At 65.0% G+C, this 113,878-nt stretch carries 107 protein-coding genes (1 of these 107 running past the window's edge); 53 read left to right on the top strand and 54 right to left on the bottom strand.

Annotated elements, in window-relative coordinates:
- Nucleotides 1–98: 98 nt before the first annotated feature.
- The 14 genes from Q8T13_20135 to Q8T13_20200 all read right to left on the bottom strand — a co-directional run bounded on the left by Q8T13_20135 (nucleotide 99) and on the right by Q8T13_20200 (nucleotide 13,701).
- Nucleotides 99–953 (bottom strand): type IV secretion system protein, encoded by an 855-nt coding sequence (locus Q8T13_20135; GenBank protein ID MDP3720077.1) that lies wholly within the window; start codon nucleotides 951–953, stop codon nucleotides 99–101.
- Between the two features lie 18 nt (nucleotides 954–971).
- Nucleotides 972–1,763, bottom strand: coding sequence for a hypothetical protein (locus Q8T13_20140; GenBank protein MDP3720078.1), 792 nt, complete (start codon nucleotides 1,761–1,763; stop codon nucleotides 972–974).
- Nucleotides 1,764–1,775: 12 nt separating this feature from the next.
- Complete coding sequence (locus tag Q8T13_20145) at nucleotides 1,776–2,480, bottom strand: hypothetical protein (GenBank protein MDP3720079.1); 705 nt, start codon at nucleotides 2,478–2,480, stop codon at nucleotides 1,776–1,778.
- Nucleotides 2,481–2,555: 75 nt separating this feature from the next.
- Nucleotides 2,556–3,785 carry a TrbI/VirB10 family protein gene (locus Q8T13_20150; protein ID MDP3720080.1) on the bottom strand — a complete coding sequence of 410 codons (1,230 nt, stop codon included), beginning with the start codon at nucleotides 3,783–3,785 and terminating at the stop codon, nucleotides 2,556–2,558.
- A gap of 2 nt (nucleotides 3,786–3,787) precedes the next feature.
- On the bottom strand, nucleotides 3,788–4,567 hold the full coding sequence (locus tag Q8T13_20155) for a TrbG/VirB9 family P-type conjugative transfer protein (protein MDP3720081.1): 780 nt from the start codon (nucleotides 4,565–4,567) through the stop codon (nucleotides 3,788–3,790).
- A gap of 13 nt (nucleotides 4,568–4,580) precedes the next feature.
- Nucleotides 4,581–7,007, bottom strand: a complete 2,427-nt coding sequence (locus tag Q8T13_20160; protein MDP3720082.1) for a DUF87 domain-containing protein — start codon at nucleotides 7,005–7,007, stop codon at nucleotides 4,581–4,583.
- Nucleotides 7,004–7,315: a VirB3 family type IV secretion system protein gene (locus Q8T13_20165; GenBank protein MDP3720083.1), complete on the bottom strand. Its 312-nt coding sequence runs from the start codon at nucleotides 7,313–7,315 to the stop codon at nucleotides 7,004–7,006. The genes Q8T13_20160 and Q8T13_20165 overlap by 4 nt, the downstream gene beginning before the upstream one ends.
- Nucleotides 7,316–7,321: 6 nt before the next feature.
- A complete protein-coding gene (locus tag Q8T13_20170; GenBank protein MDP3720084.1) occupies nucleotides 7,322–7,711 on the bottom strand; it encodes a TrbC/VirB2 family protein in 390 nt (129 codons plus the stop codon).
- A gap of 465 nt (nucleotides 7,712–8,176) precedes the next feature.
- Nucleotides 8,177–8,935, bottom strand: a complete 759-nt coding sequence (locus Q8T13_20175; protein MDP3720085.1) for a DUF4198 domain-containing protein — start codon at nucleotides 8,933–8,935, stop codon at nucleotides 8,177–8,179.
- A 58-nt stretch (nucleotides 8,936–8,993) separates the two neighbouring features.
- The gene (locus Q8T13_20180; GenBank protein ID MDP3720086.1) at nucleotides 8,994–9,737 is read right to left on the bottom strand and encodes a prolipoprotein diacylglyceryl transferase; all 744 of its coding nucleotides are present in this window, start codon (nucleotides 9,735–9,737) and stop codon (nucleotides 8,994–8,996) included.
- Between the two features lie 9 nt (nucleotides 9,738–9,746).
- Nucleotides 9,747–10,595, bottom strand: coding sequence for a DUF1775 domain-containing protein (locus Q8T13_20185; protein MDP3720087.1), 849 nt, complete (start codon nucleotides 10,593–10,595; stop codon nucleotides 9,747–9,749).
- Nucleotides 10,596–10,616: 21 nt separating this feature from the next.
- On the bottom strand, nucleotides 10,617–10,907 hold the full coding sequence (locus Q8T13_20190) for a hypothetical protein (protein ID MDP3720088.1): 291 nt from the start codon (nucleotides 10,905–10,907) through the stop codon (nucleotides 10,617–10,619).
- Between the two features lie 65 nt (nucleotides 10,908–10,972).
- Nucleotides 10,973–11,821, bottom strand: coding sequence for a copper resistance protein B (locus tag Q8T13_20195; protein MDP3720089.1), 849 nt, complete (start codon nucleotides 11,819–11,821; stop codon nucleotides 10,973–10,975).
- Nucleotides 11,818–13,701 (bottom strand): copper resistance system multicopper oxidase, encoded by a 1,884-nt coding sequence (locus Q8T13_20200; protein MDP3720090.1) that lies wholly within the window; start codon nucleotides 13,699–13,701, stop codon nucleotides 11,818–11,820. The genes Q8T13_20195 and Q8T13_20200 overlap by 4 nt, the downstream gene beginning before the upstream one ends.
- A gap of 143 nt (nucleotides 13,702–13,844) precedes the next feature.
- Between Q8T13_20200 and Q8T13_20205 the strand changes: the two genes are divergently transcribed.
- The gene (locus tag Q8T13_20205) at nucleotides 13,845–14,267 is read left to right on the top strand and encodes a hypothetical protein (protein MDP3720091.1); all 423 of its coding nucleotides are present in this window, start codon (nucleotides 13,845–13,847) and stop codon (nucleotides 14,265–14,267) included.
- Nucleotides 14,268–14,365: 98 nt separating this feature from the next.
- Here the strand turns inward: Q8T13_20205 and Q8T13_20210 are convergent, their stop codons facing one another.
- On the bottom strand, nucleotides 14,366–14,998 hold the full coding sequence (locus tag Q8T13_20210) for a c-type cytochrome (GenBank protein ID MDP3720092.1): 633 nt from the start codon (nucleotides 14,996–14,998) through the stop codon (nucleotides 14,366–14,368).
- A 272-nt stretch (nucleotides 14,999–15,270) separates the two neighbouring features.
- Between Q8T13_20210 and Q8T13_20215 the strand changes: the two genes are divergently transcribed.
- The gene (locus tag Q8T13_20215; GenBank protein MDP3720093.1) at nucleotides 15,271–15,846 is read left to right on the top strand and encodes an outer membrane beta-barrel protein; all 576 of its coding nucleotides are present in this window, start codon (nucleotides 15,271–15,273) and stop codon (nucleotides 15,844–15,846) included.
- A gap of 76 nt (nucleotides 15,847–15,922) precedes the next feature.
- On the opposite strand, the gene Q8T13_20220 is transcribed toward Q8T13_20215, so the two are convergent.
- The gene (locus tag Q8T13_20220; GenBank protein ID MDP3720094.1) at nucleotides 15,923–16,261 is read right to left on the bottom strand and encodes a VTT domain-containing protein; all 339 of its coding nucleotides are present in this window, start codon (nucleotides 16,259–16,261) and stop codon (nucleotides 15,923–15,925) included.
- Nucleotides 16,262–16,418: 157 nt separating this feature from the next.
- On the opposite strand from Q8T13_20220, the gene Q8T13_20225 reads away from it, so the two are divergent.
- Together Q8T13_20225 and Q8T13_20230 are read left to right on the top strand one after the other, a co-directional pair.
- A complete protein-coding gene (locus tag Q8T13_20225; GenBank protein MDP3720095.1) occupies nucleotides 16,419–17,177 on the top strand; it encodes a response regulator transcription factor in 759 nt (252 codons plus the stop codon).
- Nucleotides 17,161–18,549: a HAMP domain-containing sensor histidine kinase gene (locus Q8T13_20230; GenBank protein ID MDP3720096.1), complete on the top strand. Its 1,389-nt coding sequence runs from the start codon at nucleotides 17,161–17,163 to the stop codon at nucleotides 18,547–18,549. The genes Q8T13_20225 and Q8T13_20230 overlap by 17 nt, the downstream gene beginning before the upstream one ends.
- Here Q8T13_20230 and Q8T13_20235 read toward each other — a convergent pair.
- Nucleotides 18,542–19,582 (bottom strand): type II glyceraldehyde-3-phosphate dehydrogenase, encoded by a 1,041-nt coding sequence (locus tag Q8T13_20235; protein MDP3720097.1) that lies wholly within the window; start codon nucleotides 19,580–19,582, stop codon nucleotides 18,542–18,544. The genes Q8T13_20230 and Q8T13_20235 overlap by 8 nt on opposite strands.
- A 321-nt stretch (nucleotides 19,583–19,903) precedes the next feature.
- Between Q8T13_20235 and Q8T13_20240 the strand changes: the two genes are divergently transcribed.
- Nucleotides 19,904–20,338 (top strand): hypothetical protein, encoded by a 435-nt coding sequence (locus tag Q8T13_20240; GenBank protein MDP3720098.1) that lies wholly within the window; start codon nucleotides 19,904–19,906, stop codon nucleotides 20,336–20,338.
- A 124-nt stretch (nucleotides 20,339–20,462) separates the two neighbouring features.
- Here the strand turns inward: Q8T13_20240 and Q8T13_20245 are convergent, their stop codons facing one another.
- Nucleotides 20,463–20,804 carry a hypothetical protein gene (locus Q8T13_20245; protein MDP3720099.1) on the bottom strand — a complete coding sequence of 114 codons (342 nt, stop codon included), beginning with the start codon at nucleotides 20,802–20,804 and terminating at the stop codon, nucleotides 20,463–20,465.
- A gap of 247 nt (nucleotides 20,805–21,051) precedes the next feature.
- Here Q8T13_20245 and Q8T13_20250 point away from each other — a divergent pair, with 247 nt between their 5' ends.
- From Q8T13_20250 to Q8T13_20260, 3 genes are read left to right on the top strand one after another with little or no spacing between them, the layout of a single operon-like run.
- Entirely contained in the window at nucleotides 21,052–22,344 is a 1,293-nt protein-coding gene (locus Q8T13_20250) for a phospholipase D-like domain-containing protein (GenBank protein MDP3720100.1), read from the top strand.
- Nucleotides 22,345–22,381: 37 nt separating this feature from the next.
- Entirely contained in the window at nucleotides 22,382–23,086 is a 705-nt protein-coding gene (locus Q8T13_20255) for a lycopene cyclase domain-containing protein (GenBank protein MDP3720101.1), read from the top strand.
- A 1-nt stretch (nucleotide 23,087) separates the two neighbouring features.
- Complete coding sequence (locus Q8T13_20260; protein MDP3720102.1) at nucleotides 23,088–23,738, top strand: hypothetical protein; 651 nt, start codon at nucleotides 23,088–23,090, stop codon at nucleotides 23,736–23,738.
- On the opposite strand, the gene Q8T13_20265 is transcribed toward Q8T13_20260, so the two are convergent.
- From Q8T13_20265 to Q8T13_20310, 10 genes are all read right to left on the bottom strand, one after another.
- Nucleotides 23,704–24,927 carry an MFS transporter gene (locus Q8T13_20265; GenBank protein ID MDP3720103.1) on the bottom strand — a complete coding sequence of 408 codons (1,224 nt, stop codon included), beginning with the start codon at nucleotides 24,925–24,927 and terminating at the stop codon, nucleotides 23,704–23,706. The genes Q8T13_20260 and Q8T13_20265 overlap by 35 nt on opposite strands.
- 66 nt (nucleotides 24,928–24,993) lie before the next feature.
- Complete coding sequence (locus Q8T13_20270; GenBank protein ID MDP3720104.1) at nucleotides 24,994–25,434, bottom strand: hypothetical protein; 441 nt, start codon at nucleotides 25,432–25,434, stop codon at nucleotides 24,994–24,996.
- Nucleotides 25,435–25,444: 10 nt separating this feature from the next.
- A complete protein-coding gene (locus Q8T13_20275) occupies nucleotides 25,445–25,918 on the bottom strand; it encodes a universal stress protein (protein ID MDP3720105.1) in 474 nt (157 codons plus the stop codon).
- A gap of 17 nt (nucleotides 25,919–25,935) precedes the next feature.
- A complete protein-coding gene (locus tag Q8T13_20280) occupies nucleotides 25,936–28,320 on the bottom strand; it encodes a phosphoketolase family protein (GenBank protein ID MDP3720106.1) in 2,385 nt (794 codons plus the stop codon).
- 3 nt (nucleotides 28,321–28,323) lie between these two features.
- Nucleotides 28,324–29,529: an acetate/propionate family kinase gene (locus tag Q8T13_20285; protein ID MDP3720107.1), complete on the bottom strand. Its 1,206-nt coding sequence runs from the start codon at nucleotides 29,527–29,529 to the stop codon at nucleotides 28,324–28,326.
- A 24-nt stretch (nucleotides 29,530–29,553) separates the two neighbouring features.
- Entirely contained in the window at nucleotides 29,554–29,910 is a 357-nt protein-coding gene (locus tag Q8T13_20290; GenBank protein MDP3720108.1) for a CBS domain-containing protein, read from the bottom strand.
- A 52-nt stretch (nucleotides 29,911–29,962) separates the two neighbouring features.
- Nucleotides 29,963–32,401, bottom strand: a complete 2,439-nt coding sequence (locus Q8T13_20295) for a heavy metal translocating P-type ATPase (protein ID MDP3720109.1) — start codon at nucleotides 32,399–32,401, stop codon at nucleotides 29,963–29,965.
- Nucleotides 32,402–32,450: 49 nt separating this feature from the next.
- Nucleotides 32,451–32,876, bottom strand: a complete 426-nt coding sequence (locus Q8T13_20300; protein MDP3720110.1) for a cation transporter — start codon at nucleotides 32,874–32,876, stop codon at nucleotides 32,451–32,453.
- Nucleotides 32,877–32,904: 28 nt separating this feature from the next.
- Entirely contained in the window at nucleotides 32,905–33,171 is a 267-nt protein-coding gene (locus tag Q8T13_20305) for a DUF5676 family membrane protein (protein MDP3720111.1), read from the bottom strand.
- Nucleotides 33,172–33,202: 31 nt separating this feature from the next.
- Nucleotides 33,203–33,394 (bottom strand): DUF2933 domain-containing protein, encoded by a 192-nt coding sequence (locus tag Q8T13_20310; GenBank protein MDP3720112.1) that lies wholly within the window; start codon nucleotides 33,392–33,394, stop codon nucleotides 33,203–33,205.
- Between the two features lie 523 nt (nucleotides 33,395–33,917).
- Here Q8T13_20310 and Q8T13_20315 point away from each other — a divergent pair.
- Nucleotides 33,918–34,247 (top strand): cupin domain-containing protein, encoded by a 330-nt coding sequence (locus Q8T13_20315; GenBank protein MDP3720113.1) that lies wholly within the window; start codon nucleotides 33,918–33,920, stop codon nucleotides 34,245–34,247.
- A 57-nt stretch (nucleotides 34,248–34,304) separates the two neighbouring features.
- Here the strand turns inward: Q8T13_20315 and Q8T13_20320 are convergent, their stop codons facing one another.
- Nucleotides 34,305–35,606: a glucoamylase family protein gene (locus Q8T13_20320; GenBank protein MDP3720114.1), complete on the bottom strand. Its 1,302-nt coding sequence runs from the start codon at nucleotides 35,604–35,606 to the stop codon at nucleotides 34,305–34,307.
- A 439-nt stretch (nucleotides 35,607–36,045) separates the two neighbouring features.
- Between Q8T13_20320 and Q8T13_20325 the strand changes: the two genes are divergently transcribed.
- The 8 genes from Q8T13_20325 to Q8T13_20360 all read left to right on the top strand — a co-directional run bounded on the left by Q8T13_20325 (nucleotide 36,046) and on the right by Q8T13_20360 (nucleotide 48,391).
- Nucleotides 36,046–37,308, top strand: coding sequence for a TolC family protein (locus tag Q8T13_20325; GenBank protein ID MDP3720115.1), 1,263 nt, complete (start codon nucleotides 36,046–36,048; stop codon nucleotides 37,306–37,308).
- A complete protein-coding gene (locus tag Q8T13_20330; protein MDP3720116.1) occupies nucleotides 37,305–38,567 on the top strand; it encodes an efflux RND transporter periplasmic adaptor subunit in 1,263 nt (420 codons plus the stop codon). Before Q8T13_20325 ends, Q8T13_20330 begins: the two co-directional genes overlap by 4 nt.
- A 2-nt stretch (nucleotides 38,568–38,569) precedes the next feature.
- Nucleotides 38,570–42,037 (top strand): efflux RND transporter permease subunit, encoded by a 3,468-nt coding sequence (locus tag Q8T13_20335; GenBank protein MDP3720117.1) that lies wholly within the window; start codon nucleotides 38,570–38,572, stop codon nucleotides 42,035–42,037.
- Nucleotides 42,034–44,496 (top strand): cation-translocating P-type ATPase, encoded by a 2,463-nt coding sequence (locus Q8T13_20340; protein ID MDP3720118.1) that lies wholly within the window; start codon nucleotides 42,034–42,036, stop codon nucleotides 44,494–44,496. Before Q8T13_20335 ends, Q8T13_20340 begins: the two co-directional genes overlap by 4 nt.
- On the top strand, nucleotides 44,496–45,194 hold the full coding sequence (locus Q8T13_20345; protein ID MDP3720119.1) for an ATP-binding protein: 699 nt from the start codon (nucleotides 44,496–44,498) through the stop codon (nucleotides 45,192–45,194). Before Q8T13_20340 ends, Q8T13_20345 begins: the two co-directional genes overlap by 1 nt.
- A 27-nt stretch (nucleotides 45,195–45,221) precedes the next feature.
- Entirely contained in the window at nucleotides 45,222–45,779 is a 558-nt protein-coding gene (locus Q8T13_20350; protein ID MDP3720120.1) for a sigma-70 family RNA polymerase sigma factor, read from the top strand.
- An 81-nt stretch (nucleotides 45,780–45,860) separates the two neighbouring features.
- Nucleotides 45,861–45,980 carry a YHS domain-containing protein gene (locus Q8T13_20355; GenBank protein ID MDP3720121.1) on the top strand — a complete coding sequence of 40 codons (120 nt, stop codon included), beginning with the start codon at nucleotides 45,861–45,863 and terminating at the stop codon, nucleotides 45,978–45,980.
- An 86-nt stretch (nucleotides 45,981–46,066) separates the two neighbouring features.
- On the top strand, nucleotides 46,067–48,391 hold the full coding sequence (locus tag Q8T13_20360; protein MDP3720122.1) for a heavy metal translocating P-type ATPase: 2,325 nt from the start codon (nucleotides 46,067–46,069) through the stop codon (nucleotides 48,389–48,391).
- A gap of 35 nt (nucleotides 48,392–48,426) precedes the next feature.
- On the opposite strand, the gene Q8T13_20365 is transcribed toward Q8T13_20360, so the two are convergent.
- Nucleotides 48,427–49,455, bottom strand: a complete 1,029-nt coding sequence (locus Q8T13_20365) for a site-specific integrase (GenBank protein ID MDP3720123.1) — start codon at nucleotides 49,453–49,455, stop codon at nucleotides 48,427–48,429.
- Nucleotides 49,456–50,075: 620 nt separating this feature from the next.
- Here Q8T13_20365 and Q8T13_20370 point away from each other — a divergent pair.
- The 5 genes from Q8T13_20370 to Q8T13_20390 all read left to right on the top strand — a co-directional run bounded on the left by Q8T13_20370 (nucleotide 50,076) and on the right by Q8T13_20390 (nucleotide 55,695).
- Entirely contained in the window at nucleotides 50,076–50,720 is a 645-nt protein-coding gene (locus Q8T13_20370) for a sigma-70 family RNA polymerase sigma factor (protein ID MDP3720124.1), read from the top strand.
- A gap of 56 nt (nucleotides 50,721–50,776) precedes the next feature.
- Nucleotides 50,777–50,920, top strand: a complete 144-nt coding sequence (locus Q8T13_20375) for a YHS domain-containing protein (GenBank protein ID MDP3720125.1) — start codon at nucleotides 50,777–50,779, stop codon at nucleotides 50,918–50,920.
- Between the two features lie 73 nt (nucleotides 50,921–50,993).
- Nucleotides 50,994–53,330 carry a heavy metal translocating P-type ATPase gene (locus Q8T13_20380; GenBank protein MDP3720126.1) on the top strand — a complete coding sequence of 779 codons (2,337 nt, stop codon included), beginning with the start codon at nucleotides 50,994–50,996 and terminating at the stop codon, nucleotides 53,328–53,330.
- A 51-nt stretch (nucleotides 53,331–53,381) separates the two neighbouring features.
- Nucleotides 53,382–54,857 carry a PQQ-binding-like beta-propeller repeat protein gene (locus tag Q8T13_20385; GenBank protein ID MDP3720127.1) on the top strand — a complete coding sequence of 492 codons (1,476 nt, stop codon included), beginning with the start codon at nucleotides 53,382–53,384 and terminating at the stop codon, nucleotides 54,855–54,857.
- 163 nt (nucleotides 54,858–55,020) lie between these two features.
- Nucleotides 55,021–55,695, top strand: coding sequence for a type 1 glutamine amidotransferase domain-containing protein (locus Q8T13_20390; protein MDP3720128.1), 675 nt, complete (start codon nucleotides 55,021–55,023; stop codon nucleotides 55,693–55,695).
- Nucleotides 55,696–55,795: 100 nt separating this feature from the next.
- On the opposite strand, the gene Q8T13_20395 is transcribed toward Q8T13_20390, so the two are convergent.
- Nucleotides 55,796–56,368, bottom strand: coding sequence for a hypothetical protein (locus Q8T13_20395; protein ID MDP3720129.1), 573 nt, complete (start codon nucleotides 56,366–56,368; stop codon nucleotides 55,796–55,798).
- A 222-nt stretch (nucleotides 56,369–56,590) separates the two neighbouring features.
- Here Q8T13_20395 and Q8T13_20400 point away from each other — a divergent pair, with 222 nt between their 5' ends.
- Genes Q8T13_20400 through Q8T13_20410 form a run of 3 tightly spaced genes read left to right on the top strand, consistent with a single transcriptional unit; the run spans nucleotide 56,591 to nucleotide 62,806 of the window.
- Entirely contained in the window at nucleotides 56,591–57,760 is a 1,170-nt protein-coding gene (locus tag Q8T13_20400) for an FIST N-terminal domain-containing protein (GenBank protein ID MDP3720130.1), read from the top strand.
- 7 nt (nucleotides 57,761–57,767) lie between these two features.
- A complete protein-coding gene (locus tag Q8T13_20405; GenBank protein MDP3720131.1) occupies nucleotides 57,768–59,423 on the top strand; it encodes an ATP-binding protein in 1,656 nt (551 codons plus the stop codon).
- Between the two features lie 59 nt (nucleotides 59,424–59,482).
- Nucleotides 59,483–62,806, top strand: coding sequence for an MASE1 domain-containing protein (locus tag Q8T13_20410; protein MDP3720132.1), 3,324 nt, complete (start codon nucleotides 59,483–59,485; stop codon nucleotides 62,804–62,806).
- Between the two features lie 246 nt (nucleotides 62,807–63,052).
- Here the strand turns inward: Q8T13_20410 and Q8T13_20415 are convergent, their stop codons facing one another.
- The 5 genes from Q8T13_20415 to Q8T13_20435 form a co-directional block, all read right to left on the bottom strand.
- A complete protein-coding gene (locus Q8T13_20415; GenBank protein ID MDP3720133.1) occupies nucleotides 63,053–63,913 on the bottom strand; it encodes a hypothetical protein in 861 nt (286 codons plus the stop codon).
- Between the two features lie 173 nt (nucleotides 63,914–64,086).
- Nucleotides 64,087–64,464: a hypothetical protein gene (locus Q8T13_20420; GenBank protein ID MDP3720134.1), complete on the bottom strand. Its 378-nt coding sequence runs from the start codon at nucleotides 64,462–64,464 to the stop codon at nucleotides 64,087–64,089.
- A 42-nt stretch (nucleotides 64,465–64,506) separates the two neighbouring features.
- Nucleotides 64,507–66,276 (bottom strand): GSU2204 family CXXCH-containing (seleno)protein, encoded by a 1,770-nt coding sequence (locus Q8T13_20425; protein ID MDP3720135.1) that lies wholly within the window; start codon nucleotides 66,274–66,276, stop codon nucleotides 64,507–64,509.
- Nucleotides 66,277–66,287: 11 nt separating this feature from the next.
- Nucleotides 66,288–67,316 carry a GSU2203 family decaheme c-type cytochrome gene (locus Q8T13_20430; protein MDP3720136.1) on the bottom strand — a complete coding sequence of 343 codons (1,029 nt, stop codon included), beginning with the start codon at nucleotides 67,314–67,316 and terminating at the stop codon, nucleotides 66,288–66,290.
- 126 nt (nucleotides 67,317–67,442) lie between these two features.
- Nucleotides 67,443–68,810, bottom strand: coding sequence for a sigma 54-interacting transcriptional regulator (locus tag Q8T13_20435; GenBank protein ID MDP3720137.1), 1,368 nt, complete (start codon nucleotides 68,808–68,810; stop codon nucleotides 67,443–67,445).
- A 176-nt stretch (nucleotides 68,811–68,986) separates the two neighbouring features.
- Here Q8T13_20435 and Q8T13_20440 point away from each other — a divergent pair, with 176 nt between their 5' ends.
- Nucleotides 68,987–70,561, top strand: a complete 1,575-nt coding sequence (locus Q8T13_20440; protein MDP3720138.1) for a Fic family protein — start codon at nucleotides 68,987–68,989, stop codon at nucleotides 70,559–70,561.
- 18 nt (nucleotides 70,562–70,579) lie between these two features.
- Here Q8T13_20440 and Q8T13_20445 read toward each other — a convergent pair whose 3' ends face one another.
- The 4 genes from Q8T13_20445 to Q8T13_20460 form a co-directional block, all read right to left on the bottom strand.
- Nucleotides 70,580–71,077, bottom strand: a complete 498-nt coding sequence (locus Q8T13_20445; protein MDP3720139.1) for a hypothetical protein — start codon at nucleotides 71,075–71,077, stop codon at nucleotides 70,580–70,582.
- A gap of 102 nt (nucleotides 71,078–71,179) precedes the next feature.
- Nucleotides 71,180–71,365 (bottom strand): hypothetical protein, encoded by a 186-nt coding sequence (locus tag Q8T13_20450; GenBank protein ID MDP3720140.1) that lies wholly within the window; start codon nucleotides 71,363–71,365, stop codon nucleotides 71,180–71,182.
- A 197-nt stretch (nucleotides 71,366–71,562) separates the two neighbouring features.
- On the bottom strand, nucleotides 71,563–72,714 hold the full coding sequence (locus Q8T13_20455) for an AAA family ATPase (protein MDP3720141.1): 1,152 nt from the start codon (nucleotides 72,712–72,714) through the stop codon (nucleotides 71,563–71,565).
- Between the two features lie 129 nt (nucleotides 72,715–72,843).
- Complete coding sequence (locus Q8T13_20460) at nucleotides 72,844–73,821, bottom strand: nitroreductase (GenBank protein MDP3720142.1); 978 nt, start codon at nucleotides 73,819–73,821, stop codon at nucleotides 72,844–72,846.
- 215 nt (nucleotides 73,822–74,036) lie between these two features.
- Between Q8T13_20460 and Q8T13_20465 the strand changes: the two genes are divergently transcribed.
- The 7 genes from Q8T13_20465 to Q8T13_20495 all read left to right on the top strand — a co-directional run bounded on the left by Q8T13_20465 (nucleotide 74,037) and on the right by Q8T13_20495 (nucleotide 80,022).
- Nucleotides 74,037–74,996: an alpha/beta hydrolase gene (locus tag Q8T13_20465; GenBank protein ID MDP3720143.1), complete on the top strand. Its 960-nt coding sequence runs from the start codon at nucleotides 74,037–74,039 to the stop codon at nucleotides 74,994–74,996.
- Nucleotides 74,997–75,078: 82 nt separating this feature from the next.
- On the top strand, nucleotides 75,079–75,771 hold the full coding sequence (locus Q8T13_20470) for a Crp/Fnr family transcriptional regulator (GenBank protein MDP3720144.1): 693 nt from the start codon (nucleotides 75,079–75,081) through the stop codon (nucleotides 75,769–75,771).
- Nucleotides 75,772–75,868: 97 nt separating this feature from the next.
- On the top strand, nucleotides 75,869–76,321 hold the full coding sequence (locus Q8T13_20475) for a hypothetical protein (GenBank protein MDP3720145.1): 453 nt from the start codon (nucleotides 75,869–75,871) through the stop codon (nucleotides 76,319–76,321).
- Nucleotides 76,322–76,325: 4 nt separating this feature from the next.
- Complete coding sequence (locus tag Q8T13_20480) at nucleotides 76,326–77,516, top strand: efflux RND transporter periplasmic adaptor subunit (GenBank protein ID MDP3720146.1); 1,191 nt, start codon at nucleotides 76,326–76,328, stop codon at nucleotides 77,514–77,516.
- On the top strand, nucleotides 77,513–78,706 hold the full coding sequence (locus Q8T13_20485) for an ABC transporter permease (protein ID MDP3720147.1): 1,194 nt from the start codon (nucleotides 77,513–77,515) through the stop codon (nucleotides 78,704–78,706). Before Q8T13_20480 ends, Q8T13_20485 begins: the two co-directional genes overlap by 4 nt.
- A gap of 1 nt (nucleotide 78,707) precedes the next feature.
- The gene (locus tag Q8T13_20490) at nucleotides 78,708–79,427 is read left to right on the top strand and encodes an ABC transporter ATP-binding protein (GenBank protein ID MDP3720148.1); all 720 of its coding nucleotides are present in this window, start codon (nucleotides 78,708–78,710) and stop codon (nucleotides 79,425–79,427) included.
- A gap of 4 nt (nucleotides 79,428–79,431) precedes the next feature.
- Nucleotides 79,432–80,022, top strand: coding sequence for a hypothetical protein (locus Q8T13_20495; protein MDP3720149.1), 591 nt, complete (start codon nucleotides 79,432–79,434; stop codon nucleotides 80,020–80,022).
- 12 nt (nucleotides 80,023–80,034) lie between these two features.
- On the opposite strand, the gene Q8T13_20500 is transcribed toward Q8T13_20495, so the two are convergent.
- The 6 genes from Q8T13_20500 to Q8T13_20525 all read right to left on the bottom strand — a co-directional run bounded on the left by Q8T13_20500 (nucleotide 80,035) and on the right by Q8T13_20525 (nucleotide 82,982).
- Nucleotides 80,035–80,637: a hypothetical protein gene (locus Q8T13_20500; protein ID MDP3720150.1), complete on the bottom strand. Its 603-nt coding sequence runs from the start codon at nucleotides 80,635–80,637 to the stop codon at nucleotides 80,035–80,037.
- Nucleotides 80,638–80,675: 38 nt separating this feature from the next.
- Entirely contained in the window at nucleotides 80,676–81,086 is a 411-nt protein-coding gene (locus Q8T13_20505; GenBank protein MDP3720151.1) for a type II toxin-antitoxin system VapC family toxin, read from the bottom strand.
- An 11-nt stretch (nucleotides 81,087–81,097) separates the two neighbouring features.
- Entirely contained in the window at nucleotides 81,098–81,325 is a 228-nt protein-coding gene (gene vapB / locus Q8T13_20510; GenBank protein MDP3720152.1) for a type II toxin-antitoxin system VapB family antitoxin, read from the bottom strand.
- Nucleotides 81,326–81,447: 122 nt separating this feature from the next.
- A complete protein-coding gene (locus tag Q8T13_20515; protein ID MDP3720153.1) occupies nucleotides 81,448–82,467 on the bottom strand; it encodes a fumarylacetoacetate hydrolase family protein in 1,020 nt (339 codons plus the stop codon).
- The gene (locus tag Q8T13_20520) at nucleotides 82,440–82,712 is read right to left on the bottom strand and encodes an HAD hydrolase family protein (GenBank protein ID MDP3720154.1); all 273 of its coding nucleotides are present in this window, start codon (nucleotides 82,710–82,712) and stop codon (nucleotides 82,440–82,442) included. Before Q8T13_20520 ends, Q8T13_20515 begins: the two co-directional genes overlap by 28 nt.
- Nucleotides 82,713–82,721: 9 nt before the next feature.
- Entirely contained in the window at nucleotides 82,722–82,982 is a 261-nt protein-coding gene (locus tag Q8T13_20525) for a hypothetical protein (GenBank protein ID MDP3720155.1), read from the bottom strand.
- Between the two features lie 244 nt (nucleotides 82,983–83,226).
- Between Q8T13_20525 and Q8T13_20530 the strand changes: the two genes are divergently transcribed.
- The 4 genes from Q8T13_20530 (at nucleotide 83,227) to Q8T13_20545 (ending at nucleotide 89,993) form a co-directional block, all read left to right on the top strand.
- On the top strand, nucleotides 83,227–85,698 hold the full coding sequence (locus Q8T13_20530) for an HAD-IC family P-type ATPase (GenBank protein MDP3720156.1): 2,472 nt from the start codon (nucleotides 83,227–83,229) through the stop codon (nucleotides 85,696–85,698).
- A 79-nt stretch (nucleotides 85,699–85,777) separates the two neighbouring features.
- Nucleotides 85,778–86,680, top strand: a complete 903-nt coding sequence (nhaR, locus tag Q8T13_20535; protein ID MDP3720157.1) for a transcriptional activator NhaR — start codon at nucleotides 85,778–85,780, stop codon at nucleotides 86,678–86,680.
- An 85-nt stretch (nucleotides 86,681–86,765) separates the two neighbouring features.
- Complete coding sequence (locus Q8T13_20540; GenBank protein MDP3720158.1) at nucleotides 86,766–88,232, top strand: Xaa-Pro peptidase family protein; 1,467 nt, start codon at nucleotides 86,766–86,768, stop codon at nucleotides 88,230–88,232.
- A gap of 48 nt (nucleotides 88,233–88,280) precedes the next feature.
- Nucleotides 88,281–89,993, top strand: coding sequence for a M28 family metallopeptidase (locus Q8T13_20545; protein ID MDP3720159.1), 1,713 nt, complete (start codon nucleotides 88,281–88,283; stop codon nucleotides 89,991–89,993).
- A gap of 51 nt (nucleotides 89,994–90,044) precedes the next feature.
- Here the strand turns inward: Q8T13_20545 and katG are convergent, their stop codons facing one another.
- Nucleotides 90,045–92,258 carry a catalase/peroxidase HPI gene (katG, locus tag Q8T13_20550; protein MDP3720160.1) on the bottom strand — a complete coding sequence of 738 codons (2,214 nt, stop codon included), beginning with the start codon at nucleotides 92,256–92,258 and terminating at the stop codon, nucleotides 90,045–90,047.
- Between the two features lie 132 nt (nucleotides 92,259–92,390).
- On the opposite strand from katG, the gene Q8T13_20555 reads away from it, so the two are divergent.
- Genes Q8T13_20555 through Q8T13_20570 form a run of 4 tightly spaced genes read left to right on the top strand, consistent with a single transcriptional unit; the run spans nucleotide 92,391 to nucleotide 95,677 of the window.
- Nucleotides 92,391–93,266 (top strand): LysR family transcriptional regulator, encoded by an 876-nt coding sequence (locus tag Q8T13_20555; protein MDP3720161.1) that lies wholly within the window; start codon nucleotides 92,391–92,393, stop codon nucleotides 93,264–93,266.
- 28 nt (nucleotides 93,267–93,294) lie between these two features.
- The gene (locus Q8T13_20560) at nucleotides 93,295–94,176 is read left to right on the top strand and encodes a universal stress protein (GenBank protein MDP3720162.1); all 882 of its coding nucleotides are present in this window, start codon (nucleotides 93,295–93,297) and stop codon (nucleotides 94,174–94,176) included.
- A gap of 43 nt (nucleotides 94,177–94,219) precedes the next feature.
- Nucleotides 94,220–94,966 carry a glucose 1-dehydrogenase gene (locus Q8T13_20565; GenBank protein ID MDP3720163.1) on the top strand — a complete coding sequence of 249 codons (747 nt, stop codon included), beginning with the start codon at nucleotides 94,220–94,222 and terminating at the stop codon, nucleotides 94,964–94,966.
- A 24-nt stretch (nucleotides 94,967–94,990) separates the two neighbouring features.
- Nucleotides 94,991–95,677 carry a trimeric intracellular cation channel family protein gene (locus Q8T13_20570; protein MDP3720164.1) on the top strand — a complete coding sequence of 229 codons (687 nt, stop codon included), beginning with the start codon at nucleotides 94,991–94,993 and terminating at the stop codon, nucleotides 95,675–95,677.
- Between the two features lie 6 nt (nucleotides 95,678–95,683).
- Here Q8T13_20570 and Q8T13_20575 read toward each other — a convergent pair whose 3' ends face one another.
- The 3 genes from Q8T13_20575 to Q8T13_20585 form a co-directional block, all read right to left on the bottom strand.
- Nucleotides 95,684–96,580, bottom strand: a complete 897-nt coding sequence (locus tag Q8T13_20575) for a universal stress protein (protein MDP3720165.1) — start codon at nucleotides 96,578–96,580, stop codon at nucleotides 95,684–95,686.
- A gap of 69 nt (nucleotides 96,581–96,649) precedes the next feature.
- The gene (locus Q8T13_20580) at nucleotides 96,650–96,925 is read right to left on the bottom strand and encodes a hypothetical protein (GenBank protein MDP3720166.1); all 276 of its coding nucleotides are present in this window, start codon (nucleotides 96,923–96,925) and stop codon (nucleotides 96,650–96,652) included.
- 321 nt (nucleotides 96,926–97,246) lie between these two features.
- Nucleotides 97,247–98,788, bottom strand: a complete 1,542-nt coding sequence (locus Q8T13_20585) for an FMN-binding glutamate synthase family protein (protein ID MDP3720167.1) — start codon at nucleotides 98,786–98,788, stop codon at nucleotides 97,247–97,249.
- A 165-nt stretch (nucleotides 98,789–98,953) separates the two neighbouring features.
- Between Q8T13_20585 and Q8T13_20590 the strand changes: the two genes are divergently transcribed.
- From Q8T13_20590 to mnhG, 7 genes are read left to right on the top strand one after another with little or no spacing between them, the layout of a single operon-like run.
- Nucleotides 98,954–100,642: a sigma 54-interacting transcriptional regulator gene (locus Q8T13_20590; GenBank protein MDP3720168.1), complete on the top strand. Its 1,689-nt coding sequence runs from the start codon at nucleotides 98,954–98,956 to the stop codon at nucleotides 100,640–100,642.
- Between the two features lie 4 nt (nucleotides 100,643–100,646).
- Complete coding sequence (locus tag Q8T13_20595) at nucleotides 100,647–103,346, top strand: Na+/H+ antiporter subunit B (protein ID MDP3720169.1); 2,700 nt, start codon at nucleotides 100,647–100,649, stop codon at nucleotides 103,344–103,346.
- Nucleotide 103,347: 1 nt separating this feature from the next.
- Nucleotides 103,348–103,692 (top strand): Na+/H+ antiporter subunit C, encoded by a 345-nt coding sequence (locus Q8T13_20600; protein MDP3720170.1) that lies wholly within the window; start codon nucleotides 103,348–103,350, stop codon nucleotides 103,690–103,692.
- Nucleotides 103,689–105,170 carry a proton-conducting transporter membrane subunit gene (locus tag Q8T13_20605; protein MDP3720171.1) on the top strand — a complete coding sequence of 494 codons (1,482 nt, stop codon included), beginning with the start codon at nucleotides 103,689–103,691 and terminating at the stop codon, nucleotides 105,168–105,170. The genes Q8T13_20600 and Q8T13_20605 overlap by 4 nt, the downstream gene beginning before the upstream one ends.
- A 1-nt stretch (nucleotide 105,171) precedes the next feature.
- Nucleotides 105,172–105,660 carry a Na+/H+ antiporter subunit E gene (locus Q8T13_20610; protein MDP3720172.1) on the top strand — a complete coding sequence of 163 codons (489 nt, stop codon included), beginning with the start codon at nucleotides 105,172–105,174 and terminating at the stop codon, nucleotides 105,658–105,660.
- Nucleotides 105,657–105,923, top strand: coding sequence for a monovalent cation/H+ antiporter complex subunit F (locus tag Q8T13_20615; protein ID MDP3720173.1), 267 nt, complete (start codon nucleotides 105,657–105,659; stop codon nucleotides 105,921–105,923). The genes Q8T13_20610 and Q8T13_20615 overlap by 4 nt, the downstream gene beginning before the upstream one ends.
- Nucleotides 105,920–106,312, top strand: coding sequence for a monovalent cation/H(+) antiporter subunit G (gene mnhG / locus Q8T13_20620; GenBank protein ID MDP3720174.1), 393 nt, complete (start codon nucleotides 105,920–105,922; stop codon nucleotides 106,310–106,312). The genes Q8T13_20615 and mnhG overlap by 4 nt, the downstream gene beginning before the upstream one ends.
- Here the strand turns inward: mnhG and Q8T13_20625 are convergent.
- Nucleotides 106,309–107,997, bottom strand: a complete 1,689-nt coding sequence (locus Q8T13_20625; protein ID MDP3720175.1) for an alpha/beta-hydrolase family protein — start codon at nucleotides 107,995–107,997, stop codon at nucleotides 106,309–106,311. The two genes, mnhG and Q8T13_20625, sit on opposite strands and share 4 nt — an antisense overlap.
- 236 nt (nucleotides 107,998–108,233) lie before the next feature.
- Between Q8T13_20625 and nhaA the strand changes: the two genes are divergently transcribed.
- Nucleotides 108,234–109,499, top strand: a complete 1,266-nt coding sequence (gene nhaA / locus Q8T13_20630; protein ID MDP3720176.1) for a Na+/H+ antiporter NhaA — start codon at nucleotides 108,234–108,236, stop codon at nucleotides 109,497–109,499.
- Between the two features lie 30 nt (nucleotides 109,500–109,529).
- Nucleotides 109,530–109,721, top strand: coding sequence for a hypothetical protein (locus Q8T13_20635; GenBank protein ID MDP3720177.1), 192 nt, complete (start codon nucleotides 109,530–109,532; stop codon nucleotides 109,719–109,721).
- Here Q8T13_20635 and Q8T13_20640 read toward each other — a convergent pair whose 3' ends face one another.
- Both Q8T13_20640 and Q8T13_20645 read right to left on the bottom strand, forming a co-directional pair.
- Nucleotides 109,722–109,937, bottom strand: coding sequence for a hypothetical protein (locus Q8T13_20640; GenBank protein MDP3720178.1), 216 nt, complete (start codon nucleotides 109,935–109,937; stop codon nucleotides 109,722–109,724).
- Complete coding sequence (locus Q8T13_20645) at nucleotides 109,927–111,375, bottom strand: MFS transporter (GenBank protein MDP3720179.1); 1,449 nt, start codon at nucleotides 111,373–111,375, stop codon at nucleotides 109,927–109,929. Before Q8T13_20645 ends, Q8T13_20640 begins: the two co-directional genes overlap by 11 nt.
- A 54-nt stretch (nucleotides 111,376–111,429) precedes the next feature.
- On the opposite strand from Q8T13_20645, the gene Q8T13_20650 reads away from it, so the two are divergent.
- Nucleotides 111,430–112,341: a LysR family transcriptional regulator gene (locus tag Q8T13_20650; GenBank protein MDP3720180.1), complete on the top strand. Its 912-nt coding sequence runs from the start codon at nucleotides 111,430–111,432 to the stop codon at nucleotides 112,339–112,341.
- A 5-nt stretch (nucleotides 112,342–112,346) separates the two neighbouring features.
- Here Q8T13_20650 and Q8T13_20655 read toward each other — a convergent pair whose 3' ends face one another.
- Nucleotides 112,347–113,180, bottom strand: coding sequence for an AraC family transcriptional regulator (locus Q8T13_20655; GenBank protein MDP3720181.1), 834 nt, complete (start codon nucleotides 113,178–113,180; stop codon nucleotides 112,347–112,349).
- 100 nt (nucleotides 113,181–113,280) lie between these two features.
- Between Q8T13_20655 and Q8T13_20660 the strand changes: the two genes are divergently transcribed.
- Complete coding sequence (locus Q8T13_20660) at nucleotides 113,281–113,811, top strand: FixH family protein (protein MDP3720182.1); 531 nt, start codon at nucleotides 113,281–113,283, stop codon at nucleotides 113,809–113,811.
- On the top strand, nucleotides 113,811–113,878 hold the 5' portion of the coding sequence (locus Q8T13_20665; protein ID MDP3720183.1) for a cytochrome c peroxidase. 1,117 nt of this gene lie beyond the right edge of the window; only the first 68 of its 1,185 coding nucleotides appear in the window; it begins with the start codon at nucleotides 113,811–113,813; its stop codon lies beyond the right edge, outside the window. The genes Q8T13_20660 and Q8T13_20665 overlap by 1 nt, the downstream gene beginning before the upstream one ends.

Here is a 113,878-nt window from a genome sequence, read left to right on the forward strand (position 1 = left end):
AACCCTAGAACCAGCGCTCTAGATACCGCTCCAGAGGCCGGCAGTTCGTCGTCGTGGCTGCGGCCCGTTGGCCAACGTTTGGACATAGTCAACTCCTGCTAGCGCCGCGAAAATATCCGGCTGATGCTGACTCGGTTCGCCAAGGTGCTTTCTCCGCTCGATCCCGAGAAAATGGATTGGGTCAGCGAGGGCACCTGGAGAATCCCCATGCAAAAAGTGGCCACAACGGCAAACGCCTGCATCGCGTAGATGCCGTAGTCCGCCTGCGTGATCACGGGCGGCAACGTCGTGACGTAGCGGAAGATGAATTGCTCGAAAATCATTAGGAAAGCGATGGCTACGACCGGGATGAACGAATATTGAATGAACGATTTGAACCAGCCCCAGAACAGCCAGTCGAGCTTCGGGACAATGAAGAAAGGGACAAAGATTGGCCCCAGAAGTGCACATACCGCGCTGGCAATCAGTCCAAAAGAGATGACAGCAAGGGACACCGCCTTCGCGAATGCGATTAGAAACAAGACGGTCCAATAGATCAGGTTCGCAAGGATCGACCACGGATCGGGCTGCATGAAGTGAGCGGACAGCTCATCGAGGTGCCGATAGACGTTGTCGAAGGCGCGCGCCTGAAGGACCGATTGGAAGTACCCGGCCTGGTCCGTGATGAGGTTGCTGAACGACACGCCGATGCCCGGAAGGGGGCTCTCATAGAAGGCGATCAGGGAGTAGCCGAACGAGATGAAGAGGAGCAACTTGGCGAAATCAAACATCTGTTCGCCGAGGCCGTCCCCGCTGAACATCACCCTGATGCCGTGCCAGGCGATCAGGATCACGGCGAACGACAGAAACAGCCGGTATCCGAACCGCAGGAACTCCGGCTCATATGTCAGCAACAAGCTGGTGATCGCCTGCTGAACGGTCGGAATAAGGTCGAGCGATGGGTGCGTCGGCATGGCTTGGCTCCTATCCGATCAGGGCTGACGCCACGTCTGCAGGGCAGTGCCGGCGTCCGAGGGCCTGGCGCTTGCGGTGGCCTCGCGGTAGCGCCATTCCGACAGCTGCATGTTCATGGCTGCCGCGTGGGAATCCCGTTCCCGCTTGGTGTCGACCATGAGCTGCTCGACCAGGCCAATCATCAGGTTTGTGCGGGCCTGGCGCTGGCGGGCCGCAATCAGGGAGGCACCGCTAATCTTGTCCAGAACGGCGGTTGCGCTCTGCTCCAGGGTGCCGTTGGTCACATCTCCCTCGAGTGCCTCGATCGCACGCAGCTCGGCGCGACCCGCGTAGCGGATACGGCCGCTGTTGTGGATGGTTGCGACGCTGACGGCATCGGTGGCGTCAATCGTGGACAGTTGTTGCTCAAGCACCCTGCGAGCCACGGGCGGCAAACCCGCCGTGACTTCGTCGAAACCGGAAATCTGCTCTGTAACGCTGCGGTAGCCCACGCCTTCTGAGTCGCCGAAATCGAGAGCGGATTGGAACGCTGCGGCCACCTCGTCGCCGTCACCAGCGTAGCCAGGATGGGTGCGCCACCGAGGCGCGTCCGGGGCGCCGTACTTGCCCAAATCCGTGAACATGCTGAGCCGCTGCGCCCATCGGCGAAGCTGACCGTGTTGTGCCACCTGTGTCTCGAGCAGGTACTCCCTCAGCGTGGCGGTGACCGCATTTCTCAGCGTGACAGAGGTGTCGTGCACCACGATCTGGGCATGTCCAGGCGAGGCAGCGAACAGAATAGCGACCACAATCAGGGCGTGTTTCTTCAAGGCGATCTCCTTCTAGGGTTGACGCCACGTTCTCAGCGCATCAGAGCTGCCCTTGACCATGGCGTCGTTCGCACCCTTACCACTGCGCCACGTCTCCAATTGCATGTTCATCGTCGCGGCCTCGGCATCGCGGAGCCGCTTGCCGCGCGCGAGCAGTTGCTCAACGGCGTGGGACAGGAGCTGATTCGCGGCCATGTCCTGGCGCCGGCCCAGCAGCTCGGCACCGGCGACCTTGTCGAGGATGGCGGTCAGCTCGTGATACCGAAGCAGGCCGTTCATGACGTCATCCTCAAGACCTTGCACCGATTGCTGTAACCGGTCGCTGTACTGTCGAATGGCGCCTACCTGGTGACCGGCCATCATGGCGACTGAGTCTGCGATCTCCACCGTGGCGAGCTGCCTGGAGAACGCCCCCTGCGCCTTTGCGGTCATTCGGGCAGGTAGCTGCGGGCGCGACTCCAAGGGGACGGTGGTCGCCGCATAGGCCGCACCGGTCGGATCGCCGGAGTTCAGACCTCTGAGCCAGGGCCCGGCGTGCGACCAACGACCGAAGTCGTGCTTGGCGCCGGAGATCGGGGGCGTCCGGTACCCCTCCATGTTGCCCAGCCCTTGCGACATTCGGAGGATCGTTCGGTACTGGGCGGTCAATTCTTCCAGCTGTCGCTGTGTTCGTTGAGCGATCAACACCGCCTGTTCGAGGTTCGATGGGTCGATCACCGCGAGTTGGCCGCGGGCGGGCACCGCAGTGAGCGTTAGGACGGCGAGTGCTAGAGCCAAGCGCGAAAACATCTGTCACCTCTCTTGGTCAACGCCGGTGGTGGCTGCGCTCCACGCCGGCAGTTCCAGGTCGCTGGTCACATAGACCTTCACGCGGTGACCTTCTCGGATGGTGATCGTGGGCATGCGATTGAGAAATCGATTGAGCGACTGAGCGCTGGCCTGGGATGCTGCGTCAGCCGAGCCCGCCACAATCACCGTCCGGTCTCCGTCGCCGCTGCCTAACGCGGCGCTCCCGAGCCACTGCGACAGCCCGCCAACCAGGCCCACCGCCGCCGCAGCTCCAAACGTCGACCAGTAGTGCTGATTGACACGATCCTTCAGCCCGGAATCACCGCGCTGGTTCAGTCCCCTGAACTGGTCGAGGGCCACCGACTGTCCGTCCGGCATCACGACGCGGTGAAAGCCGACCGCCAGCCGCGTGTCGTTCAATCCTTCAACTTGTCGCGTTTCGCCGAGTACCCGCGCCCCAGCCGGCACCAGAATGTGCTGACCGTTCTGGGAGTAGACCGGGTTCGTGACCAGGCAGTTGACCGGCGAGGCCGCCGCTCCATCCAGGCGATTCGTCAGAACGGTGTCGATGATGGTGCCTTCGACGATCCGGTGCATATTGCCGGCAACAATCGAATACTCGCGGGCGTTGGCGGCAACACGTCGCGTGGCGCCCGGCACAGACGCGTTTTCGGACGCGGGGCTGGCCGCGACCTCTTGAGGGCTGTTTCGCGTGGTCGCCCGGACAACCGCGTCAGCGATGGCGTCCAGGGATGGCTCGTTCCCAGCCAGGCGCGGTCGTTCGTCGGCCTGAACTCCGGACTGGTCCGCCCTCGCGTCTGGCCTCTGCAGCGGTGCCCGCCGGCTCACGACGACATTGCTGGCGAACAGGCTCTCGTAGTCTCGCCGCTGCCGCTCGCCGGCAAGGGGATCGACTGCCTCAAGCTGGACGTCGTCCTGAAAGGCAGGAGGCAGGGAGGGCTCGCCCCTCAGCTCTGGGGCCGACAGGCCGTTGAGGGCACTGAGGCGCTCCTGATAGTCACGGACCCTGTCAGGGCTGACGGCCTGCTGCGCCGGGCTCGCCGCACTGCTGCGTTCGGGGGCCTGAGGCTGCCCGGTGAAGAAGATGATCAGGACAATTCCTAGCGCCAAGGCGACCATAAGCCAGGTCTGGATGCCCTTCGGCAGGACACCGCGCGGAACCGGCCGTCGGTCGACCACGGGCGCCGCGCCTTGTGTGTCGGTTGCGCTCATGGTTACTGCTCCCGCTGCTCAAACGACAGCCGTGTGCTACCCAGCGCCAAGTACCCACGGTCGAGCACCTTTGGGATGACGTAGACGCCGCCTCGAACCTGGAAGTTGACGATGGACGGCTTTCCATCCTTCAGCTCATAGAGCGCGGGAAGTTCGCGGGCGTCGGCTTTGAGAAACGTGAAGGCCCCGTCGTGCCAGATTGCCTGAACGAAGAATGGCTTCTCATACTTGGGGGTGCCATACGCAAACCGGAGTTTGCTGGGGTAGTCCTGATTGGCCGCTGCCAGCGCCTCCTTTGCGCGCTGTTCCGATCGGACGACCGCAGCTTTTGCCTCGGTCAGCTCCGAGTTCAGCCGTTCGACATCAGCTGCGCTGTAGTACTTCTGGTGGCCGGTAGGTGCATCTTGATTCGCGTTCACGTAGATCTTCAGATCCGGCTGGCCTGAGCCGGCCTTCTCCTTGAGCAGGAAGGAGTAGATCGCACCCTTTGCGGTGACCAAATTGAGATTGGTCTCGGCGTCCGCTTTCGCAGGCTTGACGTGGGCGACGTTCTGCACGGCACTGATGACCCAGAAGTCGCGGTCGCCGCAGATCACGTCGAGGATCTCATCGCCGTCCGGAAGGACAATCATCGTCGTATAGCGCAGCCGGGTGTTCAAGGGGATGACATTGCGGTCGGTCGCGGTCACTTCTCGAATACCACCTACTTGTGCGGCAGCCGGGCGAACGTCGAGGGCAACCCATGTCAGCGAAGCGACGATCGGAATCAGTAGTGCGCGCATCCAGTACCTCGTTTCAGGCAGAGGCGGCCAGGCGATCCAGGCCGGCCGCGAATCCAAACTCACGGAACACCGAAGCCACCCGCTCGTTGTCAATCGGGGTGTTTGTATAGATCCAATAGCTCTTGGGATCGACGTTCAGGTCGAGCACTTTTGCTAGCTGAGCCCGCTTGAGCAGCACCTGGCGGCGGGGCAGCAGGTTCGCCATCAAGCTCAGCTCCATCTCGTTCATCTGCAGGAGCTCGCGATACTGCTCCGGATTCATGGAGGGGTTCGCCAAGAGCAGCCGGGTCGGACAGCTCTCGACGACGGTCCTCAGCAGGTCGGCCGATGAGAAGTCTTCGATGCTCTGGGTGGCGAGGAGCATGGCGCCATTTCGCTTGCGCCAGGTCTTCAGGGCTTCCTGTGCATACGACCGCACCGCCGGGTGCTGAATGAGCCGCCAGGCCTCGTCCAGAACGCATACCTTGAGGCCCGGATCACCGGGATCGTGGACGCACTGGCTCACCCGATGCAGGATGTAGAAGAGCAGCGGCTCCAGAACCGCGGGATACGACCGCATGGCCTCAAAGTCGAAGACCTGAAGCCGGTCCAGCGCTAGGGTGTCGACCGGGTTGTCAAACATCGAGGCGTATCGACCGCCCTCAACCCACTTGTGCAGTCGTCCCCCGACGGCCCTCGGGAGCAGGCTCGAGAGCGTGAACAGCCTCCGCTGCGATTGTTCAAGAACGTACAAGTTCTCAATCGCTTCGTACACCTCGCGGTCCTCGAGGTGGCTCAGGCGGTAGCCATCCTCTCCTTCAATCAGAACCTTGGTGAACGCATGGAGAAAGTGCAGTTGCTCCGGCGTTGGTGACGAGATGTCGAAAGGATTGATGGTGACGGCCTGACGCCCGAGCCCCAGCTCGACATAGCTGCCCTGGAGAAGTGCCGTCAGCTTCCTGTAGCTGTGACCCAGATCGAGCACGATGGTGAGCGGGTCATGTTGCTGCAGCTGAGTGATCAGGAAGTTGAGCAGGAAGCTCTTTCCGCTGCCTGTTGAGCCGAGAACGAGTGTGTGGCCGACATCATCCACATGGAGGTTGAAGTGGTAAGGCGCCTGCTGCGGCGTCTCAAAGACGGCCAATGCACGTTGACCAAGATGAGGGCATAAAGGCTCGCCGTAGTCCTGGCTGAAGATGAAACTCAGATCCGCGCAATTGGTCTCCAAGAGGGCGATGCGCCGAAGATTGTAGGCGCCGTTGCCGGGGACGATGCTCAGCCAGGCGTTGAGAAGGTTATAGGTTTCCTCGACGAAGACTCCGTCATGGGAGGCCAGAACCTTGGCTGCCTCCGCGCTGGCAGTTTCCAGTGCCCTCGTGTCTCGGCCGTGGAGCACGAGCGTCAGGGAGGTGGAGCCAAAGAAGTGCCCGTTGACCTCGAGCTCGGTGAGCGCATCGCCGAGCTGGCCGACCGTTGCCCCAGCGGAATCGTCTACCAACATCTCGTCCGGTGAGGTATCAGCCGACACGTAGTTCACCAGAGACACCCGTTTGTTGAAGAAATGCCGTCTGCGCGAGTGAATGTCGCGCCGCACTTTGTCGTTTGGGAGGCGTTGCCACTCGGCGCATGCCACGAACTCACCTGGTAGCTCCACCAGGTCTGAGAGCATGTGTGCGTAGGTATGGCTCGGCGGCTCCTTCATGGAGAGCACCTTCAGAGACCGTGTGCCAACCCGCAAGTGATCGCGATGGCATTCGATCGCGGAGTCGGCAGCGAAGTAGTCCAGGTATGTGTCGTAGCGCAGGCTGCTGGCGTCGGCGACACTGGGATCGAGGTTCAGGAGTCGCCGGAAGAAGGCGAACATCTCCGCCTTTGGCAGTCGCCGCAGGTGGCACTCGGCCAGTTGGACAGCGAATGCCGAGGCAGCCTGGTCAAGAGTGCGAGTGGCTTCATCGAGCTGCGACTCGAGCAGGTGGAACGTGTGCGTCAGCGATAGTTGCTCCCTGATGGTCGCGAGCGGTTGTCGGATGAATCGCCGCAGCGATCCATCGAGGTGCCCGATGCCGGTTTGGTCCGACAGCAGCACCAGATACTGATCGACCTGGAACAGCCGCTCGCGCTTTCCGTTCAGGTACTCCGACCGACGCTGGAAGGCCTCCCGCGCCACTGCTCGCGAACAGTCCGGGACTGCAAACGCGTCGGCGTGCCGTTTGAGCAAGTATTGGTAGACGCGGGTCTTCTCATCCAACTGCCTCAACGCGGCTTCAAACTGGTGCGTGACGCGCTGTCGCTGCTCATGGGGCAATGCCTCGGCGTCGGGCCCCTGTACCTGGAACATGACGCCAACGCTCCCACTCTTGGTAACGAAAGTGACGTCATCCAGGAAGCCCCAGAGCGCTATCAGTGAGTTGATGGCTCCGGATTCTTGGTAGTCGCGAAAGACTCGACCGAAGCGCGTCATCGGCTCATCCTCACTTCGGCAGGCTGGTGCTTCAGTGGATCGAATCGCCTCCGTGCCTTCGACGAAGACAGGAGGATGCGAAGCATCTCGGGGTCCCGGTCAGTGGCCCACAAAGAAAAGCCATAGAGGGCGACGAACATCAGCAGCCCGGCCAGGAACGAATAGAACAGGTTGAACGTTGCGGCGCCCAGGAGCATCGCCAGAAAGAACAGCCGGCGTTCGACGCCCCAAATGGTGAGCCGCCGATGGAGCCCCTTGTAAGTGACTCGGACCGTCGGTCGCGGCGTTTGAACTGGCTTGGTTGTCATAGCCGTTTAGAACAACCACGTCATGAACTGGGCCGCGAACAGAGCCAGTCCGCCACCAAATACGATCCCGGAGATCTGTCGCTTGGCTCCACCTTCGCCGAACATGAACATGAGGCCACCGATCACAATGGCTACCAAGGCGAGCGACCGTGCGAGCGGCCCGGTGAACGTGAACTCGAGATTGCTGGCGGCCCTCTCCCATGGCGACTGCTGAGCAAACGCGACGGATGGCAGCAGAAGCACAACCGTAGTGAAGGCTTCAAGGATTGACGCGATCGACCAGCGTCGTGGCGGCGTGTTCGACGAGTCTGCCCGAAACGTTGCGCTTGAAATCGTCTGTGTGGCGACGGTAGATTCTCGACTCGATCGAGAAACAGGATAGATGCAGTCTGGCATGTCGTTCACCTCGGATCCGACGACGACCTTTCCTCAAGATCGTCCCGTAACCGATTGAACGCCATCGGGCACTGAAACCTTACACGTCTAAATACCGCCGAGAGTCAGCTCGATACTGAAAACAACCGCTTGTCCCGCCGCCTCCCCACGGCGAACAGACGGGATGAATCATGGAGCACCTGCGAACGATTGCGCTGCTCGATAGCGACGGCCAGCCATTTCAACCGCGCATAGAGCACGTTCTCCTGCAGCTGTTACTGTGCCTGCGTCGCGAGTTCCCGTCCTTGCAGGACGAAGTGGGCCTGGCGGAGATCATGGAAGAGGCCGGGCGCAGGAGTCGGCATCGCGAAGAACGTGGGACCCTCGAACGGCTGCACGGCTATGCCTGGGTCACTGTTCGAAGCATCGCGACGCGGGCTAGGTGTCTCAGCCATCGAGCCCGACTCAAAGTCCGTAACGGGTGCGTTACTTCCGCGAATAGACAAACGTCGCCCAGTGGACGTCCCATTGGGCGTCGGCGCCGGCCGGCGTTGGGACGACGTGAATCGTACGCACGTTCCATAAACCCGCACCGGTCGGCACGGTGATGATGCCGCCATTGGACGTTGTGAGCGTGACGTCCTTGGCAGGTTTCCCGCCGGGCGAGGCCATCTCCGCATGCACGCGAGCGCCGTCAAGCGGCTTTCCCTGAAACATGACGCGCATCCGCAACTGACCTGAGCCGGCGGGATCGTCCAGTGGAATGAACTCAAGCGGATGGCCAGCGTCGCGATCGTAGGCGCGAGCGCCGTTCCCAACTTCGACGACGGTCTTGCCATACTTCGCATACCGCCGGACAATGTCTGACTTCGGCAACTGACCCAGGCGATCGTAGCGCGCGAGCGCGTCCTCGGCGCCCTCGCCGACCAAGTACTTGCGGAAACTTTCGGCCGTCTCCTTGACGTGTCGCCACCCGACCTCGACGGCAACAATCTTCTGGCCAGGCGTCTTGGGCCGATGCCTTAAGACGAGGGAGTTGTCTTGCGTCGCCAGTGCGGTGATTCGCTCTTCGCTGTCGGCGCCGATGACTCGCGCGGAGGTGACGCGGTCGGGTGTCACCGCGGACAATGTCGTCGGAAACGCACTGCTCGTTTGGCCCTTGATAACGATCTCTCCTGACGCCGGCACAGCGAACGCGTCAGGCACGAGCCAAAAATCGTGAGCGCTGGCGCCGGCTGCGAGCATGCAGACGGCAGCGGCCAAAGCCAGGATACGGCGGCGACGAGAAATCATGGATGCGTCCTCATTGAGGTTGGATTATGGCCGATCGGCCCTTCAGCAGCAGCGCGACACCTGCCGCCACGACTGCCAGCGAGGCCAAATGCGCTACTGTCAACGGCCCGAACATTCGCTCGTTCACTCGAACGAACTCGATTAGAAAGCGGGTTAGTCCGGCAAGCGCGAAGTACGCTCCCAGGACAACTCGATCGCTGCATTGGCGGCGACGCCACACCAACAGTGCCCAGCCAATAGCGAACAGCGCGATGGCCTCGTAGAGCTGCGTCGGATGAACGCGTTCGAGCGTCGGCGGTAGGCCTTCAGGAAAAGCTACGGCCCAGGGCAGATCGCTGACCTTGCCGTAATCGTCCCCAACCAGAAAGCAGCCGATTCGCCCGATCGCATGGCCTATCGCCAGGGCTGGGGAAGCCGCCGCAAGGGTGGCGAGAAGCGGCAGCCGCTTCCGGCGAATCACGAGCAGGCCCGCCGCGAGCCCTCCGGCAAAACCACCGAACCAGCTCAATCCACCGCGTGAAAGAAGGAGCGACAGGAATGGTGCACTGCCGGCAAACTCGACAGCCCACCACAGCTTCGCGCCGAACAGGCCGCCGAAGATCCCAGCGAACGCCGCGTCGGTCGTGTCCTGCGGCAGACCGGCTCGGTTCAACTCGCGCCGAAATACCCACAATCCCACGAGCGCACCAATCGCGACGAGAACGCCAAAGCTGGTGATCTCGAAGCCCCCGATGCGAAAGAGGACGGGATAGATAACCGCCTCCTATTGCGCCGGGCGTCTCGCGCGGCTCGACGTGTGTGAATGCCGGATCTTCCAGCCCTCCGCCGTCTTCACCAGCATCAGCGTCTCGAGCCCCTCCGAGTCGAGCATCCGCTCGCCCATCTTGGCCTTGATGGTGTAACGCGACGTCGCATAGGCCGATTCCCCCCCGGGCATGAGCGTGACCTTGGTATCGGTGTGGCCGAACTCCAGGTTCTCAAAAGCCTTGAGCTCCGGACCCAGGTGACGATCGCGATAGTCGGCCCACCCGTTGTTGATGCCGGTGCCTTCGTAAATTGTGACGTCGGGATGATAGAAAGGCGCCAGCTTGGTCACGTCCTTGGTCAGGAACGCCGCATCGTAGCCCTTCAACCATGCGGCAATGCCAGCCGCGTCGTTCGGGACGCCCTGCGCGGCCGCGTCGGCCAATTTCGTCACCGGGCCCGGACGTTTGCCACCGGCCGGCTCCACCCAGGCCGTGTGCGTGCCATCGGCGAAGTGTTGGTGCGCCTTCCAGGCGATTTCAGTGCCGCCCTGCGGATTGCGGGCGCGGAAGAAGAAATCCGCGGACTCCTTTACAGGAATATTGCGCTTCCAGGTAATCGCCACGATGCGATCGCCGTTCTTCTCGACTTCGAAGGTCTCGCCCCCCATTTTCTCCACTTCGAGGACGGTGACCCCATCAGGAATCTCCAGGCGAACGGACGTTGTCGCAACCGTGCCTTCCGTGGGAACGCGAACCGAGTAGCGCTCTTCAGCGCCGGGCTTGGACTCCCGAGGCCGGACTCCTACGTGAGCCGCCGCCAGTGAGGGTAAGGTCAGGAATAGGGTCAGAGCAGAAAGCGTTCGCATCATCGAATATCTCCTCAGTCGCTACTTGGTTGCGGGATCCGCGCCGAGCTCGATGACCTTGGCGATCGACTTGTCGTCGTTGTCGTCGGTCACTGCCGTCACTACTATCCTCATGCCGACTTTGACGTCGGAGGCCTTCATGGCCTTCTTGGCACGAAGGAACTTGGTGTCTTTGTTGATGCCGACGGTGGCGTCCTTGCCATCCGGGCTCTTGAGCATGACGTGATCCGCGGCCGCCATTGTCACCGTGCCCATGATCTTGTGCTCGTGGCCAGGATGCGCCATCGTTACGCCGCCCAAGGCCATTGTCATCACAGCTAAAGCCATCGTTGCCAACATCAATCGTCTCGTCATCGTTGCTCCTTTAACCGCCAACCCTAGAACCACGTTCGCACGCCGGCCACCAAACGCCACCCGCCGATATCGTGGCCGGCTTCGGTGGAGAAATCGGCGGTGCCGCCGAACTCACGGTGCCAGACTGCGCCGAGGTACGGAGCGAACTCGCGTCGCACCTCGTAGCGCAACCGGAGCCCGGTTTCCACCGCACTGAGTCCCGCCCCGAGACCTCGTTCCGGAATGGATTTACCGTAGAACGTCAGCTCGACCAGCGGCTGCAACACCAGGCGGTTGGTGATCAGCATCTCGTACTCGGCTTCGAACCGGGCCATCGTCGCTGCTGATTCGCCGACGTAGAGCGTCGCCTGTATTTCGAACCACTGCGGCGCGAGCCCCTGAATGCCGACCGTCGCCCAGGTCTGACCAGGGCCTGGGCGAAAATCCTGTCGCACCCCGGCCACCACATCCCACCACCTGGAGAACGAGTGGCCGTAAGTGAGGTGAACTTCGGCCTCTTCAAGGCTGGAACCCTCGGAGGCGCCTTCGGAATGAATCCAGACTCGATTCACATCGCCACCGACCCACGACTTGATGTCCCAGATGCCGCCCTTGGTGTCGCCTGACACTTGCCATTCCAGTTGGTCGAACAGGACCGAGTAGTTGATGGCGCGGTCATGAACGGTGTGGCCGTGGAGGTCTTGCGGAAAGGCGGCGGCGCGATCCTCATCTGTAACCGGTGGAATAGGAGTCGCAGGCTCGCCCGATACGTTTTGAGCAGGCGCTGCGGGCGGCATGACATGGCCGGCATGAGGGTCAGGCGGCGTCTCTTGGGCAGAGGCAGCTCGAGCCGAGCAGACGATCAGAAGCAACAGGAGACCGGTGCGGATCATTCTTCGACCCGCACTTCCCGGAACATGCCTGATTCCATATGGAACAGCAAATGGCAGTGAAACGCCCAGCGACCCAATGCATCAGCGCGCACGCGATACGCGCGCCGGGTGCCGGGGGGCATATCGATCGTATGTTTGCGAACCTGGAATTGCCCTTGCTCGTCCTCAAGATCGCTCCACATGCCGTGCAGATGGATCGGATGACTCATCATCGTGTCGTTGACGAGCACAATGCGAAGGCGCTCGCCGTAGGTCAGGCGCAGAGGCTCAGCCGACGAGAACTTGATGCCATCGAACGACCAGGCGAACCGTTCCATGTGCCCGGTGAGGTGCAACTCGATGGTCCGGCTAGGTTCGCGGCCGTCGGGGTCAGCAAACGTGCTCTTGAGATCCGCATAGGTCAGCACCTTGCGGCCGTTGTTGCGCAGGCCAATGCCCGGATCATCAAGCTTCGCCATTGGCGACATCGTCTGCATGTCGACCAGTGGATTGCCGTCTTCTGATGACGGATGCGATTGCATCGATCCCATCGCCGCCATGTTGTGTCCCGCGTGCGGATCCGCCGGCGGCTGGGGCGGCATCTTGTGGCCGGCGTGCGGATCGGCGGGTGCCTCCGGCTTCGCCGGCATCGTGTGTCCGGCATGCGTGTCGGGGGCCGCGGGTGGTGGGGACGGCATGACGTGTCCCGCATGTGGGTCGGTCGCGGCGGGCGAGGCCGGCTTCGACTCGCTCATCGCCCCCATGTCGTGGCCCATACCGCCGTGGCCCATGTCGTCCATCGTGAGCAACGGCCGCGGATCGGGTTCAGGCACCGGCGCGCGCAAACCGTCACGGACCGCGAGCGTTCCAGCTGCGAAGCCGGTGCGATCCATAGCTTGCGCGAAAATGGTGAACGCGTCTTGCCCCGTCGGCTCGACGATCACGTCATAGGTTTCCGCGGTCGCAATGCGGAACTCGTCCACCGAGACGGGCTCGACGTACTGGCCATCGGCCGCGACCACCGTCATCTTGAGTCCGGGAATCCGCACGTCGAAATAGGACATTGCGGAACCGTTGATGAAGCGGAGCCGGACTTTCTCTCCGGGCTTGAACAACCCGGTCCAGCCTCCGGCCGGCGCCACGCCGTTCATCAGATAGGTGTAGGTGGCACCCGATACATCTGCCAGGTCCGTGGGGTTCATTCGCATGTCGCCCCACATCAACCGATCATCCAGGGTCGAACCCAGCCCACGCTCACGAACGTCTCGGAAGAAGTCGCCGATCGTGCGTTTGTGGAAGTTGTAGTAGTCGGATTGTTTCTTCAGCTTGCCGAAGACACGCTTGGGGTCTTCGTCGGTCCAGTCGCTGAGCAACACCACGTGTTCGCGATCGTAGGTGAACGGCTCACGCTCCTTCGCCTCCACGATCAAGGCCCCGTAAACGCCTTGTTGCTCCTGAAAGCCTGAATGGCTGTGATACCAGTAGGTGCCGTTCTGGTTGACGGTGAAGCGATAGTCGTAGGTGCCGTGCGGCCTGATGCCGTGAAAGCTCAGGCCAGGCACGCCGTCCATGTTGGCAGGCAAGATGATCCCGTGCCAATGAATCGAGGTGTCTTCCTCCAACTCGTTGGCAACCCGCAAGTGAACGGTGTCGCCTTCTTTCCAGCGCAGCGTCGGAGCGGGAACCGACCCATTGATGGCCAGCGCGGTCCTGGTCTTCCCGGTGATGTTGAGCGGCATCTCGGCGATGCGCAGGTCGAACTGCGTCCCTGCCAAGACGCCCGGAGCCTGGCGGGCGTCTGCTTGTGCATATCCAGGAGACACTTGAAAGCCGCCGAAACCGAGCGCGGTTCCGCTGAGCGCGAGCCCTTTGACGAACGTACGACGCGAGTACTGTGGCATACCTCTTTACACGGTATGTCTGGCACCGGCGGGTGTCGATTAAAAGTCGTTAACCAAGCCCCCGCAGTCGCCACGGTCGAGCTGTGACTGGGCGACTGTGCTACGCTCCGCGCGGTTGTCGTGACATCCTTCAGGAGGAACTAATGAACGTTGCCCGCTCGCTCGGTTTGACCCTCGCACTGGCCGTCGCCGCGATGTGTGCCACCGTGGCCGCCCACGAACGCAAAGAAGTCGCTGGCCTCAACGTGGTGTTCGGCGCCGAACCGGAACCGGCACTGACCGGCGAGATGCAGTTCCTGCGGTGGCGCTTTACCGCGCAGGACAAGACGCCCTTCACCGACCTCGAAGAGATCAAGGCGACCGTGAAGCGCGACGGCAAGATTCATGGTCCCTTCACCGGCCGTATGACGGCGCGCGATGCGGGCCTGGTCGCCACCCAGCACATCTTTACGGCCGCGGGGGATTACGAAGCGACGCTGACGTTCAGGAAGAAAGGGGATGCCACGGTTCACTCCGTGACGTTCGCGTTCAAGATTGCCGACCGCAAGACCATCGAGATCCCGTAGCCCTCACCACTCGCTGGCGGACCCGCGACCGTGCAAGTCCGCCAGCTCATCTCGCTCGAGCTACTTCACCGCCCTCGCCGACCAGTCGCTCCCTGGTTCTATTGATGGTGCGGTTTCGCTGGGGTCGTCGCCGCCGGCGCTGGCGGCGCATCAGACTCGCCCTCCAGGAATCGCCGCATCTCTTCTTCCTGCCTGAACTGCTCCGGGCTCTTTGGATTCAGCGTCTCCATGCGCGTCAACTCATCGGGGGTCAGACTCGGCAGGCGCCGGATGAAATGGACCAGGCCCCAACTGCCGGCGGCGCTTGCGGGCGTGCCGTCGCTCCACGCCGGCATGCCCGTCAAACGAATGCCGTTCTCGATGATGGCAAACAGCTCACCGTCGGACAGTGACTGGGTGTCGGACTCGCGCATATCTGGCGCCTTCGGAAACAGGTTCTGGCCGAGGGCGGTTTGTCCACTCCCGTCGTTGGCGTGGCAACTGGCGCAGTGATCCGCGAAATGGCTCAGGCCGTCGGCGAGTACGTCGGGCGTGGGTTCGACTGGGTTCTTCTGCGTTCGAACTGCGGCGGGGGTCGCGAGTTGTCGCATGGTCCGCGCAAGGAGCACTTCGGCCTGACTGGGTTCGGTGCGCGTGCTCAGGCCCCGGCTGAGGATCGAGTACCCGATGGCGGTGGCGATGATGGCGGCGACAATCACGAGAAGGGCGGCAGCGCGAATGATCGACTTCATGGTGGGAGCTCAGCTCACGAATCTACAGGCCAGAAATCGGCGGGCCGCCTTAGACGGTACGTCGCCTGACCTGCGGCCAGGATTAAAAGTCGTTAACGAACTGCCCGGTCTAGCGTCCGCGGCTCGCCGGGGTATCATCGGCGGCATGACACTGCGGAATGCCTTGGTAGCGGTAGCGCCACCGGCCTGATGGCATCTTCGACCGTTCCCGGCATTCGAGCGCAATCGTCCGGAGCGGACCGGGAACCCGCACGTTCGCAGCCGAGATAGACATGAACACACAATTGCGACAGGTCGTTCTTGCGGTCGTCCTCATCGTCGCGACCACGGCGCCGGCGCGGGCCCAGGGCTACCTCAGCCCCATGCTCGGCCTCAACTTCGGCGGCGTCTCGGGTTGCCCCGGGCTGCGAGACTGCACGAACGACCAGAAAAACGTCAGCATCGCGGGCGGTAAATTCGCCACGATTTTCGGCATCGAAGCCGAGTTGGCGTCCTCGCCCACGTTCTTCGGTGAGGCGACAGGGTTGTCCTCGAGCGTGCTGACCGGGATGGGAAACGTGATGCTCGGGCCGAGGGCCGGGCCAGTGCGCCCCTACGTGCTCGCGGGGGCCGGCATCATGCAGGCGCATTTCGAGCTGAGCACCCCGAGCGTGCTCACCACGCATGATACCGTCCTTGGCTATGCGATCGGTGGCGGCGTGTTCGCGTTGCTCGGCGACCGCTTCGGTGTGCGCGGCGACCTGCGCTACTTCCACTCGTTCCGGGAAGTCATCATTCAGGGAGTGACGCTGCGGAGTAACAAACTCAACTATTCGCGCATCGGCGGGGGCCTCGTCATCCAGTTCTAGGATCGTTGGCCGGCGTGGCTTTCAGGCGTGTGGCGTTCGGTTTGCGCGCCTGGTCTGAACTCGTGATGACTGCGGTCTACCATGCAGCCGCACCCCACGCCACGACGAGGTATCGCAGCAGTTTCCCAACGACGGTCCACCAGGAGAATCGAACGAATGGGATCTGAGCAACACCGGCCGCGGCGACGATTGCGTCACCGATGATGGGCACCCACGAGAGCAACAATGCCGGCGCTCCGTACGTCGCGATCAGGCGCGCCGGGCGCTGACGGACCGGATCACGTCCGGTGGTTCGCAGACGCGTCGCTGCGGCCCGTCCGATCCAGTAAGTCGTGCACGCGCCAAGATAATTGCCGGCCGTCGCCACACTGACCACCGCGATGAAGGCATATTCCTGCCGAATCAGGACGACCACGGCTGGTTCTGAGCCAAGCGGCGCAACGGTCGCCGCGAGAAAACTCCACCCGAAAAGAGCGAGATACCCCCACATCACGTCAAGCGGTGCAAAGTACGACCCGCCTCTGGCGCGAATGGCCGTTTTGTAGCTTTATGAACAACAATTAATACACCCGATGGTAACGCTCGGAAATGATCTCGCCGTGCAGGACGCGCGCGTTGACGCAGCGGAGCGGGTGCCGCGCGTACTCGTTGTCGAAGACGAGGTGCGGCTCGCCACGCTGATTTCCCAGCATCTGTCCGACCTGAACCTGTCGGTCCGGGTCGAGCATACTGGCAGTGCTGGCCTGGCGGCCGGGCTCGCTGATCCGTTTGAGCTGATTCTCCTGGACGTGGTGCTTCCGGAGGTTGACGGTTTCGCAATCTGTCGCGAGCTGCGCCGCCGCAACGTGACCACGCCGATCATGATGTTGTCGGCGCGCGGCGTGCTCGAAGACCGCGTGCGGGGTCTGGACAGCGGCGCCGACGACTATCTGACCAAGCCGTTCGAATTCGCCGAGCTCAGCGCGCGCGTGCGAGCGTTGCTGCGCCGGCAACGTCCCGCTGCGACAATGAGTGTCACGGTTGGCGAGCTGTCGCTCGATCCAATGTCCCGCTCCGTGCATCGAGGCGAACGGAAGATCGATTTGACGCAGAAAGAGTTTGCACTTCTTGAATACTTCATGCGTAACGTCGGTCAGGTGCTCACCAGGGCGATGATCGGCGAACACGTCTGGGACTTCACGTGGGATCGCATGACCAACGTGATCGACGTCTACGTGAATCACCTCCGTCGCAAGCTGGAGGACGCCGGCGAGTCACGAATGATTCATGCGGTGCGCGGAGTCGGTTACGTGTTGCGCTCTTCGGAACACGCTGATGATCAGGACGCTTAAGGCCCGCACGACGCTGTGGAACGTGTTGGTCATCGCCTCGGCGCTGAGCCTGTTCGCGGTACTTCTGTACGCCTGGCTGGCACGTACGCTTTATGGTCATCATGACGGCGATCTTCGTGAAGAAGCCAAGCGGGTTCTCGCCAGCGTGTCGTCGACCACGGATCCAATTGCCGCGCTGCAGGCACTCGACCAGGAAGGGGCGGTGGCACCGTACCTGATGGTGCGCGACACCCACGGCAATGTCGTCTTCAGATCAGAGCGGCTGGCGAAGGCCGAACCTGAGATTGGCGCCCACGAGGTGTTGATGCACGCGGCGACCAGCGGCCTCACCGTAGAGCAATTCTTTACCGTCCATCTGGCACGCGGGCCAGTACGATTTACGTGCGTGCCGTTGGTAACTCCATCGGACACATATCTCCAGCTTGGCAGACCCCTCGGCGACGTCGGCATGATGCTGGAGGTCGTGACGATTGCGTCTCTTGTGCTGATTCCAATCGTCATCGCCCTCACCAGTTTTGGTGGATTCCTCATCGCCAGGCGCGCCCTGCGTCCCGTTGATGTAATTGCAACGTCTTTGGAATCCATTCAAGCAACCGACCTCTCTCGCCGCATCGATCCGCACGCCCCGGATACCGAGGTCGAGCGCCTCACGTCAGCGATTAACCAGCTGCTGGATCGCCTCGGAACGTCGTTCAAGACCATGCGCGAGTTCACTGCCGACGTTTCTCATCAGTTGCAGACGCCATTGACGGTCATGAAAGGCACGATCGAGTCTGCTCGAGAAGGCACTCCAGAAGATCGCGCCAGGGCACTGAACGCGGTGTCTGACGAGGTCAATGCGCTCACTGCCACTCTTCAGGACCTGCGAGACCTGGCACTGGCAGACGCTGATTCAGCGGGTGCTCGCGGCGGCCCAGTTATCGTAAGCGAGGTATTCGAGGAGGCCGGTGAGTTGGTCAGCGCGCTGGCGGAGGCTCACGGTGTCGCCTGCGAGACCGCTATCGAACCAGGCCTCCGCGTCTGGGGAAACCCCGTGCGGCTTCGCCAGTTGCTGCTGAATCTTGGTGAGAACGCTGTTGAGTTCACTCCTGCCGGTGGACGCATCCGAATTGAGGCAGCCGGTCGCGATGGAATGGTGGTCGCCACCGTGTCGGATACCGGCGCTGGTATATCAGAGGAGTTATTGCCGCGCGTGTTCGATCGGCACGTGCACGGACAGGCGCAGGGGTCAAAAGCAAGATCGGGCCTTGGCCTCGCAATCGTCAAGCGCATTGTCGACGCCCACGGGGGCAACGTGACTATCAACAGCACTCCAGGCTCGGGCACGACTGCGCTCGTAACGCTGCCGATTGCCAGAGACCTCGCTACATGAGCGATGCCTCGATGCCGAGCGCCGCATTGGTCCGGGCAATCGACTCGTGCGGATCTTTTTCGACTCCCGTCAACGCTCGAATGGCGTCGATCGTCTCAGGGATGACGATTGCCTGGTTATCGACCATATACGCGTAGAACAGTTCATCGCCCTGAACCCGCAACATGTCGGCCCACAGTGCTACTTCGTAGAGGTTGGCATGAGGCCGGCCTCGATCGGCCATGAGTTCCTTTACCGAGTTGAGAGCCACCAAGCCGTCGCTGATGCGGATCAGCGCGATTCGAGATGAGGTGCGAAAGGCGTCGAGCACCTCGTCTTTGCTGGCGTTACGCGCCATCTGCACCGACCAGTAGTGCAGATGGCCCAAGGTCTCCGGGACCTTCACCGCCATTGTGACTACATCGAGATCCGGGTCGACGCTCTGCGCGTCGGGGCCCTGGTGGCTCGGGATCTCCGGTTCTGGTACCAGCGTGTTCATGATCCCGCTGTCGTGACTTTCCCAGGGATCAGCCGCGCGCCTGAGCAGAGTACCTCTGGCCCGCCGAAGCAACCCCGCTCGCTTGAGTGCGGTCAGTGTTCGCACAATTGACGTGGTGTTACACGACACCACGCGGGTCGCATCGCGATCGATGGCGCTGGCATAGTTGGACTCGGCAACAAAGGAATGGCCGGTCACTTCGTGTTTCTCGCCGCCCTGGACGATGAACTTCAACCGGCGCCGACGATAACCTTCGATATTCTTTGCGGCAACGTGCTTGGGGGTGCAGTCCACGACTATGTCGGCCTGACCCAAGAGGTCGTCCAACGTGCCAGCGACTTCCAATCCGACCGCACGCATGGCGTTTGCGTGTTCGCCGGTGGCACCGAACAGACGAAAGTGATGTCGGGTCGCCATGCGAGCCCGCCAGTCCGTCACGACGTCTGACACGCCGGCCAGCGTCATGTCCTCCTGGCTTTCGACGGCGTCCGCCACCCGCTTGCCGATCACTCCGTAGCCGTTCACGGCAACTCTGACTTGCTTCGAATTAGACATGCTCAGCCGTGGTCCCTTCCAACGCGGTCAACACTGAACGGTATCAGTGGGCGAGACAACTGACCTGTGCGGAAAGAGACACTGTGGCTCATGGAACTCCGCGCATTAAAACTTGTTCATACAGGCGAATCCCTCGGTCCGCAGTAGCGCCGTGGACATCAGCTTGCATCATTTCCCGCTGAGAGCGGTCGGCGCAGCCTTCGCATGCCGACACTTCCCTGTTTACGGAACCGGCTTGTCCAATCTGGGCTGGTGCCAACGTTTACATGCGTCGGTGGTGACCTCGGTGGGTCAATCGTCAATTTCGAGAGGAATGAACACATGAGAATGAAGAGCATCGTCACGGCGGTCATGGCAGGTTGTGCAGCGGTCGTGATCTCGGCGTCCCCCGCGCTTGCGGCTCAGGCACATGATCCCCAGCATGCCGCGGCCGACAAGGCGAAGCCGGCCTCGGGCATGGCGGCCAAAGACCACGCCATGATGGCCGAACACGGAAAAATGATGGCCGACATGAAGGCCGCCGACCTGCGGCTCACTGACCTCGTCACCAGGATGAACAGCGCGTCAGGCGCTGAGAAAACGACGGCGACCGCCGCGGTCGTGACCGAGATGGTGGCGCAGAACCGGGCCATGCACGCCGGCATGATGAAGATGCAGCAGGGCATGATGCCCCACATGATGGAACACATGCAGGAGGGGAAAGACTCGATGGCGATGTGCCCGATGATGAAGCAGATGGGCGACATGAAGCACTGATGGCCCGGGCCAGGTTTCGGTCAATACGAGGCACCACAATGAAACAAGTAGTCGCAGTTCTACTGGCAGGCATCGCGGCAGCCTGTGGCAACACGTCATCCGTGGGGCCAACGGGTCCCACGGCTCAGACGGTCATGACCGGGACCTGGTCCGGAAGCGCATCTGACTCAAGCAGCTCAATGGGGGCGGGGAACCTGATGGGGCAGACCGGCATGGGGACGATGACCTGGCCGCTGACGCAGAACGGCTCAACGGTCACCGGCTCCATGAACTTCGACGGCATGGCGGGGCGGATGCCCGGTGTCTTCTCGGGCACCATGTCCGGTGACGACATGGCCTTCACGATGGACATGCCGATGACCAGCATGATGTCGTCCGGGTGCACGGCGCGAGCCACCGGCACGGCGCGCGTCGATGGAACGAGGATGACGATGACCGGCACGTACAGCGGCTCGAATTCTTGCACTGGGTCGTTTGTTAACGGCCAGATGACGATGACGCGTCGGTAAAGGAAGCCGCAGGAGGCCCGTGACCGCCACGTCCGAGTGTCCATATTGTGATGTGGCGGTCATGGCTGGTTGCCGGTGACTTTCGTACCACATTCCGACGAGCGACGAGCGCGCGGTGCAACTCCGGCACCGAGCCAATCACCGCCACACACGGGAGCCACCGCTGCTCCGTGTTCGGGGAGCGTCCCAAGTGTCCGGACGCGTGTGCGCCCTGCGCTGGCGCGGCTTGGCCGGTGGGCGCTCGTGGGCGCCTTCGGACTTGCCGCGCTGATCGGCGTTCAGCACGTATCGCGCGGTACTTCCGTACGGCATGTCCACGGCGTCGGGGCCGATAGCACTCCCGTCTCGCCCGCTGAGCCCCAGTTCCCGCTCAGCGTCGCCATGCTCACGGGGGCTGCCCTCCTCCCCGCGAGCCAGGTTGCGATTGCCCTCAATGGAAATGGCACGTTCTCGCGGCTCTGGGGCGATCTCCGTTCGGCGCGCCAGTCGATCACGCTGCAACTGTATGTCGGCCAGGACGGTCGAGTCGCCGACACTCTCTGCCAGATTCTCGCGGAACGCGCCGCGGCGGGTGTTCAGGTCTTCCTGCTTTACGATGCCTTCGGATTTCAAGGGATGCCATCCGAACACCAGAGCGCCCTTCGCGCGGCGGGTGCCGTTGTCGTACCGTTTCGCCCTCTACGGCTGTCGACGCTGCACATGGCGCAGAATCGATCCCATGTCCGTGGCATCGTGGTCGATGGGCACATCGGATGGACCGGCGGTTTCAGCATCGATGACAGATGGCTCGGCGATGGCCGCACCAGTGACAGTTGGCGGGACACCAACGTCCGATTCGAAGGTCCGGCAGTCCGGCAACTCCAGGCTGCATTCGCAGCAGCGTGGGCGGAAGCGACAGGTACCCTGTTCAGCGGGCGCGCAACCGTCGGTGACGGCGACGGCGACCGGGCGCTCGCCGGGCTTCTCTACGCCACGCCCACCCTGGGGAGTACCTCCGCCGAGCGTTTCTTCGCGATGACCATCGCCGGCGCGAGGAAGACTCTGTACATCACGAATTCCTACTTTGCACCCGATGACAACTTCGTCGGCCTTCTGGCCGACGCGGCGCGACGCGCTGTGGACGTTCGTGTTCTGACGGGCGGTCCCCGCACCGACGTGCGGACCGTCCGATTGGCGGGTCGCGCTCAGTATGCGCCGCTGCTGGAAGCCGGCGTGCGCATCTACGAGTGGCAACCGACGACGCTTCACGCAAAGACGTTCGTGGCGGACGGCGTCTGGGCCACCATCGGCTCGATCAACTTCGATAACCGGTCACTGACCCTCAACGACGAGTCGACGTTGATGATTCTGGATGAGAACATCGGGCAGCAGATGGACACGATCTTCCTCGACGACCTGAGGCACGCGGAGGAGATTACGCTGCTGGGTTTCCGCCAACGCTCCTGGTTGCCGCGCATTCTCGAGCGGGCAGCGAGCGTTATCCAACGACTGCTCTAAGGTCGTACCACCAGGGGCGAGGCGGCAAAGAAGGCCTATGAGATATCACTATGTGTGGCTCGGATGGTCGAGCGGGTTTCTTCTTCCCTGGCTCGCGCTGTATGTGACCAATCCGCAGTTCCGACTCGTGATGTGGCGCGTCAGTCTACTGACCGCGGTGGGCGGCCTGACCGAGCCCATCTTTGTGCCGGAATACTGGAATCCGCCGAGCCTGTTCGAGTTGGCGCAACGCACGGGCTTCGACATCGAGAGCCTCATGTTCTGCTTTGCCATCGGTGGCATCGGAGCCGTCATGTACAACGCGCTCACCAGGCGACCCTTCGGTCCGGTGAGCGGCGCCGAAAGGTCGCGGTCGCTGCATCGGTTCCATTCCGTGGCCCTGTGGGCGCCGTTCGTCTTGTTTGTGCCGTTGTATTTCCTGCCCTGGAACCCCATCTATCCCGCCATTCTCTGCATGGCCATCGGGGGCATCGTCTCCGGCGTCTGTCGCCCGGATCTGAAAGTGAAGGGGCTCGTCGGTGGCACCGTGTTCCTGGTCCTCTACGCGCTGTTCATGCTGGGCCTGGTGTGGTTCACGCCCGGCTACATTGAGCAAGTCTGGAATCTGGCGGCGTTGAGCGGGGTTCTAGTTGGCGGCATCCCGCCCGAAGAGCTGTTCTTCGGCTTCACGTTTGGCTGGTACTGGACCGGGGTCTACGAGCATTTCACCTGGAGCACGAGCGTGGCGAGGGCGAAAGCCTAACATGTGTTTTTCAGCCTCGGCCAGTTTCATCGCTGGCGCATCACTGTCCGCAGTCGGCATCGCGGCGCTCAGAACCACGGCAGCGAGAACCGAGCAACCCCTCGCGGCGATTCCGCTATTGTTCGGAATACAGCAACTCACGGAAGGCGTGATCTGGCTGACGTTTGAGCATGACGCGCCACACGTCAAGCAGGCGATGACGTATGTGTACTCCGGATTCTCGCACGTGCTGTGGCCCGCGTACGTGCCCTTCGCGATGGGCGTCCTCGAAGCCGTCCGCTGGCGGAAGCGAACCCTGTTCGCATTTGAGGCGGCCGGGCTGGCGGTGGGGCTGTACCTGCTGTACTCCCTCGTTGCCGGCCCGCTCGTCGCCGAAGTCGTCGGCCAGCACATCGTCTACGACTCCCCGCATTTCTATCAGATTCCTGTGATGGTCGTGTACCTCGCGGCGACCTGCGTCAGTTGCTGGTTTTCGAGTCACGGGTTTGTCAGGCTGTTCGGTGTGCTGTCATTGCTGTCGTTCATCGCAGCGTACGCCGTTCATGCCGCAGCTTTCTTCTCGATCTGGTGCTTCTTTGCGGCGATGCTGAGTCTTCTGATCTATTTCCATCTCAAATTCAGAAATGCTGGCTATCCTTTGCCTGCCAGCTGACGAGTAGAGCGACCGTAACCAACAATCCCCCGGTCAGCACGTAGGGGGCGTTAATCTGCCAAATCAACAGCGCGCTCCCCACCAACGGTCCGCTCGTCAGACCGAGACTGTTCGCCGCATTCTGAACGCCCAACGCCGCACCGACGCGGCCGCTGTCACCGCGCTTCGAGATCACTGCCGTAAGGTTTGGGGAAACCATGGCGGTGCCGAGTGCGAGCAGCCCAACAAGGGCAAAGATCGGAAACGGCTCGCGTGCTGTGACCAGTAGCGCGAGGCTCGTGCCCATTAGACCCAGACCGGCACCGATTGATCGCATCTCACCGATGCGCCCGGCAAGGACGCCAGCGGCTCCGACCTGGAAGACGGTCATTACCAACCCGCACACCACGAAAACGGCTCCGACTTCGCCCGGACCGTAGTTGAACTTGGCCTGCGCATAGAGCGCGAACGTCGACTCAAAGAGCGCGATCCCGAATTGCGCAACCAGCGCCAGGCCGAGGAGCGGAGCGATCGATCGGACCAGGCCTCGCCAGTCGGTCGTCGTTCCTGCTCCCGCGGCGCGCTTAGCCGCGATGGGATGCGACTCCGGTAACCATCGCAATGCTGCGAACAGCGCGAGCAGACCCAGGGCGGCGGCTGCGAAGAACGGGACCGAGAAGCTATCGAGCATCAAGTGGCCGTAGCGCATCGTGAGATGCATGTCTGTGCGAGACAACGTGCCACCAAGCGCCGGACCTACGACAAAGCCGAGACTCGTGGCCGTGCCCAACCACGCCATCCCCCGACCGCGGTCCGCATCAGTGGTCATGTCGGCCATGTACGCGGCTGCGACTGGCAGTGTCGCCGACGACAATATGCCGCCGACAATGCGCGCTGCATAGAGTAGCCACAGTGATGTGGCCAGACCGAACAGGACTTGTGAGATTACGTAGCCGGCGATGCCGATCAGGATGAGCGGTCTTCTTCCCATTCGATCGGACCAGCGTCCCCACACTGGCGCGAACAGAAGCTGCCCCAGCGCGTAGACACCGGTCAGCAAGCCGACGTGAATTACGACACGCTGGCTGGACGCACCTTCAGCCAGTGCGAGCCGCTCGACGTAGAACGGCAGCACCGGCATCGTAATACCGAGGCCAATCATGTCGACGAACACGCAGGCCAGAAGGACGAACAGGTGTCTACTGATCACGGTAGCCGGCGCCGTTCGCAGAGCCAACGTTCGCCTAGCTGAGCGCCGAGTCGTCATCCCGTCTCACTAGTCGTCGTTGGACATCGAATGCTTGCCCTGGCGCACCGCACCGTCCTGTGCTTCGTCCCACACCATTTCGCATGCGGTCACGGGCATCGCGGCACCGGCGCGCCATACCCATCCCACCGGGAGGAACCGATCGCCCTGATTGAGAATGTCCGCCGTGGGCTTGAAGGACACTGCCAAACCTGATTCCACCTGCATCACTTCAGCAGGAAGCGGCTGGAATTCGCCCGTCTGCTCGTCATGCATGTGCGGAATGAAGATGCCGAGTTGGTACTCGGATAGTTTCTGCAGCATCGCTTGCACTTCCGGCAGGTGGATCGCGTCCTGGGCGGTTCTCAACACTGGTGGCAAACCCACGGCGCTTGCTTGTGTCACATTGGCTATCGACATGATGCTCTCCTGGATTGCGTTGGTCTGGCGCTGCGTGACCTCGTTCACCATCGCGCAGTCTTCAAGTGGTCGTCGGCGTTGGTGGTCTGCGCACAATCGCGACCGAACACTTCGCGTGGAGCGCCACGGCCTGCGACACCGAGCCGAGCAGGAAGCGTTCGATCGTTCCCAGGCCGTGTGAGCCGATCACGATCCAATCCGCACCGAACGCTTCGGCGTCGTCCAGGATCACCTGCTTGGGTGAGCCGGAGAGGACGTCCGTCGTCACCGTGAGGTGCCGGCCGCCATCATCGGTCCGGAGCCTGGCGGCCGCCTTGTCGACTGCGGCACGCGCCACCTCGCGCCCGGTATCTTGGATCTGCATATACAAGCCCGGATTTCCGCCTCCCCCGGAAAACGTATCCGGCATGTACGGCGGTTGAACCACCGAGATCACTCGCACTTCGCTGCCTGCGGGATAGTGTTGTTGGGCAGTCGCGTCCACCGCTGCGTGGCTATGTTCAGAACCATCGATGGCAATAAGAATCTTCAGCATGTTGTTCCCCCTGACATTCATGTGCGGGTGCCCCACTTCCAGTTCCGAATCTCCGGCAGGTCCTGGCCGTTTGTCTCGATGTACTGCTTGTGCTCGATCAGCTTGTCCTTGAGCTGCCGCTTCAGGGAGCTGCCTTTCTCGCCGGTCTGCGGCAGGCGGTCGATGGTGTCCATCACGAGGTGAAAGCGGTCCAGATCGTTCAGCACCGTCATGTTGAAGGGCGTGGTGATGGTCCCCTCTTCCTTGTACCCGCGAACGTGGATGTTGTCGTGGTTGGTGCGTCGGTAGGTCAGCCGGTGAATCAACCACGGGTAGCCATGGAAGGCGAAGATGACTGGCTTGTCCTTCGTGAAGAGCGCGTCGAAGTCGCTGTCGCTCAACCCATGCGGGTGCTCGGTGTGCGGCTGCAGCCTCATGAGATCGATGACGTTGACGACCCGGATCTTCAGGTCGGGCAGATGCTCGCGCATGATCGACACGGCGGCGAGCGTCTCCAGCGTGGGCACGTCGCCACAGCAGGCCATCACCACGTCGGGCGCCACGCCCTGGTCGTTGCCGGCCCACGGCCAGATGCCGACACCCTCGATGCAATGCTTGACGGCCGCGTCCATCGTCAGCCACTGGGGCGCCGGGTGTTTGCCCGCGATCACGACGTTGACGTAGTGGCGGCTGCGCAGGCAATGGTCCATCACCGAGAGCAGGCAGTTGGCATCCGGCGGCAGGTACACCCGAACGATCTCCGCTTTCTTGTTCATGACCACGTCGATGAAGCCGGGATCCTGGTGCGTGAAGCCGTTGTGATCCTGGCGCCAGACGTGCGAGGCCAGCAGGTAATTCAACGAGGCGATCTTGCGCCGCCACGGCAGGTGCAACGTGACCTTCAGCCACTTGGCATGCTGGTTGAACATCGAGTCGATGATGTGGATGAACGCCTCGTAGCAGTTGAAGAGTCCGTGCCGCCCGGTGAGCAGGTAGCCTTCGAGCCAGCCCTCGCACTGATGCTCGCTGAGCATTGAGTCGAGCACGCGCCCGCTGGGCGCGAGAAATTCGTCGTTCGGCGCGGTCGCGGCGTCCCACTGGCGTGTGGTCACTTCAAAGAGCGCTCCCAGGCCGTTGGAGACCGTCTCGTCAGGGCCGAAGACCCGGAAATTGCGCTGCTCGCTGTTGAGCGTCACCACGTCGCGCAGGAATGGTCCAAGCACGCGCGTGTCACCGATGCCGCGCACGCCCGGCGAGGGCACGTCGGCGGCGTAGTCGCGGAAATCCGGCATTCGCAAGTCGCGGAGCAGCATGCCGCCGTTGGCGTGGGGATTCGCGCCCATCCGTCGATCGCCTGTGGGCGCGAGTTCGGCCAGCTCCGGTTTCAGGCGGCCCTGCTCATCGAAGAGCTCCTCCGGCCGGTAGCTCCTGAGCCACTCTTCCAACAGCGCGAGGTGTTCGGGATGGGTGGCCGGGTCCGAGAGCGGCACCTGGTGCGAACGAAACGTGCCTTCAACCTGCAGGCCATCGACCGTCTTCGGACCCGTCCAGCCCTTGGGTGAATTGAGGACGATCATCGGCCAGCGCGGACGCACGAAGTTGCCCCCAGAGTGGACATTGTCGCGGGCGTCCCGCTGGATCGTCTTGATGTGCTCCACGGCCGTGTCGAGCGTCGCCGCCATGGCCTCGTGCATCAGCATCGGTTCGTGGCCTTCGACGTAATACGGCGTCCACCCGTACCCGCGGAGTAACTGATCCAACTCCTCGCGGGTGATGCGGGCGAGGAGAGTCGGGTTGGCAATCTTGTAGCCGTTGAGATGCAGGATTGGCAGCACGGCGCCGTCGGTGACCGGATCGAGGAACTTGTTGGAATGCCATGCGGTGGCCAGCGGAGCCGTCTCCGCCTCGCCGTCGCCGACGACGCAGGCGACGATGAGATCGGGATTGTCGAATACCGCACCGAACGCATGGCTGAGCGAATAACCCAGCTCGCCGCCCTCATGAATCGAGCCCGGGCACTCTGGGGAGGCGTGGCTGGGAATGCCTCCGGGAAAGGAAAACTGAAGAAAGAGCTTCCGAAGCCCGCCCTCGTCCCGGCTGATGTTGGGATAGACCTCACTGTACGTGCCCTCGAGGTACGTGTTGGCGACAACAGCCGGGCCGCCGTGTCCAGGGCCGGACACGTAAATCATGTCGAGGTCGTACTTCTTGATGATCCGGTTCAAGTGCACGTAGATGAAGTTCTGCCCGGGGGTCGTGCCCCAGTGTCCCAGAAGCATGTGCTTCACATCCGCGAGCGTCAGTGCCCGTTTCAGGAGCGGATTGTCGTAGAGGTAGATCTGGCCGACCGACAGGTAATTGGCGGCGCGCCAGTACGCGTCCATTTGGTAAAGCAGCTCCGGCGTGAGTGTGCGGCTATTCATGGTTCACTTCTCCCGAGTGGAGACCAGTTTGAGGACGCGAATAACGGACCTCGCGATCATCAGCTCCTCGTCGGTGCGGATGACCCGCACCTTCACGCGGCCGGCGGCCCGCGAAATCATCGGCGCATTCTTCGCATTGCGCTTCGGATCGAGCTCGATGCCGAAAAAGTCGAGGCCGTCGCAGACCCGCTTCCGGATGACCGGCGCGTTCTCGCCGATGCCTGCGGTAAAGACCAGCGTGTCCAGTCCACCGAGCGCGGCGGCGAACGAACCGATCCACTTCTTCGCCTGATAACAAAACAGCGCCACCGCTTCCCGCGCCCGCACGTCACGCGCCTCGCGCGCGAGCAAGTCACGCAGGTCGGAGCTGGTCTCGGACACGCCGAGCAGTCCGGATTCATGGTTCACCATGCGCTGAAATCGCGCCGCGGTCATGCGCTCGGTGCGTGCGAGGTGGTACACCAGGCCCGGATCCAGGTCTCCCGTGCGGGTGCTCATCATCAATCCTGCCGTGGGCGTGAAGCCCATGCTCGTGTCAGTGCTTTTGCCGTTGCGCACGGCAGCCAGGCTCGCGCCGTTGCCAAGATGCGCGAGGATCACGCGGCCAGTCCTGGCCGCCGGGTCACCGAGGCGAGCGAGTTCTTCCATCAGATAGGCATAGGACAAGCCGTGAAAACCGTAGCGTTGAACTCCTTTCGCTTCGTGGCGCCGCGGGATCGGCAATAACGTGGCGACCCGCGGCATGCTGCGGTGAAACGCCGTGTCGAAGCACGCCACCTGGGGCAGCTTTCGATAACGCGACCGGAACGCCTCGATCAGCCCGATCTCGCGCGGCAGGTGCTCGGGGGCGTACGGCGTGATCCGGTGCAGTTCCGCGAGCAGCTTCGGTGTGACCTTCTCCGGTTCGGAATGCGTCATGCCGTGCACGACGCGGTGGCCCACGACTTTGACCGACCCGAACAGTGGCTGCGCCTCGAGCCAGTCGAGGAGCACACCCACCACGGTACGGTGGCTGACGGCGCCCAGGCGGCGGGAGACCTGCGGTGTGCCGGCAACGTCGGTGACGACGAGGTTCGTGCCGCTCACACCGATCCGATCGATCTTGCCATCGAGCTGACGCCGCAGCTCCCCCCCGGCCTCATACACGGCGAAGCGGATGCTCGACGAGCCGCCGTTGATCGTCAGGATGCAGGGCGGCGCAGCATTCATGGGCCGACTCCCGTACCCTTACGACTACTCCAACGCGTGGGCGCTGACGGTGCCGCAGCAGTTCCCGGCGCCGTCCACCACGGGCAAGCTCGTCGCGCGATGTTCATGGAGTTTTCGGCGCGCTTCCACAACCGGTTCATCCGCGCCACAACACGCCGACGCAGGGTGCATGATCTTATCGACGCGCACCTCCGAGGCGCGCCCGTCGTCCGCGGCCACGCCGCAACAGACGTCGCGCTCGGTGACGACGCCGACCAGCTTGCGGGTGTTGGTATCCTCGACCACCGGGGCGCAGCCGCATCCGGAATCGCGCATGGCTCGCGCCGCGTGTCCCGCCGTGTCTTGCGGTGTACAGCACGAAGACGCTTCGATTGGTTTCATCACATCACTACAACAACTCATGGGATTCTCCTTTTCCATCATGGATGGCCGCTCATGCGGCCGCCTTCTCGCCGGGCTGACGAATTCCCGCCAGCTTGGTGCGCTTCAGCATCAGCGCATTGATAGCCACGACGAGGGTGCTGCCGGACATGGACAGCGCCGCGACCTCCGGACTCAGTACGAACGGATAGAACACACCGGCCGCGATCGGGAAGGCGATCACGTTGTAGCCAACGGCCCACCACAGGTTCTGGTGCATCTTTCGCAACGTCGCCCGCGACAGCTCGATCGCGGCGACGATGTCATACGGGTCGCTCTTCATCAGCACGACATCGGCGCTGTCCATCGCCACGTCGGTGCCGGCGCCAATCGCAAATCCGACGTTGGCCTGAGTCAGCGCGGGCGCGTCGTTGACGCCGTCACCGACCATCCCGACCTTCTTCCCCGTGGCCTGCAGCTCCTTCACCTTGTCGGCCTTCTGAGCCGGTAGCACGTCGGCCAACACGCTGTCGATGCCGAGATCCGCGGCGATCCGTTTGGCGGTGGCCGCGTTGTCTCCGGTCAGCATCACCACTTCGATCTTGCGTTCGCGCAGCTTGGCCACGGCGGCCTTAGAGGTGGGCCTGATCGCATCGGCGATGGCAATCAGGCCGATCACGCGAGCGGCCTGCGACACATGGACGACGGTGCGGCCATCGCCCTGCAGGCGGGTAGCCTGGGCCTCCAGCGTACCGAGCGAGAGCTTCTGCGTATCCATCAGCAGGCGATTGCCGAGAAACACCGTGCCGGCGGCGGTCTCGGCGCGCGCGCCCATGCCGTCGAGGCTTTCGAAGCCTGTCGGTGCCACGACCGTGAGGTGCGCGGACCGGCGCACGATGGCCTGGGCCAATGGGTGATCGGAGCCCTGCTCAACAGCGGCTGCGGCCGTCAGCAGCACGTCCTCGCTGATCCCGTCTGCCGCAACGATTTCAACGACCTCCGGTTGGCCGACAGTGAGAGTACCGGTCTTGTCAAAGACGATCACGTTCAGCTTGGTGGCGTCTTCGAGCGCGGACGCGTTCTTGAAGAGAATGCCGTTCGCGGCGCCGAGGCCGGTCCCCACCATCACCGCCATCGGTGTGGCCAGTCCCAATGCATCCGGGCAGGCGATCACGAAGACCGTGATCGTCAGCGTGACCGCGAACAGCAGCGGCTGACCAATCCACCAGAACCACACCGCAAAAGTCACGAGGCCGACGACGATGGCGGCGATCACCAGCCACTGCGCGGCGCGGTCTGCAAGCAGCTGTGCCGGCGCCTTTGAGTTCTGGGCCTCTTGTACCAGCTTGACGATCTGCGCCAGCGCCGAATCCGCCCCGACCTTCGTGGCCTTGTAGCGAAAGGTGCCGCTCTTGTTGATGGTGGCACCGATCACCGTGGCGCCAGGCCCCTTCTGCACCGGCATCGACTCGCCCGTGAGCATCGACTCGTCGACCAGGGATTCACCAGTCTCGACGGTGCCGTCGACGGGAATCTTGTTGCCCGGCCGGATCACGACAATCTCCCCCGCCAGCACCTCGGCCGTCGGCACTTCAGCCTCGGCGCCGTTGCGAAACACGGTCGCCATCGCCGGCGTGAGGTTCATCAACGCCTTGATGGCGGACGAGGCCCCGGCGCGGGCCCGCATCTCCAGCCAGTGGCCGAGCAGGATGAACACCAGCAAAACGGCCACGGCTTCATAGAACTGCCCGCCGCCCTTGAAGATGAACGTGGCGCCGACGCTGAAGAGATAACCGGTGCCGACGCTCAGCACCACCAGCGCGGCCATGCCGAGGGTGCCCTTCCTGATCGCGCGCCAGGCAGAGACGAAGAACGGCCAGCTGGGATAGACGATGGCGAGCGTGGCAAAGCCGAAGAGCCAGACGTTGAGGTCAAGGCCAAAGGGTGGCGCGGGCGGGGTAAACATGCCCATCGGCGAGTAGACAAAGAGGGGAATCGTGAAGACCAGGCAGATCAGGAAACGGTTGCGCATGTCGCGCACCATCGACTCCAGGTCTCCGCCACTGTGGCCCAGTTCATGTGCCATGTCCGCCGACATGGCGGGCGGCGCGCCAGCCTTCGCGTGGCCCTCGTGACCCTTGGCAGTGGGAGTTGCGGGGGCGGGCACTTCGGCGGGAGCGGCCGGCGGCGGTTTCGGGGTCGCGGGCGCGGGCACGGCAGCAGGCGCACCGGCGACGGCTGGTGAGAGGGTGGTGGCTGGTGCCGCGTGGTCGTCGTGGTCGTCGCCGGAGGCAGGCACGGCCGGCGCGGACGACTCATACCCGGCTCGGCGCACCGCCGATTTGATATCGGCGATCTCGAGTCGCGTTTCGTCGTAGCGGACGGTGGCGTTTCCGGCCGCATGATTAACGGTCACGCTTTCGACGCCGGGCACCTCGCCAATCCGCTGTTCCACGTCGTCCACGCTCCAGACCGACAGCATGGCGTGCACGTCAAGAACGCTGGTTTTCATCGAGTCTCCTCAGTCGGCTTCAGCTTCGACATGTGTGACCTCCTCGCTGTCAGGTCGATGGCGTCGACTCTTTGGAGCCTCCTTCAGGTGTTGATGGCGCCGCGGTCTTCGCCGCGGTCTCTTTGTTTAGTGGTGCGGCGCCTGTCGAAGCCGCGCCCACGTTGGCTGGTGCGGCCGGGGGCGTCTTCGTCGCAGCCGGTCCCTGGGTAGCAGGCGGCGCGCCTGGCTCTTTGTGGCCTTCGTGACTGTCGCCCGGCGCGGCGGCGGGCGCGGCCGACTCATACCCACTCTGGCGCACGGCCGACTTGATATCGGCGACCTCGAGCCGGGTTTCGTCGTAGCGCACGGTGGCGTTTCCTGCGGCGAAATTCACGGTCACGCTTTCGACACCCGGCACCTCGCCAATCCGTTGTTCCACGCCCTCCACGCTCAAGACCGACAGCATGTCGTGCACTTCCATTACGCTCGTTTTCATCGCGTCTCCTTCACGGTCCTTCTTGGGCTCATGGTTGTGGCCTGCCCCAACGGCGGGTCAGAAAGTTGTGGATGGGAACAAACACGAGTCCGGCGTAGACGCCGTAGAGAAAGCTCTCAATCAACCCGAGGATGAAGCCCCCAAGAGTCAGCCACTTGAAAGCCGGTAAGACCGCCTCCAGGAATGGCGCCATATGCAAACTCGGCGGCACGATCAATCCGTAGATGACACACAGGACGAAGCTGATCGCGGCGAACAGTCCCAGTGACCAACTCACGACTTTGATATTCAGCATTGCCCCTACTCCCTGTTTCCAACTCGGCGTGTTAGTGCCGATGCCCGATGGCAGTCGTGGTCACGGCGCGACCTCGCGCTACGTCTTTCTCATCCCGGTTTCGCTGACGATCACCCCCACCATGACTGAGATGGCCGCCGTGCCCGCCGTGCCCGAACACGTGCATCGCGATGAAACCGACAAAGACCAGCAACCAGAACCAGTTTTCCGTAAGCCATGCCATGACTGGTGTCCTTCCGGTGTGTCGCGGTAACAGCGGTCGCCTACTCAACTTGGACAAGCCGTTCCCGCAAGTAGGGAAATGTCAGAATTGCAGAGCAGCGCACACTGCCTTCAGTGTCTCCTCATGCAAAGGGATGTCCCACGACACCTCGTGGGCGATGACATTCGTCTTCATGAAGAAGTATTAATCCAGCGAGGCTGGGCTTGCCCGTTGCGGGAGCGCTATCAACATGCGGTCCTGTGCAAAACCGAACAGACACGCGCCGGCAGAGACTGAAACAATCGGCCTAGGCTGCACGCTCAAAGACGCAGGTTCTGAGCGTGGGCGATCTTTGTCATTGCGTCGCTCGGTTGTCCGAGGGCGCCCATTCCTGCTGACGCCGGACCTCTTCGCGCCGACCGGCGACGACCGCGACCGGCCGTCAGAAAGCCCTGAACGGTCGTGATGGAGCCTTCCGATGTCCGATACTCCCGAACACGAGTTCCACCGTCGGCCGCACGCACCGCTAGCGGCGGACCCGTATATGGAATTCGACCTGCCGGCCGAGACCCATCGCTTGCACACTGAGTCGACCTGGAGCGCAGGTCACAACGCCCGAACGCTAATCAAGTACGACGACCTCCGGGTCGTCCTGATCGCGCTCCACGCAAGCGCGCGTCTCCCCACACACAAGACCGAAGGGCGGATCTCGATTCACGTGCTGTCAGGCCACGTCCAGGTGAAGGCCGCAGAGCGGACGTTCAGTCTTCGCCCCGGCGGCTTGATCGCACTCGATCAGGGCGTGCCCCATGAGGTCGAAGCACTTGAAGAGAGCGCGTTTCTGCTCACGCTCGCCTGGCCGGGGCGGGGATGAACTGCGCGTTGCCGTCACTCCCGGGCATTGTGTCAACGGGTTGAACCTCCATTGCGGTCATAGCCAACCATTCGTGAAACCCGCCCGCCGCAGTCCCGTCACCACGTAGGGACACGCGCGCATCAGCCGCCAGAGCAAGCCCGAGCGGTAGTTCTCGCACATCAGCACCACCGGACCGACGTTGATCCCGAAATGGTACGGCGAGGTCCAGCCGCGCCCGGCGTCGTCCTCGTGCGGAAAAGTCAGATTGAAGCTGCACCGAAGGCAATACTCCCCCGTGACCTGTGGATAGACGTCCTGAAAATGCTCAACGGTGGGCAGCACGATCTCCGGGGCGAACGGGAGCGAGGCAACCACCGCCCACGGCGCGACGGTTCCGTCGTCCGGGCCATACGGCACGCCACGGGCGACGTAGTCAAAGAACGAGCGCTCGATGCCGTGAACCCGCTGCGTCGTCCTGCCCGGTCCGTCGCTCGCGGTCAGTCCCCAGAAGTGCTCGCCGTAGCCCACGAACTCAAGCGGGTTCCGGATCGCGTACGCCTGCTGGACGTAGGTCGCGCGGCGGCTGTTCTCGCAGTAGTCGATCCCCTTGTCTCGCGCAAAGGCATCCTGGATCCCGCGAAAGTCCACCCAGACGTGCGAGTACTGATGAATGAAGAGAGCGCCGCCGTAGAGCAGTTCGTAACCGAAAAGGTTTTTCCACTGATAGCTGGAAGTCCACGCGGCGTAGCTCTCCGTTGGCAGCGGATACGTTGGCGAGCCCAGACCGAGCGTGTACAAGAGCATGGCCTCGTCGTAGCCCTCCCATCGGTAGGGCAGAAAGCCGCTCTCAGGCTTCCACCCATGAGTGAGCGTCGCGCCGCCATTGCACGCCCATTGCCAGTCGGCGCGGCGATAAAGCGCGTCGGCCAACGTGCGAATCTCCAGATCGGCCTCTCCGTCCTGATCGAAATACGCCGCGGCGGCCAGCATCCCGGCCAACAGGAAACCGGTATCGACGGTCGACAACTCGCACAAACCGGCGCGTGCTCCGGTGGTCATCTCGAGGAAGTGGTAGTAGAACCCTTTGTGACCGGTCATGCCGGGCGCCGTTCCCTGAGGGCTGGTCCAGAAGAACCGCAGAAGCGCGAGTGTTCGTTCGATCGCGTCGGCGCGTGTCATCCATCCCCGTTCGACGCCGACCGGATACGCCGCCAGCGCGAAGCCGACGGCCGCGATGCTCGCCGGGGCGCCAGGCTGTGTTCTGTCCGCCACCAGACCGTTGGCAGAATTGGTCTCGTTCAGGAAGTACCCGAAAGAATGACGCTGCAGCGCGTCCAGCCTCGTTTCGCCGAAGTCAGATCGAATCACATGAGACATGGACGTGTCTGATACACCGCGAACTTGATGCTCGATGAGCCGCGATTGATCGCGAGGACTGAGGCGGGAGGCACCATGAGTTCAGCCCAGTGTTCCCTAGTGGGCATGGCGCCACTGTTCTAAATGGCACAACGCGAGAAGCGAAACCCGGGGACGATTAAAACATCTTCATTAACCAGAATTGTCGAAGCTGGCGGCGCAGGTGGACGCCAGCTTGCAGCATGAACGACCGAGAGTCGCTGTGCGCTGCCAGCACATCTGGCTTTTCCCCACTTGCGGGAACGGCTTGACTGTTTAGGGTAGGCGCCCCGCGGTCTCTGAGCACGGACCGTGGGGAATTTCCAGCGTCCCGGCAGGAAAACTTCGCACGCGCTCATTGGCGGGGTGCAAGCGTTCGTCGCCGACGTCATGAGAGAGGCCCGCGATTGCGGTAATTACCATGCAAGGTTCCACAGCCGGTCGATTCGTTGTCGTTCTCGTCATCGTGACGATGCTCCAGACGCCCTCTGCTGTCGCCCAGGCGACATCTGCGCTGCAATCCCCGCTTAGCCTAGCCGACGTCATTCGCTTAGCCGGTGAACGCAGGGATGAGATCCACGCCGCCCGCGCGCGCACTCTCGCCGCCGAGGCGCGACCGGCCATCGTGTCAGCGCTCGCCGACCCGATGATCTCCCCCTCGCTTGATCACCTGCCCTTCATGCTGGACGGCGCTGATTTCAGCGTCACCATCGAGCAGCAGATTCCGCTCTCCGGTATCCGCGGGCATCGCCGCGCGTCAGCGCTTGCTGATGTCGATCGGCTACGAGCTGAAGCCAACCGGACGACCCTCGATGTGGGGATCCAGGCCGCCAACGGATTTCTAATGCTGCAGGAGCGTCGTCGTACGTCGGCCCTGGTCGACGAACAACTTGGCTTCGCGCGGGATGTCGTGACCGCGGCCAACGCGCGCTACGGCGGCGGCACGGCTCCACAGGCAGACGTGTTGCGCGCCGAGGTCGAGGTGGCACGCCTGGCGGCCTTCGCAAAGGCACTCGTCGCGGAAGTGCGGGGCGCCGAGGCAATGCTCAATGCGAGCCTCGCCTTGGATGCCGACCTGCCAGTGCCAGCACTCATCCCACTCGCTTTCGCTCTCCCGGTTCCGGACTGGACCGCCATCAAGACCGCGCTGGTCTCGCGGCCGGAACTGGTCGCCGGGCGCGCCGAGATCGCGCGCGCCGACGCTGAGGTGCTCGTGATGCGCGACATGTACCGCCCGATGGCGACTATCCGCACGGGACCGGCGTACACCATGGCCGAGGGCCGAGGCTGGATGGCGATGGTGGGCGTCAGCCTGCCGATATGGCGCGGCAAGCTACGCGCTGGTGTCGCCGAAGCGCAGGCGATGCGAGTGATGTCTGAAGCCGACTTGCGAGCAATGACTCGAATGATCGAGGGCGATGCCGCCGTCGCGGTCAACCAACTCCGGGCCGCGTGGGATCGGCAAGCGGCGCTCGCCAGCGATGTCCTGCCGCGCGCCCGCATGGTCATCGAACCGGCCGTCGCCGGCTACGCAGCGGGCCAACTGCCACTCGTCAGCGTGATTGAAGCCGTGCAAGCTCTGTGGCGGGTCCAGGCCGACCTGATTGCCGCCGACACCGAACTGGGTCTTGCCTGGGCGCGTCTCGGGCGGGCAATCGGATCGTACGAGGCGATCATCCAATGACTACCAACCTTCGTCGATTCGCTGCGCCAATGGCCGCCGTCGTGGTGACAGCCGCGCTCTTCACCGTCACCCTCTGGGCACAGCGCTCACGCGAGGCGTGGCCATTCGCGCCAGCCGCACAGCCAGCCGCTCCGATGGAGATGCCGGCCGCCGTCTCGACGCCGGCAACCGGATCGACTCACGATCGCGTTCCGATCGACGGCACGGCGTCGACCGTCGAGCAACTCGGCATTCGTCTCGAGACGGTGGCGCGCGAGACGCTGACACAAGCGGTGCGAGCCGTCGCCACCGTGGTGCCGGACGAATCGCGAATTTCCCACGTGCACACGCGGGTGTCGGGCTGGGTGGAACATCTCGACGTCAACACGACGGGCGAAATGGTCCGCGCCGGGCAACCCCTCGCGCACATTTTTTCGCAAGAGCTCTTCTCGTCCCAAACGGAGTACCTTGCCATCCGGCGGACGACCTCCGCATCCGGGATCACGAGCGTGGTCGTGGCTGGCGGACGGACGAGACTCGGCGTCTTGGGGATGACGCCAGCAGACATCGATGCCATCGAGCGGACGGGCGAGCCGAGGCGGCTGTTCACTGTTGCCGCCCCGCGGAGCGGCGTCGTCGTCAACCGTGGCGTGACCGTGGGCACCTCGGTGGATCCGTCAACCACGCTGCTGACGATTGCCGACCTGTCGCGGGTCTGGATTCTCGCAGAAGTACCAGAGGCGAACATAGCCACCGTCACCATTGGCACACGGGCCACCCTGGACTTTCCTGCCTCAGGCAGGACCCCGTTTGAGGCGCGGATCGACTTCATCTACCCGACCCTGTCTGAACGAACGCGCACGCTGCGTGTCCGCCTGTCTGCCGGCAATGCCAACGGCGCGCTCAGGCCTGGGCTATACGGCACCGTGGCATTCGAATCCGCTGGACCGTCAGTTATCACGGTGCCGCGTGACGCCGTCGTTGACACCGGCGTCCAGCAACACGTCTTCGTCGCCACGGGCGACCGATACGAGCCGAGAGCGGTCACGCTTGGCGTCCAATTAGCCGATCGCGTTGAGATCCGCACGGGGCTTCAAGAAGGGGAGCAGGTCGTCGCGGCCGGTGTGTTCCTGCTGGATTCTGAAAGCCGCCTGCGTGCGACCGGCGGCGGGGGTGGGCATAGCGGTCATGGCGCTCCGGCAACCGCCAAGACGCCAGCTCCGCCGGCCACGACCCCGAAGACGCCGGCCGCCGACCCACACGCTGGGCACAAGCAGTAGCCATGGTCGAACGCATCATCGAACTATCGGTCCGCCACCGTTGGGTGGTCTTCGGCGTGGTGCTCGTGATGTCCTTGTGGGCCGTCGACTCGGTCCGCAGGACCCCGCTCGATGCGTTGCCTGACCTGTCCGATCCGCAGGTGATCATCTACACCGAATGGATGGGACGCAGCCCGGACCTGGTCGAAGATCAGATCACCTACCCCCTGGTGCGCGCGCTGCAGAGCACACCCGGCATCGCGACCGTCCGTGGTTACTCGATGTTTGGCATGAGCTTCACCTACGCCATCTTTGCCGACGGCACCGACATCTACTGGGCGCGGACGCGCGTGCTCGAACAACTGGGCCGGGTTCAGCAACTGCTGCCTCCCGATGTCTCGCCGACCCTCGGCCCTGACGCCAGTGGCCTGGGATGGGTCTACCAGTACGTCTTGAAGGACAGCAGTGGCCAGTTGGACCTCGCCGAACTCCGTGCCCTGCAGGACTTCACGGTACGTCCCGCGCTACAGGCGGTCACCGGGGTGGCGGAAGTGGCGTCTCTCGGCGGATTCGAACGCCAATATCAAATCGTCGTCGACCCCGAGCGGCTGGTCGGCTTTGGGCTCACCCTGACCGATGTCACCCGATCGGTGCGCGATGCCAACGCGGAGGTCGGCGCGCGCGTGCTCGAACTGGCCGGTCGCGAGTACGTGCTGCGCGGTCGCGGCTACGTCAAGACACTGGCCGACCTCGAGCAGAGCGTCGTCGCGGTCGGTGCCGGCGGCACGCCCATTCGGCTCGGTGACGTGGCCAGCGTTCGCTTCGGGCCGGAGATTCGGCGCGGGGCCGCCGACTGGAACGGCACTGGCGAAGCCGTGGGCGGCATCGTCGTGATGCGCATCGGCTCCAATGCGCTGCAGGTCATCCAGGCGCTCGAGGCCGACATCGCGACGCTGCGGCTTCCCGACGGCGTCAGCCTGATCCCGACGTATGACCGGTCCGAGTTGATCCTCGGGTCCGTCAACACGCTGAAGACGACGCTGATTCAGCAGGCGGTGATCGTGACCATCATCTGCCTGGTGTTCCTGTTCCACGCGCGCTCCGCACTGATCGTCATGATCGTGCTGCCGCTGTCGGTACTGATGTCCTTCATTGCGATTCGCTACCTGGGCCTGTCGTCCAACATCATGACGCTCGGTGGCATCGCGATTGCCATCGGCGAGCTCGCCGATGCCGTAATCGTGCTGATCGAGAATGCGCACGTGCGTCTCGCAGCCGCGCCGCCGGAGTCGGATCGCAAGCAGGTGATCGTCGACGCGTGCAAGGAGGTCGGCCGGCCGCTGTTCTTCTCGCTGCTGCTGATCACCATCAGCTTCCTGCCGATCTTCACGCTGGCCGGCCAGGCGGGCAAGCTGTTCACGCCGCTCGCCTATACCAAGACCTTCGCGATGTTCGCCGCCGCCGTGTTGTCGATCACGCTCGCGCCGCCACTGATGGTGCTGCTGCTGCGCGGCCGCTTCCGCACCGAGGCCACCAATCCAGTCAGCCGCATTCTGAGCGCGCTCTATCGGCCGATCGCGGTGCTGGTGGTTCGGTTCCGAATCGTCGTCGTCGCGTTGGCCGTGCTCCTGATGCTCGCGACCGTGCCGGTGTTCCAGCGCCTCGGCTCGGAGTTCATGCCACCGCTCGACGAGGGTTCGCTGCTCGTGATGCCGACCACGTTTCCGGGCATCGCGATTGAAGAGGCGCGCCGGGCGCTGACGATGCAGAACCGGATCATTATGAGCTTCCCGGAGGTGGCGTCGGTGCATGGCAAGGCCGGCCGCGCTGAAACGGCGACCGATCCCGCCCAGCTCGACATGATCGAATCCGTCATTGCGCTGCATCCACGCGACGCATGGCCGACGTCCTACACCGCCCGATGGTACAGCACCGTCGCGCCCGACTGGATGAAGTGGGCGTTCAGGCCGGTATGGCCAGAGCAGCGCGCTCGCACGTTAGCGGAATTGTCGAGAGATCTCGATGCGGCCCTGCAGATGCCCGGCTATCAAATGGCGATCGCGCCGCCGATCCGAACCCGAATCGACATGCTCTCGACGGGAGTTCGGACGCCAGTCGGGATCAAGGTGTTTGGCGACGATCTCAAGGAGATTGAACGCATCAGCGTGGATCTCGAGGGCATGTTGCGTGCGGTCCCTGGCACGCGCAGCACCTTCGCCGAGCGCCAGACGGGACGTGAGTATATCGACATTACGCCGAACCGAGACGCCATCGCGCGATATGGTCTGACGGTCCGGGACGTCCAGGACGTCGTTGAGGCGGCCGTCGGCGGCATGACGGTGTCGACGGCTATCGCGGGGCGCGCTCGCTTTTCGATCAACCTGCGCTATGCGGCCGATCAACGCGCCGACCCGCAGGCGCTCCGCCGGATTCTGGTGCCGGTGCAGTCGACGGCCAGTGTAATGGACTTCGGCGGCGGCAATGCCGGGGCCGGGGCCACCGCGCCGGGCGGTGGCATGGCCAGCTCTCCTGCCAGTTCCGGAGGAGGCATGGGTGGCTCGATGTCCTCGGGCGGGGGCCAGCCGGGCGGAACGGCGACCTCATCGGCACTTCCGGCACCGGCGATGGGAGGGCTCACGGCCTCGCCAGACTTCATGGAGCAGTGGCGGCAGACCGGCGCGTCGGTGCCGCTCGGCGAGCTCGCCGAGGTCCGCGTGACCACCGGTCCCCCGATGATCAAGGATGAGAACGGTGTGCTGGTGGGCTACGTGTTCGCCGACATCGACCAGACCCAACGCGACCTCGGTGGCTGGGTGAGTGACGCCAAGGCCGTGGTCGCGTCGCGCCTCAGCCTGCCGGCTGGATATCGGCTGCAGTGGACGGGGCAATACGAGTTCCTCGCCGAGATGGAAGCCCGGCTGCGATTTGTCATCCCTTTGACGCTCCTTCTCGTCGTCGTACTCCTGTATCTGTCTATGCGCGGATGGCCGCAGACCTTCCTCGTGCTGTCCAGCCTGCCGTTCGCACTGGCCGGCAGTGTCTGGCTGTTGGCGTTGATGGATTACAACTTGTCGACAGCAGTGTGGGTTGGCCTGATCGCCGTCGCCGGTGTGGCCGCGGAGACCGGCATCGTGATGGTGGTCTATCTCGATGAAGCGTTCACGCGATACATGAAAGAAGGCCGGATTCGCACGCCGGACGACGTGGACGCCGCCGTGGTTGAAGGCGCGGCCGCGCGCGTGCGCCCGCTGGTGATGACCGTTGCGACGACGGTGCTGGGTCTGCTGCCGTTGCTGTGGGAGGCAGGTGTCGGCGCGGACGTTTCGGCACGCACGGCCGCGCCGGTCGTGGGCGGCTTGTGGTCCTGCATGCTGCTCACCCTGCTCGTGTTGCCCGCCGCTTATGCGATGTGGCGCCGGCATCAGGTGAGGGTCGCCATGACGGCGCCGCACAACAAGCTCGTCGAGGCTCCAGCCGCCGGTGTTGCATGACCCCCGACACGGTGATGCCCGCCGCAGTCACTCCAGATCCAGATAGCCAGGCGGTTCCTGCTGCCGGCCTTTCTTCAGTTGAAGCCGAGCGCCGTCTCACCGAGTTCGGCGCGAACGAGATTCGGCGCGAGCAGGCGACCAGCGTAGTGAAGCTGGTCGCTCGTCAGTTCGCCAGCCCGGTCATCTGGTTGTTGATTGGCGCGAGCGTTGTGTCCGTCGGACTGGGCGAACTGCTCGACGCGATCGCCATCGGCGCAATCGTGGTTGTCAACGGAGCCATTGGCTTCTTTCAGGAACACCGTGCGGAGCAGGCCGTGATGGCGCTCCGCTCGATGACCGCGCCACGGGCGCGAGTGATGCGAGACGGTCACAGTGTGATGGTGCCCGCGGGAACCGTCGTGCCGGGCGACTACCTGGTGCTCGAACCAGGCGACATTGCCGCAGCCGACGCACGGTTGCGAACCGCGCACGCGCTGACCACCAATGAAGCACCGTTGACGGGCGAAAGTGCGGCGGTTGAGAAGAGCACGAAGCCCTCGGCTGCGGACGCGCCGCTCGCCGAGCGGGGCGACTTCGTGTTCATGGGGACGTCGGTAGCGACCGGCACAGCCGTGGCCGAGGTCGTGGCCACGGGAATGCAGACGGAGCTAGGCAAGATCGCCCACCTGTTGGCCACCGCGCAGGAGAGCGTGACGCCGTTGCAGCGTCGCCTTGCCCAGGTCAGCCGGACTCTCCTTTATCTCTGCGGCGGCATTGTCGCGGTGGTCGCTTTGGCGGGCATACTGCGCGGCTGGCCGTCCCTGCAGGTGTTCATGGCGGCCGTGTCGCTCGCGGTGGCGGCGGTTCCCGAGGGCCTGCCGGCGGTGGTGACGATCGCACTTGCGGTCGGCGTCCAACGGATGGCGGCCCGCAATCTGCTGGTCCGACGGCTCGCCGCAGTCGAGACGCTTGGATGCGTCACCGTCATTTGCACCGACAAGACCGGCACCTTGACGACCGGCGTCATGCGTGTGCGCGAGCTTTGGGGCCCGGATCACACCAGCCTGTTGCGAGCCGGTGCGGCGTGTAGCGATGCCGAGATCGGACACGACGGAAAGCCAGGTGTCGGTGACCCGACTGAGTTGGCAATCCTGATCGCTGCCGCCGAGCGGGGTATCGATCGGGCCGAGATCGAAACGACCAACCCTCGCGTGACCGTACTTCCGTTCGACACCGTCCTGAAACGGATGTCGATTAAACGCGCCGATGGCGACACCTACATGAAGGGCGCCATCGAAAGCGTGCTGCCACTCTGCCAGGAGGGTGTCGGCAATGCGTCGGAGGCAAACACGCAGATGGCGGAGCGTGGTCTCCGTGTCCTGGCCGTCGCCGTGACACGGGCCGGATCGGCGAATGGCACCGCGTTGCTTGGGCTGATCGGCATCGCCGATCCACCCCGCACGGAAGCCATCGCCGCAATCGCCGCGGCCCGCGCGGCCGGCATCACGACCGTCATGATCACCGGCGACCATCCCACAACCGCTCGCGCCATTGCCAGAGAGCTCGGCATCCTGTCCAGCGGGGCCGTCCCTGACGATGTCGTGCATGCCAGGGCGACTCCAGAGGACAAGATTCGCATTGTGCGGGACTGGAAGACGCGCGGTGCCATTGTCGCGATGACTGGAGACGGCGTGAACGACGCGCCGGCGCTCCGCGAGGCACATATTGGCATCGCGATGGGGGTCACCGGCACCGAGGTGACGCGCGAGGCGTCGGACATGGTGCTGGCTGACGACAACTTCGCCAGCATTGTTGCTGCGATCAGAGAAGGCCGGGGCATTTTCGACAACATCCGGAAGACCCTCGTGTACCTGCTGTCCGGAAATACAGCTGAACTGACAGTCATGCTCGTGGCTGCGTTGAGCGGATTGCCACTACCCCTGCTGCCGCTTCACTTGCTGTGGATCAATGTAGTCACCGATGGGCTGCCGGCGTTGGCCTTGGTTGTCGATCCACCCGAGTCCGATGTTCTTCAGCGGGCACCGCGCCATCCTGACGAACCGATGCTGGGACCCGTGGAATGGCGATTCATCATCGTAACGGGCTTGCTCCAAGCTGTTGCGACTCTAGCCGTCTTCGTCTGGGCGCTGAAAACGCGCGACTTATCCGAGGCGCGCAATCTTGCGTTCTCGGTGCTGGTTTTCGGCGAACTCTTCCGCGCTTTTGCTGCCAGGAGCACAACACGCGTGTTCTGGGAGGTCGGCGCCTTCACTAATCTGCGCCTGTTGGGAGTGGTGGTGTTCTCGGTGTTGATGCAACTTGGTATCCACCATATCCCGGCGGCCCAGGCAATCTTCGACACCAGCCCACTGTCGGCGGCTGATTGCGCCTTAACACTCTTAGTCGCGCTGGGCCCGGTGACTGCGATTGAGGTGTGGAAACTGGTTAGTCGTGCGAAGAATGGCCGCATGTCAATCTAATGAGCCGCAATCGATACCTAATCGACCGGCAAAACATCTTAACGACGGGGAACGTTATGGTCGCGTGCGAGTGCAAGGACCCTCACGAACGAAAGCGCATCGTGCTCACCGGCGGACCGGGTGCGGGCAAGACGGCGCTACTGGAGCTGATCCGGCAGTCATTTTGCGCCCATGTCAAAGTCTTGCCAGAGGCGGCGAGTGTCATCTTCGGCGGCGGATTCCCCCGGGAAGACGATGATTCGTGCCGGCGCGCTGCGCAACGCGCCATCTTCCACGTTCAGCGTGAGCTGGAATCCACGGGCGACGGCCACAATCCCGCGATCGTGTTGTGCGATCGCGGGACCGTCGACGGCCTGGCGTACTGGCCAGGGGCGTCCGACGAGTTCTGGAGGTCCGTCGGAACAACGATTGAGGCGGAACTCGGCAGGTACCACGCGGTGATTCACCTGCGGACCCCCGCACTCGAGCAGGGCTATAACCATCAAAACCCCTTGCGGACCGAGTCGGCCGAGGTCGCCGCTGAAGTGGATGCGCGTATCGCGTCGGCATGGGCCACACATCCGCGGCGGTTCATGGTTGAGTCGTCGGCAGACTTTCTCGACAAAGCGGCGCGCGCGCTAGAAACTCTGCGCCGGGAATTGCCCGAGTGTTGCCGCCATCATGTCGTGCCGGCTCTGCAACAGCGCCCAGTTAAGTAGCCGCACGACACATGTATTCTGAACATAATGCCGACTGAGCCTACGACAGCCAAAGAGATCTCTGTTCTGCTGGAGAATCACCGCGCCTTTCTGCGGTTCCTTGAACGTCGCGTCGGTGACAGGGACACCGCGGAGGATATTCTGCAGGACGCGTTCACCAAGGTACTGGCTCGGCCCGATATTGCACCAGACTCCGAAGCGGTCGTGCCTTGGTTCTACCGTCTTCTTCGCAATGCCGTTATCGATCGTTACCGACGCGGCGGAACGGCTGCGAAGGCTCTCGAGTTGTTCGCCCGGGAGCTGGAGCATCAGGAATCCGCACCGCCCGATGTCGAGGCGGAAATCTGTGCGTGTGTGTCGAGGTTGGCGGCGACGCTCAAGCCCGAGTACGCCGACGCGATTCAACAGATCGATGTCGAAGGCGTAACTGTCAAGGCCTTCGCGGAACAAAACGATCTGTCGCCTAACAACGCGGGTGTGCGCGTGTTCCGCGCCCGCGACGCCCTCAAGAAGCGCGTTACCGAATCGTGCGGCGTTTGCGCGGAGCACGGTTGCGTCAACTGCACATGCAGTACACGCGACTGACAACGTCGGTGTAATGGCCCAGTGGACTCGGCGTTATTAAGGGTAGGAGAGACTCTGATGGAAAAAGATGTTGTCTGCGGCATGCAAATCGATCCCGCCAAGGCGGCCGGGACCAGCGAGTACCAGGGAAGGACGTATTACTTCTGCTCGAATGGGTGCAAAACCAAGTTCGACGCTAATCCCGCTCAATTCGCAAAGTGAGGCCGAAGGGCGCCGGGCGCCAGCCCGGCGTCCTGCCCGCGCTGTAATGAACCGTCTGCCGTCGCGTTAACCAGCTGGAGGCCGCAATGGCGACGCATCAACATGACATCCCCGACTCGAACGACGTCCTGGACCCGGTGTGCGGGATGACTATCTCTCCGGCCGACGCGGTCGGCACATTGGAACATGCGGGGCAGACCTACCATTTCTGCAGCGACACCTGCCTCCAGAAGTTTCGCCAGAACCCCGCCGAATTTGTGGGCGAGAAACGCTCCGTGAGTGCCGCGCCTGCCCATGCGGACGCCGAATACACCTGCCCCATGCATCCGGAGATTCGGCAGAAGGGGCCAGGCTCCTGTCCGATATGCGGAATGGCCCTGGAACCGGTCAACGTGACCCTTGAGGAGCAGCCCAACGAAGAGTTGGCGGACATGACACGCCGGTTCTGGTGGTCGCTTGCGATCACCGCGCCGATTCTGGCCTTCATGGTGGCCGAGTTCCTACCCGGGCACCTGCTTCACCGATTGCCTGCCGGCTGGCTGAACTGGATCGAACTCGCTCTCGCGACACCGGTGGTGTTGTGGGGCGGCTGGCCGTTCTTCCAGCGCGGCTGGGCATCGGTGCTCTCAATGCACCTCAACATGTTTACCCTGATCGCCCTCGGCGTCGGGGCGGCCTATGGATACAGTGTTGTCGCGACGCTGGCCCCTGGCCTCTTTCCCGATTCGTTCCGGATGGGCGATCAAGTGGCGGTGTATTTCGAGCCGGCAGCCGCGATCGTTGTTCTGGTCTTGCTCGGCCAGGTGCTCGAACTGCGAGCACGCGCTGGCACCGGTGCCGCAATTCGAAACCTGCTGGGGCTTGCACCGAAGGTCGCGCACAAGATCGCAGCGTCGGGCAACGAGGAAGATATTCCTGTCGAACACGTGCAGGTGGGCGATCGGCTCAGGGTCCGTCCCGGCGAGCGCATTCCGGTTGACGGCGTCGTCGCCGAAGGGGTGACGACGATCGACGAGTCAATGGTGACGGGCGAACCGATCCCAGTGGAGAAGGCCGTCGAGTCGAAGGTCACTGGAGGGACAGTTAACGGCACCGGATCTTTCGTCATGACCGCGGAGCGCGTTGGTGCAGACACGCTGCTGGCGCAAATCGTGCGGATGGTCAGCGAAGCGCAACGCTCACGGGCGCCGATTCAGCGTCTCGCCGATACCGTGTCTGGCTGGTTTGTCCCAATCGTCATTCTAGTGGCGATCATCACTTTCGGCGTTTGGGCGATCTACGGTCCTGAACCTCGATTTGCCCATGCGATCGTGAACGCGGTCGCGGTGCTCATCATCGCCTGCCCATGCGCGCTCGGCCTCGCAACGCCGATGTCCATCATGGTGGGCACCGGGCGCGGTGCGGAACTTGGGATTCTGCTCAAGAACGCCGAGTCGCTCGAATTACTCGAGAAGGTGAATACCATCGTTGTGGACAAGACCGGCACGCTGACCGAAGGCAAGCCGCGCCTGACGCTCGTCGAGCCAACTGCCGGCTTCACTGAAAACGACGTTCTCAGGCTCACGGCGAGCCTCGAAAACGTCAGCGAACATCCGCTCGCACGAGCCATTGTCGATGGCGCACGCGAACGAGGGACGACGCTCGGTCCTGTGTCTGACTTCGCATCGGCCACAGGAAAGGGCGTCAGCGGCGTCGTGGAAGGGCGCAAGGTAACGATCGGCAACCTCCGTCAGATGGAGGATCTCGGCGTCGATCTTTCGAATCTGCGATCACGGGCCGACGAGCTTCGCGCAAAGGGCCAGACGGTGATGCTTGTTGCGATCGACGCGAAGGCTGCGGGGCTGATAGCAGTCGCGGATCCAATCAAGGAATCGGCTCGAGAGGCAATCAGGGATCTGAAGGCACAAGGCATTGATGTCGTCATGCTTACGGGCGACAACAAGACAACGGCCATGGCGGTCGCGCAGTCGCTCGGCATCGAGCACGTTGAGGCTGACGTCCTGCCTGATCAGAAGGCCGCAGTGGTCCAGCGTCTCCAGAAGGAAGGAAAGGTCGTTGCCATGGCCGGCGATGGCATCAACGATGCGCCCGCGTTGGCCCAGGCGAACGTCGGCATCGCCATGGGTACGGGCACCGATGTCGCGATGGAAAGCGCCGGAGTCACTCTCGTCAAAGGCGATCTGCGAGGCATCGTTAGAGGGCGGGCATTGAGTTCAGCGACGATGAAGAACATTCGCCAGAATCTGTTCTTCGCGTTTCTTTACAACGCTCTGGGCGTGCCTGTGGCGGCAGGGCTTCTGTATCCTTGGTTCGGGATTCTACTCAGCCCGATGATTGCGAGCGCAGCGATGACTTTCAGCTCGGTTTCAGTCATCGGCAATGCCCTCAGACTGAGACGCGCGACTTTCTAACTAGTGATGGCCTGGAATTCCCATGGGTTGGGATGTCAGTGCACCGAGCTCACTGATGGTCGCCGTTGCATAGGTTTGCGAGATCGTCCCGCCGTCCGCCTGTCCGCTTTCTTCGTTCCGGGTTGCTGCCACGTGCGCCTTACGTCTGCTTCCAGTTGCTCCTGACGCGCCTTCACCCACGGTGAATAGTGCCGCTCAGTCACTTTGATTGAACTGTGGCCCAGCAGGATCGATACATGGGAAAGCTCAACTCCCTTTAGGAGAAGGGAGATCGCAAAGGTATCTCGGAATCGGTGGGCATGACCGCCGACGATTGGCGGATCGGTTGTTGAGAACAGTTTCTGAAATACTCGATTCCAGCTCTTGACAGTCGTCTCGCGCTCGCTTTTGCCATCCCAGAAAAAATACTCCGCTCGCTCATTGACTAGCGCGTCCAGAGCCTTCGTCACTTCTGGCGGGAGAGGACAGTTGACCGGAGTCCCTGTCTTCTGGGTGTAGAGGAATAGCTTGTCGCCGCTCAACCGGCTCCGCTCCAGGCAGGCCGCGTCCTGAAGCCGCAAGCCCGAATAACGCAGGAGTAGCACCATTGCCTTCAGCTTGGGGCCGAACGAGCCCCACTCCGCCAATTGGTCGGCCGCATCGAGTGCCCGGATGACGTCCTGTTCGTCGAACGGCAGCGTCGGCGATTGGGTTACCTTCGGGGGCTTAATCGCTTTCGCCGGATTGCGGTCGATCCACTCCGATTCCTCACAGAACCTCAGAAACCCGCGCAAATATTCGAGCCTTTTGACGGCTGAAGTGGCAGCGAACTTCCAAGTCTTTCGGAAGCTTCGAAGCGCATCGACGTTGAGGTCCTTCAATCGATCGAAGCCTTTTGCTTCGCAGTAAGGAAGCAATTTCCCTTCTAAGAGTTCGCGACGCTTGCGGATGGTGCTCTTGGCGAGATTACGGGCCTCGGCGTCGTCGAAGTACTTCTGCAGCGCCTCGCGTACGGTCGGTATCTCTGCCTTGGAGGCACCGATTTCACGTGCGGCTTCCCACTCGTGCACGGTCGCTGCGGCCACGCTCCAATCGCGGGTATTGAGGGTGTCCTTTATCCACTTGCCGCCTAGCGAACCCTGAGCCCAGACCGGGCAATTGCAGCGGGTCCAGCGCCGGCCCTTCGAGCGATGGGGGCAGGTTCGGCCATGCCGACGATAGAGGGTGAGACTGCCTGCGGGCATAGCTCGATGCTAGCAGGAAGCAGCGAAGCGTGTTCCAGTTTTGTTCCAGTAACGTCACATTTCGTAGATTTGCTCGCTTCGATTGGGCCTGAATCCCTAAATAATTCGATGATCGAGAGTCCAGGAGGGTCCGAATCCCACCCTCTCCGCCATCACTCAAGCCTTCGGTTTCGTTCGGCGGTTCGGGTGGGACTCGGGCTCAATGGCCCGCGTTTCGCGCCGGCCACAGTGCGAATCCCTGGCGGCCTCCGCCATCCCTCGACATTCGTCTCGTTCCGCGGTGCGGGTGGTCTTCCAGCCACGCGCGCTCGTCTTCGGCATCGCGGTAGCGGGGTCGAACCCCACTCGCTCCGTCGCTCATTCTCAAAAAAGTTAGTTCGCGAACTTGCTCTCGCACGCCTCTTTTCGCTCCTCATCCTGGAATCGATAAGCGGCGCGCGCTTGAGATTCTGAGCCAGGAGTTGCCTGATGTTGCCGCCATCATGTGGTGCCGGCTCTGCAACATCGTCCAACTGAGTAGCCGCACAGAAGGGGGTATTCTGAAGACGATGCCGACTGACCCTGCGACCACTAGCGAGATCGCTGTTCTGCTGGAGAATCACCGCGCGTTTCTGCGGTTCCTTGAACGCCGCGTCGGTGACAGGAACACCGCGGAGGATATTCTGCAGGACGCGTTCACCAAGGTGCTCTCACGGCCCGAGGTGGCGCCTGACGGAGAAGCGGTGGTGCCCTGGTTCTACCGTCTTCTCCGCAATGCCGTGGTCGATCGTTACCGGCGCGGCGGAACGGCTGCGAAGGCTCTCGAGTTGTTTGCCCGGGAGTTGGAGCATCAGGAATCCGCACCGCCCGATGTCGAGGCGGAGATCTGTGCGTGTGTGGCGAGGTTGGCGGCGACGCTCAAGCCCGAGTACGCCGACGCGATTCAGCAGATCGATGTCGAAGGCGTACCTGTGAAAGCCTTCGCGGAGCGAAACAATCTGTCGCCCAGTAACGCGGGTGTGCGCGTGTTCCGAGCCCGCGACGCCCTCAAGAAGCGCGTCACCGAATCGTGCGGCGTCTGCGCTGAGCACGGTTGCGCCAACTGCACCTGCGGCAAAACGCACTGACCACCCGAGTGTAATGCTAAGGTGGGCTCTCCGTTATCAAGGCAGGAGGAACTCTTATGGAAAAAGATGTTGTCTGCGGCATGCAAATCGCTCCGAGCCAGGCGGCCGGGACCAGCGAGTATCAGGGAAAGACCTATTACTTCTGCACGAAGGGCTGCAAAACCAGGTTCGACGCCGATCCCGCTCAATTCGCAAAGTGAGACCGAGGGGCGCCGGGCGGCAGCCCGGCGTCCCTGCAGCACTGTAATGAACCGTCTGCCGTCGCGTTAACCAGTGGAGGCCGCAGTGGCGACGCATCAACATGACACCCCCGACTCGAGCGAAGCCCTGGACCCGGTCTGCGGGATGACGATCGCTCGGGCCGACGCGGTCGGCACATTGGACCATGCCGGCCACACCTACTATTTCTGCAGCGACACCTGCCTGCAGAAGTTTCGCCAGAACCCCGGCGAATTCGTGGGCGAGAAGCGCGGCGCGAGCACCGCGCCGGCCGAGGCCGACGCCGAATACACCTGCCCCATGCACCCGGAGATTCGGCAGCGGGGGCCAGGCTCCTGTCCGATCTGCGGCATGGCACTGGAGCCGGTAACCGTCACGCTCGACGAGGGACCGAACGAAGAGTTACAGGACATGACCCGCCGGTTCTGGTGGTCGCTCGTGATCACCGCGCCGATCCTGGCCGTCATGGTGGCCGAGTTCCTACCCGGCCACCTGCTTCACCGATTGCCAGCCGGCTGGCTGAACTGGATCGAGCTCGCCCTCGCGACACCGGTGGTGCTGTGGGGCGGTTGGCCGTTCTTCCAGCGCGGCTGGGCATCGGTGATCTCGATGCACCTCAACATGTTTACCCTGATCGCCCTCGGCGTCGGCGCAGCCTACGGATACAGCGTCGTCGCGACGCTGGCCCCTGGCCTCTTTCCCGAGTCATTCCGAATGGGCGATCGCGTCGCGGTGTATTTCGAGCCGGCAGCCGTCATCGTTGTCCTGGTCTTGCTTGGCCAGGTTCTGGAACTGCGCGCCCGCGCCGGCACTGGTGCCGCAATTCGAAACCTGCTGGGGCTTGCACCGAAGGTCGCGCACAAGATCGCCGCGTCGGGCGACGAGGAAGATATTCCTGTCGAACACGTGCAGGTGGGCGATCGGCTCAGAGTCCGTCCCGGTGAGCGGATTCCGGTTGACGGCGTCGTCGCCGAAGGGGTCACGACGATCGACGAGTCAATGGTGACCGGCGAACCGATCCCGGTTGAGAAGGCCGTCGAGGCGAAGGTCACTGGAGGGACGGTCAACGGCACCGGGGCCTTCGTCATGACTGCGGAGCGCGTTGGTGCTGACACGCTGCTGGCGCAAATCGTGCGGATGGTCAGCGAAGCGCAACGTTCCCGAGCCCCGATTCAGCGTCTCGCCGATACCGTATCGGGGTGGTTTGTCCCAATCGTCATCCTGGTGGCGATCATCACGTTCGGCGTCTGGTCAATCTACGGGCCTGAACCGCGCTTTGCTCACGCGATCGTCAACGCGGTCGCGGTGCTGATCATCGCCTGCCCATGCGCGCTTGGCCTCGCCACGCCGATGTCGATCATGGTGGGCACCGGGCGGGGGGCGGAACTTGGGATCCTGCTCAAAAATGCCGAGGCGCTCGAGCTGTTCGAGAAGGTGAATACCATCGTTGTGGACAAGACCGGCACGCTGACCGAGGGCAAGCCGCGCCTGGCGCTTGTCGAGCCGGCTGCCGGCTTCACCGAAGACGTCGTTCTCCGGCTCACCGCGAGCCTCGAACACGTCAGCGAACATCCGCTCGCGCGAGCCATTGTCGATGGCGCACGCGAGCGCGGGACGACGCTCGCTCCTGTGTCTGACTTCGCATCGGCCACCGGCAAGGGCGTCAGTGGCGTCGTGGAAGGGCGGACGGTGACGATCGGCAACCTCCGGCAAATGGAGGATCTCGGCGTCGATCTTTCGAACCTGCGATCGCGCGCCGACGAGCTTCGCGCAAAAGGCCAGACGGTAATGCTGGTTGCGATCGACGCGAAGGCTGCGGGGCTGATCGCGGTCGCGGATCCAATCAAGGAATCGTCTCGAGAGGCAATCAGAGAGCTGAAGGCACAGGGCATTGATGTCGTCATGCTGACGGGCGATAACAAGACCACAGCCATGGCGGTCGCCCAGTCGCTGGGCATCGAGCACGTCGAGGCTGATGTCCTGCCTGATCAGAAGGCCGCCGTCGTCCAGCGACTCCAGAAGGAAGGAAAGATCGTGGCCATGGCGGGCGATGGCATCAACGATGCGCCCGCGTTGGCCCAGGCGAACGTCGGCATCGCCATGGGAACGGGTACCGATGTCGCGATGGAGAGCGCCGGAGTCACCCTCGTCAACGGCGATCTGAGAGGCATCGTGAGAGGGCGTGCATTGAGTACCGCGACGATGAAGAACATCCGCCAGAATCTGTTCTTCGCCTTTGTCTACAACGCTCTGGGCGTGCCAGTGGCGGCAGGGCTTCTTTATCCCTGGTTTGGAATTCTGCTGAGCCCGATGATTGCGAGCGCAGCAATGACTTTCAGTTCGGTGTCAGTCATCGGCAATGCTCTCAGACTGAGACGCGCGACTTTCTAGCTGGTCATGGCCCGGAATTCCGCCGCTCAAGTGACGTCAGGTAGTGTGGCCGTGAGCCTCGTTGCGCTCATGGGTGCCTGTTCCCTTACGTCGCCGGCCTTCGCCCAGGCTACGGCGGGCAAGCCCACGGCAGCTGTCGAGCCGCAGACGTCGAGTCAACCGGCTGGTCCCGAGAAGTCCGCTCGCTGGCCCCGGTTTCGCGGACCCGATTCAAACCCGGTTTCCGACAATCGCAACCTGCCCGTCACGTGGTCCAAGACTGAAAACGTCGAGTGGGTCGCCGACGTGCCCGGTGTCGGCTGGTCGTCGCCGGTGGTGTGGGGAAACCGGGTCTTCCTGACCGCTGCGACCAGTGAGCAGCGGATGAAGCCACCCTCACTCGGAACGGATTTCAGCAACGAGTACCTCGCCGAGCTGCGCAAGCAAGGGCTCTCGGCTGACGAGATCAACACACGCCTCTGGGCACGCGACCGCGAGATGCCGCAAGACATCGTCATCAGCCTGATGCTGTTTTGCTACGACCTCGAGAGCGGGCGGCGGTTGTGGGAACGCCAGATCTATCAGGGCAACCCTCGCGGCGGGCGACACGTCAAGAACAGCTTTGCGTCGGAGACGCCGGTCGTCGACGGCAACCGTGTCTATGCCTACTTTACCGACTACGGGCTGTACGCCTTCGATTTCGACGGGAAGCCGATTTGGGCCACGCCGTTCGATCGCCGCGCGACCATCCGCGACTACGGAACGGGCGCCTCGCCCGCGCTATACCGGGACCGCTTGTTCGTGTTGAACGACAACGAGGAGCACAGCTTTCTGGCGGCCTATGATGCCCAGACTGGCAAGCAGCTATGGCGCACGCCTCGCACGGTCCAACCCGCCAGGAAGACCGGCTGGTCCACGCCCTTCGTGTGGGAAAACCGGCTGCGCACGGAAGTGGTGACCCTGGGCCCCGGCGTGGCCATCAGCTACGGCCTCGATGGCCGAGAGCTATGGCGCCTCAACCGGATGGGCGCGGTGGCGATCCAGAGCCCATTCGCCGTGGACGGAATTCTGTACATGACCTCCGGCACCTCCGGCGACGACAACAAACCCATCGTCGCCATTCGCGCCGGTGGGGCGGGCGATATCACGCCACCTGAATCAGTGAACAAGAATGACTACGTCGTGTGGTACGACCGGGTGGCCGGCGGCACCTATCTGCCAACGCCGGTGATCTACAGGAATGGACTGTACGTCCTCTACGACAAAGGCATCTTCTCGCGCTACAAGGTCGAAACCGGCGAGCGGGTCTTTCGATCCCGCGTGGCGCCGGGCGCCGCCGCGTTCACGGCCTCCCCATGGGCCTACGATGGAAAAGTCTTCCTGCTGAGCGAGGAGGGCGACACCTTCGTGGTCGAGGCCGGCGACGAGTATCGGCTGCTGGGCGTCAACTCGCTTGACGAATTCGCCATGGCGACGCCGGCCATCGTCGGCGACCGCCTGCTGATCCGTACCCAGGGTCACCTTTATTCCATTCGCAATCGCCGCTAGTCTGGCTTTGGCGGGGCGTCCAGCGAACGCTGAAGCTGCTCGATGCGGCGGCCCGAGATGTTCACAAGAGCACAGACGCCCTGCGGCCCCTTCCCGCATCATCAGTCGTGACGAAGGAGAACGATCCACCCAAAACACAGGCAGATCGAAAGGCGACCACCCGATGAAGATTCTCATGGTTCTCACCTCGCACGACAAACTCGGCGACACTGGCAAGAAGACCGGTTTCTGGCTCGAGGAATTCGCCGCACCCTATTACGTCTTCAAGGATGCCGGCGCCGACGTCACACTCGCCTCGCCCAAGGGCGGACAGCCCCCGCTGGATCCCACCAGCGACGCGGACGATGCACAGACCGAGGCGACCAAACGCTTTAAAAGCGACCAGGCGGCCCAAACCGATCTGGCACACACTGTCGTTCTCTCCACGGTATCGGCCGATGGGTTCGATGCGATTTTCTATCCGGGCGGTCACGGCCCACTGTGGGACCTCGCCGAGGATGCCGACAGCATCAAGCTGATCGAAACGTTCGCCTCCAGCGACCGCCCGATCGGCGCAGTCTGCCACGCCCCGGCGGCGTTCAAGCACCCGAAGGGCGCAGACGGCAAGCCACTGGTCTCGGGCAAGACCGTGACCGGGTTCACCAACACCGAAGAAGAGGGCGTCGGGCTGACCAACGTGGTCCCCTTCCTGATCGAGGACATGCTGAAAGCCAACGGCGGCATCTATGAAAAACGCGCCGACTGGGCATCTTTCGTGGTGACCGATGGCAAGCTGGTCACAGGCCAGAACCCGGCCTCATCCGAAGACGCAGCGCGCAAATTGCTGGGCCTGCTGTGAAGCGGCCGGCCGAGGATGACGACGATGGTGGTGAGCCAGGCTGGCGCGTCACCGACGTCACCTCCGGCCCACCACCTGCGACTATGTGCACCCTCGCTGCCTATCGAGCCGGTGCCTGGATGCCCAGCGTCTTCACCAGAGCATCGACGATCGGACTGGCTTGATTGGCCTTGTTCACCGCGAGCACGAGGTCGCCGTCCTGATGCGCATCGGTTGCGTCGCTCCATAACTCCTTAGCCGACTCGAGCGACGACTTGGCGCCGTCGAGCGTGCTCTTGTTCATGCCCCGCGGCAGGCGTCGCATCGCGTCGAACTCGGCAATCTTGCCCTCGATCTGTCCAACGGTGGCCGGCATGCCCGCAAACCCCGCCCATTCGGTCGAGAGTTGCGCCTTGCGCGACGCCGCGGCTTCCGCTGCGCTGGTGACCGCGCCGCTGGCCGACTGCACGCCAGCGAGTGCGCCAGCATAATCTTCGCCGTCGAACTTCGACTTGACCGACGCTACGGCGGCGTCAACGCCCGCCAACCGGTCGGGTGCGAAGCGTTCGATCTCGGGCCTGGCTTCGGACGCCGCGGTCTCGAGTCCCTTCACGGCCAGCTCGGCCGGTTCCTTGTCCGACGCACAACCAGCAGCGAGCGTCGCGGCCAGCACCATCATGATCAACTTCTTCAATTGTCACCTCCTGAATTACCCGCGTGCCGATGCGAGTACCAATGGTCTTGCACAATCAGTGCCGAGTTAAGATTTCAGAACCACCTGAACAGCCACAGATGACTTCGGTCAGACACGTCAAGCTCGACCATGACACGACACTGGTCCAGTGACGCGTGGTGTCATACGACAGAGCTGTGGTGGACTCTTTCGTACGAAATTGCAGTGCGCTAGAATCGCCGTGTGCCGACTCACACTGCCGCCGTATACACCGACTCATCCAATAGCGCCGAGGCCGGTCGCCACTTGGCCACTCAGTTGAAAGGCGCCTTCGGCGGCGAGACGCCGGATGCCTTAGTGGTCTTCGCGTCATCCCGATTCAATTATTCCGATCTACTCAGCGCCATAAGGAATGAGATCAACCCGGACATCATGATCGGCGCCTCGTCAGCCGGCGAATTCGTCCGCGGACACCGCGGCGAAGGCACCGCCTGCGCTCTCGGTATTCGATCCACCGAGATGCAGTTTGCTGCGGGGGTTGGACGTGGCGTGAGCAAAGATCGCGGCGCGGCGGCGCGCCAGCTCATCGGCGCCTTCAATGGTGTCAATGCCGACGATCCCCGTCATCGCACCGCGCTCGTGATGACCGATGCGCTTGCCGGACATGGCGACGAACTCGTCGAAGAGCTCACCATCGCGACTTCCGGACGCTATCAATTTGCCGGCGGCGGGGCCGGCGACGACGCGCGTTTTGCCAAGACGCACGTATTTCTTGGCACCGAGGCCTATGACGATGCGGTCGTGGGGCTCGAGATTCTGTCTGATCGCCCAGTTGGAATCGGCGTCGGTCACGGCTGGACGCCGGCGAGCGTCGCTTTCCGCGTGACCGAGGCTGACCGGTCACGGCTGGTCAGTCTCAACGGCATGCCAGCGGCGGAAATCTTCGAAGAGCACGCCTCCGCCACGGGCCAATCGTTCGCTCGCGCAGACCCGTTGCCGTTCTTCCTCCACAATATCCTGGGTATCGACATCGGCGGCGGCTACCGCTTGCGCGTGCCTCTGAAGGTTAACGACGACGGGTCCGTGACGTGCGCTGCCGAGATTCCACACGGCGCGACGGTCTACGTGATGCAGACGACCGCCGACAGCGCGGTCGCGGCTGCCAGCCAAGCGACGACCGCCGCCTTGCAGAAGCTGCACGGCGGCAAGCCCGGTGCGGCGCTGTTCTTCGACTGCGTCGCGACGCGGCTCCGAATGGGGGACGCGTTCGGTTTTGAACTCGAATCAGTCGCTGAGGCCCTCGGCGACGCGGTGCTCGTCGGCTGCAACACCTACGGGCAAATCGCGCGCGCCGATGGACAATTCGGCGGCTTTCACAACTGCACAGCCGTCGTGCTGGCATTTCCTGCTTAAACGACCGGTGGATCTGACGACGCTGCGTCTCGCCATCGCGCTGGTGAACCGCGATGAACGAGCGGCGGCGGTCAGCCGCCTGGCCGCGCATGCCGGCGCGTGTGCATTGTTCGTGCTGATCGAAGATCCAGAGCTCGGCACCCTGGTGCCAGCGCCCGGGCTGGTCTCGACCCTCCCGGGCGGCCGCGCCTGGCGCGAACTGCTGGGGCGCCGCCAGCCTGGACTGCACCGCGTCCGCGTCCCGACTGCGCCAGCTGCACCACCCGTTGACGCCATTGCCATTGCCACCGCGTATGCCGTGATGGTGTTCGTGGGTGAACACACCGACCTCGCCGTCGTCGAAGCCGCCGGAGAAATGCTACCGGCGATCGGGTCGGCGCTGCGGATGGAACAACAGGTGGTGGCCGCGCGCGGCGCGATGCGCGCCGCTCAGGAAAGCGTGCGTGACGGCCAGGCGTTGGCCGATGCGCTCGATCGCGCGCGCGCCGAGCTCGAACTCAAGGCGCGTTCGCTGACGGAGGCACGCGCGCGTGCCGAAGATGCGACCCGAGCGAAGGACCAATTTCTGGCGATGCTGGGGCACGAGCTGCGCAATCCGCTGGCGCCGATTACCACGGCGTTGCATCTGATGCGGATGCGCGGCATGGCCTCGCGCGAACAGGACATCATCGAACGCCAGGTGGCGCATGTGACGCGCCTGGTCGACGACTTGCTCGACGTCGCGCGCATCACGCAGGGCAAGATCGAGCTGCGGCGCGAGTGCCTCGAACTCGGTGCCGTGACGGCGCGGGCGATTGAAATGGTGGGCCCGCTGCTCGAGAAGCGCCAGCAGGTGCTGCGGGTCGACGTCGCGAGCGTTGGTCTGGCAGTCGACGCTGATCCGGAACGGCTCGCGCAGGTGATCGCGAACCTGCTGACCAACGCCTCGCGCTACAGTGCGCCCGCCAGCCGCATCGTGGTGACGGGCGAACGCGACGGCGAAAACGTGCGGCTGTCGGTCGTCGATCAAGGCATCGGGATCGCGCCAGGGATGCTGTCGCGCATCTTCGAGACATTTGTGCAGGCGGCCCCCTCGTCCGATACGCAGCGCGGACTCGGCCTCGGGCTCGCCATCGTGCGAAGCATGGTCCATCTGCACGGCGGCACGGTCAGCGCACATAGCGCCGGGGTCGGGCACGGCAGCGAGTTCGTCGTCGAGCTGCCCGCCAGCGCTGACCTCAACCCACCGCGCCGGCGCGCCATGCCAGGGCCCGCTAACGAGCCCACCAGCCTACGAGGTCTGAGCGAGCGCGTGCTAATCGTGGACGACAACACCGATGCCAACGAGTTGTTGGCAGAGATGCTGGCGTCGTTGGGCTTCGAGGTGTGCACCGCGGCCGATGGCGACTCCGCAATCGCGCGCGCCGCGGACTTCAAACCAGCGATCGCGCTCCTGGACATTGGTCTCCCAGGGATCGACGGGTACGAGCTGGCGCGCCAGTTGCGTGACCTGAGCGGCGATTCGATCCGGTTCGTGGCGGTCACGGGCTTCGGACAGGACGTTGACCGCGCGCGTTCGCGCGTGGCCGGTTTCGACGCCCACCTCGTGAAGCCGGTGGAACCGGAACTGCTGCACCGCGTGCTGACCGAACTCCGTTACCAGAACCCCCCGCCGTCCTGTTGATGCCCATCCAGGGCAGAGCTCGGCAGTAGCCATTTCGTCCTGGGCTAGACTGCTGAGCAGTGCCCGTCTCTACCCGCACCGCCGTGACCGGCCGGCTCGCGCTCATCGCCATCGGCGTGACGGCGGCGTACTTCATCGCCGCAGACCTGGGTTTCGAGGTCGCGGTCCTCGCTGAGCAGGTCACGACCGTCTGGGCACCGAGCGGCATTGCCATGGCCGCGCTTCTGCTCTGGGGCCGGGCGCTGTGGCCGGCCGTGTGGCTCGGGGCGTTCCTCGCCAATGCCGGCTCATCCGCGCCCCTGTGGACCGCCGCCGTCATCGCGACGGGCAACACCTTGGAGGCGGTGGCAGCGGCATGGCTCCTGCGCCGGGATCCCGCGTTCGATCCGCGCCTGCGCCGCCTTCGGGATGCAGCCCGCTTGATCGTCCTTGGCGCGGCGCTGGCGACGACCATCAGCGCGACCATCGGCGTGGCGACGCTGTGCCTGGCGGCGCTGCAACCGTGGGACCGCTTTCCCAGCCTGTGGGCCGCGTGGTGGATCGGCGACGCGCTTGGCGTGCTCGTCGTTGCACCGGCCATCCTGACGGTCACCGCGTCGGTCAGGGGCGACGCACCGCGCAATTGGGTCCCGGTCGTCGCGCTCGTGTTGGGCAGCGCCGCGATCACGGCCATCGTGTTCGGCCAGGTGTTTGGCGCGACGGTGGGCGAGGGCGTGCTGCACTACGTGGTGTTTCCGCTTGTCGCGGTTGCCGCCGTGCGAGTCGGACAGCCCGGGACGGCGTTGGTCATTCTCGCGGTCTCCGCAGGTGCCATCTGGCACACGGTCGTGGGCGCCGGTCCATTCGCGTCCCCAGACCTCAATCGCGGCCTGATTCGGCTACAGGTGTTCATGGCGGTGCTCGCCACGACCGGGCTGATGCTGGCGGCGGCCATCTCCGAACGGCTGACCGGCCAGCGCCGTCGCGGCGCCGCGTCAGGCATCGGCGACGTGCTCGCCGAGGCCCGCGACCTCGAGGAGGCCGCCCCGGCCATTCTCCGGCAGGTCTGCGAGAACCTTGAGTGGCCGATCGGTGCCCTGTGGCTGGTGGACGCCGGCGAACAACGGCTCCGTTGCTGCGCGGTTTTGAGCTCGGCGGGAGTCCGCGGGGCGCCGTTCGAGCGCGCCACGAGTGAGATGCGGTTCGCCCCCGGCGTGGGCCTGCCCGGGCGGGTCTGGGCCTCCGGCCGCGCGGCCTGGATCGAGGACGTGGTCGAAGACCCAAACTTTCTCCGCGCGCCGGTGGCGCGCGAGGCCGGCGTGCACGGAGCATTTGGTTTCCCGATCAAGCTCGGCAACGAGGTCGAGGGCGTCGTCGAGTTTTTCAACTACGACGTGGTCGCGCCCGATGAGGACCTGCTGGCCACGCTGTCGACGGTCGGCAACCAGCTCGGACAGTTCCTTGGCCGCAAGCGCGTCGAGCGCGAAGTGATCCAGGAGCAGCGGCGCACCCGCGCGATCCTGGACACGGCGCTGGACGCCGTCATCGCCATGGACCATCGCGGGGTCATTACCGAGTTCAACCCCGCGGCGGAACGAGTCTTCGGGTACCGCAAGCAGGACGCGCTCGGGCGCGACCTCGCGGATCTGATCATTCCGCCCGACTTGCGGGCGCAGCACCGGGCGGGGTTGGCGAAGCACCTGGCGACCGGCGAAGGGCCATTCCTGAACCGCCGAGTGGAGACCCGCGGCTATCACGCCGACGGCCACGAGTTCCCAATCGAGGTGGCAATCATCAACGTGCCGGATGAAGGTGCGCCGCGGTTCACCGGTTTCGTGCGGGATCTCACCGATCAGAAACTTGCCGAGAACGCGGTCCGTAATAGCGAAGAGCGGTTCCGCACCTTGGCGGCCAGCAACAGCGCCCTCAGGCTGTACGAACAGGATCACGATCTTCGCTATCGCTGGGTGTTCCCACTGCATCCCGAGTTCCCCGACTACCTCGGCAAGACCGACGACGAGCTGTTGCCACCCGGCGAGAGCGGGCAGCTTACGTCACTGAAGCGGCGGGTTCTCGAAACGGGCGTCGGGTGCCGTGATGAGATCACCGTCACGCTACCGACCGAGCAACGCAGCTTCGACTTGACCGTCCAACCGCTGATGGACGGCAGCGGGGCGATCGCCGGCGTGTCCGGGGTGGCTATCGACATCACCGAACGGAAACGCACCGAGCAATTGCTCCGCGACAGCGAGGCGCGGCTTCTGGAAGCGAGTCGCCACAAGGATGAGTTCCTGGCGATGCTGGCCCACGAGCTCCGCAATCCACTCGCGCCGATTCGCACCGGGCTCGAGCTGGTGCGGCTCGCCGGGGACACCCCCGACGCGGTCGCGCAGGTTCGGTCGATGATGGAGCGCCAACTTGGCTACATGGTCCGCCTGATCGACGATTTGCTCGATGTCTCGCGCATCTCGTCTGGCAAGATTCACCTGCGGCGCCGGCCGACGCCCCTGGCGGAGCTTGTTGACGGCGCGGTCGAGGCCAACCGCGCCGCGATCGAGGCGGCGGGCCTCGAGCTGCACATGAAGCTCCCCGAGACCCCGGTGCTGCTCTTCGTTGACCCGACGCGATTCGTACAAGTGCTGTCGAACTTGCTGAACAACGCCACGAAATTCACCGACACCGGCGGACGGATCGTGATCTGCGGGGTGGTCGCACCCGGGGGCGCCGGCGCGGCTGAACTGAATTTGTCGGTCAGTGATACCGGTATTGGCATCTCTGCCGAAATGCTGCCCCGAGTGTTCGATCTGTTCACACAGGAAGAGCAGACGCCGCGTCGCGCCCAGTCGGGTCTTGGCATCGGGCTGGCACTGGCGCGCCGAATCGTGGAGATGCACGAGGGGCACCTCATCGCGCGCAGCGAGGGCCCAGGTGCCGGCAGCGAATTTACAATACGAATGCCAGTTCTCGGTCCCGATGTTCAACTGCCTGCCGAACCCCCCGCGCGCACTGAGCGCCGCGCGATCAACCGGCGTGTGCTCGTGGTCGACGACAATGCCGACGGCGCTGAAGTGCTGGCCGCGCTGATCCGCGCGATGGGGGGCGAGGTCGAAACGGCCGGTAACGGCCTGGAGGCCATTCGGCGCGCCGGGACGTTCGGCCCTGACACGATCTTTCTCGATATCGGTATGCCCGGCATGGATGGCTACGAAACCTGCCGGCGGATCCGGCAGGAACCGTTCGGTCGAAACGTCACGCTGGTCGCTCTGACCGGATGGGGCCAGGAGCGCGACAAGCAGCGTGCCGCAGCAGCGGGGTTCAATGTGCACTTCACGAAGCCCGTCGATCCGCTGAAACTCCGGCAGTTGCTCGGCGACCCGATAGCATCACCGGGGAGCGCGACCTAGCGTCGCGGGTGGCCTTCTCCTTGAATCCGGTTTCGACTTCAGGGACATCCTCCGTTGGCTGTTGAACAGCTTCCGCAACGGACCGTCAGGGTGGCCATGAGTCACGACAGCTCGATGTTCTAAAGGGTACAGCGTGACGGCCCGCCGCGCGGGGTTGAATCAAGGTCTAGCGATGTCTTGATATATGTCAAGGGTGGCGCGACGGACGAGCCTTTCGCTCGCCCGCCGCGCCAATCCGACCTCGTGCTACTGCGCGAAGTACGTGGTCCCGCCGACCGTGATGCTGAGGTTGTTCAGTTGGTAGCTGCCGAGGAAATTTGCCTCGGTGTCACCGTAGATCACGTTGAACCCGTAGCCGCCGCGCGGCGCCCCGCTACCTACGTGCGGCCACGGGAAGCCCGGGGGACTCATGATCGTCACGTTGTTCGGGATGCTCGCCAGCGTCGCGTTGGCGCCATTGCAGAGCAGGTACTGAGCCACTCGCGTGGCCGGACCGGTGCTGCACAACCAGCCCAGGTCATTGGTGTTCGTCTCGTGCACCTTCCATTCGGTGCGGGTCTGGAAAGCGGTCCCGCGGTAGTCGTTCTCCGACCCGATGATTGCGTAGTTGGTTCCGTCGGTCACCCAGATGTTCAGGTAGGCCGGATTGGCGGCCCCGCTCACCTTGTCCCAGTCCGTTGATTCGAGGCTGTTGATTTGGACGCCGTCGAAGAAGTTCGTGCCGTAGCCAACCTTCTGTCCTTCACGGGGCGTCTTCGCATGGAAGCCGTCGCCCTCGGCATTCTCCACGATGCTCAGGTCAAAGTCCCATGGCTCCTCTGTCGTCCTGTCGTTGTTGCGGATGTAGAAAGCGAAGAAATCCGGCTGCGCCAGCACTGCGGCGCAGTCCGCGTCGAAGTCGTAGCCCGGCAGGCCCGGGATGCCTTCGCCCGGCAGCGCGTCGCCATGCGCGCGGTGAGCGGTCACCGCGTTCAAGCTGACATTGATTTTCTGGAAAGCCCCGTTGCCACTCGCGTGGCAGACGTCGGCCTTCCTGGCCTGGGCGAATACTGACGAGGACAGCGCGAGGCCGATGCAGACGGAGAGAGCGACTGCGTAACGTCTCATGGTGGACTCCTGGGGCAAACGATGGGGAGGGCGCAAGAACCGCCGTACCGATGGAGTCTGGACCGGTCTCTTGCCATAAGTCAACAGGGTTCGAGGACGTTTCGCCTGGAAAAGGGAATGGCCGGGGCTCATACCCCGGCCATTTTGGGTGCGGACCTGCCGAGCCACCCGGGTCAGAACACCCAGGTCACCCCGCCAAAGACCCGCGCGTGGCTCCCGGTCACGCTGAACAGGTACGGCTCCTTGTCGTCGTACTTGCTGTAGTCCACCGTCACATTCACGACGAGCGGGTCCGAGACCCGGAAGTTCATCCCGCCGTTCACGCCAATTCTCGTGAACTCGAGGTTCGAGAATGAGGCCATCGTCGCCGAGTGCAGCGGGTAGTCGAGTCCCACCATCTGCGCGGTGTACTCACCCCCGTCGTAGGCGAAGTCGGTAATCGTCGCCACCGCGCGGTTCCACGCGAAGTTGGCGAACACCTCGGCGCGCGCCGTGGGGTAGGCCTGAATGCCCATCCAGGCGCTGCTGCTGGTGTTGTCATAGCCGGCCATGTCGGTGCGGGAGCCAAACTGGCCCCCCGTGATGCCGGCCGCTCAACCAGAAAACGCGAGCGTGCTGAAGAGCGTCTCCAGTTGCTCCTTCTGGTAAACGTAGCCCGCTGTGAGCGCCCACTTGTCGTCGGCGGCAAACCAGATGTCCACCCCAGGTGCGCTGGTCATGCGTCCCCATTCCGAGAAACCGAGCGCGTCGTTCTGGCTGTCGCGCCACCGGTAGTGCCCGGTAATCGCCAGCCGCTCGTTCGGCGTCACCGTCAGCAGGCCCTCCGCGAACAGGCTCTGCGTGGGGAACGACGTGAGGTCGGCCTGGCGCGATTGGTACATCGTGTAGTACTGCAGGCCCGTGAGCGGCGAGAGGCCGGGACTGGGCGTTGGCTGCAGCACGGCCGGAATCGCGGCCTTGTGGTGCAGGAAGGGATCCTCGGTATTCTCGAACTGCACGCGGAACCGCGCGTTCACCTGCTTGTTGATGGCGCTCCTCCCGGCGGCGTACAGGGTGTGGGTGGTGGTCTTCTCCACCTCGAAGTACTCACGCTCGACGGCCTCGAAGCCGTAGCCAAACCGCAGGAAGGTGCGCCTGGCCGGCTGGGCGCTCAGCTCGACGCCAAACTCCGTGGGCGTGCGATTCATGGACGATTCGCGAACGAAGTCGAAGGTCGCCGGAAACGCCGTGGGGAACGCCTGCGAATAGGTGAGGCCGGCCGAGAGGCCGGCCGGCGTGGTTTGCTCCACCACGTCCACGAACACACTGTCGTTCTCGAGCGAGTAGCGGCGGAAGTCGGCCTTCACCGACATCTTCTTGCCGAGGGGCACGAACAGCCGCGTGGAGCCGCCGGTGTAGTCGTAGGCCAGGTTCTGGTCCACGTTTTCGGTGTGCGACTGCGTGAAGGTGCCCGAGAGCGACGCGTCCTTCATGGCGAGTCGGGCGCGCAGCGTGTTGCTGTACTTGTGGATGGCCGGATCCGACGAGACCGGCAACAACCCGTTCGCATCGTCGTACTGCACGCGGTTGAGGAAGATGTCCTGCAGCGTGGCGGGCTGGATGGCATTGTCGTACTGGAACAGCGGGTTGGCGCCGCTGTCCTCGTAGTCACGATCGGTGAACGTGTACTCCGCGGTGAAGGCGGAGAGCGAGAGGCGGGCACCGGCCGTGAGGGTGCGCGTCACCTCCTCGTACCTCTTGGTGAAGGCCACCGTGTGGCAGTTGGCGCAGTGCGCCACGGTCATCACCTGGTGCGAGCCGCCTCGGGTCTGGCGTTCGTGGCCCAGGAAGAAGGTCATGTTCTTGAGGTTCAGGTCCACGCCGGCCGTGAGGTCGCCGTATTTCATCTCGTACTGCGCCGTGGGATCGGTGTCGTCGTGGCGGACGATGAAGGTGCCGCCGATGCCGGAGCCGCCGTCCACGTAGTCGAGCGTGTCGTGGTCGAGCCGGTGGGGCAGGCTGCGGTAGGTGACGTGCGCCTTCAGGATCCGCTTGATGTCCACCGAGGCCGCGTAGTTCTGGCCGCGCGAGTCGCCGCCGTTGATGGCGGTGATGTCGTATCGGAACCCGTTCTTCTCGCCCCACAGCAGGGCGGTGATTGATGCCAGGGCGTCTTTATCGGTTACTCGATACTCAGCCACGCGGCCCTGGTAGCCGTCGGTGGAGAAACCGGAGCCGCCGAGGGAAAACATGCCCTCCCAAGCCGGGGCGGAAGCGGGGGCGGTCGGCGCCGGAGCCGGCGCCGGGGTCTGGGCGGCCAGGGGCTGAGCAAGAACGAGCGTCGCCACCGCCGTGGCGACCACGCTGGTGATTCGCGAGCGCATGGTGATCCTCCTCACTTGGTCAGGCCCTTGCCGCGACCCGAGACGCCCTGCGAGGGCATGTCGGAGCCGTGCACCTTGTTGTGGCAATTGCTGCAGCGGGTGTTGAACGCCGCCATGAAGCTCAGGTTGCCGTTGGGATTGCTGGAGCCGCCCGTCGGCAGGCTGTAGGGAACCGTGGGCGCCACGCGCGCGTTGTGGAAATGCATCTCGTGACACTGCAGGCACAGGAAGGGCTCACCCTGCTTGAGCAGGTTGTTCGCCACGGTCCCGTGCGGCGCGTGACAGGTGAGGCAGCTCTCGGTGACAGGCGCGTGCTCGAAGACGAAGGGGCCGGCCTGCTTGGCGTGGCAGGTGGTGCACAGGTCGTTGATGCGCTCGTCAGTCTTGATCAGGCTCAGATTGCGGCCGTGCACTTCGTGACACGAGCTGCACGACATCAGGCCCTCGCGCACCGGGTGGTGCGAGCTCTGCGCGAATTGGGCGCGCTGTTCCTTGTGGCATTTATAGCAGGTCTGGGCCTCGCCCTTGCCGAGCGGGCTGTCTTGTTTCACGAGGGCGTTCTTCGGTGCGGGGGCCGTGGAGTGCACCGGCTTGAGGCCATCGGCCCTCGTCAGGGCGCCCGCCACCTGCCGCGATTGATGCACCGTGTGGCACGAGCCGCAGCCCACGCCCGACGTCGAATGCACGCTGCCCGCCCACGCCATGGCCTTGTCCTGCCGGTGGCAGGTCAGGCAGGCCTTGACGGACGCGGGATCGTCCGCCACTTCGAAGGTACGAATCAGCGCCTTGTCGCCACTCTCGGCGTGGAGGCTGCCCGGACCGTGACACGATTCGCAGCGCGAGGGCAGGCCTCGCGTCTCGAAGGCAGCAAGGGCGCCGTGTTGGGATCGGTCGAACTGACGGACAACTTCCTCATGGCACGTGGCGCAGGCCTCTTGTCCCACGACCGTTGCCGTGGGAGGAGCCGTCTGCGTGATGACCGCGGACGACGCCATGAAGAAGCCCGCCAGGCAGAGGAGCGCGGTACGGGTATGACTCATATGAGTTCCTGATTGCCGTTGAACAGCAAGTCAGGTGCCGTCGGATTCGCGCGTGAGATGCGGCCTGGTCGCCGGGCGCGCAACGTGGCGTCGCAACAAAACGTTGCACGGCTGCGACAGGATGTCTCAGGACTCGAGGCCGGCTTCGCGCATGCGGCGCCACAGCGTCGCGCGGCTGATGCCGAGGGCACGCGCCGTCTCGGCGCGCCGCCAGTGGTGCGCGTCGAGCGCTGCCGCGAGCGCGGCATCGTCGCCTCCCGTGCGCGCGGCCGCCGTCACGGGCGGCGCCCCCGGCGCTGTTGGCGCCGGCGCGAAGAGCACGTCGGGCAGGTCCTCGCGCTGGATGGTCTGCCCCCGGGCGACCGCGACGGCGTACTCCAGGACGTTCTCGAGCTCCCGGACGTTGCCCGGCCAGCGATACCGGAGCAGCACCTCCAGGGCGTTCGGCGAGAACCGCAGCACGCGGCCGTGCGCGTCGCAGACGCGGCCGAGCACCTGGATGGCGAGCGGCTCGATGTCCTCGAGGCGGTCGCGAAGTGGGGGCACCTCGATCGCGACGACGCGCAGGCGATAGTAGAAATCTTCACGGAAGCGCCCTTCGGCGATCGCCTGGGCCAGGCTCGCGTTGGTGGCGGCGATGATGCGGGCGTCGGTGTGCCGCGTCCGGCTTTCCCCGACGCGCTCGAAGGTCCGCGCGTGCAGGACGCGCAGCAGCTTTACCTGCATCGGCAGCGGCATGTCGCCAATCTCGTCGAGGAAGAGCGTCCCGCCGCTGGCGGCCTCGAACCGGCCCTCGCGGTCGCGGACCGCGCCGGTGAAGGCGCCGCGCACGTGGCCGAACATCTCGGTCTCGAGCAGTTCGCCCGGCAGCGCGGCGCAGTTCACCGCCACGAACGGGCCGTTCCAGCGAGGCGAGCGGCCGTGGATCGCGCGCGCCAGCACTTCCTTCCCCGTGCCGCTCTCGCCGGTGAGCAGGACCGTCGGCTCGCTGTCGCGCAGATTGTCCACGAGGCGGAAGATCCGCAGCATCGACGGCGACCGCGCCACCATCTCGCCGAACACCACGGGCGTGTCGCCGGCAGCGCCTTCGTCTTCAGCAGGCCGCATCACAAGCAGATACCGGATGCGGGTGTCGCAGACGCCGTCTGCCGAGGCCACCGGTGCGGCGCTGATGGACATCAGCCGTGGCCGTTCCCCGCCAAGCGCCAGCAAGGCCCGCCAGCCCTCGCGCCGCTCCCCGCCTGCTAGCGCGCGGCGCAGCGTGCCGTCGGGGCCGAACAGGTCGTCGCCGAGCAGATCGGCCACAGCCCGTCGCTCCGCCGCCTGCGCGGTCCCGGCGCCGAACAACTCGTCGAGCATCGGCGACGCGTGCAGCACGCGGAAACCGGCGTCCAGGCAGATGACGATGCGGCCGAGGGCGCCGAAGGCGGTGTTGACTCCCGCCCATGCCGCCGCCTGGACCAGCCGATCGACCGCCGCCTGATCGGAAGCCACGCGACCACCTGCCGCAACGTGCGTGCCATCAGCCGTGAGGCCCAAATGTCCCCAAGAATGGCCATCAGCCCCAGAACTACTGCGAAAAATCCCCGGCTCGCGGAATTTTAGGTGCCGCAACCATGGCCGATAGACATGAAAACCTATTAATGATAAAACATGAAAACCTATTGTAAATGCGACGCAATAACCTATTTTCTATGCCGTCCCCGCCAGAAAAACTCGCTGATTCCCTCGACGCCCTGCGCGAACTGCAGAGCCGCGGCAGTGTGGCGATCCGGTCGGGAGACCTGAGCCGTACTCACCGGCAACGCTTGGTCCAGAACGGCTTTCTCCGCGAGGTGATGAAGGGCTGGTACGTCCCGGCGCGTCCCGATGAAGCTCCGGGAGACAGCACCGCATGGTATGCGTCCTTTTGGGACTTCTGCGCCTCGTACCTGACCGCCCGTTTCGGCGACGAGTGGTGTCTCTCGCCCGAGCAGTCGCTGGCGCTTCAGGGTGGCAACCGCACCGTCCCCGGCCAATTGGTGGTTCGGACACCAAGAGGAGGCAACAAGCCCACGGCGCTTCCGCACGGCACATCCCTGTTCGATGTGCGAAACGCGATGCCCCCGGCCACCGAGGTCAACGTCATCGAGGGGCTGCGGCTGTTTTCGGTGCCGGCGGCTCTGACCAGCGTCACTGAACAGTTTTTCCAGCGCGCGTCCACGGATGTCCGTGCCGCCATGGCGAGCGTGAAAGACGCGTCGGACATCCTGGCGCTGTTGCTCGAGGGCGGCCACAGCACGATTGCCGGCCGGCTGGCGGGCGCCTTCCGAAACCTCGGCGAATCACGAATCGCTGACGACATCGTCAAGACGATGGAGAAGGCTGGCTATACGGTCAACGAGAGCGATCCGTTCATCGATCGCCGGACGATGGTGGCGACGCGCGCGGTCTCGCCGTATGTCAATCGCGTCCGCTTGATGTGGGACGCGATGAGGACACCCGTCCTCGATGTCTTCCCGGTGGCACCGGGAATTCCTGGCAACCGCGATGCCTATCTCAGGGCGGTCGACGACGCGTATATCGCGGATGCGTATCACTCTCTTTCCATCGAGGGTTATCGCGTCAACGCGGAGCTGATTGAACGGGTGCGAAGCGGATCCTGGAACCCGGCGGAGAACACACCGGACCGCCAGAGCCGAGATGCGCTCGCCGCGCGTGGCTACTTCGACGCGTTCACCAGTGTGAAGACGAGTGTCCGGAAGGTGCTTGGCGGAAGCAACGCCGGCGAGATCGTCCGCGACGACCACGGTGATTGGTACCGCCAACTGTTTGGGCCAAGCGTCACGGCCGGCATCATCCGCGCGGCTGATCTGGCCGGTTATCGAACGGGACCCGTGTACATCCGGCGTTCCATGCACGTCCCGTTACCACGAGAGGCGGTCCGGGATTGCCTGCCGGTCTTGTTCGATCTGCTTGCCAACGAACCCGAGCCGGCGGTGAGGGTGGTGCTCGGACCTTTCGTGTTCGTTTACATTCATCCCTACATGGATGGCAACGGCAGGATGGGGCGGTTTCTCATGAATCTGATGCTGGCGTCGGGCGGCTATCCGTGGACCGTCATTCCGGTCGAAAGGCTCGGCGATTATCTGCCGGCGCTGGAATCGGCGAGCGTCCGCCAGGACATCACTCCGTTCGCGACGTTCATCAGTGACCTGGTCGCCGCGCGCCTGCGGGGGGGAACGGCCCCGGCGGTTCCCGGCTGAGCGCGGAACCCCGTGGCGTCAGTGCGGCTCGAGCTTCTGCAGATCGCGGATCTCGCGCAGGGTCCTGCGCATCTCTTCGACCGTCTTCATCTGCTCGAGCGTCGATTGCATGGAGTCGGCGGTCGCGTGCACTGACGCGACGGTCGCCTGGCGCGCCTCCTCGGCGGCGTGGCGGGCTTCCTCGCCGGCCGTCCGTGCCGACTCGGCAGCTTCTCGAAGACGCTCCTGGTCCTGCCGAACCGCTTCGAGCGCCTCCCGGTGCTGGTCGCGCATCTCGCGCGCTTCTTCGGCGAGTGCCCGAAAGCGCTCGGCTTCCTGCCGAGCGGACTCCGTATCGGATTGGACGGACTCGGCCTCGCTGCGGCCTTGCTCGGCGTCGCGACGGCCCTCTTCGCTGACCTCCCGAACATCCTCCGCCTGCTGGCGATCTTGCTCGGCGCTCGCGCGGCCGACTTCGGCCGCTTGACGACGACTCTCGGACGGCGGGCCGTCCTTGGCTGGCGGCAGTGTCGACATTGGAACCTCGCTCAGACTTCGCGCCCATGAACTTGCGCACGGTGCGCACTTTCAACCTACCAAGAGCGGCGGCAGGTCGATGTCCTCAATGAGACACCGGGGCTAGCTCGGCGGGTTCCGGTCTTTGTCTTTGGATTCGGCTTCCGCCTCGGGCGCATCTGGGCCCTTCGCCTTGTTCCCGGCCGCAGCGCCGGCCTTGTTGCCGTCCACATCCTCGGCGCCCCTGTTGTCGCCGGGGGCGTTGGCTGGCGGATGCGGCTCAGCCGCCTTGTTCTGTGTAGTAGTCATATTGAGTCCTTCGTTGCGCTTAGTTGCCAGACGACGTACCTTGCCCGCCGCCGTGGCCCTTCTTCTTTCCACCTGCGGCTCCGGAGTTACCCTGACCGCTATTCTTCTTATCGCTGTTTGACATACCGGGACTTGAAGCAAACCGAGTGCCGCATTTGGGCACGTCGTGTGCGGACAGGACTGCCAACAAGGAGTTACTACGCTCCACGCGGCATCAGTGTGGGCAGTTCGTCAATAAAGGCCTTCACGGGCCACACCTCGATGCCATCGTCGGTCGTGCGTCTCCGGGATTCCAGGCACACGACGATCCGCCGCGCGCGCGGGTGATCCTCGTGGAGGTGGCGCAAGCCCCTGAAGTGGTCGGAAGTAATCCTGGCGGTAGCCTTGGCTTCAATGGCCACCGCCATGTTGCCGATGATGAAATCGACTTCGATGCCGCTGGCGAGACGCCAATAGTGCAGTTCCGCGCCGGCCTCGAGATACGCGTTGGCCGCCACAAGTTCGTGAAAAACCCAGTTCTCGAAAGCTTTCCCGAAGAGTTCGCCCCCGGGCTGCATGACGCCGCGCCTGGCCAGGTGATTGACGACGCCGACGTCTGAAAAGTAGAACTTCGGGGCGGCGACGACGCGGCGCTTTGGCCGCTTGGTGAAGCCGGGCAGCCAGCGCCCGAGCAGCGTGTCTTCAAGGATGCCGAAGTGCCCTTTCACCGTTGGGCCCGAAACGCCGCAGTCGCGCGCAATGTTCGCAAAGTTGACGAGGTCGCCATCCGACAGTGCGGCTGCGCTGAGGAAGGTGGAGAAGACCGGAAGATTTCGAACCAATCCTTCGGCTGCCACTTCTTCCTTGAGATAGTCGCCCACATATGACGCAAGCGCGCGCTCCGGACGGGCGGACCCAAAGAGGCTGGGCAGATAGCCGTGATTGAGCAGGCGCACGAGGTCGAAGTCCTTGCCCAGTTCGGCGGCGGTCAATCCATGCAGCTCGTAGCGAACGGCCCGCCCGCCGAGCAGGTTGGCAGCACCTCGCCGGACCTTGCGCGCGCTCGACCCGCACAGGGCGAAGCGCACCTTGAGGTGTTCGTGCATCCAGTGCACCTCGTCCAGGAGGGCCGGCACCCTTTGCACCTCGTCGATCACGACCTGTCCACCACGAGGCCGGCTCCGCAGCTCTTCGCGCAGGAGCTCCGGACGCTCCAGGTAGCGCCGGTATTGGTCGGCCTTGAGGAGGTCGACCCAAACGGCATCGCCGTACGCCTGTTTCAGGAGGGTGGTCTTGCCGGTCTGGCGGGGCCCCCACAGGAAGAAAGTCTCTTGGCCCGCCGGCGGCAGCTGCAGGCTCCTGGTAAACATGATGTTTACTTTATCATGATTAAGCAAAGACGATATATGTCACAGCCGGGCCGAGTGAGCGAACCCGGCCAACACTCCGAACAGGACGATGGAGGCCATACGACCGCCTGTCACAGGGGTCACCTCCGGTCACGAACTGGCGATGATGTCCGCGACCGCGCGACGGGGTGACGCGGGCAGAGCGTCGGCGGCGACACCCATTCTCAGCAGCAACTGCGCGAAACCGGGGCGACCGGTGAGCTGCTGCAACGTCGGACGGAGGGCAGCAACCTGCACCGGCTGGTTCAAGTACGACGCCTGCAAGCCATGCCGAACGCCCTCTAGCAAGAGCCGCTGCAGGGCCTGTCCCGCAGCCACCCAGTGGCGTGGCTCGTCGCCAGTGGTCGACAACACCGCGAGCAGTGGCGATTCGTCAGCGAGCTGGCGGTCCTTGGCGGCGACGCCGTGCCCCATGTCGAAGGTCCGCACCACCAGTTGCGCCACGGGAACGGCGAGGGCCGGCAGCGTCAGGCCATCGCCCCGGCGGCGTGGATGCATCCAGGCGGCCAGCTCCCGCCGCCAGCTCGGATTGGCCCATAGCGCCTGATCGCCCTCGGCGACGAGCGCGGCCGCACGCTGCCGCTGGTCGTCGGTCGCGAGCACGTGGAGCGCGGCTCCCTCGCGCGTCACCGCGTCCACGAGCACGGGCACCGTCTCCGGCGCGACCGCGGTCGCCGCGAACCTCCGGCGGTAGGTGCGGCGCTCGGTCAGCGCCGCCCACAGCGCGGTGTCAGCCTGGGCAACTGCCGTGGGCGCCAGTCGCACTCGTGCCAGGCAGTCGGACTCGGCCACATCCGGAAAGACGTCCACTGTCGCCTCGAGCCCCTGGGCCGCGGCCGCGACGCGGAGGTTGAACACGGCACAGCCGCAGCTGATGGTCAACTCGCGGTCGTCGGGGTCGTTGACCGGCAGGGCACGCGTGCGGTCGGCCAGAATGTCAACCACATGGTCGTGGAGCCGGAACAGCCAGGGCTGCGTGTTGTGGCTGGACGGCGCCAGGGCCGCCGCCTGTACCAGCGCTTCCAGATCCACAGAGTCGCTCACGTTGACGCGTGAAGATGTCGTCATCGCACACCGTTCTCACCTGGGGGCGGAGCAAGGTGTGTGCCGATTCGGGTCGCGGCGTCGCTCTGGCAACGGGGCGACCAGGCACGTTCGCCGCGGGGGCGCGGCGCGGCATTTTTCGCACCGCTCGGAGAATCACGCACTGTGCAGGTTCAGTCGCCCCCTACCGGCGCTGGCACAGGACGTGCTGCGGAGGCCAGCGTGGCGTGGTTTTCGCTATGCAGGTCCTGAAGCGGGTGCTGCTTGGAACCGCCGTCGCTGGCGGGATTCTGCTGGCTGGTGCGTGGACCGCCTACCAGCGCGACATGCGCCGCGCTTACGATCGCATCGAAGGGAAGAGCAGGGTCGTCTCGTCGCCCCTGGGCGACATCGAGTACACGGAGGGCGGCAGCGGCGGACCGGTGGTGCTCGTCGTGCACGGGAGCGGCGGCGGGTACGATCAGGGGGAGCTGCTTGCGCGGGCGGCGCTCGGCGACCGGGTCCACTGGATCGCGCCGTCCCGTTTCGGCTACTTGCGCTCGACCTTTCACCCTGGCGCGACCTTCGACGATCAGGCCCACGCCTACGCGTACCTGCTCGACCATCTGGGCGTCCGCCAAGCGTCGGTGCTGGCGCTCTCGCACGGTGGGCCGTCGGCTCTGCTGTTCGCGGTGCTTCACCCCGAGCGGGTGACCTCGCTGACCCTGATCTCGGCCGGCGTCAAGTCGGCCACTGACCCGGCGCAGGCCCAGGCGAACCGGCAGGGCGACGCGCTGACGGCGATCTTTCAACGCGACCATTGCTATTGGGCGTTCACGTCGGCGTTTCGCGGCTGGTTCCTCGGGCTCATGGGGGTGACCACGGACGTGACTAGAGACTTGACCGTCGCACAGCGAGCGCTGGCCGACGAACTGATCGACGGCATGAATCCCGTGTCGCGGCGCGCGGCCGGCGTGACCTTCGACAACACGGCGGCGATGCCGAACGAACGCATCGCCGCGATCCGGGTGGCGACGCTGATCGTGCATGCCAGGGACGACACCCTGCAGCTCTATCGCAACGCCGAATTCGCGGCTGCCTCGATCCCCGGCGCGCGGCTGGTGAGCTTCGCCAGGGGCGGCCATCTCGTGCTGGCCGTCGAGCAACCCGCCATCCAGCGATTGATCGCGGATCACGTGGCGGCCCACGCGAGGCCGTGAGCGCGCCAACGGGGCGCCATACGGATTCTACCGCCGTGAATTTTCGAACAACGACGCTCCATGGATGGCAAGATGAGGAGCCGTGTCGAGTACCGTCGTCAGTCTCAAGGCGCAGCCGCTCTTTGCTGCCCTGGATCAGGCCGAGTTGTTGTCGTTGGCCGGCCGGGCACACCTCCGCCGCTACGCGCAAGGCGAGGTGCTGTTCGCCGAAGGCGAGGCCTGCCAGGGCCTTTACGTCCTCGTTTCCGGCAGGGTCAAGATCTTCAAGACCTCGGCGTCTGGTCGAGAGCAGGTGCTGGCCGTGGAGGAACCGGGGAGTTCCTTCGCCGAACTGCCGGTGTTCGACGGCGGTCCGTATCCAGCGTCGGCCTCGGCGATGTCCGACACCGAGGTGTTGTTCATCTCGCGCGCCGATGTGCGCGCGCTCTGCCTGGAACGGCCGGAGGTCGCGCTGAAGATCCTGCAGGTCGTGGCGGCTCGTCAGCGGCGGGTCGTGGCCGTGATCGAAGAGTTGTCCTTCACCACGGTGCGCCAGCGCCTCGTCTCCTGGCTGCTGCGACAGGCCACGGCCAACGGCCGGCCGTCCGGCCGCGGCACCATCATCACGCTTCCGTCCAGTCACCAGGAACTCGCCGCGCATGTCGGCACGGTGCGTGAGCTCGTGTCGCGAAACCTCACCCGGCTCCAGGCGCAGGGATTGATCGCTGTCGAAGCGAGAGAGCTCACCATCCTCGATCGTGAAGCCCTGGAAGCCGACCTCAACTCGTCCGAGTAGATCGGTCTCCCGTCACGCACCAGCCGGCTCGCTGTCGAGTGACATAAGTCACTGCGTGGCGTGACCAGCGCGTCATACTGAAAACGGAGATGGCAGCATGTTCACTCGTTCGACGTTCATCAAAGGTGTCGCGGTTTTGGCCACGGTCACGGTCGTGGTCGGGACGGGCCTGGCGTCTGCCGGCGCGCAAGACGCCGCGAGCATCACCACCCAGGACACTGCCGCCAGGAAGGACGCCATGACCATCCTCGATTTGCAGACGGCGATCGAGCCTGGCACGGACAGGCAGGTGGTGCCGCTGTTCACCGGCCCGCGTCGCACACTGGTCCAGATCACGCTGCGCAACGGGGCCACGCTCGCGGCGCACAACGCGCCCGTGCCCATCACCATTCACTGCGTCGCGGGCAGCGGAACGCTCACGCTCCCCGGCCAGGGCCGAGCGGTGCCACTGAAGCCTGGCGTGCTGGTGACCATCGAGCCCGGCGTCGTGCATGAGATCGTCGCTTCGCCGTCGGTCTCCATCCTGTTGACCCAGTTCACGGACCAATGACGTCATGAAATGGGGCTTCAGAGTTCCGCGCCAGGTGTGGGTGGCGATGGTGGCCCTCGGGCTGCTCCTCGCACTCGGGTGGGTGGCCACGCAGAGTGGCCCGCTCGCGCCGATCCCGGTGACAGTGACGCCAGTCGTGCGGAATGATGTGGCCCCCACGCTCTTCGGCATTGGCACCGTCGAGGCCCGGCGCGCCTACCTGATCGGCCCGACCGCCGCCGGGCGCGTCAAGCGCGTGCTCGTCGACGTCGGCGACACCGTCACCGCCGGACAATTGCTGGCCGAGATGGAACCGGTGGATCTCGATACCCGAGTGGCGGCCACTTCGGCAGCGGCCGATCGGGGCCGGAGCGCCGTCACCACGGCCGACGCGCAGGTCCGGGACGTCAGGAGCCGCCACACCTTTGCCGCGACCGAGGCGCGCCGGGCCGAAGCCCTGGGCGCTGCCGGCGTCACCAGTCAGAGCACCGTGGACGCGGCGCGACAGGCCGAGCAGTCCGCGGCCGCGCAACTGAGCGCCGCCGAGGCGACCCTGGCATCGGCACGCCGGGACGTCGCCCGCCTCGAGGCCGACACCGGAGGGGCGCAACAGCAGCGTAGCAACCTTCGCCTGCTCGCCCCGGTGGACGGCGTCGTCACGGCGCGTGACGCCGAACCCGGCTCCACCGTCGTCGCCGGTCAGGCCGTCCTCAGGCTGGAGGACCCTGGCAGCGTCTGGATCAGTGTGCGACTGGACCAGGCACGTTCCACGGGCTTGCGCGCCGGGTTGACCGCTCGCATCACGCGGCGCGCGGATCCTCTTAATCCGGTGAGTGGCACGGTGGTGCGCGTGGACCCCATCAGCGATGCGGTCACCGAGGAACGCATCGCGAAGGTGGCGTTCGATCGCCCGCCAGTGGGCGTGTCGAGCGGAGAGATGGCGGAGGTCACCCTCGCCCTGCCGGTCGTCAAAGACGCCGTCGTCGTGCCCAACGCCAGTCTCCGCCACCGCGGCACACAACAGGGCGTCTGGCGGTACGCAGACGGTGAGCTCGGTTTCGCGCCCGTGACCACGGGGGCGGAGGGGCTCGACGGCACCGTGCAGATTCTCGAGGGGCTTCAGGTGGGTGACGCGGTGGTCGTCTACAGCGAGCGCGACCTCGACACCGGCAGCCGCGTCACGGTCGTGCCGGCGTTGCGTGGAGCGACGCCGTGATCAGCCTGGCGGGCCGGGACATCCTGCACTCGTGGAGCAAGTTCGTCCTCACCGGTCTTGGTCTCGGGCTGCTGATCGGTGTGACCTTCACCATGGCGGGCGTCTATCGCGGCATGGTGGACGATGCCAAGGTGCTGCTCAACAACAGTGGCGCCGACCTCTGGGTCGTGCAGAAAGACACGCTCGGCCCCTACGCCGAACCGTCCAGCGTGCACGACGATGTCTATCGCAGCCTGCTCGGGATCCCGGGCGTCGCGCAGGCCGCCAACGTGACCTACCTCACCATGCAGGTCCGCCGTGGCGAGACCGACGTCCGCGCCATGGTGGTCGGCTTCGTGCCGGGCGAGCCGGGTGAACCGCGCTACCTGATCGCCGGCCGGCGCGTGACGCGCAGCCACTACGAAGCGGTGGCCGATGTGAGCGCTGGCTTCGCGGTCGGCGACCGCATTCGCATCCGGCGCCACGACTACACCGTGGTGGGCCTGACGCGGCGGATGGTGTCGTCGGGCGGCGACCCGATGGTCTTCATCCCGCTCAAGGACGCGCAGGAGGCGCAGTTCCTGAAGGACAACGACGCGATCGTGAACGAGCGTGCCCGCACGGCCGGCAATCCTTCGCTCAATCGCCCCGGTGTCCCCGGACTGCTCGACGCGATCGAGGCATCGCAGACCAGCGGCCGCACCGTCAATGCCGTGCTGGTGCGCGTGGCCATGGGCCACGACCCGGAACGCGTGGCGGCGGAACTGCGCCGGTGGAAGCACGTCGAGGCCTACACGCGGGCCCAGATGGAGGACATCCTGATCGCCAAGTTGATCGCCACTGCCTCACGACAGATCGGGATGTTCCTGGTGATCCTGACGATCGTCAGCGCCGCGATCGTGGCGTTCATCATTTACACGATGACCCTGGGGAAGATCCGGGAGATCGCGGTGCTGAAGCTGATCGGCACGCACAACTCGACCATCGCCAGCATGATCCTGCAGCAGGCGCTGTGGCTGGGCGTGATCGGGTTTGCCGTTGGCAAGATCTCGGCCACCATCTGGGGCCCGGCGTTCCCGCGCTACGTCTTGCTCGAACCCTTGGACGCGGTCATCGGCTTCGGCATTGTGATGCTCGTCTGCGTGCTCGCCAGCACGCTGGCAATTCGAGCGGCCCTGCGCGTGGACCCCGGCGCCGCGATTGGCGGCTGACATGACGGGCCTGGGCATCCAGATCGAGGGACTGAGCAAGCGCTACGGCGACGGCCCGACCGCCGTCGATGCGCTCAAGGACGTCAACATGTCGGTGGCCCCCGGTGAGGTCGTCGGGCTGATCGGTCCGAGCGGGTCGGGAAAGACGACGCTGCTCAAGTGCCTGGGTGCCGTCATCGAACCGACCCGTGGCCGCATGACCCTTGGTGGCCAGGTGATCTACGACGGCGGTTGGGAGATTGCCGATCTGCGCGTCCTGCGCCGCGACCGGATCGGCTTCATCTTCCAGGCGCCGTATCTCATCCCGTTTCTCGACGCCACCGACAACGTGGCGCTGTTGCCGATGCTGGCCGGTCAGTCCAACGCGGCTGCGAGAGCCCGTGCCCGAGAGCTGCTGGAGGCCCTCGACGTGGCCCATCGGGCCAAGGCCCTGCCCGCCGAGCTGTCTGGCGGCGAGCAGCAGCGGGTGTCGATTGCCCGGGCCCTCGCCAACCGGCCGCCGGTGATCCTGGCCGACGAGCCGACGGCGCCGCTCGACAGCGAGCGGGGCCTTGCCGTCATGCGCATCCTGCATCAACTGGCGAGCCAGTACGCCACCGCCATCATTGTCGTCACGCACGACGAGAAGATCATCCCGACCTTCAAGCGCACCTACCACATTCGTGATGGGCGAACGGTCGAGGAAGCGGGCAACGGACGGGCACTGGTCGGTGAGAGCTGATGCCATGGATGCCTTGACCGGCCTCGCCGGTGCCACAGCCGCCGGCGTGGCGCGGACGGGTGGCCAGTGGCTTGTCACAACCGTGATCGCTGTCCTCATGGGAGCCGGCCCGGCCGCGGACTCCGCTCGAGTGGCGGTGGCGTCGGACGACCTGTCGGGCTCATGGACGCTGAAGGAGAGTACCGGCAATCTGCCGGAGCAGGCGGTCCGGGTCATTGATGGACCCACAGCCACAGCTCCCGACACGATCAGAATCGAGCAGACCACCGCTTACGTGAGGGTGCGGCGCGTCAGCCAGGACGCGGCCCTGCTCCGCGTCATGTTCCTGGGGACAGGCGAGCCGGATGCCCCGACCGCGGAGGGCGCATTGCTGACCGGGCGTGCCGAATGGCGAGACCGCACGCTCGTTTCGCACGGCACGCTGGCGGTCAAGCAGGGCTTCGTCAAACGCCGCGTCACCTTTGAGGAACAGTGGCGGCTCGGAGCCGAGGGAAACACCGTGACGGTGGTCATCAGCATGAAGACACCGCTCGGTCTCAAGACCCGGACGCAGGTCTACGTCCGCGTGATCGAACAGAATGTGGCCCGGCAGTGAACGCGCGAGCCGCTACTGCTTCGGGCGCACCGGGCTGATCATGATGTGTGCGCCGGCGGTGCCACCATCCATCAGCCACGGCACACCCGGGAGGGCCTTGGTGCCAAGTCCGGTCGATTCGCCCGTGGCGTACGGGACGTAGATGACCCAGCGCGTGTAGCTGTCGGCGACCGTGCCGGTGGCGGCATCGAACGACTTGCCGGTGGTGATCGCCAGCATCCGGCCCTCGCGCGGCAACAACAGCTTCTTGTCGTCCACTTCCTTCCAGCGGATGCTGTCGCGCTGCTTGTCGTCGGTGATCCCCTGCGCGGTCAGCTCGCGCCCGCGCGCCATGAACGCATCGAGGTCCTTGTGGTAGCAGGCCACATTGAAGCCTGCGACCTTCGGGTTATCGGCCAGGCAGACCTGATCGTTGCTGCCCTCGCGCAGCGTCACGATCGTGCCGGCGGCGTCCCAGCCGAGCACCTTCGCGCCGGCCCGGCGATCCTCCGGCGCGGCCATCACGGCTCCGGCAATCTGCTCGGCCGGCGGTGGCGCTGGTTGAGCGTGGGCGGGCGAAACGAGGAACAGCAGTCCGGCAGTCAAACGGGCAATGATCACGGGTACAGACTCCATGGCCACAAGTATAACCAGTCGGTCCTTGGCCCTCGGACCTACTTCCTGCGGCGCGGCGGGATAGTCCAGTTCTCGATCGAGAGGTCGCTCACCCGCTCGAACTCGGCGGTATTGTTCGTCACCAACGTGAGGTCCAGACCCCGCGCATGGGCAGCGATGAAGAGGTCATTGGCGCCGATCATCGCGCCCTTGCGCTTGAGCTCGGCCCGGATCTCCGCGTAGTGGAGCGCAGCGTCTTCGTCGAGTGCTACCGCATCGACGTAGGGCAGGAAGGCTGCCAGTGCTGCCGCGTCCTGTGCGCGCCGAGGGGAGACTTCAACCCCGTACATCAGCTCTGCCTTCGTGACCACGGACATGCAAACGTCGCTGACGGGCACCGATTGGAGTCGCTTGAGCACCACCGGGTGCGACCGCTTCATGACGTACGAGCAGATGTCGGTATCCAGCATGAAACGGGGCATCAACGTTCCCGTTCTTGGACCGGCAGGTGCTCGACATTCTCCATGAAGGTGTCAGACGCTGCCGGAGCAGTCTCTAGGTAGGATTGCCAGTCGCGCGGCCGGGGCGAGAGAATGACGTCGTCGCCGACCTTGCGGATCAGGACCTCATCCGTGGCGAATTGAAAGTCCTTCGGCAGGCGCACCGCCTGGCTGCGGTTGGTCATGAAGACCTTCGCGGTTCGGGCCATGATCAAACTCCCAGCGAATTATGCCATATACGTATGGGATATGGCAAACCTCCCAAGCCCCAAGCCCCAAGCCCCAAGCCCCAAGCCCCAAGCTTCAAGCTTCAAGCCCCAAGCCCCAAGCCTCAGGTGAGGCTGAACGCCAGCTCGCCGAGTTTCTCGACGCTGCAGGCCACCCGGTCGCCCGGCTTGAGCCACACCTGTTCGCCCTTGGGCTTGCCGAAGATCACGCCGTGCGGCGTGCCGGTGAACATGATGTCGCCGGGCTTGATGGTCATCATCCGCGACGCGAAGCTGATCAGCTGCCGGCAGTTGAAGATCATGTCGTTGGTGTTCCAGTCCTGCCGCTGTTCGCCGTTGATCCGGCATTCGAGCCGCAGGTTATTGGGATCGCCCACCAGATCACTGGTTACCAGGTGCGGACCAAGCGGCGCGAACCCGTCGAAGGTCTTGCCGATCATGAACTGCGACGTGAGGTACTGCAGGTCGCGCGCCGAGAAGTCGTTGCCGGTGCAGTAGCCGGCCACGTAGTTGAGCGCGTCGGCCTCCGACACGTTGCGGCACTCGCGCCCGAACACGATCACCAGCTCGATCTCGTGGTCGAACTGTTTCGCCGCCGCGGTGGGCAGCACGATCGTGCCGCCGTGATGGTTCAGCGTGTTGTTGAACTTGTTGAAGAGCGTCGGATTGGCCGGGATGGGCGTGCCGGTTTCGGCGGCATGCCGCCGGTAGTTGAAGCCCATCATGATGATCTTCTCGGGACGGGTGACGAGCGGCGCATGTTGCACGGCACTCTCCTGGAGATAACGACTGGCCGGACCATCGGCCGCCGCCGCCACCAGCGTCGCCAGCATGCCGCCCTTGCCGTTCTGCAGCAGGTCGTCCGTGTCCACCGGCGCCGGCAGCTGGTACCGCGTAGCGGCCGCTGCCACATCGAGAATGCCCTTCGGCAGCTTCACGCCAAGCCTGGGCCCGGCGGCGGTGCGCAGGTTCAGCAGCGTCATGTTGCGCGGCATTTCAAAAGCACCCGTTCGCGCCGCTTCGGCCTGCGCTGTCATGGGCGCCGTCGACGCGAGCGTCGCGGTAGTGGCCGAGACCACCCCGGCGGCGGTGGACTTCAAGAACGTGCGGCGGTCTGAATACATGTCGTCTCCCTGGGCCTGGCGCCATGGCGGCGGCAGCTGCCGATGGCGGCAATTCTAGTCGAGCGAACCAGGCTTCCGAAGGCTCTTGAGACGCGCCGCAGGTCCTCGAGGATGCGGCCGGTCGCGAGCAGGACCGTGATCCCTCGCCTGCGGGCCAGCGCGATCGCGTCACGCACGGCGGGATCGAGTCGATCGTCGTGCGCCAGGGTGCCGTCGTAATCGAGCGCCAGCGAGAAGAGCTTCACGTCAAACCGTCAGGCGGTCGTTCGCCTGACATAGAGGCCACGCTCGGAGACCACCACCAACCCGGCGGCGACGAGATCGTGCAACACCCGGCGGCAGGTCGAACTGTCGAGGGCCCACAAGCGACATGCTTGAGCGAACGTGAGCCTTAGCCCGGGCATCTCCAGATACTCGCCCTGGATACGACGCACGAGACGAACGTACTGCTCCTCCGGTGGCGGAGTCGGGCGTGGGCGATGGCTGGCGACCTGTGGCGCGAGTGTGACGGGCATTGGTACTCCCCTTGAACACGACGAGACCGAACACCGCAACCGGCTTTCGGAGGTGGCTGAAAACTGCATTCCGACGCACAATAGTGGTGCTGGCGCATCCGGTCCCACCAGCCGATAATCTCGCCGGAACCCGTAGAGCTGCTCGACGGGTCGTCGTGCATGTACACGTGATCGTTGTTCGGAATATCGGAATATTGACCAAGGGTGGGGCACCTGTAGGGACTCGCGAATCACCATGACGGCCATGCCCACGCGCGGACTGTCGACAGCCGAGGCCACGTCGGGTCTGGAGACCACGGGCCCCAACTCCCTTCCAGAACCGACCCCCGACCCGTGGTGGCGACGTTTCGCCCGTCAGTTCGAGAGTCCCCTGATCTACATCCTGCTGGTGGCGTTGGTCATCGACCTCGTGATCTGGACGCTCGAAGGCGCTGACGGGCTCGCCGTCGAGAGCCTTGCGATCGGCAGCATTCTTCTACTCAACGCGGGTCTCGGCGTGTATCAGGAAGGGAAGGCCGAAGCCGCGCTGCAGCGGCTGAAGCAACTCGCCGCGTCACTGGTGTGGGTCCTGCGTGACGGCAAGCTGACCCGTCTGCCGGCCACCGAGCTCGTTCCGGGAGACGTTGTCAGGGTTGAGGCCGGTGATCGCATTGCCGCCGACGGCGTGCTGGTCGATGCCCAGGGCATTCTGGTGGACGAGTCGATCCTGACGGGCGAGTCCCTGCCCGTCGAAAAGGCGCTCGAAGACGAAGTCTTCAGCGGCACGCTGGCAGTCCGCGGACACGGCTACGTGGCCATCACGCGTACCGGCGCCAACAGCGCCATGGGCCGCCTGGCCGTCATGATCGGCGGAATCGAGGCCGGCAAGACCCCGCTCGAACAACGCCTGGGCGTGTTTGGCACGCAGGTCGCGAAGGCCGTTCTCGTGCTCGCGGTCGCGATCACGCTGGGCGGGCTTTATGTCGAGGGGCTTTCCGGCATCGGCCATGTGTTGCTGTTCGCGGTGGCGCTCGCCGTCGCCGCCGTCCCGGAGGGGCTCCCGGCGGTCTTGACGTTGGCCCTGTCGCTCGGGGTCGAGCGCATGGCGAAGCGGAAGGCGGTGGTGCGCCGGCTCTCGGCCGTGGAGGCGCTCGGGTCGGTCACGGTGATCGCCACCGACAAGACCGGCACGCTGACCGAGAACCGGATGTTCGTGAAGGACCTCGACACCGTCGACCGCGCGACGGCGCTCATGGCGATGGTCCTGGCCAACGACGCGGACCTGGTGACCGGGGCCGGCGATCCCCTCGAGCTGGCGCTGCTCGACTACGCCCGCACCGCGGGGCTGGATGCAGGGGAAATCGTCAAGCGCCATCCCCGGCGGGGACTGTTGCCCTTCGACAGCCGGCACAAATACATGCGGGTCACGGTGGACGACGGCGGCGGCCGAGTGAGCTTCCTCAAGGGTGCCCCCGAGGTCCTGCTGGCGCGCTCCGATCTGAGCAGCGCGGAGCGACGCAGCTGGGAGGAGAAGGCAGACGGCTATGCGGGCGAGGGCTTTCGGGTGCTGGCGCTCGCCACCCGTGCGGGCGACGGCGACGAGAGTCTCGAGTTCCTCGGCCTCGTCCTGCTGTGGGATCCGCCACGGCCCGAGGTGCCCGACGCGATTCGCCGAGCCCAGGCGGCCGGCATTCGGGTCGTCATGATCACCGGCGACCACCCCGCCACCGCCCTGGCCGTGGCGACTGCGGTCGGCATCCCGCCGAGCCGGGTGATGACGGGCGTCGACCTCGAGGAGTTGTCGGCAGACGAGGTGCAGCGCGCCGTGCACAGCACGAACGTCTTTGCTCGCGTCGCGCCCGAGCACAAGCTCCGGCTGGTCGAGGCGTTGCAGGCGTCCGGCGAAGTCGTGGCCATGACCGGCGACGGCGTCAACGACGCGCCGGCTCTCAAACGCGCCGATGTCGGTGTCGCGATGGGACTGCGCGGCAGCGACGTGTCCAGAGAAGTTGCGCATCTGGTGCTCCTGGACGACAACTTCGCCACGATTGTCGCGGCCATCGAGGAAGGCCGCGGCATCTACGAGAACATCCAGAAGTTCGTTCGCTTCCTGTTCTCGACCAACCTCGCGCTCGTGTTGCTGGTGGTCGGCGGCGTGGTCGGCTCGTACTTGCTGGATCTGAAGGATCCCGCCGGAGGCCTCCTGCTTCCATTGACCGCGGTGCAACTGTTGTGGATCAACATCGTGGCCGATGGCCCGCCGGCCCTGGCGCTGGCGCTCGACCGCAATCCCGGCCTGATGGCGCAGCCCCCTCGTGATCCCAAGGCGCCGCTGCTCGACCGTGCTTCGCTCCAGTTCATCGTCGTCACCGGGGTCGTCAAGGCCGCGACGGGTGGGGCGTTGCTCTTCAGCCTGCCGCTCTACGGCTTCAGCGTGGCGGTGACACGCACGCTGGTCTTTCTCTTTGAATCCATTGCCCAGCTGGTGTTCGCGTATCCCGCCCGCCACGTGCAGGTCATGCCGCTGGTCAATGGATGGCTGCACCTGGCCGTCGTGCTCGGAATCGTCCTGCAGGTGGCGACCGTGCTGGTGCCAAGCCTTCGTCTGCTCCTGGGACTCGAACCGCTGGGTGCCGACGCGTTCATCTGGGTGGGCGGTGGCGTCCTAATGACGTGGGCGGTCGCCGAGGTCGTTAGTCACGTGATGTGGCGGCGGAGTGGGGGCAGCCGCCACTGAGACAAGGTGTCTTCCGTCGAATCAATCGCCCATGGGCCACCGTGTAACGTAGAGCCAACCGACGTATAGTGGCCAGACCATGGAGTGGCTGAACTACCACCACCTGTACTACTTCTGGGTGGTGGGACGAACCGGTAGCGTCGCCGCCGCGAGTCGCGAGTTGCGCTTGACGCACCCGACCATCAGCGCTCAGATCCACCAGCTCGAAGACATCATTGGGGAGAAGCTGTTCCGGCGCGCCGGTCGAGGACTGGCCCTGACCGAGGTCGGGCAGGTCGCGTTTCGCTATGCCAACGACATCTTCGGACTGGGACGGGAGTTCATGGACGTCGTCAAGCGGCGATCGACCCCGCAGGTCATGCGGCTCGCGATTGGCGTCACCGACTTCCTGCCGAAGTCGATGGTGCAGCGGCTCCTGGAGCCCGCACTTCGGATGGACGGACCGCTGCGATTGATCTGTCGTGAGGACCGTTCGCTGACCGACTTCCTCGACGAGTTGTCGATGCATGCGCTCGATCTGGTGCTGGCCGATGCGCCGGCCGGCGTCGGTTCTCCGTTGAAGCTCTTCAATCACCTCCTCGGCGACTGTGGCACGACGATCTATGGCTCGCCGCGGCTCGCCGCGTCCCTGAAGCGGAGGTTCCCCCGCTCCTTGGACGGGGCACGGTTCCTGGTGCCCGGCGTCAACGCGGCCCTGCGGCGCGGGATCGAGCAGTGGTTCGATGCCCAGGGGATCCGGCCACAGGTGGTCGCGGAGATCGACGACAGCAGTCTGCTGCAGGTGCTGGCCGCCGGCGGTCACGGCGTGTTCGCCGGCCCCAGCGTGATGGAAGCCGACGTGCGCGCCAACTACGGGCTGCGGCCGGTGGGCGCCATCCCCTCGCTGCGCCAGCGCTTCTACGCCATCTCGGTCGAGCAGCGCTTGCGGCACCCGGGTGCGGTCGCCATCTGCCAGAATGCGCGTGACGAGTACTTCGTCTGACTACTTCACTTGATACCGCGCGAGCCAGCGGCTGGTGCCCGTGCAACTCTCGTGGCTATCAACCCGTGCTCCGAGGAGGGCGCCCATGAACCCACGTAGACTGCATCGTCCGGCCGTCGCGCCGAACATTCGAATCGCCGCCCTGGCGGCGCTGATGCTGGCGTCGGCCGTGCTGCTGCGCGGCCAGGGCGTCGCGCCGTTCCAGGACGACTTTCCCGCCGGCGAGTTCGTCGCCCGGCGCAACCAGGTCTTCGACGCCATCGGCCCGCAGGCCATTGCCCTCATCCAGGGCGCGCCCGGGGTGGACGGCTTCAAGGTCTTTCGGCAGTCCAACGAGTTCTACTACCTGAGCGGACTCGAGAGCCCGCATGCGTATCTCGTGCTCGACGGCCGGACGCGCCGCGCGATCCTCTACCTGTCGCATCGCAACGAGGCTCTCGAACGCAGCACCGGCACCGTCTGGTCGGCCGAGGACCACGCCGAGGTCAAGCGGCTCACCGGCGTGGACGATGTGGCGCCCGTGGAGTTGCTGTCGCGCCAGACCTTCAACACCATGCTGCGCGGACCGCGGCCGGTGCTGTATGTGCCTTTCAGCCCCGCCGAAGGCGAGGCGCAAAGCCGCGACGAAATGCTCGGCCACCAGGCCGGGGTCGCCGCTGACCCGTGGGACGGGCGTCCGTCGCGCGAGGCGCACTTCCTGCGCCTGCTCGACGAGCGGTATCCCTCGCTCGAGCGCCGCAACCTGACGCCGATTCTCGACGGGCTGAGAATGATCAAGAGCCCGCGCGAGATCGCGCTCATCCGGCAGGCCTCGGTGCTGGCTGGACTGGGACTGCTGGAGGCCATGAAGAGCACGCGTCCGGGCGTGTTCGAGTATCAAGTGGCCGCCGCCGCGCGGTTCACCTTCCTGGCCAACGGGTCGCGCTTCGAGGGCTACAACCCGATCGCCGGTGGTGGCACCAACGCCTGGATGGGCCATTATTCGCGCAACCTCGATCCGCTGAAGGCCGGCGACATGGTGCTGATGGATTACGCGCCCGACCTGCGGTACTACACGAGCGACGTCACCCGCATGTGGCCGGTGAGCGGCACCCATACCGAGGCGCAGCGCACGCTGGCCGACTTCATTCTCGAATACCGGACCGCGTTCTTCCGCCACATCAAACCAGGGGTGACGCCGGAGGAGGTGCTGGTGCTGGCGCGCCGCGACATGGAGCCGGTGCTGGCCCGGACCCAGTTCGCGAAAGCCACTCACCGCAAGGCGGCCGAAGAGATGCTGACGTTTCGCGGCCACCTGCAGCATCCCGTGGGCATGACGGTGCACGATCCAGGCGTGATCTGGGGGCAGCCGTTTCGCGAGGGCATGGTCTTCACCATCGACCCGATGATGTGGATCCCCGACGAGAAGCTCTACGTCAGGATGGAAGACACCATCGTCATCACGAAGGACGGCATGGAAAACTTCACGGCGTCGCTCGCGAGCACGCCGCAGGAGATCGAGGCGGTGATGCAACAGGACGGGCTGCTGGCGCGAGTTCCGCGACTGCGGTAGGCCGGCGGAGGCGTGACAGTGGTTCAACGATTCAGAGAGGACGACAGCATGCGCGCGTGTCTCAGTTTGCAGATTGTTCTTGGCCTCGCCGTGTTGGCGCTGGTCAGTGGCTGCCAAGGTGCGGATTCAGTCGCCAGGCAACCCCAGGAAGGGGTTGCCTCCACCAACCTTGACGACCCGGGTGTCCGCTCCGCGCTCGACGCGATCAAGGGCGACCTCATCAAGCAGCACATGAGCACGCTGGCCGACGATGCGCTCGAGGGGCGGGGGTTGGGGACGGCGGGGTACGACAAGGCGCTCGACTACGTCGAGACCACGCTGAAGTCCTACGGCGTCGAGCCCGCGGGCGAGAACGGCGGATTCCGGCAGCGCGTGCCGCTCCGGAACAGCTCGGTGGTTGAGGGCGCGAGCTTCCTGAAGGTGACCTCGAAGGCCGGCACCAAAACGCTCGCCTACGGCGTCGACTACATGCTCGCGCCCGATCACTTGCGCGAGAAGGTCACGATTGATGACGCGCCGGTCGCGTTTGTCGGCTACGGCGTCAGCGCGCCGGCGCTTGGCTACGACGACTACGCGGGCGCCGGTACCCTGGCCGGCAAGGTGGTGGTGTACCTCAGCGGCGCGCCGGCCAGCTTGCCGAGCAACGAACGCGCCTACTACTCGTCGGGAGCGGTGAAGGATGCCGAGGCCGTGAAGCGCGGGGCCATTGGCACCATCAGCTTCACCTCGCCCGACGATCCGCGTTTCCGCTGGGATGTCAGCGTCGCCACCAGCAAGCAGGGCAGCTTCGCCTGGGTCAATGCGCAGGGCCAGCCCAGCCGCGGCGATGCGGCGTTACGCGGGTCGGCATCCCTGAACCATTCGGGCGCGGCGGCCCTGTTTACCGGTGCGCCTACGCCTCTGGCGGAGATCTTCAAGACCGCAGCCGCGAGCAAGCCGCAGGCGTTCGACCTGGCCACCCGCGTCTCCATCGCCACCAGCAGCACCCGCAAGGACATCGACAGCGCGAACCTGGTCGGACGCGTCAAGGGCAGCGATCCCCAACTGCAGGCCGAGCACGTGGTCTATATCGCCCACGTCGATCACTTCGGTCGCGGCGTCGCGATGAACGGCGACGACATCTACAACGGCGCGCACGACAACGCGTCCGGTGTGGCGGTGGTGCTGGAGATCGCTCATGCCGCGGCGACGCTGCCGACCAGGAGCCGGCGCTCGGCGCTGTTCCTGTTCGTGACCGCCGAGGAGCGGGGCCTGCTGGGCTCCGACTACTTCGCGCGCCACCCGACGGTGCCGCGCGAATCGATCGTGGCCGACATGACGCTCGACATGCCGTTCCTGTTCCACCCGCTGCTCGACATCGTGCCCTACGGCGCGCAGCACTCGTCGCTGATGGCGCCGGTCACGAAGGCGGCGCAGCACCTGGGAATTGCCCTGGCGGAGGACCCGATTCCCGAGCAGGTGCTGTTCATCCGCAGCGACCACTTCAGCTTCGTGCGGCAGGGCGTTCCGTCGCTGTTCATCAAGAGCGGATTCACGACCGGCGACCCGGCGCGGGATGGCGGGCAGATCAACGCGGCGTATCGCCGCGACGTGTATCACAAGCCCAATGACGACATGAACCAGGCCTTCGACTTCGAGGCCGGTGCGGCGCACGCGCGGCTCAACTTCCTGACCGGCTGGCTGGTGGCGCAGGAGACGGCGCGGCCGACGTGGAACCCGGGCGATTTCTTCGGCCAGTTGTTTAGCGCGGCGGCGCGCTAGAAGACCGGACGAGACGTGCCTCGAGCCTCGAGGCACGTCTCGCGTCACCACTTAGTTCACGTCGAAGCGATCGAGGTTCATGACCTTGTGCCATGCCGCCACGAAGTCGCGCACGAACTTCTCCTTCGCATCGTCTGACGCGTAGACCTCGGCCAGGGCGCGCAGCTCCGAGTTCGAGCCGAACGCCAGGTCAACCGGGGTCGCCGTCCACTTCACCTTGCCGGTCGCGCGATCGACACCCTCGTAGAGGCCGTCAGTCGAGGCCGACTTGGTCCACTTGGTGGACATGTCGAGCAGGTTCACGAAGAAGTCGTTGCTCAAGGTTCCGGGCCGGCTGGTGAAGACGCCGTGGGCCGCCTGGCCGGCGTTGGCGTTCAGCACGCGCATGCCGCCGACCAGCACCGTCATCTCGGGCGCCGACAAGCTCAGCATGCTGGCCCGATCGATCAGCAGTTCCGCCGGCGACTGGCGCTGGCCGGGGCCGTAGTAGTTCCGGAACCCGTCGGCGGTGGGTTCGAGCGGCGCAAACGAGGGCACGTCGGTCTGCGCGTCCGACGCGTCGGCGCGTCCCGGCGTGAACGGCGCGGTGATCGTCACGCCGGCATTCTTCGCGGCCTGCTCAATCGCCGCGCTGCCGCCGAGCACGATCAGGTCCGCGAGCGACACCTGCTGCTTGCCCTTGTTGAAGCCCGCCTGGATCCCTTCGAGCGTCTTCACTACCTTTGCCAGCTCGGCGGGATTGTTGACGACCCAGTCCTTTTGCGGCGCGAGACGAACGCGCGCGCCGTTGGCGCCACCACGCATGTCGGTGTTGCGGAAGGTGACCGCCGATGCCCACGCCGTCCGGACCAGCTCCGGAACGGTCAGGCCCGACTTCAGGATCTGGGCCTTCAGCTGCGCCACGTCCTTCACGTCGATCGGCCGCTCAATCCTGGGGAGCGGGTCCTGCCAGATCAGATCCTCGCGCGGGACCTCCGGACCGAGGTAGCGGGCCCGCGGACCGAGGTCGCGGTGCGTCAGCTTGAACCACGCCTTGGCAAACGCCAGCCGGTACGCCTCCGGGTTTTCCTGGAAGCGCTTCGCGATCTTCCCGTAGCTCGGGTCGAACCGCAGCGCCAGGTCGGTGGTGAACATGATCGGCGCATGCCGCTTCGAGGGGTCGTGCGCATCCGGCACGAGGGTCGCGCCCTGGCCGTTCGCCGGAATCCACTGCGTCGCGCCGGCGGGGCTCTTGGTCTGCACCCAATCCCAGGCGAAGAGGTTGGTCAGGTACTCCGAGGTCCACGAAATCGGCCGCGACGTCCAGGCGCCTTCAAGGCCGCTCGTCACCGTGTCGCCGGCGTTGCCCTTGCCGCACTTGTTCTCCCAGCCGAGGCCCTGACCCTCGATGCCCACCGCCGCCGGCTCGGGGCCCACGCATTTGTCTGGCGCATACGCGCCGTGCGCCTTGCCGAAGGTGTGTCCGCCGGCAATCAGCGCCACCGTCTCTTCGTCGTTCATCGCCATGCGGCCAAAGGCCTCGCGGATGTCGCGGGCAGCGGCCAGCGGATCAGGCTTGCCGTTCGGGCCCTCGGGATTGACGTAGATCAGCCCCATCTGCACGGCGGCCAGCGGGTTGGCCAGCATCCGGTCGCCGGTGTGGCGTTCGTCGGCCAGCCACTTCTTCTCGGGACCCCAGTCCACCAGCTCCGGCTCCCATTCGTCCTCGCGGCCGCCGGCAAAGCCAAAGGTCTTGAAGCCCATCGATTCGAGCGAGACGTTGCCGGCCAGCACCATCAAGTCGGCCCAGGAGAGCTTCTGACCGTACTTTTGCTTGACCGGCCACAGCAGCCGCCGCGCCTTGTCGAGGTTGGCGTTGTCGGGCCAGCTGTTGAGCGGCTCGAAGCGCTGCTGGCCGCCGCCGGCGCCGCCGCGGCCGTCGGACACGCGGTAGGTGCCGGCACTGTGCCAGGCCATGCGGATGAAGAACGGACCGTAGTGGCCGTAGTCGGCCGGCCACCAGGGCTGCGAGGTGGTCAGGACCTTGGCGATGTCCTGCTTGACCGCGGCCAGGTCGAGGCTGGCAAACGCCTTCGCATAGTCGAACTGATCGCCCAGTGGGTTGGATTTGGCGGCGTGCTGTCGCAGCGGCGACAGGTCAAGCTGGTCGGGCCACCAGAACTGGTTGGGCTTGGGCTCGCCCTGGGCATACACGGTATGCGTGGACACGAGCGGGAGCGCTGCCACCGCGCAAGCGGCGAGCAGGGTAATCAGGCGCTTCTTCATGGACTCTCTCCTGGCGCGAACGAAAGTTCGTACACTACCAACGGTAGAGGCGCGCGAAGAATAGGTCTAAGGCTTTGATACGATTGCTGCCATAGGCTCGGCCTATTCCTTATCCGGAGAGGTTTCAGACCGATGGAGATGCACCAGCTGCGCTACTTCGCCAAGGTGGCCGAGCTCGGCAACGTGACCCGCGCGGCCGAGGCCTGCCACGTCTCGCAGCCGTCGCTCAGCCAGCAGATTGCCAAGCTCGAGCGCGAACTCGGCCAGCCGCTGCTCGAGCGCCTGGGCCGCGGGGTGCGGCTGACCGAGGCCGGCCGGCTCTTCAGGCGCTACGCCGACCAGATCCTCAGCCTGACCGAGGACGCCCGCACCCGCGTGGCCGACACCCCGGACTCCGGCCGCATCGTCCTGGCCGCAATCCCCACGATCGCGCCGTACTTCCTGCCCGCGTTGCTGACCCGCTTCGCGAAGGAATGCCCGCAGGCGCAAGTTGAAATCGTCGAAGACACCACCAGCAACATCCTGCGACTGCTCGCCGAAGGCGATGCCGACCTGGCGATCGTGGCGTTGCCGATCCAAGCCGAACACGTGCACACGAAGACGCTGTTCACCGAAGAACTGCTGGCCGTGCTGCCGAGCCGGCATCCGCTCGCGAAGAAGCCGAAGCTGGGCTTGAAGGACCTGGCGTCCGAACCGTTCGTGGTCCTGAACGAGGCGCACTGCCTCACCCGGAACACGATGAGCTTCTGCGAGCGGCATGCGGTATCGACCTTGATTACCGCGAAGAGCCACCAACTGCTGACCGTGCTGGAGCTGGTGCGGCTGGGACTGGGCGTGTCGTTGATCCCGGCGATGGCGGTACCCAAGGGGCGCGATCGCGGCCGCGTCTACCGGTCGCTCGGTGGTGACAAGCCATCGCGGACCGTCGCGCTTGCCTGGAACCGGATGCACTACCAGACCCAACTGTTCAAGCGGTTCGTGCAGTTTCTCTCGGAGCCTTCGGGCTGAACAGGTAAGCTCTTCCTGTGAGGACGATATGGCCCGGCCCAAAGAATTCCACGTTCTAGTTGCCTCTGATGGTTCCTTGTCGGCGACGGCGGCGGTGGTGAGCGCGCGGCGCTTCCCCTGGCCCGAGGCGACGCGGGCCTTCGTCGCCATTGCACGAGGGCGCGATGACCACCAGGCCCGCCCATCGGTGCGCGCCAGCCTGGATCGAGCGGCCGAGATCGTGGCCGAGAGCACGGTCGAAGCGCTGCGCGGGCGCTGGCCGGACGTTCGGGCCAAGGTCATCCCAGGACTGCCGGTCGATGCGATTGTCACGCGCGCGAAGGCGGTAGGCGCCGATGTGATCGTGCTCGGGTGGCGCGGGCACGGCGCGGTCCGGCGCTTGATGGCCGGCAGCGTTTCTCGTGGTGTCGTTCGCAGCGCACCGTGCTCGGTGCTGGTCGTGAGGCGCGCGGTGTCGCAGATCCAGAACGTCGTGATTGGGTTTGACGGCTCAGCACCGGCGAGGCGCGCCGTCGACCTGGTGGCCCGCCTGCAAGTGCCCACGGGCGGCCGCGTCACGCTGGTTACCGCTGCCGACACCATGCGGGCGACGTCGAACAGCCTGCTGCCCGCGGATGTCCGCGGTGAGGTCGCGGCCGAAGTGGCGCGCATCAACCGGCGCCGGCTCGCCACCGCGCGCGCGCAACTGGCCACCGCCGGCAACACGCTTCGGGCGGCCGGCTGGAAGACGCAGGCGCGGATCACCACGCTCGACCCGTTGAAGAGCCTGCTGGCGGCGGTGTCTGACACGGATGCGACCCTGCTGGTGGTGGGTGCCAGAGGCGTGACGGGCCTCAAGCGACTGTTGCTGGGCAGCGTCGCCGAGGGCGCACTGGACCGCAGTCCGGCGCCGGTCTTGATCGTGCGGTGACGGACCGCACTTCTGTACGGAGTTGAAGGCAGGGAGGGATGCGATGACCAACAAAGTGGCAATCGTCACCGGCGGTGGCTCTGGACTCGGTGAAGCGATCGGCAAGATGCTTGGTGCGCGCGGGGTCAAGGTCGTGCTCACGGACATCAACCTGAAGGGCGCCGAGCGGGTCGCGGGCGAGATCCAGTCGGCTGGCGGCACCGCCAGCGCCGTCCAGCACGACACGGCCCGACCCGAAGACTCCGAGCGGATCGTGAACTACGCGCTCGACGCCTACGGCGCGCTTCACTATGCCGTCAACAATGCCGGCATCGGCGGCGCACAGGCGCCGGCCGGTGAAGTGGATCTGGCGGATTGGCAGCGCGTGATCAACATCAACCTGAACGGTGTGCTCTACGGCATGCGCTACCAGATTCCGGCCATGCTCACGACCGGTGCGGCCGAGTGCGCCATCGTCAACATGGCATCCATTCATGGCACCGTGGCGGCCATCGGCAATGGCGCGTACACCGCCGCGAAGCACGGGGTGGTCGGGCTCACGAAGAACGCCGCCGCCGAGTACGGCCCCAAGGGACTGCGCGTGAACTGCGTCGGCCCCGCGTACATCGAGACGCCGCTGCTCGCGGGCCTGCCCGCTGAGATGAAGGCCGGACTGGTCGCCAGGCATCCGCTCGGGCGGCTGGGACGGCCGGATGAAGTCGCGCCGCTCGTGTGTTTCCTGCTCTCGAGCGAGGCCTCCTTCATTACTGGCGGGTACTACCTCGTCGACGGGGGATACACGGCGGTCTGAACCCTGTCATAGTGGACAGCCCACGTGCCCACCCCCTTGATCGACTCCGAAGACCTGTTTCGCCTGGTCCAGTTCTTCGACATCCTCGCGGCGGTGGTGTTTGCCGTCTCCGGCTCGCTCGTCGCGTCGCGCAAGGGCATGGACGTGATGGGGTTCATGTGGTTCGCCGTCATCACCGGTGTCGGCGGCGGCACCGTCCGGGACCTGATCCTGGACGTGCCGGTGTTCTGGGTCCAGAACCCGGTCCACGTCACGGCCTGTCTCGTCACCGCGGTCGTGATGCACTTCGTGGCGCCGCGGGTCGAGTCACGCTACCGGACCTACCTCTGGTTCGATGCCTTCGGCCTGGCGCTCGTCACCATCGCCGGAACCGTCAAGGCGGCGGATGTCGGCGCGCCGGCGCTGGTGGCGATCGCGATGGGCGCGGTTACCGGCTCGGTCGGTGGCATCATTCGCGACACCATCGGTCACGTCCCGTCGATCCTGCTGGGCCACGAGATCTACATCACCGCCTCGGTGCTGGGTGCCTGTACCTACGTCGCGCTGAATGGAGCGGGCGTGGATCGCCTGGCCGCCATGATCGCCGGCTTCGCGGCGGTCTTCACCGTGCGAGGCCTGGCGATCTGGTACGGGTGGACGTTGCCGGTATTCCGGGAATCGACCAAGCGGGAGCGTTGGAAGAGCCCCTCGCAGGAGGCCCGGGGAGACTAGCGGCGATCAGGCCGCGGCCGCGAGCCGGGCCCCGTCGCGGACGGGCCCCCCGGCTCCGTTGGCGCGTGGCGGAACTGCGAGCACTGGACGTCCAGCGGTCCGCATCACGCGGGCGGTCGTCGATCCGAAGACCAGCCGTCCGATGGCGCTACGGTCCGTGACGGCCATCAGGATCAGATCGGCATTGGTTTCGTTCGCCACGCGCGAAATCGCCGCGGCCGTGTGGCCGGTCACCACGCGGGCATGAACACGACCTGAGGTCGAGGCATTCGCCGGGATGATCGCCGGGATTCGGCGCCACGCGTCGCGGGCGAGTTGCCGTTGATACTCCGGCTCCATCAAGTGATACGCATAGCGCGAAACGCTCTCGGGTGGCACACTGGGCAGCACGTGCACCACGGTGACCCGGCTGGTCCCCTTCGCCATGGCGAGTGCTCGTTCGACGGCCTCGCTCGAGCCCTTGCCGAAGTCAACCGCCACCAGGATGTTCTTGAACGGCGCCGTCGCGTCGGTCACCTGGTCGGACGCCGCCGGCACGACCAGGACGGGTTGGGTCGCTGCGAAGGCTACCGTCTCGGCCACCGATCCGAACCGGAACCGGTCGAATGCCGATCGCGCGCTCGTCCCCAACACGATCAGATCGGGCCGCCGCGCGCTCGCGTGGAGCAGGATCACGCCGGCCGGATCGCCGTGCTGCACGCTGACCTTGAAGCGCACCCCGGCCGCTTGCGCGGCGGCGCGCAACGAGGCGACGAGCGCGGTGCGCTCGCGCGCCTCCCATCCGAATCCCCGGTCGGTCGGCACGGCGTGGACGGCCGTGAGTTCGGCGTCATGCACGCGGCTGAGCGCGACGGCGTGATCGAAGGCCGCCCGCGCGGGCTTCGAGAAATCGACGGCGGTCATTACACGATGAAGCGTGGTCACGATCGGGCTCCTTTCGGACGACTGGGTTTCCTTGATGCCGTTCACGGCCTAGCCCTCCCGGTTCGGCGACGTCCCGGCGCCGAGGGCGCGCGTTCGCAGAAACGTCAACTCGCTCGCCTTGTCGCCGAGCGTCGCCGCGGCTTCCCGCCACAGCGTGGCCGCTTCGACGTGCGGGCACTCGTCGTTACAGAGGTCGGCGGTCGGATTCAAGCGCAGGCGGCGCTCGTGGTTCACCATCGCGTCGTGCCACGCCACCAGGCGGGCGCGCAACGAGTCGGCGTCGGTGGTGTCATTTCCCAAACCGGCAATGGCATACGGACTCATCTCTAATCACCTCGTGCGGCACCGCGTGCCGCTGGCTGAAACGTTCGAACCGCGTTAGTCAGAGTGGTCCGCGCAGCTGTACGCTTGCCCACCTCCGCGTATACCGCGGCAGGTGGGCGAGTCAGGTTGGACCGGGTGCTGTTGCCGTTAGGTACGGCGGGTGGAACAGGCGGTGTCGCTGCCGACACCGCCCCCGCAAAGGCTGGTGTCGGGCATTCTCGTGATGGGCAGCGACATGATTGATGCTCTGCCACATACACAGCAAGTTGCGGGCCAGCCTGAATCAGGCTGAATCAGGCTGATTCCCGGTCGAGGAGGCTTTCACTTTGAAACGAGCGTTTCCATTTGCAATGTCCGGCCCAGAGCCACAGGCTGGTCTGGCGCGTTTCGCCAGGCCGTCCTGGCCGGCTGCGAACGGGTCGTCGGGTACGGGAACAGATCGGCGAGCGACTTTCTGACGCCCGGCGAGATGTTCATGACGACGTGGCCGCGATGAAGTTGACCGGGATGGGTCAACCCGCACGCGTGCGTGATCATCTGCAGGTCGCGCTCGAGCGCCAGCGCGTAGTTGCCGACCCTGACGCCCTTGTCCGCCGGATCCAGTCCCGATTGCAGCCACTGGTTTTGCGTGGTGACACCTGCCGGGCAGGTGTTGGTGTGGCAGCGCAGCGCCTGGATGCAGCCAATCGAGAACAGGAACCCGCGACCGATGTGAACGAGATCCGCGCCGAGCGCGAGATGCGTGGCGACGTCGCCGCCGGTCGCGATCTTGCCCGAGGCGATCAGGGCAATGTCGTGGCGTAATCCTTCGCGACGAAGCGCGTTGTCGACGGCAATGAGCGCGTCGACCAGGGGCAGGCCGACGTAGTCGGCCAACGCCAGCGGCGCAGAGCCGGAGCCGCCCTCGTTGCCGTCGACGGCGATGAAGTCGGGGCCATCGCCGCGCTGGCGAATCTCGCGGCACAGCTCGTCGACTTCAGCGGCGGCGCCCACCACCATCTTGAGTCCGACGGGTTTTCCCGTCAGCCGCCGAACCCGCTCGATGAAGTCCAGCAGCGACGCGGCATCGTCAAATTCTTCGAAGCGGTTCGGTGACTGGCAGTCGATACCCATGGGGATGCCGCGAATCTCGGCGATCTCCCTGGTGATCTTCTCCTTCGGCAGCATCCCGCCTTTCCCGGGCTTGGCGCCCTGGGCCAGCTTGATCTCCACCATCTTCACCTGCGGCAGCGCCAGGATCGCGGCGGCCTTGGCGTCGTCGAATCGGCCGTCGGGTGTGCGGCAGCCGAACTTCGCCGGCCCAATCTGGTACAGGATGTCGGCGCCGCCCTCCACGTGATAGGGCGAGAGCGAGCCCTCGCCGGTGCTCATGTAGGCCTCCGCCATCCGGGCGCCCCTCGAGAGCGCGCGGACCGCGTTGGGCGAGAGGGCGCCGTAGCTCATGCCCGAGATGTTGGCGAATCGCCGGGGCTGGTAGGGCTGCGCCCGCTTCGCGCCGATCAGTCTCGGACGCGGCAAATCGGCCCCGGTCGCATCGGCGGACTTGAGGGTTGGGTACAGCGACGGCACGATGTGCATCCGCCCCGGTTCGTTGTGATCAACCTGGGAGCCGAATCCAATCAGGTTGTTTTGCCCCTTGGCAGACGCGTAGACCCACGACCGCGTGACACGGTTGTACGGCCGCTCTTCGCGGTCACCCGCAAAGAAATATTGCCGCAGCGGCGGCCCCATCTCCTCGAGGAAGTAGCGGAGGTGACCGATCACCGGGAAGTTTCGCGTCACCGCGTGGCGGCGCTGCGTCAGATCGCGAACCGCGATCGCGGCCACACCGAAAACAAGAACGCCGAGCGCCACCCACATCATGTTCACGACCCATCACAAAGCAACATTTGTTCCATCAAGTTCTGTGATGAATGTGGGGTTGCGCGGTAGTCGGCGGGCGCTTTCAAGACGAATCGCGGCATTTCAAGTTGAAATCTCAGACGCCACCGGCGCCGTTCCCGGCGATATGATTGGCCTGGGCCTGATGTGAAACGAACTGGCAAGAACGAGCCGATGGACCTGACGCAGCTCAACCTCCAGACCGTCCTCGACTTTCGCCCCGACCGGGGGATCATCCGGCTTCACGAGCAGCGCGTCGTCATTCTGAGCGCGGCGGCCATGGGCCTGCTCAGCAAGGAGTTGATCACGACCCTCGGGCTCGAGACGGCCCGGCGCTTGATCTTGCGGTTCGGGTACGCCGACGGGTACCACGACGCCGTGAGCCTGCGCGATCGCTCGAACTGGGCGACGCCGGTTGAAGGCCTGAGGGCGGGTGCCGTTCTTCACCGGCTGGAGGGAATTGTCCGGACCGAGAGCCGCCGGCTGGAGCACGATCCCGGGTCGGGGCGATTCGAGGAGGAAGTGTCCTGGCACGATTCCTATGCCGCCGAGCAGCACGTTCATCACTATGGCCAGAGCGACCTGCCGGTCTGCTGGTCGCTGGCCGGCTACGCCAGTGGCTATGCCAGTGCCTGCTTCGGGCAGGAGATTTATTACCGCGAGCATGAATGCCTGGCGCAGGGCGCGGCCCGGTGCTCGGTGGTCGGCAAGGACGCGACCAGTTGGGACGATGACGACCTGGAGTCGCTGCGGTTCGATTTTCGAGGCGCGGACCTGGCCGAGCAGGTCGAGCGGGTCAGGGACGCGGTTCGCCAGCAACTGAACGATCTCGAGCGTCGCGAGCGGCACGTCGCGAAGCGTGAGCGGGAGCTGGACCTGCTGCGCGAGCGCCTTGCCCGCCACGCTGCCTCGAAACACTTCATCGCGGGGAGCCCCGCGATGCAGGAGGTGCTCGAACTGGCCGGACGCGTGGCCCCGCTCGACACCACGGTCCTGGTCTACGGCGAGAGTGGCACCGGCAAGGAGTTCATTGTCCGCCTGATTCACGATCAGAGCGCGCGCGCCGCGGGCCCGTTCGTGTCAATCAACTGCGCCGCCCTGACCGAGACGCTGCTCGAATCCGAGTTGTTCGGCCACGTGCGGGGGGCGTTCACCGGCGCCGTGCGCGACAAGCCGGGTTTGTTCGAGGTGGCCGGCCACGGCACCTTGTTCCTCGACGAGATCGGCGAGGTCGCGCCGACCGTCCAGGCCAAGCTCCTGCGCGCGCTCCAGGAGCGCGAGATCAGGCGCGTCGGGGCCGAGCGCAACATCAAGGTCCATGCCCGCGTCGTGGCCGCGACCAATCGCGACCTGCGGGCCGGCGTCGAGGCCGGCACGTTCCGCGAGGACCTGTACTTCCGCCTGGGCGCCTTCGTGATCACGGTTCCGCCATTGCGCGATCGCCGTGAGGACATTCCTGCGCTGGTGCACGCCTTTCTGCGGCGGGCCGCCGCGCGCATGAAGAAAGACGTCCACACGGTCTCCGCGGATGCCATGACGGCACTCATGAGCTACAGCTGGCCTGGCAACGTGCGCGAGCTCGAGCATGCCATCGAACGCGCGGTGATTGTGGCGCGCGGGTCGAGCATCAAGGTGCGGGAACTGCCGCCGGAGGTGCTGAAGAAAACGCGATCGCGAACCACCGAGGACAGCCTGGCGCTCAAGGACAAGGAACGGGTCATGATCGAGCGTGCGCTCGAGCGGTATCGCGGCAATCGCCGCCAGGCGGCCGAGGCGCTCAAGATCAGCACCGTCACGCTGTGGCGAAAAATGAAACAGTACGGTATCAACGCATAGCCCCTTGATCACGGTCCTGATCCTTTCGCCATTTGCCGTCGCGCTGATCGCGGGATGGCTCGTCAGCCGCTATCCCCGCACCGCGCCCTTCACGGCGGCCTGGCCGGCTCTTCTCGCCGTGGCCCTGGCGGCCGAATTTGGCGCAGTCATGGAGACCGCCAGCCGTGTGGTCGAGCTGGCGTGGGCGCCGTCGCTCGGGCTGTCGCTGTCGTTCCACCTCGACGGTTTGGGGCTGCTGTTCGCGCTGCTGATCACCAGCATCGGGACCCTGGTCATCCTCTACGCCAGCGAGTACCTCGACGGCCACCCTCAGGCGGGTCGCTTCTATGCGTCGCTGTTCGCCTTCATGGGCGCGATGCTTGGCGTCGCGCTGAGCGACAACATCATCACGTTGTTCGTCTTCTGGGAGTTGACCGGGTTCACCTCCTTCATGCTCATCGGCTTCGAGCACGAACGGGCCGAGGCGCGATCGGCGGCGTTGCAAGCGTTGATCGTGACGGGCGCCGGCGGCCTGGCGCTGCTTGGCGCCGGCGTGCTGCTGACGGGGGTGACCGGGACCAGCAGTCTCGCGGCGATGGCCGCGAGCGAGCTGTCCGTCGCGGCCCATCCGCTCTATGCCGTGATCGCGACGCTGGTGTTGCTTGCCGCCTTCACCAAGTCGGCGCAGGTGCCGTTTCATTTCTGGCTGCCGAACGCGATGGCGGCGCCGACGCCGGTCAGCGCCTATCTGCACTCGGCCACCATGGTGAAGGCTGGTGTCTACCTGATCGCGCGGATGACGCCGATCCTTGGCGCGACGGCGTTGTGGACGACGACGGTCACGGCCGTGGGCGCGGCGACCATGCTGCTTGGCGCCTATCGGTCGGTACCGGAGACCGACCTGAAACGCATCCTTGCCTACTCGACGGTCAGCGCGCTCGGCGTGCTGACCATGCTCCTCGGTGTGGGCACCCGCGAGGCGATCGCGGCCGCGCTCGTCTACCTGGTCGCACATGCCTGCTACAAGGGCGCGCTGTTCCTGGTGGCAGGCGCGATCGACCACGAAACCGGTACGCGTGACATCACGGTGTTGGCGGGATTGCGAAAATCGATGCCGCTGACCGCTATGGCGGGCGGCGCCGCCGCGCTCTCGATGGCCGGTGTGCCGCTGATGCTTGGCTTCGTGGCCAAGGATGGGGCCTACGAAGCGTTGCTTCATGGCGGGGGCGGGTCGGTGTGGTTGCTGGCACTGACCGTGGCTGCCAGTATTGGCCTTGGCCTGGCCGGACTCGTGGCCGGCGTGCTGCCGTTTCGCGGTGCCGCGTCGGGCGAGACGGGGCATGAACCGCCGTGGCGGCTGTGGCTGCCGCCGTTCATCCTGGCGCTCGGCGGCGTGATCGCCGGCCTCGCGCCGGGGATCCTGAACGCGCCGCTCTCCGCCGCGGCGGGGGCGACCCTGGGGGCGCCGTTCGAACTGTCGCTGGCGGTATGGCACGGCTGGTCGCCGGTCGTGTGGCTCGGTGGGCTGACGTTGCTCGGCGTGGCTGCCGCCTACGCCTGGCGCGATGGCATTCGTCGCGTCGCGCGGCGGCCGGCCGTCGGCACCGAGGCGCTCTACACCGGGGCCCTCTCGACCCTGGATGCGGTCAGCCGGGTGATCGGCCCGCTCCTGCATAGCGCCTCGCTGCGATCGTACGTGATGGTGATTGTGGCCACGACCATGGTCGTCGGGGGGACGGCGCTCGTCGGCGGACCCGGTCTCCACCTGCCGACGGCTCCAACCAGCATCCGCTGGCACGAACTCATCGTGATCGTGGTGATCATGACGGGCGCGATCGCGGCCGCGGTCGCGACCTCCACCATGGCGGCGGTCCTCTCACTGGGCGTCGTCGGTTACGGCGTGGCCCTGACGTTCCTGATCTATGGCGCTCCCGACCTGGCCATGACGCAGTTCTCGGTCGAGACGCTCACGGTGCTGATCTTCGTGCTGGTGTTCAGGCATTTCAGGAACCTGGATGCGCTGTCGTCCACGCTGGTCCGCTCCCGCGACGCCGCGATCGCCGCCGGCATCGGCACCTTCGTGGGCGCGATGGTGTTGCTGGTGTCGACGACCGAGACCGCGCCTGGGCTGCGAGAGTACTTTGTCAGGTTCGCGCCGACGCTCGGCCATGGCCGGAACATCGTGAACGTCATCCTGGTTGACTTCCGTGGGTTCGACACGCTGGCCGAGATCACGGTGCTGGCCACCGCCGCCATCGGCGTTCGCGCGCTGATGCGGATGTCGGCCGCCGGGCCGGCCGAACCCGAATCGCGTCCGATTCAGTTTGATACCTCGCCGATCTTCCGCACCGCCGCCCGCCTGCTCATGCCGCTGCTCCTGCTGTTTGCCGTGTTCCTGCTGCTGCGCGGCCACAACGAACCCGGCGGCGGGTTCGTCGGCGGGTTGGTCGCGGCGGCGGCGTTCGCGCTGTACTTGATCGCCCACGGCGTGGCGCGGGCCCGTCGCGCGCTGCTGGTGCAGCCCATGACCCTGCTCGGCGCCGGCTTGCTGATCGCGGCCGTCAGCGGCGTCCCGGCGGCGTTTCGCGGGCAACCCTTCCTGACGGCGCAGTGGCTGCAGGGGCCCGTGGCGCTTGGCACCCCGGTGATGTTCGACATCGGGGTGTTCCTGGTGGTCGCGGGCGTGGTGTTGATGATGATCTTCGGCCTGGCGGAGGAGTCCTAGGTTGGAAGCGCTGCTGGCCATTGCCTCTGGTGTTCTGTATGCCGCCGGCATCTACCTGATGCTGCGCCGCCGCCTGGCGCAGCTGATCATCGGGCTGGGTTTGCTGTCGAACGGGACCAACCTGCTGATCTTTTCCGCCGGCAGCCTCACGCGGTCCCGGCCGCCCGTCATTCCGGCCGGCGCGGTGGCACTGGCAGAGCCCTACGCCGATCCCGTTCCGCAAGCACTGGTCCTCACCGCGATTGTGATCGGTTTCGGTTTGCTCGCCTTCCTGCTGGTGCTGGCGCACCGGGTGCATGCCACCGCGGGGACCGATGACGTGGACGAGGTCGGCCGGACGCCATGAGGTCGTTGGTCCTCCCAATCGTGGTGCCGTTGGCGACGGCGATTGTCCTGTTGCTGGCGCCGTCGCGGCCATTGCTGCAGCGATGGCTTGGACTCGCCGGCTCACTCCTGCTGCTCGGCAGCGCGATCGTGCTGTTCCGGCAGGTCGAATCGAGCGGCATCCAGGTGTTGCAGGTGGGCGGATGGCCGGCGCCGTTCGGCATCACGCTGGTCGCCGATCTGCTGGCGGCCATGCTGGTGGTGGCCGCGGGCATCGTGGCCGTCGCGGTCGCCGCCGCGGCCTTCGCCGGCATCGACCCGAGGCGCGAGGCTTTCGGCTATTACCCGCTGGTCCAGGTCCTCCTGATGGGGGTGTGCGGCGCGTTCCTGACCGGCGACTTCTTCAACTTGTACGTGTGGTTCGAGGTGATGCTGGTCGCGTCGTTCGTGCTGATGTCGCTGCACCGCACCAGCCCGCAGGTGGAGGCCGCGTTCAAGTACGTCGCGATGAACCTGCTCGCTTCGTCAATCTTCCTCACCGCCCTGGGCCTGCTGTACGGCGCGGCCGGCACGCTCAACATGGCGGACCTCGCCAGGGTCTGGCCGAGCCTGCGCTCAACGGGAATGGACACGGTACTGGCCGTGCTGTTCGTGATGGCGTTCAGCATCAAGGCCGGCTTGTTTCCGCTGTTCTTCTGGCTGCCGGCGTCGTATCACGCGCCGCCGGCGGTGGTCGGCGCGTTGTTTGCCGGCCTGCTGACCAAGGTCGGCGTCTACGCGCTGATGCGGATCTTCACGCTGTTGTTCCAGGACGGCCCCGAGGGGCTGTTCACGCTGTTGCTGATGATGTCGCTTGCGACCATGGTGATCGGCCTGGTGGCGGCGCAGCGCGAGCGCGACTTCCGCCGCATTCTCTCGTTCAACCTGGTCGGGCACATCGCGTACACCACCGCCAGCCTTACCGTGCTGACGCCGGCGGCGCTGGCCGGCGCCATCCTCTACGTGATCCACCACATCGTCGTCATCACCAACCTGTTCCTCGTCGGGGGCGTGATGCTGCGCCTGCGGCGCACCACCGAGATGGCGTCGCTCGGCGGGCTGTATCGCGAACATCCGGTGCTGACCGCGTTGGCGTTGGTGCCCATCTTCTCGCTGGCGGGTGTGCCACCCCTGTCTGGCTTCCTCGGCAAGCTCGCGATCGTGCAAGGCACGTTCGCGGCCGGGGCGTACTGGGTCGGAGGCATGGTGCTGGCGGTCGGACTGCTGACCCTGATCTCGATGGGACGCGTGTGGGCCGAGGGTTTCTGGGCGCCGGGGCCTGGCACGGCCGACACCACCACGCCGGGCACGCCGCTGCTGTTCGTCATCGGCGGCCTGAGCGTCGTGACCCTGGCGATGACCTTCTGGGCGGGGCCGTTGTTCGACGTCGCGTTACGGGCGGCGCACCAACTGCTGCAGCGCGATCAGTACATCCGGGCAGTGCTCGGAGGTGGGGGTTAACATGCTGCTCGGCTGCATTCTCCTGGCACTGGCCTGGGCGGCGCTGCAAGGGGAGATCACCCTCGGGAACCTGATCACGGGCTACCTCCTGGGCTACGCCATCCTTGCCCTGCTGGCCAAAGGGCGGGTGCTGCCGCCAACCCTGGCGGCGCGGACGAGGCACGCCGCCGGGCTCGCGGTGTTCTTTGTCCGCGAGCTGGTGGTGGCCAACGTGAAGGTGGCCATCGACGTCCTGCGGCCACACACGGCGATCCGGCCGGCCGTGATCGGGGTCCCGCTGGATGTGACGAGCGACAACGAGATCCTGCTGCTGTCGATGTTGATCAACATCACGCCGGGCAGCGTCACGATCGATCTGTCAGAGGACCGGCGCACGCTGTACGTGCACGTCATGCACATGACCAGCGTCGAGGCCAGCCGGCACGAGATCAAGAGCGGCTTCGAACGGCGCGTCAAGCTGCTGTTCGAACGATCGCCGGAGGACCCATGATTGAGACGGTTGCGCCGCTGGTGCTCACGGCCCTCGGCCTTGCCATCCTGATGACGGTGGCGCGGCTGATCAAGGGGCCATCGCTCCCCGATCGCGTCGTCGCGATGGACCTGCTGGGAATACTCGTCGTCGGTGTGATCGTGGTCCTCGCCGGTTCGACCGGCGTGCGCGCCACCCTCGATGCGGCGATCGTCATCGCGCTGATTGGGTTCGTGGCGACCGTGGCCTATGCGACGTACGTGGAGCGAGGGCACCCGGAATGATCGATCTGCTGACCGCGGCGATGTGGCTGCTGGGTGCGTTGTTCGGCCTGCTCGCGGCCCTGGGCCTGTTGCGCATGCCCGACGTGTTCACGCGGATGCAGGCGTCCACGAAAGCGTCAACGCTCGGCCTGGGCTGCCTGCTGATTGGCGCGGCGCTGCAGTTGGGCGACCTGGCGTCGCTGATCCGCGCCGCCAGCATTGGCGCGTTCATCTTCCTCACCAATTCCGTGTCGGCGCATGTGATCGCTCGCGCGTCGTACCTCGCCGAGGTGCCGCTGTGGGAAGGCACCGTGCTCGACGAGCGCCGGGCCGCTGACCAGGCGGCACACGGCGAGGGGATTACGACCGCACCGGGCGAACCGGCTTCTCAGAACCGGCCATCACGCTAGCGGGCCGTGTCGAGGTCGCGGCTACTCAACAGGTCATTCAGGCGCTCGATGTCTGGCGGGCTCCAGCCCGCCGGCTCCATCAGGGCGAGCCAGGCGCTCGCGTAGTGCACCCCGGCAAAGTTGTGGCCGAAGCCGGCCGGCGCGGTATTCGCGACGGCCATGTCGGCCGCCAGCTGCAGCGTCGTCACCACCGGGTACCATCGCAGCGCGGACGACACATCCCGGGCCCTTGGCTCCGCCAACCACGCCGGGCGGCGGTACAGGGTCGAGGTGCTGAAGAACGTCATGGGGTCACTGGCGTATTGCAGCACCGCGATGCGGAACGGTCCCCACTCGGCGTCACCCCGCTCGAGGCCGCCGTCCTGGTTCATGAATCGGATCACCGATCCCTCCCGATAGCGTGGCAGCCACGCGGGAGAACCGGGGGTGCGGCCATCGACGATGGTCTGCCAGAGCGCGCTTCGGAACGGAAGGCCCGTCAGCAGAGCCCCCTGAAAAGGGTCGGCGACGATGTCGTAGGCATCGAACGACCGCTCGGCGTTGAGCGCGCCCAGGCTGACGCCGTAGAGATACAGCTTGGGTCGTGTTTCCCTGGGCAGCTGCGTCCAGTGTCCGTAGACCGCTCGAAACAGCGCGCGCGCGCTTTCGGCGCCGTATGCGCCGTCGGTCGGCAGGGCCAGCACACTCGGCAAGTACGAGTACTGCATCGCGACACTCGCGATGTTACCCCGGTGGAGATACTCGACCGGCGTCAGCGCCGCCGGGTCTACCCACCCGGTGCCGGTCGGTGTGACCAGGAGCAGGACCGATCGCTTGAAGCCTCCGACACGCTGGAGTTCGCGGAGGGCCAGTTGCGCGCGCGCCTCCGGCGTGTCGGCCGCATTCAGGCCCACGTACACCCGCAGCGGCGTGAGCGTCGGTTCTCCGAAGAACGCGTGCAGCTGGTCCGCCGTTGGTCCCGACGATACGAACGCTCGACCCTGGTGTCCCAGGTCTTCCCAGGCAATGAGGGACGCGGTGCTGCCAGTGCGTGCCGCCTCCGCGGGCGGCGCCGCCTCAGGCGGAATCGCCCCGTCCACCTGCTGCGAGATGCTGTCGGCCAGTCCGAGCGCGGTCCTGAAGAACACGCCCTCGGCCACGACCCAGAAGACGGCCACGGCGGCGACTGCGCCCAGCACGTTCGCGACGCGCCTGGGGAACACGTGCCGCAGCCGGACCGAGAGATACGTGAAGGTGCGTTTGAAAGCCCACGCGACGCCGGCGAGCGCGCCGAACACGAGACCCACGATCGCCGCGACGCTCAACGGCCGAACACCGTCCTCGTCGGGAAGCAACATCAGGCGACGGACGGAGTTCTGCCACTCGGATGCCTGCCAGAGGAACACGATCGCGATGGTCACGCTGACTGCGGTCGCGGCTTGCGTCAACCGGCGATGGCGTCGCGGATCCAGCAGGGGCAGCTCGAGATACGACCAGAGCCCAACCCCGCACACGCCGAGTGCGTAACCGGCCGCGAGCGACAGGCCCGAGACCACGCCCTGGAACACCACAGGCCTGGGGAGCAGGCTCGGCGTCAACGAGTACGCGAGGAACAAGGTGCCGAGCGACAGGCCGACGACCGACATCGACTGCCACACGGCCTGCAACCAGGGTGTTGTCCGTGCCAGGAACACGCCTGAAATCATAACTGGGGCAGCCTCTGCGCCGATGACGGTGTGCACCGGCTTGGTCGCTCCTGCTTTATACTAAACGCCACATTCACCGGGGTGCGGCGTCGTTCGCCGCAGGACATGGATGGTCGGGCCGCCATCCTCATGGTCGCGAGACCAGGAGGATCGCTCTGAACGCTTCGCCATCGGACCCATCGCTCTCCCTTCCTGAGGCCTCCGTCGATCGCTGGCTGGCGCCGCTCACGCGGTTCATGCACATTCAGTCGGCGAGCGGCATCGTGCTGCTGCTCTGTACCGCCGTGGCCCTCACGCTGGCCAACTCCCCGCTGGCGGGGTGGTTTGCCGGCCTGTGGAAGACACCGGTGTCGCTGGGGCTCGGATCGTTCACGGTGTCCGGGGACGTCGGGCACCTGATCGTCAACGACGGCCTGATGACCCTGTTCTTCTTCGTCGTCGGGCTGGAGTTGAAACGCGAACTGGTGCACGGAGAACTGCGTGATCCCCGCAAGGCGCTGCTGCCGGTCTTTGCCGCCCTGGGCGGCGTCATGCTGCCGGCCGGCATCTACCTCGCGCTGCAGTGGGGTGAACCGGGGCAGCGGGGATGGGCGATCCCGATGGCCACCGACATCGCGTTCGTCGTCGGCTTTCTCGCGCTGTTCGGACAGCGGGTGCCGCTCGGCTTGAAGATCCTGTTGTTGTCGCTGGCCATCGTCGATGACCTGGTGGCCGTGCTGATCATCGCCTTCGTGTTTACCGAGACGATCGCCTGGAGCTGGCTTGGCGCGGCGGCACTCGCGTTTGCCATCATCGTGGCGTTCCAGCGCATCGGCGTCCGCGCGGTGGGTGTCTACGTGGCAGTCGGCGCGTTCATCTGGCTCGCGTTCCTGCAGTCGGGCGTTCACCCCACGGTCGCGGGGGTGCTGCTCGGCCTGCTGACACCGTCAACAGCCTGGATCGGTGCGCAGACGCTTGCGGACGTCTTGCAGGCGAGCTGGCAACGCGCAACCGGAAGCGGGGAAGCGCCACACGCGGATCCCGCGGTCGCCGGAACGGCGCGGTTCGCGGCGCACGAGTCGGTCTCGCCCCTGCACCGTCTCGAACACGGCCTGCATCCCTGGGTGGCGTTTGTGATCATGCCGGTGTTTGCCCTCGCGAACGCCGGCGTCACGCTCACCCCGTCGAGCCTGGGTGAGCCGGTCGCGGTCGCGGTCGCCGTCGCGCTGGCTGTCGGGAAACCGGTCGGCATTCTCCTGCTCTGCGCGGTCGCGATTCGCCTGCGCGTGACCGACCTGCCCGAGGGGGTGACCTGGGGCATGCTGGCGGGCGGCGCTTGCCTCGCGGGCATTGGCTTCACCATGGCCCTGTTCCTCAATACGCTCTCGTTTCCGGTCGGCGAGTTCGCCGCGCTGGAGTCGGCCGGCAAGGTCGGCACTCTCGCCGGGTCGGTGGCCAGCGCGATCATGGGTGCGGCTATCTTGGCGATCGTCCTGGCCCGACCCGGAAGACCACGCACGTGACGGCCCCGTCGACACGTCAAGGAGGATGGCATGCCTGAGAACCGATCGATGTACCTGGGTATTGTGCTGATCGTTGCGGCCGCGTCCCTCTGGCTGGGTGCCGAACTGACTCGGCGGATCGAATGGACGGTGCCCTATATCGGCGGCGCCGGGATTGTGCTCGTGGTGCTGGGGGTCGTTCTCGAGTTCTGGAAGGCGAAGAATTCGAACCCTAAAGTGTAGTCACGCCGCCATCCGACGGCACCAAGCGCGTAGATGTCGGTCCGCGCATCCACCGCGTCGGGCGCGGTCGAGCCAGAGCGACAGCAGGAAGGTGAGGACGACGAAGCCCAGGCTCACCAGGGCCACGACCAGGCCGAAACGGGAGAGACGGAACTGCTTGAAGGCGTGGTCGTTGGCGCTATCGATCACGTGCCTGAAGCCGTAATCACGCTTCATAAGCCGCAACGAGGGCGACACCGATGACGGCCGCGGCAATCGCGAAGGTGACCCGCATCGCCGCCGCGACAGCCGCGGGTGCCGCCGTCATCGGGTCATTCGCGGCAAGGTTGGCCGCAAACACGGCGCCCATGACGGCAGCGCCGGTAATCAATCCGAGATTGCGCGACAGGCTGAGCAAGCCCGCGACCACCCCGCGATGATCGCCGGCCATGCCGGACATGATGGCGGTGTTGTTGGCGGCCTGAAAGGTGGCGTAACTGGAGGTCATCAGCGCGATCGGGCCCAGGTAGCCGACGAGGCCGAGCGTTGAGGGCAGCGTGACCAGGCCGATCGCGCCCACGGCAATCCCGATCAGGCCGAGCACCGCCATGTGGTGCGCGCCGAACCGGTCCACCAGCCGGCCCGCCGGCACGCCCGTCAGGGCCGAGACGACCGGCCCGGCTGAAAGCGCGAAGCCGGCCGTCAGCGGATCCAGGCCGAAGACACGGGACAGGTAGAAGGGGCCGACGACGAGCGTGGTCATCATCACCGTCGAGACGAGCGCGGTCATCACCAGGCCGCTCCTGACAACCCGGTTGCGGAGGGTCGAGAGTCGAATCAGGGGGGAGTCCGTTCGCGCTTCGACGACGTAGAAGGCGCCCCCTGCCAGCAGCGACATCAGCAGCAGGGCCGTGGTGAGGCCGCCGACCATGGTCGAAGCCAGCGTGGCCGACAGCGCATAGGCGCCGAGCGTGATAGCGAGCAGCACCGTCCCGGCGAGATCGAAGCGCTGGCCGCGGGCCGGCCGGCTCTGCCCGTCGCCGGCCACCTGCCGGCGCACCAGCTCAAAGGCGATGATGCCGGCGGGCAGGTTGACCAGGAAGATCGACCGCCATCCGAACGTGGCGATCAGGATGCCGCCGAGAGACGGCCCCAGGCCAGTGCCGATCGCCGACATCGATCCCAGCAGTCCCATCGCCCGGCCCGTGTTCGCGGCGGGAACGGCGTCGCCCACCAGCGCGATGGCCATGGCCATCATGGCGGCCGCGGCAATGCCCTGGGTCGCCCGGGCGGCGAGCAGCATCCACAGCGAGGTCGCCAGGCCGCACAGCAGCGAGGCCAGCGTGAACCCCACGATGGCGGCGAGCAACAGCGAGCGGCGGCCAATCATGTCGCCCAGCCGTCCGGCGGAGACAATCACCGTCGTGATCGCCAGCAAGTAAGAGAGCACGATCCATTGCGCTTGCTGGAATGACGCGCCGAGCGCCTGCGCCAGCGCCGGCAGGCCGGCGTTGGCGATGCTGGTATCGAGCGACGGCATCAACATCACCAGGGACAGCGCCGCGAGAGGCCAACTGGTGGTTCGTTGGCTGGCAGCGGCCGGGTGACCGAAGGCAAAGGGCAGCGACATGCCGTCACAGTAGCCGCCGTTGGTCCATGGCGGAAGACGCAGCATTTGCATTGTATTCGTGCGTTTGACGCCATGACAGAGCCGTGTCATGGTTCCCGGATGTCCACGCCCGACCTCAACTTGCTGGTGATCCTGAACGTGGTCCTGAGCGAAGGCAGCGTCGTCCGCGCCGCCGAGCGCCTGCAGCTGAGTCCGTCGGCGATGAGCCGCGCGCTGGCGCGCGTCCGAGAGGCGACCGGCGATCCGTTGCTGGTCAGGGCGGGTCGTGGGCTGGTGCCGACGCCGCGGGCCATGGAACTGAAGGCACGCACCGCGGCGGTCGTCCAGGAGGCCGAAGGGCTGCTGCGACCGGCCGCGGCGCCGGACCTCAAGATCGTCGCGCGGACCTTCACGATCCGGTCGCGGGAGGGGTTTGTCGAGAATTTCGGGGCGCGCCTGCTGGCGGGGCTCGCCCGGGAGGCGCCCGGTGTCCAGCTCCAGTTCGTGGCGAAACTGACGCGAGACAGCGCGGCGCTTCGTGAGGGGACGGTCGACCTCGAGACCGCCGTCGTTGATCAAGACACCAGCCCGGAACTCCGCGAATCCCCGCTATTCCGCGATCGCTATGTCGGGGTCGTGCGCAAGGGTCATGCCCTGTCGAAGGGCAAGGTCACGGCCTCGCGGTATGCGGCCGGTGAACACATCCTGATCGCGCGCAGCGGCTTTGGTCAGACCCGGGTTGACGAGGTCCTGGAGCCGCTGGGCATTGAACGGCGGATCGCCACCACGGTCAGCGGGTTCGGGACCGCCCTGGCGCTCGCGCGCGACACCGATCTGATCGCGACCGTCCCCGAGCGGCACACCGGCAACCTGCGCTCGGGCATGTGGACGTTCGCCCTGCCGTTCGCCATGCCGCCGTTCACGGTTTCGCTGCTATGGCATCCGCGCATGCAGGCTGACCCGGTGCATCAATGGCTTCGCGCACGCTGTCATGAAGTCTGTGCCGAGGGGCTGCCGAAGCGCCGGGCTTAAGGCAGTCAGCTATTCTCAGGGATTTCGAAGGGCGGGGCGATCTCGAAGAACCGGCCGCGCATCAGCAGCGACGGCGCCAGGCCGACCATCTGATAAAAGGTCCGCGTAAGGTGGGCCGCGTCCGAGAAGTCCGCCTCGTGGGCGGCGGTGGAGATGGTCTGTCCGCGGCCAATGACCAGCATGGCGCGGGTCAACTTGCGCCACAGCATGTAGCGCCTGAACGGCAAACCCACCTGCTGCTTGAACAGGTGCGCGAAGCGGCTGGGCGAGAGAAACGCCATGGCCGCGGCCTCCTCGATCGAGATCCGCAGCTCGTCTGAGCCGCGGATGGATGCCAGCACCCGGGTGACCCGCTCATCCAGCCGGCGGCTCGGCGGCACACCCGGACAAAGCGCCTGCACGCAGTGCCTGATCAGCTCGGGAATGCCCAGGCTCTCGAACGGCTGGTCGAGATGCCGCTTGAGTTCCCGGACGCAGACCACGCGACGCGCCTCGGGCACCGGCGTAATGTCGTCTCGCAACGAACTACTGAGCCACGCGCCCTCGGCTGACTCCGGATCGACAAAGATCATTGCGCCGAGCGCTCCGCACGGCTTGTACGAGTGAACGGCGTCGGCCCGGACGATGAACCCGCTCCCGCGGCGCCACTCGCCGCGCTCGCCCTGGAGCTCCACCTCGCCGTCAATGGCGATGCCGACCTGGATGGCATGGTGGGCGTGCGGCGGAACCACGCCCTCGCCGCGGCCGACCAGGAGGTAGCCGCCATCCCACAGGTACCAGTGCGGCGTCTCCGCCCACCGGGTCTCGCGATCAGTCCCGCCGGCAGCAGGTTTATTCAAGAACTTCGGTCTCCTGGTTCAATCGGTCAACGGGTCGTGGTCGCTATCTTCAGGACCGTTGCCGGCGATACCCGCCAGCCACGCACAACTGGAGCCTCTGATGACGACCCTACAGCTTAGTTCGGACAACCCGCAGCTGACGCACCTGATGAAGACCCTGCGGCGTGACGACCGGTCTCGCGCACGGCGAATCACCTCAGTCGTGGTGATTATGGCCGCCCTGGTCAGTCTCACGGCGTGCGGATCGGCCATGAGGCTGCTCCACGGGACGGGGGCCAAGCGTCCCGCCGCGACCGAGTTCGGCCTTGGACCGCGCGCCTCGGCCAACCGCCTCTACATCGCCACACTCGAGACCGAGACCCAGCTGCGCACGCGCCGGCTGCAGACCGTTCGCGTCGGCATCGTGGACGCCGACGGCCGGGCCGTGGACGGCGCCACCCTGGCCATTGACGGCGGCATGCCCGAGCACGGCCATGGCCTGCCGACGCGGCCGCGCATGACCCGCGTCCTCGGCGAGGGCGCCTACGAGGTCGAGGGCGTGCGCTTCAACATGGGCGGCTGGTGGGAGTTCAAGGTCACCATCACCTCCGAGCGCGGCGCTGACACCGTCACGTTCAACTTGAGCCTGTGATGGGGAACGCTGCCAATCGCTTCATCGTGCTGAGCGCGCTCATGCTGCTCGGCGTCACGGTGGCCGC

It is taken from the genome of Acidobacteriota bacterium (assembly GCA_030697165.1).
In the GTDB taxonomy this organism is placed as follows: Bacteria; Acidobacteriota; Vicinamibacteria; order Vicinamibacterales; family UBA2999; genus 12-FULL-67-14b.

Excerpts from the sequence above, each read along its gene's own strand:
- Q8T13_20160 (MDP3720082.1), bottom strand. The coding sequence starts at position 7,007 with ATGACGCGCTTCGGTCGAGTCTTTCGCGACTACCAAGAATCCGGAGCC.
- Q8T13_20275 (MDP3720105.1), bottom strand. The coding sequence starts at position 25,918 with ATGCTGAAGATTCTTATTGCCATCGATGGTTCTGAACATAGCCACGCA.
- vapB (MDP3720152.1), bottom strand. The coding sequence starts at position 81,325 with ATGGCCCGAACCGCGAAGGTCTTCATGACCAACCGCAGCCAGGCGGTG.
- Q8T13_20215 (MDP3720093.1), top strand. The coding sequence starts at position 15,271 with ATGAACACACAATTGCGACAGGTCGTTCTTGCGGTCGTCCTCATCGTC.
- Q8T13_20165 (MDP3720083.1), bottom strand. The coding sequence starts at position 7,315 with ATGACAACCAAGCCAGTTCAAACGCCGCGACCGACGGTCCGAGTCACT.
- Q8T13_20615 (MDP3720173.1), top strand. The coding sequence starts at position 105,657 with ATGATTGAGACGGTTGCGCCGCTGGTGCTCACGGCCCTCGGCCTTGCC.
- Q8T13_20425 (MDP3720135.1), bottom strand. The coding sequence starts at position 66,276 with ATGCGCTCGCGAATCACCAGCGTGGTCGCCACGGCGGTGGCGACGCTC.
- Q8T13_20390 (MDP3720128.1), top strand. The coding sequence starts at position 55,021 with ATGAAGATTCTCATGGTTCTCACCTCGCACGACAAACTCGGCGACACT.
- Q8T13_20450 (MDP3720140.1), bottom strand. The coding sequence starts at position 71,365 with ATGACTACTACACAGAACAAGGCGGCTGAGCCGCATCCGCCAGCCAAC.
- Q8T13_20580 (MDP3720166.1), bottom strand. The coding sequence starts at position 96,925 with ATGAGTCCGTATGCCATTGCCGGTTTGGGAAATGACACCACCGACGCC.
- Q8T13_20320 (MDP3720114.1), bottom strand. The coding sequence starts at position 35,606 with ATGTCTCATGTGATTCGATCTGACTTCGGCGAAACGAGGCTGGACGCG.
- Q8T13_20175 (MDP3720085.1), bottom strand. The coding sequence starts at position 8,935 with ATGCTCGCAGCCGGCGCCAGCGCTCACGATTTTTGGCTCGTGCCTGAC.
- Q8T13_20255 (MDP3720101.1), top strand. The coding sequence starts at position 22,382 with ATGAGATATCACTATGTGTGGCTCGGATGGTCGAGCGGGTTTCTTCTT.
- Q8T13_20495 (MDP3720149.1), top strand. The coding sequence starts at position 79,432 with ATGGATGCCTTGACCGGCCTCGCCGGTGCCACAGCCGCCGGCGTGGCG.
- nhaA (MDP3720176.1), top strand. The coding sequence starts at position 108,234 with ATGCACATTCAGTCGGCGAGCGGCATCGTGCTGCTGCTCTGTACCGCC.
- Q8T13_20460 (MDP3720142.1), bottom strand. The coding sequence starts at position 73,821 with ATGACGACATCTTCACGCGTCAACGTGAGCGACTCTGTGGATCTGGAA.
- Q8T13_20325 (MDP3720115.1), top strand. The coding sequence starts at position 36,046 with ATGCAAGGTTCCACAGCCGGTCGATTCGTTGTCGTTCTCGTCATCGTG.
- Q8T13_20540 (MDP3720158.1), top strand. The coding sequence starts at position 86,766 with ATGAACCCACGTAGACTGCATCGTCCGGCCGTCGCGCCGAACATTCGA.
- Q8T13_20185 (MDP3720087.1), bottom strand. The coding sequence starts at position 10,595 with ATGCGAACGCTTTCTGCTCTGACCCTATTCCTGACCTTACCCTCACTG.
- Q8T13_20315 (MDP3720113.1), top strand. The coding sequence starts at position 33,918 with ATGGAATTCGACCTGCCGGCCGAGACCCATCGCTTGCACACTGAGTCG.
- Q8T13_20335 (MDP3720117.1), top strand. The coding sequence starts at position 38,570 with ATGGTCGAACGCATCATCGAACTATCGGTCCGCCACCGTTGGGTGGTC.
- Q8T13_20355 (MDP3720121.1), top strand. The coding sequence starts at position 45,861 with ATGCAAATCGATCCCGCCAAGGCGGCCGGGACCAGCGAGTACCAGGGA.
- Q8T13_20555 (MDP3720161.1), top strand. The coding sequence starts at position 92,391 with ATGGAGATGCACCAGCTGCGCTACTTCGCCAAGGTGGCCGAGCTCGGC.
- Q8T13_20480 (MDP3720146.1), top strand. The coding sequence starts at position 76,326 with ATGAAATGGGGCTTCAGAGTTCCGCGCCAGGTGTGGGTGGCGATGGTG.
- nhaR (MDP3720157.1), top strand. The coding sequence starts at position 85,778 with ATGGAGTGGCTGAACTACCACCACCTGTACTACTTCTGGGTGGTGGGA.
- Q8T13_20340 (MDP3720118.1), top strand. The coding sequence starts at position 42,034 with ATGACCCCCGACACGGTGATGCCCGCCGCAGTCACTCCAGATCCAGAT.
- Q8T13_20530 (MDP3720156.1), top strand. The coding sequence starts at position 83,227 with ATGCCCACGCGCGGACTGTCGACAGCCGAGGCCACGTCGGGTCTGGAG.
- Q8T13_20230 (MDP3720096.1), top strand. The coding sequence starts at position 17,161 with ATGATCAGGACGCTTAAGGCCCGCACGACGCTGTGGAACGTGTTGGTC.
- Q8T13_20150 (MDP3720080.1), bottom strand. The coding sequence starts at position 3,785 with ATGAGCGCAACCGACACACAAGGCGCGGCGCCCGTGGTCGACCGACGG.
- Q8T13_20195 (MDP3720089.1), bottom strand. The coding sequence starts at position 11,821 with ATGATCCGCACCGGTCTCCTGTTGCTTCTGATCGTCTGCTCGGCTCGA.
- Q8T13_20585 (MDP3720167.1), bottom strand. The coding sequence starts at position 98,788 with ATGATGTGGGTGGCGCTCGGCGTTCTTGTTTTCGGTGTGGCCGCGATC.
- Q8T13_20305 (MDP3720111.1), bottom strand. The coding sequence starts at position 33,171 with ATGCTGAATATCAAAGTCGTGAGTTGGTCACTGGGACTGTTCGCCGCG.
- Q8T13_20190 (MDP3720088.1), bottom strand. The coding sequence starts at position 10,907 with ATGACAATGGCCTTGGGCGGCGTAACGATGGCGCATCCTGGCCACGAG.
- Q8T13_20610 (MDP3720172.1), top strand. The coding sequence starts at position 105,172 with ATGCTGCTCGGCTGCATTCTCCTGGCACTGGCCTGGGCGGCGCTGCAA.
- Q8T13_20235 (MDP3720097.1), bottom strand. The coding sequence starts at position 19,582 with ATGTCTAATTCGAAGCAAGTCAGAGTTGCCGTGAACGGCTACGGAGTG.
- Q8T13_20280 (MDP3720106.1), bottom strand. The coding sequence starts at position 28,320 with ATGAATAGCCGCACACTCACGCCGGAGCTGCTTTACCAAATGGACGCG.
- Q8T13_20455 (MDP3720141.1), bottom strand. The coding sequence starts at position 72,714 with ATGTTTACCAGGAGCCTGCAGCTGCCGCCGGCGGGCCAAGAGACTTTC.
- Q8T13_20285 (MDP3720107.1), bottom strand. The coding sequence starts at position 29,529 with ATGAATGCTGCGCCGCCCTGCATCCTGACGATCAACGGCGGCTCGTCG.
- Q8T13_20345 (MDP3720119.1), top strand. The coding sequence starts at position 44,496 with ATGAGCCGCAATCGATACCTAATCGACCGGCAAAACATCTTAACGACG.
- Q8T13_20500 (MDP3720150.1), bottom strand. The coding sequence starts at position 80,637 with ATGGAGTCTGTACCCGTGATCATTGCCCGTTTGACTGCCGGACTGCTG.
- Q8T13_20200 (MDP3720090.1), bottom strand. The coding sequence starts at position 13,701 with ATGCCACAGTACTCGCGTCGTACGTTCGTCAAAGGGCTCGCGCTCAGC.
- Q8T13_20375 (MDP3720125.1), top strand. The coding sequence starts at position 50,777 with ATGGAAAAAGATGTTGTCTGCGGCATGCAAATCGCTCCGAGCCAGGCG.
- Q8T13_20525 (MDP3720155.1), bottom strand. The coding sequence starts at position 82,982 with ATGCCCGTCACACTCGCGCCACAGGTCGCCAGCCATCGCCCACGCCCG.
- Q8T13_20420 (MDP3720134.1), bottom strand. The coding sequence starts at position 64,464 with ATGGCCGGCTATGACAACACCAGCAGCAGCGCCTGGATGGGCATTCAG.
- Q8T13_20155 (MDP3720081.1), bottom strand. The coding sequence starts at position 4,567 with ATGCGCGCACTACTGATTCCGATCGTCGCTTCGCTGACATGGGTTGCC.
- Q8T13_20260 (MDP3720102.1), top strand. The coding sequence starts at position 23,088 with ATGTGTTTTTCAGCCTCGGCCAGTTTCATCGCTGGCGCATCACTGTCC.
- Q8T13_20225 (MDP3720095.1), top strand. The coding sequence starts at position 16,419 with ATGGTAACGCTCGGAAATGATCTCGCCGTGCAGGACGCGCGCGTTGAC.
- Q8T13_20565 (MDP3720163.1), top strand. The coding sequence starts at position 94,220 with ATGACCAACAAAGTGGCAATCGTCACCGGCGGTGGCTCTGGACTCGGT.
- mnhG (MDP3720174.1), top strand. The coding sequence starts at position 105,920 with ATGATCGATCTGCTGACCGCGGCGATGTGGCTGCTGGGTGCGTTGTTC.
- Q8T13_20170 (MDP3720084.1), bottom strand. The coding sequence starts at position 7,711 with ATGCCAGACTGCATCTATCCTGTTTCTCGATCGAGTCGAGAATCTACC.
- Q8T13_20635 (MDP3720177.1), top strand. The coding sequence starts at position 109,530 with ATGCCTGAGAACCGATCGATGTACCTGGGTATTGTGCTGATCGTTGCG.
- Q8T13_20505 (MDP3720151.1), bottom strand. The coding sequence starts at position 81,086 with ATGCTGGATACCGACATCTGCTCGTACGTCATGAAGCGGTCGCACCCG.
- Q8T13_20660 (MDP3720182.1), top strand. The coding sequence starts at position 113,281 with ATGACGACCCTACAGCTTAGTTCGGACAACCCGCAGCTGACGCACCTG.
- Q8T13_20575 (MDP3720165.1), bottom strand. The coding sequence starts at position 96,580 with ATGACCGCCGTCGATTTCTCGAAGCCCGCGCGGGCGGCCTTCGATCAC.
- Q8T13_20430 (MDP3720136.1), bottom strand. The coding sequence starts at position 67,316 with ATGAGTCATACCCGTACCGCGCTCCTCTGCCTGGCGGGCTTCTTCATG.
- Q8T13_20625 (MDP3720175.1), bottom strand. The coding sequence starts at position 107,997 with ATGATTTCAGGCGTGTTCCTGGCACGGACAACACCCTGGTTGCAGGCC.
- Q8T13_20645 (MDP3720179.1), bottom strand. The coding sequence starts at position 111,375 with ATGCTGCGTCTTCCGCCATGGACCAACGGCGGCTACTGTGACGGCATG.
- Q8T13_20300 (MDP3720110.1), bottom strand. The coding sequence starts at position 32,876 with ATGAAAACGAGCGTAATGGAAGTGCACGACATGCTGTCGGTCTTGAGC.
- Q8T13_20290 (MDP3720108.1), bottom strand. The coding sequence starts at position 29,910 with ATGAAACCAATCGAAGCGTCTTCGTGCTGTACACCGCAAGACACGGCG.
- katG (MDP3720160.1), bottom strand. The coding sequence starts at position 92,258 with ATGAAGAAGCGCCTGATTACCCTGCTCGCCGCTTGCGCGGTGGCAGCG.
- Q8T13_20310 (MDP3720112.1), bottom strand. The coding sequence starts at position 33,394 with ATGGCATGGCTTACGGAAAACTGGTTCTGGTTGCTGGTCTTTGTCGGT.
- Q8T13_20545 (MDP3720159.1), top strand. The coding sequence starts at position 88,281 with ATGCGCGCGTGTCTCAGTTTGCAGATTGTTCTTGGCCTCGCCGTGTTG.
- Q8T13_20240 (MDP3720098.1), top strand. The coding sequence starts at position 19,904 with ATGAGAATGAAGAGCATCGTCACGGCGGTCATGGCAGGTTGTGCAGCG.
- Q8T13_20205 (MDP3720091.1), top strand. The coding sequence starts at position 13,845 with ATGAACGTTGCCCGCTCGCTCGGTTTGACCCTCGCACTGGCCGTCGCC.
- Q8T13_20515 (MDP3720153.1), bottom strand. The coding sequence starts at position 82,467 with ATGTATTCAGACCGCCGCACGTTCTTGAAGTCCACCGCCGCCGGGGTG.
- Q8T13_20445 (MDP3720139.1), bottom strand. The coding sequence starts at position 71,077 with ATGTCGACACTGCCGCCAGCCAAGGACGGCCCGCCGTCCGAGAGTCGT.
- Q8T13_20605 (MDP3720171.1), top strand. The coding sequence starts at position 103,689 with ATGAGGTCGTTGGTCCTCCCAATCGTGGTGCCGTTGGCGACGGCGATT.
- Q8T13_20360 (MDP3720122.1), top strand. The coding sequence starts at position 46,067 with ATGGCGACGCATCAACATGACATCCCCGACTCGAACGACGTCCTGGAC.
- Q8T13_20440 (MDP3720138.1), top strand. The coding sequence starts at position 68,987 with ATGCGACGCAATAACCTATTTTCTATGCCGTCCCCGCCAGAAAAACTC.
- Q8T13_20640 (MDP3720178.1), bottom strand. The coding sequence starts at position 109,937 with ATGAAGCGTGATTACGGCTTCAGGCACGTGATCGATAGCGCCAACGAC.
- Q8T13_20650 (MDP3720180.1), top strand. The coding sequence starts at position 111,430 with ATGTCCACGCCCGACCTCAACTTGCTGGTGATCCTGAACGTGGTCCTG.
- Q8T13_20415 (MDP3720133.1), bottom strand. The coding sequence starts at position 63,913 with ATGAGACGTTACGCAGTCGCTCTCTCCGTCTGCATCGGCCTCGCGCTG.
- Q8T13_20350 (MDP3720120.1), top strand. The coding sequence starts at position 45,222 with ATGCCGACTGAGCCTACGACAGCCAAAGAGATCTCTGTTCTGCTGGAG.
- Q8T13_20270 (MDP3720104.1), bottom strand. The coding sequence starts at position 25,434 with ATGGTGAACGAGGTCACGCAGCGCCAGACCAACGCAATCCAGGAGAGC.
- Q8T13_20475 (MDP3720145.1), top strand. The coding sequence starts at position 75,869 with ATGTTCACTCGTTCGACGTTCATCAAAGGTGTCGCGGTTTTGGCCACG.
- Q8T13_20560 (MDP3720162.1), top strand. The coding sequence starts at position 93,295 with ATGGCCCGGCCCAAAGAATTCCACGTTCTAGTTGCCTCTGATGGTTCC.
- Q8T13_20135 (MDP3720077.1), bottom strand. The coding sequence starts at position 953 with ATGCCGACGCACCCATCGCTCGACCTTATTCCGACCGTTCAGCAGGCG.
- Q8T13_20490 (MDP3720148.1), top strand. The coding sequence starts at position 78,708 with ATGACGGGCCTGGGCATCCAGATCGAGGGACTGAGCAAGCGCTACGGC.
- Q8T13_20210 (MDP3720092.1), bottom strand. The coding sequence starts at position 14,998 with ATGAAGTCGATCATTCGCGCTGCCGCCCTTCTCGTGATTGTCGCCGCC.
- Q8T13_20295 (MDP3720109.1), bottom strand. The coding sequence starts at position 32,401 with ATGAAAACCAGCGTTCTTGACGTGCACGCCATGCTGTCGGTCTGGAGC.
- Q8T13_20465 (MDP3720143.1), top strand. The coding sequence starts at position 74,037 with ATGCAGGTCCTGAAGCGGGTGCTGCTTGGAACCGCCGTCGCTGGCGGG.
- Q8T13_20330 (MDP3720116.1), top strand. The coding sequence starts at position 37,305 with ATGACTACCAACCTTCGTCGATTCGCTGCGCCAATGGCCGCCGTCGTG.